Origin of the sequence: Mycoplasma aquilae ATCC BAA-1896 (assembly GCF_048074525.1) — a bacterium.
GTDB lineage: Bacteria > Bacillota_I > Bacilli_A > Mycoplasmatales > Metamycoplasmataceae > Mycoplasmopsis > Mycoplasmopsis aquilae.
Genome location: NZ_CP182208.1, coordinates 749727 through 865069, shown reverse-complemented (window position 1 = coordinate 865069; position 115343 = coordinate 749727). Strand labels below are relative to the sequence as shown.

Annotated in this window: 88 protein-coding genes, 9 tRNA genes, 1 other RNA gene and 1 pseudogene (1 of these 99 only partly in view); 68 read left to right on the top strand and 31 right to left on the bottom strand. The window is 29.9% G+C overall.

Translation table 4 applies throughout. The features are described 5' to 3' along the window. From ileS to rpmA, 6 genes are all read left to right on the top strand, one after another. Positions 1 to 1111: the end of an isoleucine--tRNA ligase gene (ileS, locus tag ACM0IS_RS03620; protein WP_416756151.1), read on the top strand. The gene continues 1553 nt to the left of window position 1, outside the view; only the last 1111 of its 2664 coding nucleotides appear in the window; the start codon falls outside the window, past its left edge; the stop codon is at positions 1109 to 1111. Positions 1112 to 1115: 4 nt separating this feature from the next. Next, entirely contained in the window at positions 1116 to 1769 is a 654-nt protein-coding gene (locus ACM0IS_RS03615; protein ID WP_416756149.1) for a signal peptidase II, read from the top strand. 47 nt (positions 1770 to 1816) lie between these two features. Further along, positions 1817 to 3223 carry a YitT family protein gene (locus ACM0IS_RS03610; RefSeq protein WP_416756148.1) on the top strand — a complete coding sequence of 469 codons (1407 nt, stop codon included), beginning with the start codon at positions 1817 to 1819 and terminating at the stop codon, positions 3221 to 3223. 66 nt (positions 3224 to 3289) lie between these two features. Beyond that, on the top strand, positions 3290 to 3532 hold the full coding sequence (locus ACM0IS_RS03605; RefSeq protein WP_416756147.1) for a hypothetical protein: 243 nt from the start codon (positions 3290 to 3292) through the stop codon (positions 3530 to 3532). 117 nt (positions 3533 to 3649) lie between these two features. Further along, the gene (gene rplU / locus ACM0IS_RS03600) at positions 3650 to 3949 is read left to right on the top strand and encodes a 50S ribosomal protein L21 (RefSeq protein ID WP_416738507.1); all 300 of its coding nucleotides are present in this window, start codon (positions 3650 to 3652) and stop codon (positions 3947 to 3949) included. Positions 3950 to 3956: 7 nt separating this feature from the next. Next, on the top strand, positions 3957 to 4217 hold the full coding sequence (rpmA, locus tag ACM0IS_RS03595) for a 50S ribosomal protein L27 (protein ID WP_416738506.1): 261 nt from the start codon (positions 3957 to 3959) through the stop codon (positions 4215 to 4217). A gap of 41 nt (positions 4218 to 4258) precedes the next feature. Here rpmA and ACM0IS_RS03590 read toward each other — a convergent pair whose 3' ends face one another. Continuing rightward, the gene (locus ACM0IS_RS03590) at positions 4259 to 4987 is read right to left on the bottom strand and encodes a hypothetical protein (RefSeq protein WP_416756146.1); all 729 of its coding nucleotides are present in this window, start codon (positions 4985 to 4987) and stop codon (positions 4259 to 4261) included. Positions 4988 to 5162: 175 nt separating this feature from the next. Here ACM0IS_RS03590 and ACM0IS_RS03585 point away from each other — a divergent pair, with 175 nt between their 5' ends. The 4 genes from ACM0IS_RS03585 to ACM0IS_RS03570 all read left to right on the top strand — a co-directional run bounded on the left by ACM0IS_RS03585 (position 5163) and on the right by ACM0IS_RS03570 (position 11324). Then, a complete protein-coding gene (locus ACM0IS_RS03585; protein ID WP_416756145.1) occupies positions 5163 to 6200 on the top strand; it encodes an NAD(P)-dependent oxidoreductase in 1038 nt (345 codons plus the stop codon). Next, complete coding sequence (locus tag ACM0IS_RS03580; protein ID WP_416756143.1) at positions 6178 to 7320, top strand: aquaporin; 1143 nt, start codon at positions 6178 to 6180, stop codon at positions 7318 to 7320. Before ACM0IS_RS03585 ends, ACM0IS_RS03580 begins: the two co-directional genes overlap by 23 nt. Positions 7321 to 7876: 556 nt before the next feature. Continuing rightward, entirely contained in the window at positions 7877 to 9121 is a 1245-nt protein-coding gene (locus tag ACM0IS_RS03575; RefSeq protein WP_416756142.1) for a hypothetical protein, read from the top strand. Positions 9122 to 9194: 73 nt separating this feature from the next. After that, positions 9195 to 11324: a Tex-like N-terminal domain-containing protein gene (locus ACM0IS_RS03570; RefSeq protein ID WP_416756141.1), complete on the top strand. Its 2130-nt coding sequence runs from the start codon at positions 9195 to 9197 to the stop codon at positions 11322 to 11324. 69 nt (positions 11325 to 11393) lie between these two features. Here the strand turns inward: ACM0IS_RS03570 and ACM0IS_RS03565 are convergent, their stop codons facing one another. After that, positions 11394 to 12161, bottom strand: a complete 768-nt coding sequence (locus ACM0IS_RS03565; RefSeq protein WP_416756139.1) for an MAG0110 family membrane protein — start codon at positions 12159 to 12161, stop codon at positions 11394 to 11396. 100 nt (positions 12162 to 12261) lie between these two features. Here ACM0IS_RS03565 and ACM0IS_RS03560 point away from each other — a divergent pair, with 100 nt between their 5' ends. The 3 genes from ACM0IS_RS03560 to ACM0IS_RS03550 all read left to right on the top strand — a co-directional run bounded on the left by ACM0IS_RS03560 (position 12262) and on the right by ACM0IS_RS03550 (position 15850). After that, positions 12262 to 13578: an aminopeptidase C gene (locus ACM0IS_RS03560; RefSeq protein WP_416756138.1), complete on the top strand. Its 1317-nt coding sequence runs from the start codon at positions 12262 to 12264 to the stop codon at positions 13576 to 13578. A gap of 140 nt (positions 13579 to 13718) precedes the next feature. Continuing rightward, entirely contained in the window at positions 13719 to 15035 is a 1317-nt protein-coding gene (locus ACM0IS_RS03555; protein WP_416756137.1) for a potassium channel family protein, read from the top strand. Continuing rightward, on the top strand, positions 15023 to 15850 hold the full coding sequence (locus ACM0IS_RS03550; protein WP_416756136.1) for a deoxyribonuclease IV: 828 nt from the start codon (positions 15023 to 15025) through the stop codon (positions 15848 to 15850). Before ACM0IS_RS03555 ends, ACM0IS_RS03550 begins: the two co-directional genes overlap by 13 nt. Before the next feature lie 64 nt (positions 15851 to 15914). Here the strand turns inward: ACM0IS_RS03550 and ACM0IS_RS03545 are convergent, their stop codons facing one another. Next, entirely contained in the window at positions 15915 to 19370 is a 3456-nt protein-coding gene (locus ACM0IS_RS03545) for a lipoprotein 17-related variable surface protein (protein WP_416756135.1), read from the bottom strand. A 61-nt stretch (positions 19371 to 19431) separates the two neighbouring features. Beyond that, positions 19432 to 20331, bottom strand: a complete 900-nt coding sequence (locus ACM0IS_RS03540; protein WP_416756134.1) for a hypothetical protein — start codon at positions 20329 to 20331, stop codon at positions 19432 to 19434. A 466-nt stretch (positions 20332 to 20797) separates the two neighbouring features. Here ACM0IS_RS03540 and rpmG point away from each other — a divergent pair, with 466 nt between their 5' ends. From rpmG to pip, 3 genes are all read left to right on the top strand, one after another. Further along, complete coding sequence (gene rpmG, locus ACM0IS_RS03535) at positions 20798 to 20950, top strand: 50S ribosomal protein L33 (protein ID WP_078747366.1); 153 nt, start codon at positions 20798 to 20800, stop codon at positions 20948 to 20950. A 109-nt stretch (positions 20951 to 21059) separates the two neighbouring features. Further along, positions 21060 to 22121: a M24 family metallopeptidase gene (locus tag ACM0IS_RS03530; RefSeq protein WP_416756133.1), complete on the top strand. Its 1062-nt coding sequence runs from the start codon at positions 21060 to 21062 to the stop codon at positions 22119 to 22121. After that, positions 22105 to 23055, top strand: coding sequence for a prolyl aminopeptidase (pip, locus tag ACM0IS_RS03525; RefSeq protein WP_416756132.1), 951 nt, complete (start codon positions 22105 to 22107; stop codon positions 23053 to 23055). Before ACM0IS_RS03530 ends, pip begins: the two co-directional genes overlap by 17 nt. Before the next feature lie 65 nt (positions 23056 to 23120). On the opposite strand, the gene ACM0IS_RS03520 is transcribed toward pip, so the two are convergent. Then, positions 23121 to 29189 carry an MGA_1079 family surface serine endopeptidase gene (locus tag ACM0IS_RS03520; protein WP_416756130.1) on the bottom strand — a complete coding sequence of 2023 codons (6069 nt, stop codon included), beginning with the start codon at positions 29187 to 29189 and terminating at the stop codon, positions 23121 to 23123. A gap of 344 nt (positions 29190 to 29533) precedes the next feature. Between ACM0IS_RS03520 and ACM0IS_RS03515 the strand changes: the two genes are divergently transcribed. The 27 genes from ACM0IS_RS03515 (at position 29534) to ACM0IS_RS03385 (ending at position 58629) form a co-directional block, all read left to right on the top strand. Continuing rightward, positions 29534 to 30721, top strand: coding sequence for a phosphopentomutase (locus tag ACM0IS_RS03515; protein WP_416756129.1), 1188 nt, complete (start codon positions 29534 to 29536; stop codon positions 30719 to 30721). Positions 30722 to 30857: 136 nt separating this feature from the next. Beyond that, positions 30858 to 31841, top strand: a complete 984-nt coding sequence (locus ACM0IS_RS03510; RefSeq protein WP_416756128.1) for a LacI family DNA-binding transcriptional regulator — start codon at positions 30858 to 30860, stop codon at positions 31839 to 31841. 121 nt (positions 31842 to 31962) lie between these two features. After that, positions 31963 to 33861, top strand: coding sequence for a putative glutamine/gamma-aminobutyrate antiporter GadC (gene gadC, locus ACM0IS_RS03505; RefSeq protein ID WP_416756127.1), 1899 nt, complete (start codon positions 31963 to 31965; stop codon positions 33859 to 33861). Positions 33862 to 33870: 9 nt separating this feature from the next. Further along, complete coding sequence (gene glsA / locus ACM0IS_RS03500) at positions 33871 to 34809, top strand: glutaminase A (protein ID WP_416756126.1); 939 nt, start codon at positions 33871 to 33873, stop codon at positions 34807 to 34809. An 11-nt stretch (positions 34810 to 34820) separates the two neighbouring features. Continuing rightward, complete coding sequence (locus ACM0IS_RS03495) at positions 34821 to 36209, top strand: glutamate decarboxylase (RefSeq protein WP_416756125.1); 1389 nt, start codon at positions 34821 to 34823, stop codon at positions 36207 to 36209. Between the two features lie 111 nt (positions 36210 to 36320). Next, positions 36321 to 36397, top strand: a tRNA-Arg gene (locus tag ACM0IS_RS03490). Positions 36398 to 36537: 140 nt separating this feature from the next. Then, positions 36538 to 38364, top strand: coding sequence for an ABC transporter ATP-binding protein (locus ACM0IS_RS03485; RefSeq protein WP_416756123.1), 1827 nt, complete (start codon positions 36538 to 36540; stop codon positions 38362 to 38364). A gap of 15 nt (positions 38365 to 38379) precedes the next feature. Next, positions 38380 to 40263: an ABC transporter ATP-binding protein gene (locus ACM0IS_RS03480; RefSeq protein ID WP_416756121.1), complete on the top strand. Its 1884-nt coding sequence runs from the start codon at positions 38380 to 38382 to the stop codon at positions 40261 to 40263. A gap of 139 nt (positions 40264 to 40402) precedes the next feature. After that, a tRNA-Cys gene (locus tag ACM0IS_RS03475) sits at positions 40403 to 40477 on the top strand. 5 nt (positions 40478 to 40482) lie between these two features. After that, positions 40483 to 40559 (top strand) — tRNA-Arg (locus tag ACM0IS_RS03470). An 83-nt stretch (positions 40560 to 40642) separates the two neighbouring features. Continuing rightward, positions 40643 to 40716: transfer RNA gene (locus tag ACM0IS_RS03465), tRNA-Gly, on the top strand. A gap of 114 nt (positions 40717 to 40830) precedes the next feature. Then, positions 40831 to 42426: a hypothetical protein gene (locus ACM0IS_RS03460; protein ID WP_416756120.1), complete on the top strand. Its 1596-nt coding sequence runs from the start codon at positions 40831 to 40833 to the stop codon at positions 42424 to 42426. Then, positions 42416 to 43558: a tRNA uracil 4-sulfurtransferase ThiI gene (gene thiI, locus ACM0IS_RS03455; protein WP_416756119.1), complete on the top strand. Its 1143-nt coding sequence runs from the start codon at positions 42416 to 42418 to the stop codon at positions 43556 to 43558. Before ACM0IS_RS03460 ends, thiI begins: the two co-directional genes overlap by 11 nt. A 170-nt stretch (positions 43559 to 43728) precedes the next feature. Beyond that, positions 43729 to 44844 carry a tRNA 2-thiouridine(34) synthase MnmA gene (mnmA, locus tag ACM0IS_RS03450; protein WP_416756117.1) on the top strand — a complete coding sequence of 372 codons (1116 nt, stop codon included), beginning with the start codon at positions 43729 to 43731 and terminating at the stop codon, positions 44842 to 44844. Between the two features lie 11 nt (positions 44845 to 44855). After that, a complete protein-coding gene (gene alaS, locus ACM0IS_RS03445) occupies positions 44856 to 47480 on the top strand; it encodes an alanine--tRNA ligase (RefSeq protein ID WP_416756116.1) in 2625 nt (874 codons plus the stop codon). Continuing rightward, on the top strand, positions 47468 to 47905 hold the full coding sequence (gene ruvX / locus ACM0IS_RS03440; protein ID WP_416756114.1) for a Holliday junction resolvase RuvX: 438 nt from the start codon (positions 47468 to 47470) through the stop codon (positions 47903 to 47905). Before alaS ends, ruvX begins: the two co-directional genes overlap by 13 nt. 1 nt (position 47906) lies before the next feature. Further along, positions 47907 to 48560 carry a BC85_0335 family putative methyltransferase gene (locus ACM0IS_RS03435; RefSeq protein ID WP_416756113.1) on the top strand — a complete coding sequence of 218 codons (654 nt, stop codon included), beginning with the start codon at positions 47907 to 47909 and terminating at the stop codon, positions 48558 to 48560. A 36-nt stretch (positions 48561 to 48596) separates the two neighbouring features. Further along, on the top strand, positions 48597 to 49094 hold the full coding sequence (gene greA / locus ACM0IS_RS03430; protein ID WP_416756111.1) for a transcription elongation factor GreA: 498 nt from the start codon (positions 48597 to 48599) through the stop codon (positions 49092 to 49094). Between the two features lie 182 nt (positions 49095 to 49276). Further along, positions 49277 to 49876, top strand: coding sequence for a hypothetical protein (locus ACM0IS_RS03425; RefSeq protein WP_416756110.1), 600 nt, complete (start codon positions 49277 to 49279; stop codon positions 49874 to 49876). A gap of 88 nt (positions 49877 to 49964) precedes the next feature. Beyond that, positions 49965 to 50630, top strand: a complete 666-nt coding sequence (locus ACM0IS_RS03420) for a deoxynucleoside kinase (protein WP_416756109.1) — start codon at positions 49965 to 49967, stop codon at positions 50628 to 50630. Then, a complete protein-coding gene (hpt, locus tag ACM0IS_RS03415; RefSeq protein ID WP_416756107.1) occupies positions 50614 to 51189 on the top strand; it encodes a hypoxanthine phosphoribosyltransferase in 576 nt (191 codons plus the stop codon). Before ACM0IS_RS03420 ends, hpt begins: the two co-directional genes overlap by 17 nt. Positions 51190 to 51427: 238 nt before the next feature. Then, positions 51428 to 55009 carry a preprotein translocase subunit SecA gene (gene secA / locus ACM0IS_RS03410; protein ID WP_416756105.1) on the top strand — a complete coding sequence of 1194 codons (3582 nt, stop codon included), beginning with the start codon at positions 51428 to 51430 and terminating at the stop codon, positions 55007 to 55009. 191 nt (positions 55010 to 55200) lie between these two features. Further along, a complete protein-coding gene (locus tag ACM0IS_RS03405) occupies positions 55201 to 56820 on the top strand; it encodes an ABC-F family ATP-binding cassette domain-containing protein (RefSeq protein ID WP_416756104.1) in 1620 nt (539 codons plus the stop codon). Between the two features lie 2 nt (positions 56821 to 56822). Continuing rightward, positions 56823 to 57503, top strand: coding sequence for a 16S rRNA (uracil(1498)-N(3))-methyltransferase (locus tag ACM0IS_RS03400; protein WP_416756103.1), 681 nt, complete (start codon positions 56823 to 56825; stop codon positions 57501 to 57503). Between the two features lie 153 nt (positions 57504 to 57656). Further along, positions 57657 to 58091 carry a 50S ribosomal protein L13 gene (gene rplM, locus ACM0IS_RS03395; RefSeq protein ID WP_416738470.1) on the top strand — a complete coding sequence of 145 codons (435 nt, stop codon included), beginning with the start codon at positions 57657 to 57659 and terminating at the stop codon, positions 58089 to 58091. A gap of 2 nt (positions 58092 to 58093) precedes the next feature. Next, positions 58094 to 58492, top strand: a complete 399-nt coding sequence (gene rpsI, locus ACM0IS_RS03390) for a 30S ribosomal protein S9 (protein ID WP_416738469.1) — start codon at positions 58094 to 58096, stop codon at positions 58490 to 58492. Between the two features lie 60 nt (positions 58493 to 58552). Further along, positions 58553 to 58629 (top strand) — tRNA-Ile (locus tag ACM0IS_RS03385). A 426-nt stretch (positions 58630 to 59055) separates the two neighbouring features. Here ACM0IS_RS03385 and ACM0IS_RS03380 read toward each other — a convergent pair. The 6 genes and pseudogenes from ACM0IS_RS03380 to ACM0IS_RS03355 all read right to left on the bottom strand — a co-directional run bounded on the left by ACM0IS_RS03380 (position 59056) and on the right by ACM0IS_RS03355 (position 61985). Then, complete coding sequence (locus tag ACM0IS_RS03380) at positions 59056 to 59646, bottom strand: IS30 family transposase (protein WP_416755906.1); 591 nt, start codon at positions 59644 to 59646, stop codon at positions 59056 to 59058. After that, a complete protein-coding gene (locus ACM0IS_RS03375; RefSeq protein ID WP_416756102.1) occupies positions 59541 to 60260 on the bottom strand; it encodes a hypothetical protein in 720 nt (239 codons plus the stop codon). The genes ACM0IS_RS03380 and ACM0IS_RS03375 overlap by 106 nt, the downstream gene beginning before the upstream one ends. A 155-nt stretch (positions 60261 to 60415) precedes the next feature. Continuing rightward, complete coding sequence (locus ACM0IS_RS03370; protein ID WP_416756101.1) at positions 60416 to 61015, bottom strand: IS256 family transposase; 600 nt, start codon at positions 61013 to 61015, stop codon at positions 60416 to 60418. Continuing rightward, positions 60915 to 61282 (bottom strand): annotated as a pseudogene (locus ACM0IS_RS03365) (transposase). The gene ACM0IS_RS03370 and the pseudogene ACM0IS_RS03365 overlap by 101 nt, the downstream one beginning before the upstream one ends. A 22-nt stretch (positions 61283 to 61304) precedes the next feature. Next, positions 61305 to 61727, bottom strand: a complete 423-nt coding sequence (locus ACM0IS_RS03360; RefSeq protein WP_416756100.1) for a transposase — start codon at positions 61725 to 61727, stop codon at positions 61305 to 61307. Positions 61728 to 61826: 99 nt separating this feature from the next. Beyond that, positions 61827 to 61985 (bottom strand): hypothetical protein, encoded by a 159-nt coding sequence (locus tag ACM0IS_RS03355; RefSeq protein ID WP_416756099.1) that lies wholly within the window; start codon positions 61983 to 61985, stop codon positions 61827 to 61829. Between the two features lie 199 nt (positions 61986 to 62184). Here ACM0IS_RS03355 and ACM0IS_RS03350 point away from each other — a divergent pair, with 199 nt between their 5' ends. Continuing rightward, positions 62185 to 63186 carry a DDE-type integrase/transposase/recombinase gene (locus tag ACM0IS_RS03350; RefSeq protein ID WP_416756097.1) on the top strand — a complete coding sequence of 334 codons (1002 nt, stop codon included), beginning with the start codon at positions 62185 to 62187 and terminating at the stop codon, positions 63184 to 63186. 295 nt (positions 63187 to 63481) lie between these two features. Here the strand turns inward: ACM0IS_RS03350 and ACM0IS_RS03345 are convergent. Together ACM0IS_RS03345 and ACM0IS_RS03340 are read right to left on the bottom strand one after the other, a co-directional pair. Continuing rightward, positions 63482 to 63557: transfer RNA gene (locus tag ACM0IS_RS03345), tRNA-Lys, on the bottom strand. Positions 63558 to 63563: 6 nt separating this feature from the next. Continuing rightward, positions 63564 to 63649, bottom strand: a tRNA-Leu gene (locus ACM0IS_RS03340). Positions 63650 to 63745: 96 nt separating this feature from the next. Here ACM0IS_RS03340 and ACM0IS_RS03335 point away from each other — a divergent pair. The 13 genes from ACM0IS_RS03335 (at position 63746) to ACM0IS_RS03275 (ending at position 82147) form a co-directional block, all read left to right on the top strand. Then, entirely contained in the window at positions 63746 to 64300 is a 555-nt protein-coding gene (locus ACM0IS_RS03335; protein ID WP_416741641.1) for an inorganic diphosphatase, read from the top strand. Between the two features lie 302 nt (positions 64301 to 64602). Then, positions 64603 to 66054: a BMP family ABC transporter substrate-binding protein gene (locus ACM0IS_RS03330; RefSeq protein ID WP_416756096.1), complete on the top strand. Its 1452-nt coding sequence runs from the start codon at positions 64603 to 64605 to the stop codon at positions 66052 to 66054. 1587 nt (positions 66055 to 67641) lie between these two features. Next, the gene (locus tag ACM0IS_RS03325) at positions 67642 to 69435 is read left to right on the top strand and encodes an ABC transporter ATP-binding protein (RefSeq protein ID WP_416756095.1); all 1794 of its coding nucleotides are present in this window, start codon (positions 67642 to 67644) and stop codon (positions 69433 to 69435) included. Then, a complete protein-coding gene (locus tag ACM0IS_RS03320) occupies positions 69425 to 71566 on the top strand; it encodes an ABC transporter permease subunit (protein WP_416756093.1) in 2142 nt (713 codons plus the stop codon). Before ACM0IS_RS03325 ends, ACM0IS_RS03320 begins: the two co-directional genes overlap by 11 nt. 1 nt (position 71567) lies before the next feature. Next, positions 71568 to 72530, top strand: coding sequence for an ABC transporter permease (locus ACM0IS_RS03315; protein ID WP_416756091.1), 963 nt, complete (start codon positions 71568 to 71570; stop codon positions 72528 to 72530). A gap of 179 nt (positions 72531 to 72709) precedes the next feature. Continuing rightward, positions 72710 to 73957 (top strand): HAD family acid phosphatase, encoded by a 1248-nt coding sequence (locus tag ACM0IS_RS03310; RefSeq protein ID WP_416756090.1) that lies wholly within the window; start codon positions 72710 to 72712, stop codon positions 73955 to 73957. 135 nt (positions 73958 to 74092) lie between these two features. Next, on the top strand, positions 74093 to 75265 hold the full coding sequence (locus tag ACM0IS_RS03305; RefSeq protein WP_416756088.1) for a hypothetical protein: 1173 nt from the start codon (positions 74093 to 74095) through the stop codon (positions 75263 to 75265). A gap of 22 nt (positions 75266 to 75287) precedes the next feature. Then, positions 75288 to 76253 (top strand): DHH family phosphoesterase, encoded by a 966-nt coding sequence (locus tag ACM0IS_RS03300; protein WP_416756087.1) that lies wholly within the window; start codon positions 75288 to 75290, stop codon positions 76251 to 76253. Beyond that, positions 76253 to 77227: a DHH family phosphoesterase gene (locus ACM0IS_RS03295; RefSeq protein ID WP_416756086.1), complete on the top strand. Its 975-nt coding sequence runs from the start codon at positions 76253 to 76255 to the stop codon at positions 77225 to 77227. Before ACM0IS_RS03300 ends, ACM0IS_RS03295 begins: the two co-directional genes overlap by 1 nt. A 293-nt stretch (positions 77228 to 77520) precedes the next feature. After that, positions 77521 to 78240 (top strand): DUF262 domain-containing protein, encoded by a 720-nt coding sequence (locus tag ACM0IS_RS03290; RefSeq protein WP_416756085.1) that lies wholly within the window; start codon positions 77521 to 77523, stop codon positions 78238 to 78240. After that, positions 78198 to 79460, top strand: coding sequence for an HNH endonuclease family protein (locus ACM0IS_RS03285; RefSeq protein WP_416756083.1), 1263 nt, complete (start codon positions 78198 to 78200; stop codon positions 79458 to 79460). The genes ACM0IS_RS03290 and ACM0IS_RS03285 overlap by 43 nt, the downstream gene beginning before the upstream one ends. Position 79461: 1 nt before the next feature. Next, on the top strand, positions 79462 to 81474 hold the full coding sequence (locus ACM0IS_RS03280) for an MAG1210 family protein (protein ID WP_416756082.1): 2013 nt from the start codon (positions 79462 to 79464) through the stop codon (positions 81472 to 81474). Between the two features lies 1 nt (position 81475). After that, entirely contained in the window at positions 81476 to 82147 is a 672-nt protein-coding gene (locus ACM0IS_RS03275; protein ID WP_416756080.1) for a LemA family protein, read from the top strand. 197 nt (positions 82148 to 82344) lie between these two features. On the opposite strand, the gene ACM0IS_RS03270 is transcribed toward ACM0IS_RS03275, so the two are convergent. The 3 genes from ACM0IS_RS03270 to gltX form a co-directional block, all read right to left on the bottom strand. Beyond that, positions 82345 to 84720: a 5'-nucleotidase C-terminal domain-containing protein gene (locus ACM0IS_RS03270; protein ID WP_416756078.1), complete on the bottom strand. Its 2376-nt coding sequence runs from the start codon at positions 84718 to 84720 to the stop codon at positions 82345 to 82347. A 182-nt stretch (positions 84721 to 84902) separates the two neighbouring features. Continuing rightward, complete coding sequence (locus ACM0IS_RS03265) at positions 84903 to 85337, bottom strand: hypothetical protein (protein ID WP_416756077.1); 435 nt, start codon at positions 85335 to 85337, stop codon at positions 84903 to 84905. Continuing rightward, the gene (gene gltX / locus ACM0IS_RS03260) at positions 85327 to 86748 is read right to left on the bottom strand and encodes a glutamate--tRNA ligase (RefSeq protein WP_416756076.1); all 1422 of its coding nucleotides are present in this window, start codon (positions 86746 to 86748) and stop codon (positions 85327 to 85329) included. Before gltX ends, ACM0IS_RS03265 begins: the two co-directional genes overlap by 11 nt. A gap of 406 nt (positions 86749 to 87154) precedes the next feature. Here gltX and ACM0IS_RS03255 point away from each other — a divergent pair, with 406 nt between their 5' ends. Then, positions 87155 to 87715 (top strand): hypothetical protein, encoded by a 561-nt coding sequence (locus ACM0IS_RS03255; protein ID WP_416756075.1) that lies wholly within the window; start codon positions 87155 to 87157, stop codon positions 87713 to 87715. A 441-nt stretch (positions 87716 to 88156) separates the two neighbouring features. Here the strand turns inward: ACM0IS_RS03255 and ACM0IS_RS03250 are convergent, their stop codons facing one another. Continuing rightward, positions 88157 to 88846: a DDE-type integrase/transposase/recombinase gene (locus ACM0IS_RS03250; RefSeq protein WP_416756074.1), complete on the bottom strand. Its 690-nt coding sequence runs from the start codon at positions 88844 to 88846 to the stop codon at positions 88157 to 88159. After that, the gene (locus ACM0IS_RS03245) at positions 88831 to 89187 is read right to left on the bottom strand and encodes a hypothetical protein (protein ID WP_416756072.1); all 357 of its coding nucleotides are present in this window, start codon (positions 89185 to 89187) and stop codon (positions 88831 to 88833) included. Before ACM0IS_RS03245 ends, ACM0IS_RS03250 begins: the two co-directional genes overlap by 16 nt. Positions 89188 to 89420: 233 nt before the next feature. Between ACM0IS_RS03245 and ACM0IS_RS03240 the strand changes: the two genes are divergently transcribed. Together ACM0IS_RS03240 and ACM0IS_RS03235 are read left to right on the top strand one after the other, a co-directional pair. Continuing rightward, positions 89421 to 89496: transfer RNA gene (locus ACM0IS_RS03240), tRNA-Lys, on the top strand. A 156-nt stretch (positions 89497 to 89652) separates the two neighbouring features. After that, entirely contained in the window at positions 89653 to 91164 is a 1512-nt protein-coding gene (locus tag ACM0IS_RS03235; RefSeq protein WP_416756071.1) for a YitT family protein, read from the top strand. A gap of 80 nt (positions 91165 to 91244) precedes the next feature. Here the strand turns inward: ACM0IS_RS03235 and ACM0IS_RS03230 are convergent. The 4 genes from ACM0IS_RS03230 to ACM0IS_RS03215 all read right to left on the bottom strand — a co-directional run bounded on the left by ACM0IS_RS03230 (position 91245) and on the right by ACM0IS_RS03215 (position 94276). After that, positions 91245 to 91319 (bottom strand) — tRNA-Thr (locus tag ACM0IS_RS03230). Position 91320: 1 nt separating this feature from the next. Beyond that, positions 91321 to 91692, bottom strand: a transfer-messenger RNA (tmRNA) gene (ssrA, locus tag ACM0IS_RS03225). Between the two features lie 15 nt (positions 91693 to 91707). Further along, positions 91708 to 92142: an SsrA-binding protein gene (gene smpB / locus ACM0IS_RS03220; RefSeq protein WP_416756070.1), complete on the bottom strand. Its 435-nt coding sequence runs from the start codon at positions 92140 to 92142 to the stop codon at positions 91708 to 91710. 67 nt (positions 92143 to 92209) lie between these two features. After that, positions 92210 to 94276 carry a GmrSD restriction endonuclease domain-containing protein gene (locus ACM0IS_RS03215; RefSeq protein ID WP_416756069.1) on the bottom strand — a complete coding sequence of 689 codons (2067 nt, stop codon included), beginning with the start codon at positions 94274 to 94276 and terminating at the stop codon, positions 92210 to 92212. 237 nt (positions 94277 to 94513) lie between these two features. Here ACM0IS_RS03215 and ACM0IS_RS03210 point away from each other — a divergent pair, with 237 nt between their 5' ends. Both ACM0IS_RS03210 and ACM0IS_RS03205 read left to right on the top strand, forming a co-directional pair. Continuing rightward, complete coding sequence (locus ACM0IS_RS03210) at positions 94514 to 97003, top strand: valine--tRNA ligase (protein ID WP_416756068.1); 2490 nt, start codon at positions 94514 to 94516, stop codon at positions 97001 to 97003. Continuing rightward, positions 96991 to 97821 carry a bifunctional 5,10-methylenetetrahydrofolate dehydrogenase/5,10-methenyltetrahydrofolate cyclohydrolase gene (locus ACM0IS_RS03205; RefSeq protein ID WP_416756066.1) on the top strand — a complete coding sequence of 277 codons (831 nt, stop codon included), beginning with the start codon at positions 96991 to 96993 and terminating at the stop codon, positions 97819 to 97821. The genes ACM0IS_RS03210 and ACM0IS_RS03205 overlap by 13 nt, the downstream gene beginning before the upstream one ends. A 71-nt stretch (positions 97822 to 97892) precedes the next feature. On the opposite strand, the gene ACM0IS_RS03200 is transcribed toward ACM0IS_RS03205, so the two are convergent. The 6 genes from ACM0IS_RS03200 to argS all read right to left on the bottom strand — a co-directional run bounded on the left by ACM0IS_RS03200 (position 97893) and on the right by argS (position 104586). After that, complete coding sequence (locus ACM0IS_RS03200; protein ID WP_416756065.1) at positions 97893 to 98267, bottom strand: hypothetical protein; 375 nt, start codon at positions 98265 to 98267, stop codon at positions 97893 to 97895. 120 nt (positions 98268 to 98387) lie between these two features. Next, complete coding sequence (gene gyrB / locus ACM0IS_RS03195) at positions 98388 to 100340, bottom strand: DNA topoisomerase (ATP-hydrolyzing) subunit B (protein ID WP_416756064.1); 1953 nt, start codon at positions 100338 to 100340, stop codon at positions 98388 to 98390. Between the two features lie 130 nt (positions 100341 to 100470). Further along, positions 100471 to 101700, bottom strand: a complete 1230-nt coding sequence (locus ACM0IS_RS03190) for a thermonuclease family protein (RefSeq protein WP_416756063.1) — start codon at positions 101698 to 101700, stop codon at positions 100471 to 100473. A 43-nt stretch (positions 101701 to 101743) separates the two neighbouring features. Continuing rightward, entirely contained in the window at positions 101744 to 102610 is an 867-nt protein-coding gene (gene fba / locus ACM0IS_RS03185; RefSeq protein WP_416756061.1) for a class II fructose-1,6-bisphosphate aldolase, read from the bottom strand. Positions 102611 to 102619: 9 nt separating this feature from the next. Further along, on the bottom strand, positions 102620 to 102880 hold the full coding sequence (gene rpoE, locus ACM0IS_RS03180; RefSeq protein WP_416755284.1) for a DNA-directed RNA polymerase subunit delta: 261 nt from the start codon (positions 102878 to 102880) through the stop codon (positions 102620 to 102622). A 44-nt stretch (positions 102881 to 102924) separates the two neighbouring features. After that, a complete protein-coding gene (gene argS, locus ACM0IS_RS03175) occupies positions 102925 to 104586 on the bottom strand; it encodes an arginine--tRNA ligase (RefSeq protein ID WP_416756059.1) in 1662 nt (553 codons plus the stop codon). 162 nt (positions 104587 to 104748) lie between these two features. Between argS and ACM0IS_RS03170 the strand changes: the two genes are divergently transcribed. The 6 genes from ACM0IS_RS03170 to der all read left to right on the top strand — a co-directional run bounded on the left by ACM0IS_RS03170 (position 104749) and on the right by der (position 110523). Next, positions 104749 to 105978 carry a class I tRNA ligase family protein gene (locus ACM0IS_RS03170; protein ID WP_416756057.1) on the top strand — a complete coding sequence of 410 codons (1230 nt, stop codon included), beginning with the start codon at positions 104749 to 104751 and terminating at the stop codon, positions 105976 to 105978. Between the two features lie 8 nt (positions 105979 to 105986). Beyond that, entirely contained in the window at positions 105987 to 106775 is a 789-nt protein-coding gene (gene rlmB / locus ACM0IS_RS03165; RefSeq protein WP_416756055.1) for a 23S rRNA (guanosine(2251)-2'-O)-methyltransferase RlmB, read from the top strand. A gap of 447 nt (positions 106776 to 107222) precedes the next feature. Continuing rightward, positions 107223 to 108005 (top strand): hypothetical protein, encoded by a 783-nt coding sequence (locus ACM0IS_RS03160; protein WP_416756054.1) that lies wholly within the window; start codon positions 107223 to 107225, stop codon positions 108003 to 108005. A 56-nt stretch (positions 108006 to 108061) separates the two neighbouring features. Beyond that, positions 108062 to 108496, top strand: coding sequence for a hypothetical protein (locus ACM0IS_RS03155; RefSeq protein WP_416756052.1), 435 nt, complete (start codon positions 108062 to 108064; stop codon positions 108494 to 108496). A 37-nt stretch (positions 108497 to 108533) separates the two neighbouring features. Continuing rightward, positions 108534 to 109220 carry a (d)CMP kinase gene (cmk, locus tag ACM0IS_RS03150; protein ID WP_416756051.1) on the top strand — a complete coding sequence of 229 codons (687 nt, stop codon included), beginning with the start codon at positions 108534 to 108536 and terminating at the stop codon, positions 109218 to 109220. Continuing rightward, entirely contained in the window at positions 109213 to 110523 is a 1311-nt protein-coding gene (gene der / locus ACM0IS_RS03145) for a ribosome biogenesis GTPase Der (protein ID WP_416756050.1), read from the top strand. The genes cmk and der overlap by 8 nt, the downstream gene beginning before the upstream one ends. Positions 110524 to 110573: 50 nt before the next feature. On the opposite strand, the gene ACM0IS_RS03140 is transcribed toward der, so the two are convergent. From ACM0IS_RS03140 to ACM0IS_RS03130, 3 genes are all read right to left on the bottom strand, one after another. Beyond that, the gene (locus ACM0IS_RS03140) at positions 110574 to 110924 is read right to left on the bottom strand and encodes a hypothetical protein (RefSeq protein ID WP_416756049.1); all 351 of its coding nucleotides are present in this window, start codon (positions 110922 to 110924) and stop codon (positions 110574 to 110576) included. A gap of 80 nt (positions 110925 to 111004) precedes the next feature. Then, positions 111005 to 111817, bottom strand: coding sequence for a TIGR00282 family metallophosphoesterase (locus ACM0IS_RS03135; RefSeq protein WP_416756047.1), 813 nt, complete (start codon positions 111815 to 111817; stop codon positions 111005 to 111007). A 90-nt stretch (positions 111818 to 111907) separates the two neighbouring features. Beyond that, positions 111908 to 114508 carry a DNA topoisomerase IV subunit A gene (locus ACM0IS_RS03130; protein ID WP_416756045.1) on the bottom strand — a complete coding sequence of 867 codons (2601 nt, stop codon included), beginning with the start codon at positions 114506 to 114508 and terminating at the stop codon, positions 111908 to 111910. Between the last annotated feature and the right edge of the window lie 835 nt (positions 114509 to 115343).

Genomic DNA, 115343 nt, shown 5'->3' with positions numbered 1-115343 from the left:
TATTATGGATGTTTGATTTGACTCTGGAGTTTCTTCAGTAGCTGTTAATATTGCTAATAATGTATCATCACCATATGACCTTTATCTAGAAGGTATTGACCAATACAGAGGTTGATTTAACTCTTCAATTATTACTTCTGTAGCTTATAAAGGTGTAGCACCTTACCGTAATTTAATTTCTCATGGTTTCGTGCTTGATGGAAAAGGTGAAAAAATGTCTAAATCAAAAGGCAACATAGTTGCGCCTGTTGATGTAATCCAAAAACGTGGAGCTGACATTTTACGTCTTTGAGTAGCTAATAGTGAATATACAAATGATGTAACGATTTCTAATGAAATATTAGATCAAAACACAGAGATCTATCGTAAGATCCGTAACACAATTAAATTTATATTAGGCAACTTAGATGGATATCAATACCAAGCAAATACTCAAAGAACAGGTATCCATTTATTCATTAAGGAACAATTAAATAAATTAAAAGCTGATGTATTTGCAGCTTATGATGAATATAAATTCATCAACGTAATTAAATTAATCAACAACTATATTGTTGATCTATCCTCTTTCTACCTTTCAGTAACTAAAGATATTCTTTACATTAGAGAATTTAATGATGCTGAAAGACTTATGGTTCTTGCTAACTTATATGAAATCTTAGATTTCTTACTTATGGCGCTTGCACCTATTTTACCAACTACAATTGAAGAAGCTTATATGCATTTTAATAAAGCAAATAAACATGAATCAATCATGTTTGAAGGTTATGCTAAAGACTTTAGCGTTAACCAAGAAGTATTAGACCAATTTAATGAATTCTTTGAATTACGTAGCAAAGTTAATGTCTTAATAGATGAAGCTACAAAGAATGGTTTAATTAAGCGTTCAAATGAAGTAGCTTTAGTATTACCACCACAATCAGACTTTATTAATTCATTAGATTTAAGAACCTTATTAATGGTTGGAAAAGTAGTTTCTGGAAGTGAGCTTAAACTTGAAACATTTGACTCAGTTAAATGTGCAAGATGTTGAAACCACTTCTTAGAAGAAGAAATGCATGACGACTTATGTCCTCTTTGTTTTGAAATAATTTCCAAAATAGTAGAATAATACTATGAGTAAAGTTAAAACACGTTGAATAAATTATAAAAAATACTTTAAAAGCAACTGGAAAAAGGTAATTGCTGGCTATGTAATTATGCTATGTGCCTTCTTTATCTTTTATGCTATTGATCAAGTAACCAAAACTCTTTTATTCTATCACGTAGATGTAAATGCTATGGAAGCAGCTGGCAAAAGTACTTGAACCTTAAATGATGGAACAATTGTCAACGTTAATCCTGAAGCTATTTTCCCTGATAGTAGTCAACAAATTAATTATGCTGGAGTTTTTGGAATTAGAAGCATTTGACATAAAGGTGTTACTTTTCTAAGCACGAATAATATTGCCTTTATTCAAGTAGTCAGCTTTATTATAGCGATTGCAATTTTACTAGTACCTCTATATCCTTCTAAACTTTCTTTATTATATTGTGCCTTCTTTGGTATTTTATTAGCTGGGGATTTGGGGAATGCTACAGATAGAGTTGCTTTTAGCGGATATGTAAAAGATGAATTCTTTGTGCCTTGATTAGACAAAGGAACCTTCAATTTTGCTGACATTACAGTCTTTATTGGGGTTATCCTGATCATGTGTACAATTGTTGTGACAACTATCATGGAAATTGTCAAAGAAAAGAAAGAAAAAACAGAAAGTCCTAAATCATAGTTATAAAAACTATGATTTTTCTTTATAAAATGTTGTAAAATTAAGCAATGATGAAGCAAACAAATTCGAGTGAAAATAAGCACAAATTTAAGTATCCAACTTCTAATGACAAAGTTAGAAGAAAAATCTGAAAAGAAATGGTAAATAAGAAAGTGACTAACGACTATTATCCAGTTCAGTCTGATGCTAACTCATTAATTAGCACTGAAAAAGTTATTTGTGAAGAAGAATTCTTAAAATACAAGATGGGTAAATATTTATTAAATAATACCAAAAACACTAAGAGACTTACCTTTAAGGAATTTATACAAAGATATTGATTCAAAATCTTTTTACTATTTTGAGCTGCCTTTGTCTTTAACTTTGGGATTCATATCTTCTTAGCTAAATCAGATACCATTCCTTCTGGTATTACTGGTATCCCTACCATCTTGCAATATTTATTTCCATTTTTACGTTCATATTTCGCTTTAATTTATTTTGCTTGCAATCTTCCGTTATTTTTAATCTTTTGACGTAAAGTAAAACGTAGTTTCTTAGTTTATACATTAATCTTTATGTTATTTTTACAAGTGACTAACTTTATCTTTACTCAACATGAAGTGCATGTTTTCTTATTTGAAAAAATTAACTTCGTGCACAATGATTTTAATGATTACAAATTAATTTATAATCCAGATCTTAGAGAATTTAGAGTAATTGAAAATAATGATTGAGATTGATATGATAAACTCAAATGAGAAGATGCGCCTTTAAATCAAGTTTTTGATTATTTAGAAAATAGAAAAGAGTTTACTTCAGCCATTCCAATGGATGCAATTAATACTCTAACCTTAGAACAAACTAATCAACTTGTTTGATATGCTGATGGTCAAACATGGCCAATCCTACTTTACGGATGCATTGGAGCTGCTTTTATTGGTATTGGAATTGCATTATCATGAAAAGCGGGAGGTTCTACTGGTGGAACTGATATTATAGCTTACTTCTTTTCAACTAAATACAAGAAAAGCGTTGGTGGAATACTAGCCACAGTTGCTTTCTTTACAGCTTGCACATTCTTAGTAATCTATGGTTTTGTAAGACCTAATGTAAATGGTGAAATCTTTGGAATGAGAGAGCTTTCAACATTTGCATACTTACTTGTAACTAACTTTGTAGTAAGCATTTTATATCCAAAATATAAGAAAGTTAAATTGACCATTATTTCAACTGAACCTGAAAAAGTGATTGCTTACTTTAAACTTATTAACTACTGACACAGTTATAGATTGGTTAGATTTAAATCTGGATATACGGGTAAATATTCATATAAAATTGAAACAGTTGCTTTATTACTTGAAACAAAAAACATTATTGAGGACTTAAAATTAGTTGATCCAAATATTTGGATCTCAACCTTATCAGTTCGTAGTGTTAACGGGTCATTTAATACTGATTTTGTTGAACAATAGCTTGCTATTGTTCTTTTTTTGTACATTTTAATCATAAAATAATTTATATTGTGAAAGGAGGTATTTATGAAGTTAAATGAGCTTGAAAAAGTACAAACTAAGCAACTTAGTAACGTTACTCCCGGTATGGGAATAACTGGTATTCTTTCAATAGTTGCTACAGGTATTGGCGTAATCTCACAATTTGTCAGTCTATTTAAATCTTTTAAGTCTACAACTGGCTCATATAAGACAAAAGACGCTGAATATAAATGAGATAATAATGAAAAAAATGCTCCAAAAATACTAGAAAATTACATACTATTTTAACTTTTTATTTTTTGTAAAGAGGGTATAATATGCATGTTACTTCAAGTAACCGTACTAAAAAGGTTCATAAAGTGCATTTGCCACCTTAAAGACGAGCCACTATTTTGGAGGTATTGCATGTTAGCAATTATCGAAACAGGTGGGAAACAACTTTTAGTTAAAGAAGGTCAAACAATCTTCATCGAAAAAATTGAAGGTGAAGAAAACTCAGAAGTAAAATTTGATAAAGTTTTACTTGTTGATGACAAAATTGGTAGACCATACTTAGAAGGTGCAGTCGTAACAGGAACTATCGAAAAACAAGGTAAAGCGAAGAAAATCGTTGTTTATCGTCACAATGCGAAATCTACTCACAAGAGAAAACTTGGACATCGTCAACCATATACACGTGTTAAAATCACAGGAATTGCAGGTTAATTAGACTATGGCACACACGAAAGCCGGTGGATCTACACGTAACGGTCGTGATTCACATTCAAAACGTCTAGGTGCTAAGTTAGGTGATGGACAATTCGCAACAGCAGGATCAATCATTTATCGTCAAAGAGGGACAAAAATCTTCCCTGGACAAAATGTTGGTCGTGGTGGAGACGATACTTTATTTACAAAAATCGATGGTTATGTAAAATACGAAAGCAGAAGAAACAGAAAGTATGTTTCAGTATACCCTGAAAAACAAAATTAATATATTATAAAATGTGCCCCTAAGAGCACATTTTTCTTTGCCTAAACACATTCAGTAATTTTAGTAATATAGTTTGCACCACTTTTAATTAAAATATCGTTACCATCATTTGGCTGACTGCTTGGAAAACAATTAATTTCCTTACCAATATCATTAAAATAATTAATCAAATTAAAGGCTTTAGAATCAGAGGTTAATGAAAAAGCAATTAATTGTGTAGAAATAATTGAAGCAATAATATTGGCTTCTTTAAAGTAATGTCTCTTCGGATGTACTCCTAAGGGATACTGGGTTAAAAAGAGTTCATTATTTAAATTAGCTTCTCGATAATTAACTTTGTCTAGCCCTTCCTTTAAAATGTGAATTATCTTACCATTATTTTCACGATAGAGATTAATCAGATGACGTTCAGATTCGTAATCATTAGTAATTAATACGCAATTATGAACTAAAGTGTTGATATTTTCTTCCAAATAAGCTTGTGTCGTAGTGTTATTGATTTCATTAATTAGATAGAAACGATGTTTATAATTAAGTAATTTTTCATTACCCTTAAAGTATAAAACATATGGTGGATAACGTAATACATTAAAATCTGCTGGATAGTTCTCATCCAATATCGTATAATATTGGGCTCCAAAATCATCATATAATTGTTTTCATTCCAGCAGTTGTTTTCGACTAATGTGTTTAAAATTTTTCACTTCTCTAAAGATTAAAAATGAGTCTCCTTTGTACTTATTTGATGCATAAAATAATAAATCATTCATATTTACCTCCACTATATAAATTATTTTTTTACAAAATGAACAAAAAGTGGAAAAAGTACATTTTTTAAAACTTTTATGCCTGACAAATAGTCCTCTTAAATATTTTCTATTTTAATCTAAAATATTATAATATACACAAAATAAACTTATATTTAATATTATAGTAGGAGAAAATATGAAAATAGCTTTCTTTGATTCTAAAGACTATGATGTAAAGTCATTTGAAAGATACAACAACGGAAGACATGAAATTACATTTTTTAAAGAAAACCTTAACCTTGATACAGTAAAACTTGCTCAAGGTTATGATGCTATTTGTGGATTTGTTAATACTTACGGAGATAAAGTTATCTTAGAAGTATTATCTAAAATGGGAGTTAAATACTGATTCCAAAGATCAATGGGATACAACAAAATAGATGTTGCTAAAGCCAATGAATTAGGAATCGAAGTATTTAGAATTTTTAATTACTCAGCAGAAAGTATTGGTGAATTTGCTTTTGCAGGATTATCTGCATTAAACAGAAATTTATTAATCGCAAATTCAAGAGTTCAAAAATATAATTTCTCACTAAATGGATTAGACGGAAAATGCATCGGTAACTCAACAATTGGAGTTATTGGTTCAGGTAAAATTGGTCAAACATTTATTAGAATTGCTAGAGCTACTGGCGCTAAAGTTTTAGTATTCGATGCATTTGCTAGAGATAACTTCCCACAACTTGCTGAACAATTTGGTTTCGAATTTGTTTCATTAACAGAATTATTACAACAAAGTGATTTCATTTCAATTCACTGCCCTCTATTGCCTTCAACAAGATATTTAATTGATGAAGCAGCTATTAGTACGATGAAAGATGGTGTTATCGTAGTAAACACAGCTAGAGGTGAAATTGTTGACTTAAAAGCAATGATTAATGGTCTTAAATCAGGAAAAGTTCGTGGATTTGCTACTGATGTTCTTGAAAGAGAAGAAGGTAGATTTTACGAAGACGTTTCAGCACGTATAACTGAATTAAAAGCTATGGATCCAGAATGAAAAGAATTAATCGAAATGGACAATGTTTTAATTACTTCTCACCAAGCTTACTTAACAGATTTAGCATTGAGCCAAATTGCTTTGGCAACACTCGAAAATGCTGATAATGCAGAAAAAGGAGATTTCTCTAAAGCTCTAAGAGTACTAGAGAATGGAAAAATACAAAATGGATAGTAAAATCACCACACAAGATGATTGTTTAAATACCCAGACTAGTTTAACTAAAAAACAAAAAGTAATTGAATTTTTCAAGGAACTTTTTAGTTTCTTTAAATTGAGACCTTCTAAAAGAACAGAAGCTCAAAAGCCTTGTGATTTCAAAACATGAATAGTGCACGGTATATCAGAATTTATAGGAACAATTCTTATTTCTTTAGGACTTGCTGGCCTTTCAATTTATACAGCTTCAGGTGCAGTTGCAGAATCATACTTGTTACACCCGATTATTGTTGGGTTTTATGCTGGATTTATTGTGGTTGGATTTTGTTTATTTGTCTTTTTACGTTGAAGCTGCGATTTAAATCCTTCAGTTTCATTGTATAGATATTTAAATGGAACAAACGATGGATGATATACTACATACAAAATCTTTTGTCAAACTTTAGGCGCTTTTGTTGCTGGTTCATTAATTTACTGATGAGGTTCTTTATCAGCTAAAGATGGATTAATTTCTAATGCCCCAATTGGTGCAATTACTGCTGCTCAAAAATCATTTGTTGATTATTCAAAATTAACAAGTGTAAATCAATTAATCGCAGCAGGATCAACTTGAATTTTCTTTATTGAGTTAGTTATGACCTCAATCTTATTATTCCCTATCTTCTCTCCAAACATCAACAACAAGTATCGTGATTTATACATTATGTTTATAATTTCGCTTTCCGTTTGAATGGGACTTTTAGGGGGTACAGCTGCAATTAACCCAGCTCGTGGAATGGCACAACAAATTCCTGCTTTATTCTTCGAGGGAAGGGGAAGTGAAGCCTTATTTAATACACCTTCAGTTAATCCGCTAATTGATGGCGATGGAATGTTTGATAAAACTAAATGACCAAACATGGACTTAGGGTCTTCAGGTATTGAAATTACAGAAAAAGACTTGCTAACAAAAACAGTTTGAAATTCAACTGTTAATGCTACAATTGCAATGGTTTTAGGTGACTTATTTGCACCTGTATTCTACTTATTTGTACAAGGATTAACAAAGACTGTAGTTAACCCATTAGTAGTTAATATTATTAAATTCAAGAATTTTAGAAGTCAATCAATGATTGAATCAAATCATAAGAAATAATTTTTAGTCAGAGCATTGCTCTGATTTTTTTGCCTTATTTATAGAGATGAAAAAAATTTATCTTTAGAAGATATGAAATTTGTAAGTTGAACAGTTAAATTACCACTTTTTTGGAGAATTGGAAGTTATTATTTAATGATCTTTATAATTGCTCTTTTGTGGTGATTTAGGTATTTTTATTTATTTATGCCCGAATCAATAGTGGAAACTAGTACTTTTGATTTAAAACCTTTTGTTTTATAAAGGATAAATAAATAGTTTTTGAACTTATAATAAAAACATATGTTTTTAGTGTTTTATAATCTAGTAATTTAATTTTTTAAATAAATTTCTTGAATACAAGCGAGTTTCATTAACATGAAAGCTTAAATACTAAAATATCATTAAAGTTAATATTTATATAACATAATCTAATTTTCATAGATAAAAATATATTTAAAATGTAGCATTCAATAATTAAATACAAATTCATAAAAGTGGTAATACAACTGTTCAATCTGAAAGTGGTAATTTAACTGTTCATTTTACAGATGAAAAAAATTTATCTTTAGAAGATATGAAATTTTATAAGGTGTATAATGCTTCTGTTATGAAGTCAAATACAAAAGATAAGATATCAGACATAAATAAGCGCATAAAAGAAAAAGTTTCAGCAACTCCCCTAGGTGTTAACGGTGTAGCAGTTGGAACAATGGGGATTGCTAACACCGGAACTTTTCTTCTTGATTTACTATACAAACAGTTAAATCTTAATTATTTTAATATTAGATATGTGCAATTAACATTACAAATTATTTGCATTAGTATTTGCATATTTTATATTTCATTAACTTGCTTAAGATATATCATGAATAAGAAACAAATTTGAGAAGAACTCAAAATTCCACATGTTGCCGGAATGGTTGGGGTACTCTTCTTGAGTCTTTGCATCTTAGGTAACTCTTTTGGATGAATTTATGCCAACTTTATTACTGATGCAAAAACCAGATATATTCTGCTTATAGGTCCAAATATTTTGGTGTTCACTACAACTTTATGTCAAATTTGCTACATGATTTTATTTATTAAAATTGTTTTAATTAAAAAAGAAGTTATGCGTGGAGAAGCCTTTGCTTCTTGATTCGTTCCTTTAATTGGACTTGGACTTTCCACAGCATATGCAAATGATTTAGGTGACCTAATTCCTCTATATTACTGACAAATTATATGATTTGTTGCATTTGGAATGTTTCTAGTTATGTATCCATTTGTATTCTATAAATTCTTATTCAAGCCACACAGCCGTGAATCTGATATTCCATCTATGGCAATTTTCGCTTCACCTGCTAATATGCTTGCTAGTGGTTTCTTGGTTTCATTCAGTCCACACCGTGGAGATTTAACCGTTATACCTCAAATTATTGGTAAATCTGATCACTTAACTATGACATTATTTAATAATGATGCATTTTTCCAAGTGGTTACAATTATTCTATTTTGTTATGGCGCAGTCAGCGTGGCGCTTTATTACTCAATTTTAATTAAGTCATTAAAGTTATGAAAATATAACTTATCTTGAACTTCATTAACTTTCCCTGCATCCATTTCTGCTTCAGGAACAATCCACTTTGCTTTATTCTATTTTAATGAAGCTAGATTTGACGCTATTCGTATTACATTAATTACTATAGGGTTAGTTTTATTTACAACTTCCTTAATATTAACTATTTTTGTTAACGTTAAATATGGCAAAATTATGTATAACATTTGAATTAAAAATGAATTAAAACCTACCCCTAAAAAATTACAACCTGCGAAATAGTAAATTGATATAATTAAGTTATGATGTTAAAAGCCCATTATGGGCTTTTATTAACACAATATGGAGGATATATATGGATACACAAGCAATTAAACTAGTTGCACATGAATTAAACATTAAAACAAACCAAGTACAAGTAGTTTTAGATATGTTAGCTGAAGGTGCAACAGTGCCATTCATTTCACGTTATAGAAAAGATAAAACGGGTGGTCTTGATGAAGAACAAATTTACCGGATTGAAGCGCTTTTTAAATATAAAAACGAATTGCTTGAAAGACAACAAGCTATTATAAAGATTTTGCAAGAAAAAGATTTATTAACTGAAGAGTTAAAAACAAAGATCCTATCTACAACTGTTAAAAGTGATCTTGAGACCCTTTATGAGCCATTTAAAGTTGGAAAAGTAACGAAGGCATCTAAAGCAATTGCACTAGGGTTAGAACCCTTAGCTAAAAGAATTTTCGAAAATAAATCACCTAATTTTGATCCTAAAATGGAAGCAAAAAAGTACTTATCTGATGAAGTAAAAACAATTGAATTCGCCTTAGAACAAGCTAATTACATTATTGCTCAATGAATTTCACAAGACTTTGAAATTAGAGAAAAGATTAAAACTGATATTGTAAAATTTGGTGTACTAGTAACAAAACAAAATACTAAAGTAGTTGATGAAGGAATGAAATTCAAAAATTATTATGATTATTCAATTCCTATTAAATATGTAAAAAATCACAATGTATTAGCAATTAATCGTGGTGAAAAATTAGGCATCTTAAAACTAAGTTTCACTTATAATGAAAATGTCTTAGAAACAATCATCCTTAAAAAAATTGATAAAACACGTAATAATAAAAAGAATGTTATTGATGCAATAAAAGATAGCTTAAAACGTTTAATTTTACCTAGCGTGGAGAGAGAAATTTTTTCCGACTTATTTGCTAAAGCTGAAGCATCAAGTATTCAAATTTTTGCTAATTCTGTTGAAAAATTGCTACTTGCTCCAGCGATTTCTGGGCACAATATTTTAGCTATTGATCCAGCATTTGTTAATGGATGTAAATTAGCAGCTTTAAATGAAAATGGAGATGTTTTACAAATTAATAAGATATTTCCTAATAAGCCTCAAGAGCGTATTGATGAAGCAAATAAAATTGCTTTAGATATGATTAAAAAATATGATATTGATATAGTGGTTATTGGAAATGGAACAGCTTCTCGGGAAACAGAAAGTTTTATAGCGAATTTAATTAAGAAAAATGGGCTTAATGTAAAGTATGCTATTGTATCTGAGGTTGGGGCTAGTGTATACTCTGCTTCAAAATTAGCAATTGAAGAATTTCCTAATTTACACGTTGAAGAGCGTAGTGCTATTAATATTGGACGTAAGTTTTTAGATCCTTTAAATGAATTAGTTAAAATTGACCCTAAATCAATAGGTGTAGGACAATATCAACATGATGTAAACCAAAAAGAGTTAGAACATTATCTTGATTTTAAAGTTCAAAAAGTGGTTAATGAAGTTGGTGTTGATTTAAATACAGCTACTAAACATATTTTGACTTTTATAGCTGGGCTTAGCCCTAAGAATGCTGAAAACATTATAGAATATCGTAACAATAAACCTGATAAGAGTTTCAATTCTAGATTTGAACTTAAAAATATAAAAGGAATTGGGGAAAAAACTTTTGAACAATGCATTGGCTTTTTAAGAATTTTTAGTTCTGATAATTTTCTCGATAAGACAATTATCCACCCTGAATCATATGCATTAGCACAAGCAATAATAAGAGATAATAATTTAATGCCTAATGATGATGGTATTGATGTTTCTAATTTAAAAGTTGAAAATTTAGTACAACAATATAATTCGGATAAGTATGCAATTGAGTTAATATTACAAGCCTTATCCACACCAACTAAAAAGATTCTAGATTACAAGCAAGGATTTCTTTTAAAAGACAGCATAACAAATGTTGAAGACTTGCACATTGGTTCAATTGTGTCTGGAACAGTTGAAAATATAACTGATTTTGGTGTCTTTATGTATATCGGAATAAAGCAAAGCTTATTTATTCATGTAAGTAATTTAAAATTAGAAGTAGGAAATAGTATTTTTGATCAATATTATCCAGGCATGATTTTGAAAGCAGAAATTATTGAAATTGATTTACAACGCAATCGCGTTAATGGAAAAGAAATTTAATATTTAACTAGCTAAAATAGAATAAAAAAAGTTGGACTTTACCAACTAATTCTAGCTTAAGCTAGTTTTTTAATTTCTACTGCTTCCTGTCATTAATGTAATAATGTATCATAACAATTGTGCATAAGAAATAAACAACATAATTCCAGCAATTATTGCTTGTGAGCACATATCTTTTTTACTCATGTATTGAGCCATGTCTGCAGTTTTACGAACTTGTCATCATTGAATAATCATGTTAATAGAAATTAAAACTGTACCTATGACAATTGCATATCAATCAGCTTTAAAAACAAATAATGAAACGATTAAAGTGATTAAAAATCCAACAAATAAGAAAGCTGAAAATATTCCTAATGCTCTAATGTTGATTAGATTAAATAGTCCTAAAATCGCGGCAACAATCATAATTCCAGCTGGAATTAACATAATTCCAATCATTTGAGGAATTAAACTCCATTGAATTTCGCTTATATTATATTTAGCTATAAAATACATCACAAAAGCTAATCCGATAACAACCCCATAAAATAGAATGACAATTGGGAAAATTACTAATTTAAATATATTGTTTTTTATCTTTGGTATAAAAATAGTAATTATTAATGTTAGTATAAATAAGACAGTAAATGTTGCAATTAGTGCTGCTGGATTATTTGTTGCGAGTGAAAAGAATGCATCGCTTCCGAATCAAACACTAAATCCAGCCGCAACTGAAAGCATAGCAATTAACCCTACTATAAAAGTGGTAAGCATTACTGCATAAAATTGTGCTGTAGAAGCCACACTTTCTACTTCATAGGCTTCTGAATGTTCATGTTTTCTAGTTAAATTCATATCTTTATTGTACCATATTTGGCTATAACAAAAAAAGTATAATATTACCTTGTTTTCATTAAAAAACTGTATCATATATAAAGACTTAAAGGAGACCAAAATGGAATTAAAATTAGAAACATTAAATAAATTTGCTCAAAGATTTGATGCAAAAGAAAATAATAAATTAATTCAAAATGCAGTAATTAAAAATGGTATTAAAAACACATGTATTAACCATGAAGTTCTAATTAAACACGACTTTGTCTTTGATATAGAAACCACACTTGGTGATATTACATCTCAAAATTCTAGTGGTAGATGTTGAATTTTTGCTTCATTAAACATGGCAAGAGTCGCAGCTATGAAGAATCTTAATGTTAAAACATTTGAATTCTCTCAAAACTACTTTGCTTTTTATGACAAACTAGAAAAAGCTAATACATTCCTTAATTTAGCAATTGAAAACATTGACAAAGATGCCAATGATAGATTAATTTATCACTTAATAGCACACTCAACTGCAACTGATGGTGGTTACTGAGAATGATTTGCTTCATTACTTAGAAAATATGGTGCTGTACCAAAAAGTATTATGCCCGAAACATTCCTATCAGGAAATACTAATGAAATGAATGAACAAATTGACTTACATTTAAAACAAGCTTACAATACTTTAAAACAAATGTATAAACAAGGCAAAAGCCTACAAGCTATGTATGAATACAGAGAAGATGTTTTATTTGAAGTCTATGACATAGTTGCAAAATGTTTAGGACGTCCACCTAAAGTATTTACTTATGAATACAAAGATAAAGATGATAAATATCAAAAAGTTCAAAATGTTACACCTAAAGAATTCTTTGATAGATTTGTGGGAAGTGATTTTGATAATAAAGTCGATCTAATTCATGATCCTCGTGATTTATATCCAACAGGTACAAAATACATCCTTAAATATCAAAATTCAATTTATCAAGATAGTGAAGTTGCAATGGTTAATGCTCCTTTAAATGTAATTAAAGAAGCAGTAATTGCCTCATTAAAGGATAATGTTCCTGTTTGATTTGGGTGTGATATTGATCCATTCAAAGACAACAAATCAGGTGTTTTAGACCCAGAACTTTACTTATATGATGAATTATTTACACCTGTAAATAACTTGAATAAAGCAGCTAGAGTTGATTTATTTAACTCTTCACTAAACCATGCAATGGCTTTTGTTGGTGTTAAGACTAACGAAGGTAAACCAGTGGCTTGAAAAGTAGAAAACTCTTGAGGTGATAAAACAGGAAATAAAGGGGTTTATTCAATGTCAGATTCATGATTTGATGAATACAATTTCTCAGTAATTGTAGATCGCAAATATGTAGACCAAGCCTTATTAAAAGAAACAAATCCAAAAGTTTACCTTGAACTTTGAGAGCCACTTGCTTAATAATAATCTTATGCATCAATCATTGATGCATTTTTATTTAACTTTTATCACTATGAGCTAGGCACAAAAGCGCAAAAATGTTTCTAAGTAAAGAATTTTGTAGCATTTTATAAAAGTTAAAACTTTTATAAAATATATGTATGGAAACAATTAAACTTAATTTAGAAAATAAAAATACTATTTTCAAAATCATTTCTTTAATGACTTGGTCAAATTCTAAAATTCCAAGTTCACTAGCTAAAGAAAAGAAAAAGATTAAATTAATTACTTATTTATATGCAGGAATAATCTCCTTTGCATGTTTTGTTTCTTTTCTATCACTAATTCAAGTACCGGTAGAAAAGCTTACTAGCTGAGGACATTTCTTAGCTACAATGCAAATTATTACTTTCTTTGTCTTCATTATTGATTATGGATTGCATATGATTACTTATCGCCTTCATTATCCAGAATTAAAACTGCCAATGTGAAAAGCTTGTTTAAAATATATCTTTTCATTCACAGGAATAATTATTCTATTTTGTATTTTGGCATCATTTAATGCTGTTGAATATATGCTACCAACCAATCAACAAGGTAACTATAAAGATAGTGGTGCTGCAAAATTCTTTAGTGATATTAAATCACTTACAATCTTTAAGATGATTCGTTTCTTCTTTGTACTAACATTATTTGCGCCATTCCACATTATTGCTGAAGTATTTAATCAACAAAGAAGAGTGCTTACATATGTTTTTATCTTAATCATTATTATGATTATTCTGTTTGCTTTAATTATTTGAAATAATGAAGCTAACTACTTACGTGAACAACAAATCCAATATATAGCAACGCAAAGAGAACTAAAAGGATCAGCTTTATATACCTGATATCAACAAAATAGTTCTTTAGCCCCATTGGCTAATAAAACAGGTGATGACTTAAATTTAGCTATTTATAAATACTTTACAGAGCTAAAGAATACTAATGATTTAGCTACAGCAAATCTTCAAGCAAGTATTGCAGCCTTAGGAAATGGATATGCAACAAACTTTTGAAATGCTATTTACTTTACTACAATTACTTTAACTACTATAGGATATGGTGATTTTGTACCACATGCTCCAGTAACTAAAGGAATTGTCACATTTATCTCATTAGTATCTATTGCAATTATCGCAATCCCATCAGGGCTTATTGCTGGGTCATTCTTGAATGAAATGCAAAAACATTTCAAGAATAATGACGAAAATGTCCATGTAAAGGCTAAAGAAAAGTTAAGTGAAATTAAAGAAGATGTTAAAGAAGCTTTAGCTGAAGCTAATGCCAAAGAAATTATTGTAAAACCTATTAAAAAAGTAAAAGAAAAAACCAGTGCTGATACACAAGAAAAAGCTGTTGAAAAAACTGAAAATAATGACAAAAATAATAATGATCAAGCAGATCAAAATAAAGGGGATAAATTATGAAACTTATAGGATCTCATGTGCCTTTTAAGGCGCCTAACTACTTAGTGGAATCATGCCAATTTTCCCTTGATAACGGGGCCAATACAATGATGATTTATTTAGGTGCTCCACAAAACGTACGTAGAGTAGAGCCTGAAAAATATAATCTTGCTCAATATGAAACACAATATGAAAAACTAATTACAAAAGAACATGTAGTGGTACATGCTCCATATATTGTTAATCCTTCAAATCCAGATAAAAGTGCCTTTGCTGTAGACTTTTTAGTTCAAGAAATTGAAAGAATGAATTATGCAGGGTTTAAATATTTAGTTTTACATCCTGGAGCAAGTGTTGGACATTCAGTTGAAGAAGCTTTAGATACTTTAGTTGATTCCCTAAAAGAAATACTATCTCGTAGCAAAGATGTTGTTATATGTTTAGAAACTATGTCAGGAAAAGGGAGTGAAGTAGGTATCAACTTTGAGCAATTAGCTCATGTACTAAAATGAGTTGACGATGAAAGAATACAAGTTTGCTTGGATACATGCCATGTATGAGATGCTGGATATGATATTCAAGATTATGAGGCTTTTAAACAAGAACTTAAGGATTGAGATATCTTAAAGCACATCAAAGTTATCCACTTAAATGATTCAAAAAATGAAGTTGCTTCACATAAAGATAGACACGCAAACATTGGAAAAGGAACTATTGGTCTAGAAACATTACAAAAATTTGTCTTTGATCCTGATTTTGACAATATTCCAATAATTCTAGAAACTCCAGTGCCAGAAACTGGACCAATTTATAAAGAAGAAATCGCAATGTTATTACAAAAATAGGCTAGCAGCAGCTAGCTTTTTTATTGCAAAAAACACCATAGCATAGAGCTAATGGTGTTAGGGATTACTCTTTGTTTCCTGATAACTTATATGCAATCGATAATAGATCATCATGCATTACATCGGCATAATTTTTACCAATGTTAAAGATAGGGAAAGCTAATTCTTTTATTAATTTTGATATAAATTCAGCATCAGAACCAGATAATTTATATTCATTTGTTAATTGAGAAATAAGAGTTTCTAATTTACTGTAGTGGCGATCTGAACTTCAGATATCTGCTCAGTTAGCTGTTAGCCATTTACGACCAGGGTTTAGCTTTGGCCATGTTTCTATTGTTTTACGATATCTGTCGGTTTTCTCATTATTTCTTTTTCCATCAACCATATATTGTCAATCAATATTTAAATAGAAGTCAGCATAATTATTAAATGTTTCTAGAAGAATGCTTTTGATAGATTCTGCCAATTTAACTTTATTAATATCGGAGTTAAATTGATGATTATTAACTTCTTTTTTAACTTTGTCATTTAATATATTCGTAAAAGTTTGCGAATTATTTTTTAAGTAATTAAAGACATTATCAAATAAAGGCTCTAAATAGTATCCATGGATCATTTTAGCAGCAGTTACTACTGTGCCACCAAAAAGTGTAACCATTCATGATAACGAACTTGTTGGAGTAGTATATATACCACCATACATATCTGAAATAATATTCATATTATTGTTGACCATGAGTAAGTTATCCAGTACTTTATATGTTTTTAGTAAATCTTCCTTATCAGCAAATGTTGTATTGAAGAAATCTCTTGTAGAGTTCAAGGATGCTTGACTCATTTTTTCTTGGATTTTAGTAAATAATTCTTTCTTAATAGAGTTAAAACGATCCATTCTGTTTGGTGGTATTTTGTTAGTTACAGATAGTGCCTTATTATATGAAGACTCAACATTTGTTACTTCAGTTGTAAGATTCTTCATGTTTGTGTTATATATTTCATCAAATACAGTTGTGTCAAATAGTTTATTATATGTAACTGTTCCTATTTCATCTGATGTAACATCATCGAATTTATATTCTGTACTTTGAAGCTTATACTGCATAGTAAATGAATGAGCTTCTTTTTGTACATTTAAAGTGTGAGGAACTAAAATTAGTCGAGCATTTAGGTCTGATAGTCTGATTCCATTTAATAACTCTGGCGTGATTTCTTGTGGATTTTTATTTTCAACTGCTTTCAAAAATTCCTTATTAGTATTTAGATCATAATTTCTTACTAAACCATTTAACTTCTCTCTAATACTGTTTCGTTTATCAATATATTCTTGATATTGCTTGCTATTTAAGAAACCTGTCATAATAAAATCTTTTGAAGTGATATATTCTCCCATTTTAGAAGTAACTGTAAGAGTCAACTCACCTTTATCATCATTTGTTGATTTTAAGGTTATTTTATCACTTAGTCTTTTAGTTCAACCTCATTTATCACTTATTGAAAATAAAAGTGATAAATCTTGATTTACTAAGCTAGGTTTTAGCTTTCTAGCTATGTCATTTCCGTAGCTAGTTTTTCAAACAGAAATTCCTTTTTCAAGGTAGATTGGTAAAAATCTTTGAGCAATGATTGGTATCATATTAACACTAATATGTTTAGTATTTGATTCAACAGTTTTATCTACATTGCTATATAGTTTGATATCGAAATCAAAATTGAACACATCGTTTTCTAAATCTATATTATAGTTAAATTTAGTGATTTCAAATTTAGCACTATCAATAGACTTAACAACTAATGATTTTATTTTATCTGTAATTTGGTATGGCTCATTAGTGTTTTTATCTAAATAAAGTTTTTCAAATGATCTTTTATTATAAACTGCAGGGTCTAATGAAATATTTGATGTATCTAAACTAAAATCATTAGCTAGATTGTTAATCTTTTCTTGTTCATTTGTTAAAAAGCCATTTAGCACTATTTTTTTAGTTGATGAGCTGATTGATCCTAAGGTTGGCTTAGTTGAAATGAATGCATATGTAACTACTACTTCGCCTTTATCATCATTAGGTTCGAATGTGATTTGTAAATTTGCATCTTGAGGAAGATTATTTGCATCAAAGCTTATTTTTGAAATTGCACTTGCTTTGACTTCTGCTTTATTAACAGTATCTAATAAAGCTAAGTTAAACTTGCTAATTTCTTGGTCTAAACGAGCTTGTTCAGTATCAATTTCTAATTGTCTTTGTGTGTAGAAACCATTGATTGCTGCAACTTGTTCTTCATTTGTTTCGACAACATTATTTGTTTCAGGGTTTAAACGTGATACTGTATAAATAATTGAAACAATACCATTAGAATTATCTTTATTAAGAGATTTAATGTTAAGACTTAAGCCTTCAGGAACATTTAATGCCTTAAAATCAGCATCATTTGTACTTGATGGTAATGTATGGTCTCTATTTTCATTTTCTTTGTATTGGAATGCTATAGGGTTAGCTACAATAAAGTTATGTAGTTCTTTTCTAAATTTATTGTCAGCTTTATTAATTATTTGGCCATTAGTTAAGAATCCTGAAATTGTAATAGTTTTTTCTTCAGATTTGATTTCAGGGTAAATAGTTGAAACTAATTCAAATTTAACTTTATATGTACCTTTTTCATCATCAAATGAGCTTTCAATAATATTTGCTGTAGCATTTAGTAATTGAGGAAAGACTACTTCATTATTAGTAATTTGGCTAGCTTTTGTTTCATCTTTATCAATTGAACTTGCTACTGTTAAGCGAGCAATTGAATTGATTTGACTATTAAGGTTAGCTTTAGTTTGCTCCTTATTGTGTTCCGGTGTTGTTTTAAATCCCTTGATTAATTGTAAACTAACTCTAGTATTATATTGCGAAGCAATATTTTCGAGTTTATAGTAAACGCATAAGTAACCTGGTTCATCAGCAGGAACTAATTCAATATTTGCTTTATATAAATCTTTATTGTAGTTAGTTAATGAAATGAAATCTCTTTGGGCAGCTTCACTAGGCAGCATGCTTTTGTAATCCAGTGGCTTAATTTCTAATTTGGCTTGCTCCAAGGCCTCATCAGTTAAATTGTTATCATTTTTGAAACCTGAAAGAGTAAAAGTTTTAACATCTGAGTATACTCATTTTTTAGTTTCTTGATCCAATGCTCTAACATAGAAAGAGACTTGTAGACTTCCGTCACTTTGACTTGGAACTAGTTCACCAGTAAATTGGAAAATAAAGTCGCTATTTTTATTTGAATTGATCCCTTGTAAGTTATCAAAAGTAATTTCTGATGGTAATTTAGCTAATAGTGAGCTATCTTTTAAACCAATAGTGTAATTATTTGCTTCAGTATTAAGTTGTGTTTGAAGATTTTGTTTTAATTGTTGATTTGAATTGGCATTATCATTTGCTGCTGCTGGGTTATTACATGAAGCAGCTAATGCTGTTAGTGACCAGGCAGGCATTAATGCTAATAAAAGTTTGCTTGTTTTCCTTTTCATAACAAAAAAGTTAATGCGCTTATAAAGACATTAACTTTTCCTTTCTTATAATTTTAAGTAATTATTTAGCTTCTGTTGAAGTAGCTGTAGATGCTGTTAATGTGTTGATTAAATCAGCGAGTTCTTTTGTTGTAGAAACTAATAAAGCAACATTTGATTTAACTGAAGCTTCTAATGCTTCATATTTTGATTTTAACACTACTTTAACTGCGTTGTAGTCAGCTTCTTGTGTTAATAATTCGTGTGCTTTAGCTGTAGCTTTTGTTTTAAGTGCAGGCATTAAAGCTTTAAATTGATCTAAAACAGCCATGCTTGCGTTTCCTTCAACAGTTAATGATTTAACTTGGTTTGCAACTGCTTTTATTTCTGTATTGAAGAATGTTGTCATACCATTAATAAATGCGTCTAATGTTGCGATGTTTTTTGTGCTTTCGTTTGTTTTTAATGTTTCGAAAATAGCTTTTCCAACATTTGCAATTTTGTCAGAGTTAGCAATTAAGATGTCAGCAACTTCATTTTTGATAGCTGTCATTTTTTCTGCATTTAAAGCATTTTTAACTCTTTCAATTCCTGTTCCTGTTGCTGTTGAAGCTAATGAAGCTTGTAATACTTCAACAAGAGCTGAGTTTAATTTTAGAGCTACTAAGTTGTATAAATCAGCAACTGTTTTGTTTTGAGCTTCTGGTAAAACACCTGAAACAGCATTTAACACTGCTAAGCTTTGAGCTGCTAATCCTGCAGCTTCTTTATTTACATATGCGTCTAAAGCAGTTTTTTGAGCGTCTGTTGTTAAACCATCTTTAATTGATTTATATGATGCAATAATAGGTGCTTTGATTGAATTTGAAGCATCTTCTTTTTTAACAGGTTTAACTTCTGGTTGACATTGGCAAGCAATCATAGGTGCTACTGTAACACCAGCTAATCCTAATGAAAAAATTATTGATTTAAAGTTTTTCATAATATTTTTTATGTCCTTTTTCGTATTTATTTGTATTTATCCTATATCTGGATATTACTTAAGTGTATTAATACATAAATATTGTATTCAAAAAAAAAAAAAAAAACAGACTGGGCATAGAAAAAAACTTACTAAAAAAACAAAATATATATTTTACATGAACATTCCTATTTTTTAGGAACAAAATTCATTTTTTTATTTAACTTTTTGAAACATTTTTGTTCATTTATCTTATTTTTTTATTTTTTTCTCGAATCTAAATAGCATACTTGGTTAAAAAAATCAATTTTTGGTCACTTTTGTATCATAAAAAAATGATCTTTACTTATAATATAATGTTTAGCACAATATCTTGGGACTAAAAAAAGCACTGTATTCGTGAAATTATCGCTTAAAAGTTTGGTTTTTTTGCTATAATTGTTAAGAATTTTATTGATATCAATTTAAAAAAGAAAAGGAGCAAAATATGGCAAGAGAAGGTTATACATTAGTGTGCACAGAATGTAAAATGGAAAACTATATTTCTAAGAAAAATAAGAAAAACCATCCAGAAAAAGTTGAACTTTCAAAATACTGTTCAAAATGTAATGCTCACACAAACCACAAAGAAAAGAAATAGTATTTCTTTTTAAATTCCTAATTCAGCAAATGCTGAATTTTTTTATTCTTGTATTAATTTAACTACTTAGTAATATAATTAAATCACTATTAAATATAAGGAGACTTTTATGGACAAAAGAAAATTAAATGAAATGTTTGATGAAACTGGAGTTGAAGTATTAATTTCAGAAGCTCCTCAAACTAGATTATGATATGCTGGTGTTCAAACAACAGATGGTTTTATTGCTATTGAAAGAGATAAAGCTACATTATTTGTTGATGGAAGATATATTGAATACTGCAGAAACAATGCTAAAAATGTAGATGTAGTTTTAATTAAGGGCAACTCATTAGCTGAATGATTCGCTAAAAGAGGATACAAGAAAATTGCTTTAGAAAAGAACTATTTAACAAAAGAAGTTCAAGATCGCATTGTTAAAATGGTAAACCCAGAAGAAATTAAATGAATTGATGCGCAAGCATTAAGAGTTATTAAATCAAAAGACGAATTAAGAATTATGCAAGCTGTAATTGATATTTCACTTTCAGCTTTAGAAGAATTTAAACAATGAGTAAAACCAGGTGTAAGTGAAAAAGAAGCTGGTGCTTATTTAAACTTCTTACTTAAGAAACATGGTGGAGATAAAGAAGGATTTGATGAAATTATTGCAACAGCTTCTTCATCAGCTGAACCTCACCACCACACAACTGACAAAAAACTTGAAGAAGGTTGCTTATTAAAAGTTGACTTTGGTGCTAGATACAAAGGATATACAGCTGACATTACAAGAACATGAATTTTAGGTGGCGAAGATAAAGTTAAAGACCCTAAAGCACTAGAAATCTTAAACATTGTTAAAGAAGCAGCAGCAGCTGGTAGAGCAAGTGTTAAACCAGGAATGAAAGCTAGTGATGTTGACAAAGTTTGCCGTGATTACATTAAAGCTAAAGGATATGGAGACTACTTTGTTCACTCAACAGGTCACGGACTTGGAATTGATGTTCATGAATGACCATCAATTTCACCTATGTCACAATGAGTATTAGAACCAGGTATGATTTTAACAGTTGAACCAGGAATCTACATTGAAGGACTTGGAGGAGCTAGAATTGAAGATGATGTTCTAGTTACTGAAAAAGGTCACTACGTATTCTCAAGACAAGAAGAAAACAATGAAACTATTTTCTAATATTGAGCCTTATGAAACAGGCTACTTACAAGTAGATGATATTCATAAAATTTACTACGAAGTAAGTGGAAACCCTAATGGGCAAGCTGTATTCTTCTTCCATGGTGGCCCAGGAGGAAGTACTTCAGCTAAATGTAGAAGATTCTTTGATCCAGAATTTTATAAAATTGTACTATTTGATCAACGTGGTGCTGGTAAATCACTTCCATATTGTGAATTAAAAAATAATACCACTCAAGAATTAGTAGAAGATGTGGAAAAATTACGTCTACACCTAAATTTAGGTAAAGTTGTAATTTTGGGTGGTTCATGAGGAAGTACACTTGCAATGTGCTATTCAATTAAGTATGCTAAAAATGTTAAAGCGCTAATTTTACGTGGTGTATTTTTAGCCCGTCAAGAAGATATTGACTTCTTATACGAAAAAGGTGCTGATGTTTTTTACCCCGATTACTTTGCAAAGTATCAAGCTTTTGTAGCAAATGAAAAAGGTAATAGCATTTTGGAAAAATACTATAACTTGCTTATTGGGGATAACGAAGAAAAAAGAAGACAAGCAGCTGATCTATTTGCTAACTGAGAATCAGAAGTTGTTTCAATTAATAAAGCCAAATTAAAACCAAACTACAAACATGATTATCAAATAGCTTTATTAGAATCTCATTATTTTATGCATAATTCATTTTTCCCAAATGATAATTATATTTTAGATAATATTGATAAATTTAAAGATATCAGAACAATAATAGTGCATGGTCGTCAAGACATAGACACACGTCCAATTGGTGCATGACTAGTTTCACAGCATCTTACTAATGTGGATTTACATTTAGTTGATGGTGCCGGACATACTCAATGAGATGCCAGAAATCAATCATTATTAGTTCAGGCAACAGAAACCATTAAACAAGAAATTAAACAAGGAAAATTATAAAATTAAAACTATCTAGTATGTATTCTAGATAGTTTTTTGTATAGCCAAGTGCCTTAAGGCGCTTTTTATTTATTTCAGTTTTTGAAGAATCATGGAATATCATAAACATCTGGATTAAAAGCATTTAATCTCATAATATTACGTGCCATTGAATGATAGTTTATTAAATCTAATGGATTTTGGTCTTTCTCATTAACACCATAAAAATTATATGAGTATAATCCACTGTCAAATGCTCCATTTTTACCTACAAGTAATCATAAAGGACCACCTGAGTTAATTGTTGTAACATACTCACCTAAATTATTCATAACACCAGTACCTGAATTCCCAGCGTTATAGTAAGTAGGTTCATAAGGAGTTTGTTTTTTGAAGCTATCTGTTTCATATCCAGATTCATTGCGGTGGATAATGTAACTAGATTGTTTTCCGTATGGGAAACCATTAAATAAACTATGATGAATATTTTTGTCTCTGTTAACAGATTGTTTATCTAAGAAGCTTGAAAATGTTAAGTTTTTGAGGTTAAATCAATTTTGATATCACATTGCTGTTTGGAATTTTCCTTCAGCCTTTAATTGTTTAATAAGTGGGTTGACATCAAAAATTATTAGTGTCACATCAAAAAATCTGTTTTTGTCTAATACTCCAGTTTTAAACATACCTGTATTTCAATCAATTTGAGAAGAATATCCTACTTGATTTATTCCAGATCAAACAACTTGAACTTTAGTTCCTTGATTATATAAACCATTTCAATAGCTAAATCCAGCATTAACATTATTACCAAAGTCAAGACCAGCAATTGTTGGGCTAGTACCGGCATCGAATGTTATTTTTTCAGGAGTTCAATTTTTAGCATCGTTGTTAATTACATGGTGGTTTGTTAAGGCATAAAATCTACCATCATTAGGATCTGAATTAACTTTTGCTACCATCATGCCACTTCCATAATTCATAGCAAATGAACGAGACATTAAATCTTGCGCAATCGGTGATGTAGCAACATAAGAACGATTTAGGTATTCATTATTAAATTTATACCCATCTTGTAATTTGTAACTTAACATTTGATTTGGATTATATTTAAATGGGTCATTAAATGAATCTTTATTTGATAAAACAATAGGCATGTTTTCTTGTGTATAATCCATATTTTTGTAACTAATTACATTTGTAGAATTATTTGTCCCAAAATCTTCTTCAGCTATATTGTTTGTGTATTGATAACTTATATCTCCTGCAAAATAGTCAAAGAAGAAAGCTTGATTTGGATTAAAAGTATTTTGTAAATTGTTTGGGATTGTTAACTCGGGTTGTTTAAATAATGAAGTAACTGGATTATCTTGTGTAATTTTATATTTTGGATCATCAAGTCCGAATTCAAAATGCATACCTTCTTCATTTAATGTGACAGTCATTGTGTAATCTATTTGGAAAGGCGTTATAGTACCTTTAGGCTGAATTTTTTCAGTGCGTTGTTTAATTACTACAGAGCCATTTTTTATTAAATCATTATAGTTAAATGAAAGATTAATACCACCAAGCTTTCCATTTGTGTATGAAAAGACTCTAGCATAAGAAATGGAGTCTAAGAACTTAACATTAGCACTTAAATGTACATTAACATATGCTTGTTTATTTGATTGTCCTAAAATAGGTTTGAAATATTTGTTTGGTAATGTATATTCAACTTTACCAGTATTTTTATTTAATAATCAATAATTATCATTTGCGGTTATTTCATTTACTCTTTGTCTTAAAACATCACCATTAGCACGGAAAATTTTCTTCATTTTTTGCTTAAATGGCAGAGCTAAAAGTTGATCATCGCTATAAGAAACTTCTGGAGCATTTGGAATGGTTTTAAATCCACTTATTTCATATCAAGCTTCACCAATATATTCGCGATTACCAAATTGAGGTTTTTGTTGGTAAGCTAGCCGAATCATAGCACGACCATTTTTATCATCAATCATTTTAACATCTGAAATGCTAAATTGGCCTGGATATAGTAAATATTTTTTATATGAAGGTGCGCTTATATTAAGCGATCAATAATGTGGTGTGCTAGATTTAATTTCAGAAGCAAATTGAGATGCTGTAATAGTATCAATACCACTTATAATGATTTGATTATTAGTTATCTTATTAAGAATTATGTCGGGGAAGAATTCATCAGCAAAATCATTTTTTAGATTTCTAAGAGTGATTTCCCCTGTTGTATAGCGATCATTTCAATTTCATTTGTTGATAAATCCAACTTTGAAAGTCATGGCAGATGTTCTGTATCTATGATTAAATGATGCCTTGACATCATAGTAATAAACAAAATAACTGCCAAGTAATGAATTTGGATCTACAGTATGTGGCTGGTCATCTGGATTAGATATATCATTAGTATTAGGGGTACTTGGAGCACTTGGGCCTTTATCTTTTTCATCGTAATCTTTATTATCGAATTTATCATTATTTTCTACAGACGCTTTTTCACCTTTGAATTTAAATAAGTAATTTAATTTATCAAATGCTTGTTCTTCCATTAAAGTGTCGGCATCGAAGACTCTTTTACCAAATAGGGTACGGTACTCAAAGTTGTGAGAGTTAATCAAAGCCACTTGGTTTTTAACAGTTTGATTTGAACCTTGTGATTTGAAGTCTTCGCTAGTAAATCAAGCTTTATTATTACTTGGTTTAATATCAGTATAAACTAATGGTCTAAAGTAATAAAACTTAAATTTAGGAGATTTTAGTCTATTATCATTAACAACTTTGCCATTAAGTGTTACTGCATATTGCAATTCAACATATCCTTCAACATTGTTTACACTATAGTCATGTGGGTTAAATACATTAAAAACAATTTGATACTTTCCAAATTTAGGCAATGTGTATAGATCATTAAGTTTTTTAACACCTTCTGCTGCATAAAAGTTAGAGTGAGTAACTTTAGGATTTATCACAGTAGCTTGCTTTAAAATTTCACTAGTTTTCTTTAAATAGTCAGAAAGTTGGAAAATTTCTTTGTTAGCTTCATAATATTGTTGCCCTGTTTTGGTTTGGATGTTTAAATCATATATGAATGGTTGCTTATTTTTACCTGTAAATTTAATTTTAAATGTAGCTGTATGGTTTCGATCATTATAAATAAAGATATTTGAGTTTGAATAGTTGACTAATTCTCATTTATCATAACCTTCAAGCGAAATGTTTGCAGCTACACGCAAGGTATTTTGCAATAAATTGAACTTTTGAGGGTTATTAATTGAAGAATATCTATCAGGTAAATTAGCAGTTGACATTAAGTTTGACACATAAGTTCAATCTGAAGGATCAAATCCAGTTGTAGAGTTAGGATCTTGTCTATAAATTTGACTTTGGAATAGTTGTGCAATAGCATATAGTAAGTTATTACTATTATTGTTTTTAAAGTTTGGATTGTTAGTTAGTGAGCCATTTAGTGAAACTCTAACCTTACGACTGAGTGGGTTTTTAAATGAGAAAGCTTGTTTGCTAGTTAAAGTCAATGTTTTAATAGTTAGATCTTTATGCTTTATTACTACATTTAAGCTAAATTTACCTTGTGAAAGTTGAATACTATTAGGTTGTAATTCATATGTAAAGTATTGCTCGAGTTTTTGGTATTTTGCGGATAATAATGCACCAAAGTTCTTGTTTACATCTTTGCTGAAGTCCTCTTCGTATCATTGGCCAAGAGCTGAATAATTAACATTGTATAAATCATCAATATTTGCATAATTAATTTGATTAATGCGAGTTGAGAGTTTGAAATCAAAAGTTACATTCTTCAGAATATAAGTAGAAACATCTTGCGAGGTTAAATTATATTTAACTTGTAGTAAGTCAAAATTATCTGGATTAAGACCGAAATCCTTAGATAAAATATTGATCTTTTTATCTTGGTTATTTTCTTGTAAATATAAATTAAAGTTGCTTGAATTAATTGATGCACTATTAACATTTAAATCATATCCATTATTAATTGCTGTAGTTTTAGGATTGAGCACTAAATTAATAGCTTTTTGTCCATCTTCTTTAAGTTGGATAACATTTAGTGGATAAGCTTGCAATATTTCATCTAATAAATTAGCAACTGATTTTTGCACTTGAGCCTTATTTTCAGGTGCTAATGTATTATAAGAATCTGGTGTAACAAGCAATTTAGTTTGATATTTAGTTGCATCATCTTTAGTTGAAGGTAATGCTAAAAGACGAGAGATTAGACTTGAAACTTGAGTATATAAGGTCTTATAGTTATTATTAACTGATTGTGCATATTGTTTATAGAATTCATTAACATTCAAATTAAATGATGTCTTAACTTCTTCAATTTGACTACTTGAAAGGATATAACCTTGTTTAAAGTTATTTTCAAATGAACTAATAATGCTATTAGCAAGCTGTAAAAGATTATTATTAACATCTGGATGTGCTTTAAGTCAAGCTTTAAATGTTGAGTCAAAATTAATGATATTGGCTTCTTTTTCTCAAGCAGCTAGGGTGCTTTGTGCTTTTTGAAATTCTTTAGTAACTTGTTGTAATGTTTCGCTATTAAGATTTTCTAGTAAGTTAGAAATATTTGGAAGTAGTGTAACTAATTCAGGGTAATCTTGGTATTGGGTTTGATAATTTGCTACTTTAAGTTTGAAATTATTCATTTCTTGTTTTAGTAAATTAACTTGTGACTGAGAGTCTTTGCCTTCTTTAAGTGCTTGGGTATAAAGAGAATTTAATTGAGTTAAATCACTAAGCATAGCTGCTACATCTTTGGAAGCAATATTACTTTTAGCGTTTAAAATAGCTGAATTAATTTGTTCTTGTGTTGCTTTTTTACATTGTTCAATTACTTGAGGGGTAAATAAATCGATTTTCGCTTGTAAGCTAGAAACTGTATTAGTTAGCGCATTTTGACAAGCTTGGTTAAAATTGTCAATTGCTTGTTGTGCTGCCTGTTTAATTTGATTGAATCCAGCTTGAGTAACATTATTTTGGTTTATAGCACTGTTTAATTGGACAATAAGCATATTAATAGGTTGAGGATTAACTAAATTATTACTTATTAAAGCTTGATTTTGATTAAGTATAGTATTCAAACTTGAAATTAAGTTTTGATAATTACTTATTAAAGCTTGATTTTGACTAACACTAGCTTGTTTTAATAAATTGCTTAGAGTACTTTTGTTTTCTAAAAGTAAGCCTAAGTTTTTAGTTTGAATATTTTCCTTAGCACTAGCAAGAGAAGAAGAAATTTGAGAAGCTAATGCAGGAGAAAGCAAACTATTTTCAATACTAGTTAGTTTTTCAACTAGTGTATGAACTTGATTAATTAATGCGTTTAAAGCATTTGTACATTCTTGATTAAAGTTTGCAATTGCTTGAGTTACAGCTTTAGTTTGTGCATCTATCTCTTGGGTAGTGATATTCATATTTTGTAGCAAGTTATTTAGTTGTTCTTTTAATCCGTTTAAAGAGTTAGCACTAACCAAAGCATTCGAAACATAGAGTTTATTTATTTCTAAGGCACTATTAATTTGTCCTATTAATGAATTAATTTCTACATGAGTCTGAGAGTTGCTTGCTTGCACAACTTGGTTTAAAAGACTGCTTAGTTGTGTTTTATCTTGTAATAAAGCAGGAAGGTTGTCTTGTTCAATATCATTTCCTGCTTGTTTTAGTGCTAAAGTAACTTGGTTAAGCAATTCAATTCCAACAGTATATGAATTTAATGTGCTTAATTTAGCCACTAATTGTTTTACACTATTAATAAGTTCGCTTTTAGCCTTAGCACAATTAGCTTGAAATTGTTCTAACAAGCTAGTTTTAGAAGTAACGAATGCTTGATATTGCTCTTGTGAAATATTTTTTTGTGCAAGTGCACTATCTAATTGTGCAATTAGGTTATTTAAGTCAGTAACACTAACTAAATTATTGTGCACAAAGAAAGTATTAACACTAATTTCTGCCTCAATATTTTGCTTTAATTCTTGTATTTTCGTATCATATTGGTCAGCAACTGAAACCTTATTGTCATCATGACAACTTGAAGCAAGAAAATCTAAAGCTGATATTGGTGTTAATAAAATAATATTTTTCAGTAATGTTTTCTTTTTCATATATACCTACCATAGATTAGTTGTTTATTTTTGCTGATAAAAAAGTATAAAAATGCTAGTCATTTATACAAATATCTAGCTTTTTGATAATTTCATCCTATTTATATATTAATTATAAATGTAAATTAATTATGCACATTATTTTTTCTTTTAATAATTTTAATCTCATGTAAAGACTTATTTATCTACTGGTTTTTATTTTTTAGAAAAAATCTAAAAATGTGGAATATATTTCTCATTTTTGAGAATTTTTTTCCTTAATATTAGTTATAGAATAATAAAAAAAGTTTTAAAATATTAGCGATGTTATTATAGAAATAACGTCCACTTAAAAAGGAGAAAATATGGCTAAATTTAGACGTGTGTTCATGATCGTTACAGATGGTCTAGGAATCGGACCAGATAAAGACCAAAAACGTTTTGGTGACGATGGTGCAAACACAATTAGATCTGCTTCAATGGTAGAAGAATTCAAAATTGATACATGAAAGAAACTTGGAATTGGTAACATTACTAACTTAAATGGAAATTACCATGTTAAACAACCAATGGCTTACATGGCTAAAGTTCAAGAAGTATCAAATGCTAAAGATACATTAGCAGGACACTGAGAAATGATGGGAATTAAAACATTAGTACCATTCCCTACATTTACAGAAACAGGATTCCCACAAGACTTAGTTGATGAATTATCAAAAGCATTTGATGGAAGAAAAATCCTTGCAAACAAATCAGGTTCAGGAACAGAAATGATTTCTGAATACGCTCAAGAACAAAAAGAAAATGGTGGAATCATTGTTTATACATCAATGGACTCTGTTTTACAAATCGCTGCTCACGAAGAATGAGTTGGATTAGAAAACTTATACAGATATGCAAAAGCTGCTCGTGAAATTTGTTCATCACGTCCAGAATGAAACGTAGGAAGAATTATTGCTCGTCCATTCGTTGGTGATAACGGAGAATACACAAGAACATTCAATCGTCATGACTATGCAAATAAACCAAGAGAAATGATTTTAAACGAATTACAAGCTAAAGGTGTTGAAGTTATTTCAGTTGGAAAAATCAATGACATTTTCGTAGGACAAGGTATTACAAAACACTACCCAAGTGGTTCAGACGCAAAAGGTCTTGACATTACAATCGAATTAGCTGAACAAGATGGAGAAAACCAATTTATCTTCACAAACTTAGTTCAATTCGACTCACACTACGGACACAGAAGAGATGTACACGGATATGCTCAAAACATTTCTGATCTTGACGTTAAACTTGGAAAATTAATCAACGCAATGCGTGAAGATGACTTATTAATTATGACAAGTGACCACGGTAACGATCCATTATACCCAGGATTCAACCACACAAGAGAATTCTTACCAGCTACAATTTATTCAAAATCATTCAAATCATCTAGAGTATTACCTAACTTTACAGGTCTAGGAACACTTGGAAACATCGTAGCAAGAAACTTCGGTGCTGACATCATTACTGAAACAGGTGACGATGTATTTGAAGAATTAGTATAATTTAAAAATATTTTATTTCACACTACAAATAATGCACAGTAGTGTGATTTTTTATGCTTTCAGCTGTAGGGGCTAGTAATAATGGTAAAAACCTGGCATGTGGAACAAAATTTCCACAAAATGTTATAATTAAAACATGAGTGAAGCTAAAAAAAATAAACAAATTTCCTATAAAGATATATCGTCAATAGCTAATGTTTCAATTTCGACAATTAGTAGATATTACAATGGCGGATATGTATCAGGCAAAACAAAACGCAAAATTGCATCAGTAGTCAAAGAATACGAATACGTACCAAACCACGGTGCTAGAATGATAAGAGGAAAGGATAACTCAGTTTTTGTTATTGCGCCTATTTTTGGAAGCAATATTTATCAACATATAATTAATGGAATTATTGCTGCTTGCTCAAGAAGTAGCAAAAGAGTTATTACAACATATACAAACCCTTCAACCCAAGAGTATATAGATACCATTAAATATATTCTTTCTTGAAGACCGACATCATTGGTGGTTTTTGTCCCTGAGTATGATGAAGTCTTATTTGCTTATTTAAAAACAATCGATGGTGTTGCTATCGTTGTTTATGGATATCAAGTTGATGGATTAAGTTGGATTGTTCCAAATGAAATTCAAGGATTCTATGATGTTACAGTTGACTTATATAATCAATTACCAAAAGATGATAATAAAATTCTATTCCTAGAAGATAAAAAACTTCTTAGTCGTCAAAAAGACAAAAGATATGAAGGATTCCTACAAGCATGTACGGAACTAGGGATAAGTCATTCTAAATATGAAATTAGCACAAGAAAACAAGAAAGCGAAGTGAAAGATTTAGTTCGCTTTGCTGCAAAGCACAAATTTTCAAACATTGTTTGTTCAACGCATGATTCATTTATTTCTTTAATTGCTTTAGCAAATAACACTTTTAAATTAACTGATATTGGATATCAATCAATATATGATAGTTTAAATGTTTATAAGAGCAAGATTTTCGTTGATTACCCATTAATAGGGTTAGAAATTGAAAAAATGATCACTGATCAAAAGACAACTAAAGAAAAACAACATAGAGAAATTGAATTAAAATTAATTTCAGATTCCAAAAAGAATTAATAAAAATATGAAATGTGGGGTAGTAATTCCACATTTTTTTTCATTTTTTATAACCACTTTAGAAAAGTTTATAATATTAATATGACAGAGATAGCTGTCATAATACGTAAAGGAGGAGCACATGTTTAAATTTAAGTCTAAAAATGCGACTGATTCACAATCAGCAAATAGCACTAATGCTAAACAAAAAAACACTAAAGCACTTAGTTTGCTTAGCTTAGTTTTAATGAATATAGTTGCAGTAGTAAGTCTTAGAGGTCTGCCTGCAGAAGCAGAATATGGACTTGGTTCAGTCTTCTACTACATTTTTGCTGCTATATTTTTCTTAATACCTGTTGCACTTGTTGCAGCTGAACTAGCTTCTACCTATACTGAAAAAGGTGGAGTATTTAGATGAGTAGGTGAGGCTTTTGGACCTAGACTTGCCTTCTTATCTATGTTCTTATTATGAGCTGAGGTAACAATTTGATTCCCTACAGCTTTAACTTTTGGGGCTGTGTCATTGGCTTATCTTGCTCCAAATACTGAAATAGCCAAGGCAATCTCCAATAATAAGGTTTTTGTTCTATTAATAGTGCTTGCTATTTACTGAATAGCCACAATTTTATCTTCATTTGGTACAAAAGCATTCGCTAGAGTAGCTAAATGAGGTGGAATTATTGGAACAATTATTCCTGTTGTTATTTTAATTGGATTTGGGTTTGCTTACATTATTGCAGGAAACCCATCTCAAACACCAATGAGAGCATCAGATTTATTACCTGCATTTAAAGGATTTGACTCTTTAGTACTTGCTGCTAGTGTTTTCCTATTTTATGCTGGAATGGAAATGAATGCAATTCATGTTACAGAAATTAACAATCCAAAAAGAAATTATCCAATAGCTATCTTGATTTCTTCATTGGTTACAGTTCTTATTTTCGTGCTTGGAACCCTTGCTATCGCATTCATTCTACCAAAGGATGATATCAACTTAACGCAAGGGCTTTTAGTTACATATATTAAAGCATTTACTTGAGCTGGTGTCCCTTGACTAGCGCCTGTGCTGGCAGCCATGCTGGCAATAGGGGTTTTAGCCGGAATTGTTACTTGAGTATCAGGGCCTAGTGCGGGTATGTTGGTAGTTGGAAAAGCTGGATATTTACCTAGATGATTCCAAAAAACCAACAAACATGGTATTCCAACGCATTTATTACTAATTCAAGGACTTATTGTTACTGTGTTATCAGTACTTTTTGTGGTTCTTCCATCAGTACAAGCTGCTTACCAAATTTTAAGTCAACTAACTGTTATCTTATACTTAATTATGTATATGTTAATGTTTGCTGCAGCCATATACCTTCGTTATTCACAACCAAATCGACCTAGACCATATCGTATACCTGGTCGATACAATATCGGAATGTGAATAGTAGCTGGTTTAGGACTTATTGGCTCATTACTAGCTTTCATTGTTAGTTTTGCACCACCAAACCAAATACCAGTTGGTAGTCCGGTAGCATATGTAGCAATATTAATCATTGTATCTGCTGTTTTCTGTGTTATCCCATTTATTATTTATGCATTAAGAAAGCCACACTGAGTTGATCAAAACTCAGATTTCGCTCCATTCACATGAGAAATTGAAGGTACACATCCAGGTATTATCAATCACTCAAATTGTGCAAGTAGCGACTTAGCTAAAACTTACTTTGATAATAAGGTAAAAGGTGATTTCCAATCCTTTGATTCTGATGTTCAAAGAAAATTGAAGGAATTAGAAACATATATTTCAAAACGTGAGGAATTACTTTTAGCTAAAATTGGAAAAGACAGTATAGCTTATGAAATGGCTGAAAATAAGATTTTAAACAAAATCAAAAAAGAAAACGATAAAACATTAAAAACAATTTCTAAAGCTCATGATTCAGCTGTTAAATGCTTTTCACTAGATACGAGTGATAAAAATAAAGTTCAACAAACTACTAGTGCACCCGAAACAGTTTCTGGTTCACAAGATTCACAGCCAAAAACACAATAAAGAGTAACTATGTTAGATAAAAAGCTTATTGAATCAACTTTAAAAGAATCATATTTAAAATTCAAAGACCATAAAGAAGGAAAAAATGCTAGCTATATCCCATACCTAGCTAATGTACCTTCAACTCTATGCGGTGCTACTGTAATAACTACAGATGGTGATGTATTTAGTTATGGTGATGATTCTTATGCCTTTGCGATTGAATCTATATCTAAGGTATGCACCTTAGCATTAGCTTTAGAAGAAACAGATGCAAGAACTGTTAGAGAAAAAATAGGTACATCCCCAACTGGATTGCCATTTAATTCAGTTATAGCTTTAGAATTACATAAAGATAAGCCATTATCACCTTTAGTAAATGCTGGAGCTATGGCTACAACTAGCTTAATACAAGCTAAAGATAAGGTTGAAAGATGAAATAAAATTTTAGACTTTCAACAAAAAATGATGTCCTCTGATGTGACTCTTTCTAATGAGGTAAATACATCTGAACAAACAACTAATTTTCATAATCGCGCGATTGCTTGGTTGCTATATTCAGCGGGTCAAATGTATTGCGATCCAATGGAAGCATGTGAAGTATATACTCAACAATGCTCAACACTTGTAACAAGTAAAGATTTGGCCACTTTAGCAGCAACATTAGCTAATAATGGAATTAATCCAATCACGAAACAACAAGTTATCTCTAAACACAATATACCACATATTTTAGCTGAAATGACCATGGAAGGCTTATATGATAAATCAGGTGATTTTGCTTATATGGTAGGATTGCCAGGTAAGAGTGGTGTGGGTGGAGGACTTATAGCAGTGGTTCCTGGAAAATTAGGAGTTGCAGTATTCAGCCCACCATTAGACCAATACGGAAATAGTGTTAGAGGATTTAAAATTATTAAAGAATTTTGTAATAAAATGAAATTTAATTTATATCTAAATGAAAAATAAAGGAGGTATCAATGCCATTACACAAAGTTAAACAAAATGACAATGATAGCATTTTTGGTTCAAGACTTGCAGACATTCAATTACCAAAATACAAAATGCCAGACAAAGAATCTAATCCTGATGTAGTGTTAGAAGTTGTTAAAGACGAATTGTTTTTGGATGGTAATGCAAGACAAAATTTAGCAACATTTTGTCAAACATATGAAGAAAAACAAGTTCATGAATTAATGGATTTATCAATTAATAAAAACTTAATTGATAAGGATGAATATCCACAAACTGCAGAAATCGAACAACGTTGTGTGTCAATGATTGCAAATTTATGGAATGCCTCTAAAAAAGAAGAACCAATCGGAACCTCTGGTATTGGTTCTTCAGAAGCTTGCATGCTAGGAGGAATGGCTTTACTTGAACGTTGAAAAGAAAAAAGAAAAGCTCAAGGAAAACCAATTGATAAACCAAACTTAGTATGTGGACCTGTCCAAGTAGTCTGGGAAAAATTCTGTCGTTATTGAGACATAGAAATTAGACAAGTTCCAATGGAAGAAGACAGATTCTATATGGATGCAGAAAGTATGTTGAAATATATTGATGAAAATACTATTGGAGTTGTTGCAACATTTGGATTAACCTTTACAGGAGCATATGAACCTATTTTCGAATTATCTAAAGCTTTAGATAAGTTGGAAAAAGATACGGGATTAAATGTCGATATGCACATTGACGCAGCTAGTGGAGGATTTTTAGCTCCATTTGTAGCACCAGAAATCGAATGAGACTTTAGAGTACCTAGAGTTAAATCAATTTCATCATCTGGTCATAAATTCGGGTTAGCCCCACTAGGAGCTGGATGAGTAGTTTGAAGAGATAAGTCATTCTTACCTGAAAAACTAGTCTTCCATGTTAATTACTTAGGTGGTGATATGCCTGTATTCCAAATTAACTTTTCAAGACCTGCTGGACAAATTATTTCTCAATACTACCTTTTCTTAAGACTTGGAAAAGAAGGGTATAGAAAAATTCACCAAAACTGTTATGACACAGCACAATACATCGCAAGTGAAATAGAAAAAATGGGATATTTTGAATTAATTAATGATGGTGATCCAAAACACGGTATCCCAGCTACAACTTGAAGATTTAAAAAAGGCGTTGATTTAGGATTTAATTTATATGACTTAGCAGATAAACTTAGAGTTAGAGGTTGACAAGTCCCTGCTTATTCAATGCCAGCAAATGCCCAAAATGTTATAGTGCAAAGAGTTTTAGTTCGCCAAGGTTTCAGTAAAGATATGGCTTCAATCTTAATTGAAGACATTAAAAAAGCAATTGAAGCTTTAAAAATTCATAAACCAACGGTTTCATTAGATGAAAAATCAGGTGGATTCAAACATACATAATAGTATATAAGTCTCGGCCACACGGCTGAGATTTTTCTTTTTTTGAATTAAAAAAATAAAAAAAATAAATAATGTAATTTTTTCAAAAAGTGTGTAAAATATATTTAGCGTGGTCGCGTAGCTCAGCTGGATAGAGCACGAGCCTTCTAAGCTTGTGGTCGGAGGTTCGAATCCTCTCGTGATCGCCATTTTTTTATGCCCTTTTTAATAAAATTTCAAAACATAATAACTTGACTTAAATTTTTAGCCAATTAAGCTCCGATAACATTTTTTATAAAAATGTTATAATATCATGACAATATATAGTCTATAAATAAAGGAGGTAAATATGTGGAAAATGTTTAAGATTTTGCCTGGTAAAATAAAAGCACAATTTGGTATTGGTGTTTTAATTGTTATTATCAATGTTGCTTTAACAATGATGCTACCTATTTTACTTTCTCAATTCTTACCATTGGTTATTCAACCACATGATGATCCAACTAAAGATATTCAACTTGAAATTTTTAATTACGTTGTTTACTCATCAAAAAATTGGCAACAAGTTTTTAATACATTGCTTATAACATTTATTGTGGTATTAATCTTGGCAGCGGGTACATCCTTTGGATATGTACTAATAATTATTTGAGCTGGTGAAAAAGCTTCCAACTTTTACAGAAATACCTTATTTAAAAAATATCAAAAACTTAGCTTAAAAGATATTGCACAATTAACAAATGAAAGTTTAATTACTAGAATTAACGATGATGTTGCTGTCTTTTGAGATTTCTTAATTGGCGCTTCTATTTCATTAATTAAGGCACCTTTATATATCGTTGTTGGCTTAGTGTTTGCATTTATGACCGATGTTAACTTAACATGATCAATTATTGCAGTTATTCCTCTTTTAATCTTTGTTATTGCTTATATGTTTATTAAGACCAATCCATTGATTAAAAAGAGTAGAAAAAACTTAGATTGAATTACCAAAGAAGTTGATGAATCAATTAATGGAGCTAGATTCATTAAAGCAAACAACTTACAAATCAACCAATATAATAAATTTAATAAAGCCAACTCAGCTTGACTTGCTACTGAAAGAGCTAGCTTTAAATACTTTGCTATTGGTATGCCTGCATTCTTTGTTATTATTAACACTATTGTAGTTATTATTTATGCAATTGGTAAAGTACAATTAGATGCTTTAGCAGCAAGCAATAGCTTAAGAACTGAAAATGGAGCACAATTAATTGCTAAATTAAACGTGTTTATTGAATATGAAGTATTAATTGCTCAAGGTATTATTCTATTCTCACAATTTTTAGGTTCATTTTTCAAGGCTAAAATTTCAGCCGGCAGAATTGTACAAGTGCTAGATAAAGAATATGATGAGTTACATGTCACAAATGGTCTCATTATTAGTGAACAAAATAATGTAGCTGACTATTCAATTGAATTTAAGGATGTTAACTTTAAATATTTTGAAACATCTGAAGACTATGCTTTATTAGATATTAATTTTAAAGTGCTGGGTGGGCAAACACTTGGAATTATTGGACCAACTGGTTCAGGAAAAAGTACTATTGCTAACTTAATTGTTAACAACATGAAATATAATGAAGGAAATATCCTTATTAATGGTAAAGAAGTTAAAGAAATTGATACAACTAACTTACACCAAAATGTTGGGATTGTTTATCAAGAAGCTTTACTATATTCAGGAACAATTCTTTCTAATCTAACATTCGGAAAAGAAGATGCTAGTGAGGAAGAAATTAACCGTGCACTAAAAGCCTCATGTGCTAATAATTTTATTATGACATTTGAAGATAGATTGCAACATCCAGTAGTACAACGTGGAAAAAACTTATCAGGTGGGCAAAAACAACGTCTTTCAATTGCACGTAGTTTAATTATTGATCCTAAAATCTTAATTTTAGATGATTCAACTTCAGCACTTGATAATATTACAACAAAAGCTTTAATTAAAAATATTAAAGAAGATTACAACTGTACTACAGTTATAATCTCACAAAAAATTAATTCAATTAAACATGCTGATAAAATTCTAGTCATGGACAGAGGAAGAATAATTGCTCAAGGAACTCACCAAGAGTTACTTGCAAGCTGTCAATGATATAGAGATATCAACACAAACCAATTAGAACAATAGAAAGGAGAGTAACTTATGGATAATATGTACGAAAGTCGTCAAATTAGTAAAGAACTAAGTAAGAACAAGAAAATGAAGACTGATGTTAAAGTATTTCAAACCTTTAAAACTCTGCTTTCTTACATTACTAAAGACAAGAAAAGTTTAGCTATAGCTTTAACATTCAGTTTTATTAACTCTGTTTGTTATATTGTAGGTAGCTTCATGATTGGGATAATTATTCAATTATTCTTTGCACCTTACTTAGGTGAAAAGGCTACTGGAAATATTAATAATTTTAATACCTTGCATTTTGCGCTAGCTTTAGTTGGACTTGGATTATCATTTATCTTATATGGAATTTTCCGCTACCTTGAACAAAGAGTTTATATTAAATTATGCTTTGAAGCAGGAGCTAGACTACGTGGTGAATTAATGAATAAATTATTTCGATCACCTATTAGTTTTTATGACAAAAATAAAACTGGGAACTTAATTTCAACTTTAGTTGTTGATATAAATAATGTGGCTAACTCATTATTTCAAATGATGGTACAAGCTGCCACAAGTACATTTAACATCTTAATTTCAATAGTTGTTATGTCACTTGCTTCAGAATTATTAACTTTAATTGTTATTCCAGTATCCTTAATCTTATTTGCTTTTGTCTTCTTATTAATTAAGAAATCACAACCTTACTTTATTAGTGTACAAAATGCCTTCGGTCGGCTAAATGCTTTCGTAGAAGAAATGCTGGTAAACACTAAAGTAACTAACTCGTTTGATCGTCAAGCTTATATCTATAGTGAGCTTGAAATTATTACTAAAAACATTCGTAATTCAGCTTATAAAGGTGATATTATTGCCAAATCGTTTGATACTTGATATGGATTGATCTCTAACTTAATTATTTTAGCTATTTCAGCCATTGCAGCTGTTTTCTACCTAAAAGGTGTTAATGTGTGAAGTGCTTTTAGCTTTATGGTTAATAAAGACGGATCTCCAACTGCTGGTTTAATCGTGTTATATGTTTCATTAAATTGAAACTTCATGGGTCCATTCCAAAGTATTTTATCAAGTACTTTTAACGCACAAGTTGGGGTTGCTTCAACTTCTCGTATTTTTAACTTATTACAAATACAAGTACCTAGTCGTGAACATGAAACAATTAAAGTAGAAAAAATCATTGGGCAAATTGATTTCGAAGATGTTTACTTCAAATACAATCCAGATTCTTTAGAATACCAACTAAAAGCAGCGAGCTTTTCGATTAAACCTGGTCAAACAGTAGCAATTGTTGGACCAACTGGAGCTGGTAAAACTACAATTATTAGCTTACTTTCTAAATATTATGACTATGCTCGTGGATCGATTAAGATTGATGGCAATGAGCTTAGAAACTTAGATACAGTTAGTCTTAGAGATAATATGACAATTGTATTGCAAGATTCATTCTTGTTTAATGAATCAATTCTAGACAACTTAAAAATGACTAATCCTAAAGCTACTATGGAAGAAATTGAACAAGCAGCTAAATTAACTCATGCTCATCACTTCATTATGAATATGGCTAATGGATATGACACATTAATTGAAAATAATGGGGCTAACCTATCTCAAGGACAAAAACAATTAATTTCCTTAACAAGAGCCATTTTAAGTAACAAGAGTTTACTAATTTTAGATGAAGCAACATCGAATATTGATTCAAGTACTGAACAAATTGTGCAACAAGCAATGTTAAAATTAATGGAAGATAAGACAACTTTTGTTATAGCACATAGATTAAGTACAATTAAAAACGCAGATGTTATCATAGTGGTTGATAATGGATTAATCATTGAACAAGGAACTCACGAAAGCTTACTTGAAAAACAAGGATTTTACTACAACTTATACACCTCACAATTTGATAAATAATTATTTGCAAGCTTATGCTTGCTTTTTTATAATTTTTAATTAGCTGTCAATCAGTGAATAATAGTCCTACCCACTTTAGGAAAAAATATGAAAAAATATTTATTAAAAATCCATTTTGTATTATAATAATAAAGCACAAGGCACCATAGCCAAATGGCCAAGGCATGAGTCTGCAAAACTTTGATTACGGGTTCGAATCCCGTTGGTGCCTCCATTAATGCGCCCGTAGCTCAACTGGACAGAGTGTTAGGTTACGGCCCTAAAGGTTGCGGGTTCGACTCCTGCCGGGCGCGCCAATGACTTGCTTTGTGTAAAAAAATAAAAAATTTATTTCCAAAGATTGTTATTCGTGATATAATAATAACGCAAATAACAAGTTGCGAGTGTAGTTTAATGGCAGAACTTCAGCCTTCCAAGCTGACTATGAGGGTTCGATTCCCTTCACTCGCTCCATATCACTTTAGTGACCATAAACTCCTCATTGGAGTTTTTTCTTTATTTTAAGGATATAAAACTAAAACTTTGATAAACTTTAATTATTAATAATTAAAGTCAAAAGGAAGGAACATGGAAAAACATAATACAACTGTTTTAGCGATCTTTATTGTGTTTGTTGTTATTGCGCTATTGCTAATATTGTTCCTTTCAATAATTCTTATTCGGAACATTTATTTCAAGAAGAACACAGCCTATATTTCAGACTTACGCATAATACTGCAAAGAGAAAACACTAAAAATAAAGATGCTATTCAAAAATGTGCTATCTTAGCTAAGAATGAAAAAACTTTTGAACCTATATGCGATAAGCTTAAAACTACTAATCAAGATATCTGCCAAAAGAAAGATGTCATCTTGCAACATATTGTGAGTTTACAGGGTGTGATTCAAGAAAAGAAATTCTTTAAAGTAGTAAAAGAAAGAAGAACTCTTAGACGTTTATTTGTGAAATACAGAGATAAATGTAAATTATTTGACCAAGTAGCTCAAGAGTTCGATATTGATTGAAAACTAATTGATGAAGTCTTTACTAATTATTTAGAAATAGTTGAATATTATAAAGAAGTGCTTAATAAAAATAAAGCAATTACCACAAACTTAAATCCTATTTTAACTGATAAAGTGCAAAAGATGGCTAAACGTTTAAATGAGTTAGATAACTCTAAATACAAAGGCCAATTTTCGCAAGCTGACAAGAAAATTGATGATTTAAGAGTTAGATTAAATGATTTAAATAATTTGATTATTGGTGCAAGTAAAATTGAATATTACTTATTTGATATCTTACCAAGTGAGCTAAAACAAGCTATTAAAAAAGAAACAAAACCAAAAGTGCTAGCTGAGTATAAAGTACTAAGTCAAAACGTAGAAAAGCTTTCACAGTCATGATATGAATTTGATTCAAATAAGTTAGCTTTAAACATTACAAAAATATATGATGCCTATTGAAAAATTTATCATGGAGCAATCCTTAATCAAAGTATCAAGGAATTTTTTGAAAGTGTGAAAAAAGACCTTTCACAACTATGAGCAACACGTAAAAAACTTTATCTTGAAGTACAAAAAGAAACAAACAAGCTAAATCGTGCTTATAATGCACTTGAAACTAAAGTTAATGCAATTAATAATTTAACTACACTTGCAGATATTTTAAAAGCTGTTAAAGAATTTATGCAAGCTGTTAAGACTTTTGATGACGCTTACTTAAACTATAAGCTTGAAGCTTACCATATAAGTGGAATAAAGGTGCAACGTGATTTAGATCTAGCTAATGCTATAGAGGCCTATTTTGCGGTTATAGAAAATGAACACCTAATTAATGATCTTGAAATAAATGAAGCTAAAAAACACTTACAAAACCAATTTGAAACTAATATTAAAAAATACAAAAGTTGAACTAAACATCAACTTGTGTGAGATGATTTTATTCACACCTTAGCTTTCTTAATTGAAAAGATAGCAATTAATGAAAAATACCATGAAATGTATGATGCTTTATGCCTTGAAGTAGCAAGCAATGAACGTTTCTTACTGGGCGAAGAAAAAATTAATGCTTATAAAGAATTAATTAATCAAACCAGACTGCAAATACAACAAAATAACAATTACCAAGAATCTTATCAAACTGTTAAAAGATTCTTAATTAAGGAGAAATATGTACAGTAAAATTTTAATTAGATACGGTGAGCTTGTGCTTAAGAAAAAGAACCGTAAAACTTTTATTAATACTTTGGCTAACAATATTAAACACATTGTTGGAGAAGCTCCGCAAGTAGAATTTGATAGAATGTATTTAACATATTCACAACACAATATGGATAAGTTAAATTATGTCTTTGGAATTAGTTCGTTTTCACCTGTAGCAGTGGTTGAAAATGATATTGAGGTATTCAAGAATACTGCTTTAAAATTAGTTAAGGCAGATGCTAAAACCTTTAAAATAGCAGCTAGAAGAAACTACAAGCAATTTGAATATTCTTCTGATCAAATTAACCACATTTTAGGTGGAGAAATATTAAAGAACACTAATTTAAAAGTTGATGTGCATAATCCTGATCAAACTTTCTATGTTGAAGTTAGAAATGGTAGAACTTACATGTTTTCTGAATACTACAATGGGCTTGGTGGTTTACCTGTAGGTGTTTCTGGCAAAGTGCTACACCTAATTTCTGGTGGTTTTGACTCACCTATTGCTGCATTTAAAATGATGAAACGTGGAATTAAGGTAGACTTTTTAACATTTATTACACCACCTCAAACAGACGAAAGAACTATTGAGAAAATTACTAACTTAGTAAAAGTGTTAAATCAATACCAAGTAACTTCAAACTTATTAATAGCTAATTATGCAAACTTAATGAACTATATTTCATTTGTCTCTCGTGAATCTTACAAGATTACTTTAATGCGTAGAAGTTTCTACCGGATTGCTGATCAAATTTGTGACAAATACGGGCAAATGGCAATTTCTAATGGAGATAACTTAGGTCAAGTTGCTTCTCAAACTCTAGAATCCTTAAGTACAATTGGAGCAGCTTGTCATAGACAAATTTTACGTCCATTATTAACATATGATAAAAACGAAATTATTGATATTGCTAAAAAAATTGAGACTTATGATATTTCAATTATACAAGCCAATGAAACTTGTGAATTGTTTGCTCCAAAAGAGCCTGTTACAAAACCTAGTGTAGAAGAAGCAATAAAATTAGAAACAGAACTAAGCAGAATTTTAGAATTAGAGCAAGATTTAGTGCAAAATAAAATTGAAATTGCAAGAATTAAACTAGATAATTAAATTTAAATAATAACTTTTATATCACACTGAAAATCTGTGTGATATATTTTTATGCCTACGTGCTAGGCACTAAAAAAATGGAGTTTTAGATTTATATAATTGTGCAAAATGTGATATTGTTATAAAATTTATTTATAAATTTAATAACAATACATTAAGGAGGAATATATATGACAAAAAGAGTAGTTATTGGAATGTCAGGAGGAGTTGATTCTTCTGTAGCAGCCTACATTTTAAAACAACAAGGTTATGATGTTGTTGGATTATTTATGCGTAATTGAGACAGTATTGTTAACAATGATATCTTAGGAAATGCAGATATTTCACAAGACATTTGTCCACAAGAAAAAGATTATCAAGATGCGCAAGCTGTAGCCAAAGCGTTAGATATTCCTCTTTTCCGTGTTGATTTTGTTAAGGAATATTGAGATAACGTCTTTGAAAACTTTATCGAAGAATATAAAAAGGGGCGTACCCCTAATCCAGATATTTTATGTAACAAATACATTAAGTTTAATGCTTTTGCTAAATATGCTTTTAATGAACTAAAAGCTGATTACATAGCAATGGGGCATTATGCTAATGTGGTTAATGGACATTTATACCGGGCAGCTGATCAAGATAAAGATCAAACATATTTCTTAGCACAACTAACACATGAACAACTTGAAAAAGTAATTATGCCACTGGCTAAATTAACTAAGCCTGAAATTAGAGAAATTGCCAAAAAGTTAAACTTAGTAACAGCAACTAAAAAAGATTCAACTGGAATTTGCTTCATTGGTGAAAGAAATTTTGGACAGTTTTTACAAAACTATATTCCTGCTCAAGAAGGTGATATTGTAGATATTACTACTGGAAAAAAATTAGGCAGACACGTTGGTTGTTTCTACTATACAATTGGCCAACGCAAAGGGCTTAATTTAGGTGGAATGAGTGAACCATATTATGTTTGTGGTCATGATGTAAGACAAAACATTTTATATGTAGCTCCTAACTCACACCCTGAATATTTAATTTCAAATAGTTTACTAGCTAGCGATTTAACTTTAAATAACACTGATTTTAATCCTGATAATTTATCAGCTAAATTTAGATATAGACAAAAGGATATTAAAGTTACAGTAGAATTTTTACCTGATCGTAAAATTAAAGTCTTTTATCCAGAAGGTGCTTCAGCAGTAACTCCTGGACAACAAGTTGTGCTATATGATGGCGACAAGTGTATTGGTGGAGCCATTATTGATGAAATATATATGAATAATATTAAGAAAGATTACATTTAAAAGAGGTTTTTATGAATTCAAAAGAAATTAGAGAAAAGTGATTATCATTTTTTGAATCAAAAGGGCACTTTATTGTGCCTTCAAAAAGTTTAGTGCCACATAATGACCCTTCACTTTTATGAATTAACAGTGGGGTAGCTACCTTAAAAGATTATTTTGCTGGTAAAAAAGTAGCACCTGCAAAAAGATTAACTAACTCTCAAAAAGCAATTAGAACTAATGATATTGAAAATGTTGGTATTACAGCTCGTCACCATACATTTTTTGAAATGCTTGGTAACTTCTCAATTGGGGATTACTTCAAAAAAGAAGCTATTGCTTTTGCTAGTGAGTTTTTACTTGATGTACTTAAGTTAGATAAAGAAAAACTTTATTTTACTTACTATTATGAAGATTTAGAAACTAAAAACGAATGAATGTCACATGGTTTTGCAGAAGACCACATGATACCAGGAAGCAAAGATACAAACTTTTGAGAAGTTGGTTCAGGGCCTTGTGGACCTAACACTGAAATATTTTACGATCGTGGAGTAAAGTATGATGCTAGAGGAATTGAATTATTAAAAGAAGACCTAGAAAATGATCGTTATATCGAAATTTGAAACATTGTTTTCTCAACTTATAATTCAAATGGTGAAGGTGTATATACAGAATTAAAACAAAAGAACATCGATACCGGGGCTGGACTTGAAAGAATCGTTTCAATTATGCAAGATGCTCCAACTAACTTTGATACTGACTTATTCTTACCTATTATTCATGAAATTGAAAAATTCACTGAATTTAGATATGACATTAATAACTACTTTACTAAAGAACCAGAACAAATGTTTATTAACTCATGTTTCAAAGTTATTGCTGACCACATGCGTACTGTAACAAATGCTATTGCTGATGGTGCTAAACCTTCAAATGTTGGTAGAGGATATATTTTAAGAAGACTAATTCGTAGAAGTGTTTATAAAGCAATGCAACTTAAAATATATGAACCATTTTTATACAAATTAGTTGATGTTGTTAAAGCCAGCTTACCTTTTGAATATGAAGTTGAGCCAATTAAACAAATTATTAAGGATGAAGAATTGACTTTCTCACGTACCATTGAAAATGGTAAAAACCTATTAAACAATTACCTAAATGATGATATTGTAATCTTCCCTGGTGATGTTGCTTTCAAATTATTTGAAACATATGGATTCCCAGTTGAATTAACAGCTGAAATTTTAGAACAAAAGAATATAAAGATTGATTATGAAGGATATGAAAAAGCTAAGAAAGAACACGCTGATGCTTCAAGAAATGCTAAATTATCTGGAATGGACAAGGTTATTAACTCACTTACAATTCTAAAATCAAAAGTTGATAAATTTGTTGGATATGAAACTACTCACAATGTTAGTGACATTTTATACTTACTTGATACCGAAAAAGAAGTTGCTAGTGCAAATGGCGTTGCTTATGTAGTTTTAAAAGAAACTCCATTTTATGCAACTAGCGGTGGACAAAAACATGACCGTGGTTACATGCAACAAGGAAATGAAAAAATCTTAATTTTAGATGTATTTAAAGATAAATTTGGAAACCACATTCACAAAGTAGAAGGCAAGATTAATAAAGAATTACCTGTTGAATGTTTTGTCGATGAAGCAATTCGTTTAGGACTTGAAAGAAACCACTCAGGAACACACTTAATGTTTTGCGCTCTCAGAAATGTGCTTGGAAATCAAATTAAACAACTCGGATCAGATAACAATGAGGAACGTTTAACTTTTGACCTTCCAGCTGATAGTAAACCTACAGACGCACAAATTAAAGAGGTAGAACGTCTAGTACGTAGCTATATTGCTCAAAATGCTAAACGTGACTATTTACAAATGACCACTGAGCAAGCTAAAGAACTTGGCGCAATTATGACGCTTGAAGAATCAGAATACATGAACCCTCAAAATGTTCGTATTGTTAAGTTTGACGGAATTACAGCTGACCTTTGCGGAGGAACTCACCTTTCAAATACAGCTAAACTTGAAAACTTCAAAATTACTAATGTTGACAAAAAAGCAGCTGGAATTTATAGAATTAGAGCTATCTCTTCAAATGCTTTAGTTAATGAATACTTAGAAGAAGAAGTTGATAAGTTACTTGTTGAAGTTGGAAAGATGCTTGAAAAGAACACTAAATTAAATAAAGACTATACTTATGAATTAAATATTCCTGATGATAAAGAAACAGCAATTGAATACTTACAAGCTACTCTTGAAGCTTTAAAAGACGACAATAAGAAAATTCAGAAAGAATTAGCAAGTAGTTTTGAATTCGATTATGACAATGTTGAATTACTTGATATTAAAGGTCACAAAGTATACTTAAATCAAGCTATTGATAAAGCTAATATTAAAACTGTAGCTTCTACATTAAGAGAAAAATATCAAGATGTTTTAGTAGTACTTACTTCAGAAGAAAACAATCCAATGTTGGTGGTAGCTTCAAAAACTTATAATTCAAATGCTATTGCTCAACAACTATTTAAAAAACTTAATGGTCGTGGTGGTGGAAATGCTATTTTATCAATGGGTAAAGTAGCAAGTGCTAATGAATTATTAAATTACATCCAAGAAGAATTAGTATGAGAAAACTAGGATTAGACTTAGGAACTAAAAGTTGTGGCTTTGCTATAACTGATGAAAATGAAATTATAGCTAGTGGCCTTGAAAACTTTATGTTTGCTGAAAATGATTTTGAAGCTGCACTTAATCGTGTTGAGTTCTATCTTAACCAATACAAAAACAAAATTGATGGCATTGTGTTAGGTTATCCTCTTAAAATAAGTGGTGATAAGAGTGAACGTACCTATATGGTAGAAGACTTTAAGCAAAAACTAATTGCACGCTTTAATTTGCCTGTACTCTTTGTTAATGAACAATATTCAACTAAAAGAGCTAATGAAGCCATGATGGCAGCTGGCTTAACCCAACAAAAGCGTAAGGCTAAAAAAGATCAGTTAGCAGCATTGATTATTTTGCAAGATTACTTAGACTATTATCAAAACAAGTGAGGTAAATAAAATGACTTATGAAGCTAGAGTAGCATTAGGTGTTTCTGCCTTAGTCCTAGTTATAATTGGTTTTACAGTTTACATTGTAATGCAAGTATTGGCTAGAAAAATGCGTAACAAAATGCTAAAGAAAACTCAAGAAGAAGCAATGATTCAAATTCAAGCCTTGAGAAATGATTTAGGTGAGTTACCATATGAATTAAAAGATTATCTAAAATCAAAAGCTAATGATATTGACATTGAAGGTATTATTAATACCATTTATCGGAATGAATATAAAAATGTGCTAGTAGTTAATAATCAAGATTTATTCCCAATTGTTGCTATAGCCCAAAAAATTAAGGGTCAAACTTATGTTTATTCTAAAGAAATTCAATACGATAAGTTAGAAGATTTAAGATTAAAATTCCCTGATCATTTTCCAAATGAAATCAAATTATATGATGATAGCGAAATTGATTGTCTAATTCTTATGAATGCTAAAGGGGATATCAATGATATCTTTGATAAATTAAGTAAGAAATTACACAAGGGAATGATTTTAGTTTCATTTGCTAACCCCAGAAGCGAAATGAAACGTATGATTAGCTATTTAAAAATGACAGATATGCCTTATGAAGTGTCATATATAAGTTCAAAATATCTATTTATAGTTAAAAAATAATAAGGTAAAATATAGTAAATTAGAAAGAGGATTGTTATGCCAAATACAGAACAACAAGGAAAAGTATATTTATCACAAGAAACTTTAGATAAATACAAAAAAGAATATGAACATTTAATTAATGTTGAAAGACCAGCTGTACAAGCTGCTTTAAAAGAAGCCAGAGCACAAGGTGACTTGTCAGAAAACGCTGAATATGATGCAGCTAGAGACAAGCAAGGAGCAATTGAAGGACGTATTTCAGAATTAGAGCAAATTCTTGATAATGCTGTTTTAATTGAAGGTAATGAAAAACATCAAAGTCAAGAAGTTGTAACAATTGGTTCAACAGTGGAATTTACTGTTATGTCAACAGGAGAAAGAAAGAAAGTTACAATCATGGGTGTGCATGATGCAGATCCATTTGATGGAAAAATTTCTAATAAAAGTCCTCTTGCAGTAGCAATGTTGGGTCAAGAAGTAGGTGATATTGTTGAGGTTGATACAGCTACAAAATATAATGTTAGAATTGAAAATGTAGAATTTAGCGTATAGCTAAATTTTTTTACTTTTATCCCTACGTTATACGAATAAAAGGGTAAAAATAAAAAAATAGAAATGTGCATAAAATTTAATGAAAAATAAGCTTTTTTTAACTTTATAGCGATTTTTACTCCTATAAAATAGGAATAAAACTTTATTTTGCAATATTACACTTTTATCATATAATACTTCCTATGAAAAAGAGCATTACAAATATATGAGATATCAAAACGATTGTTTACTTAGCTCTATATTTAGCAATAATCATCGTTTTTACATTTACGCCTTATACAGGCTATATTACTGTTGGAATAGTATCAATAACCACTATTCCACTAATTATATTAATTGCTTCAATTCACCTAGGTTACATTGGTATTTTATGGACTTGCTTTAATTTTGGATTGTGATCTTTTATTGGATCAATTATTTTACAGTTTCCAATCTTTAATTTAGTCTATATTTCACTAGTGCCAAGAATAGTGCTGGGTCTAATTCTTTGTGGCCTTTATTATCTGCTATTTAAGGTCTGAAGCTTTAATCTAGCTTCAGTAGCTATTTATGCTTTTTGCATCTTTATGTTAAATACTATGCTAGTGTCAAGTACTTTATTAATCACGATTCAATTTAAGGATCTAAACATCGGCAATGCTAAAGTTTGATTTGGCTTAATTTGAATAAATATGCTAGTAGAATGAGGCATATTAGAATTTATTTCACTGGCTTTATATCCATTTTTAAAATGAGTAAAAAACAGAACTGCTCAAGAATTTTGAAATGAGTCAAAATACTAAAAAGTATTTTGATTTTTTTAAACTTAGGGCCTAAATTTGCTTTATAATAAAACAAATATTAATTGCTATAACTGCAAGGGGGGAGCATATGATTATTGGGATTTCAGGAATGATTAGTAGTGGTAAAAGTACATTAACTTCAAAACTATTACAACACTATAAAAATTCAATCTTACTTGAGGAATATTCAGAAAACGATGAAGTTTTTACTACTATGCTAAATTGATTTTATGAAAAAAGACCTAATTTAGATTTATCTTTTCAAGCTTATGTGGTTGAAAATCATTTAGCCAATGTGGATAAAGCTATTGCTAAATTTAATCAACTTAAAATGGATCCAAATAAAGACTTATTATTCCTAGATCGTTTCAGTGCAGAACACTATATTTTTGCTTTAGTTAACTTAAAGAACTTATCACCTAAAGCTATGCAAGCCTATGACGCACTGTTTAAAGTTTTGGTTAGTCAAAATGAGCTACCTGAATTTGCTATCTTTTTAGATGTTTCATATGAAAACTTTGAAAAGAGACTTTTTGCCCGTGGTAGAAAAGTTGAAATTGATAACTATGAAGCAAATAAAGCTTATTTTAAGGAACTTTATAAAGTTTATAAAGAAGCTTTTATTAAGATAGCTAATACCTACAATATTAAATATGCCATTATTGATACTAATGTTCTAAGTGAAGAACAGGTTTTTGCTCAAGCAGTTCAATTAATCGAGGAGTATAAGGAAAATTATGTTACAAATATTTAATAAGAATAAACAAACAAAAGTACATCCAATGGTTAAGAAAGTACTTTTTGACCAAGCTTTTATTGAAAAACATATTGTGCAATGTGCAAACTGAGTTAATCAAACTTATAAAGATTCAAATGACTTAATTATAGTTGGATTACTTAAGGGTTCTATTCCTTTTTTAGCTCAACTAATTAAAAGTATTGAAGTAGATCATAAGTTAGATTTTATGACTGTAAGTACTTATGCGGGCTCACATGCAAGCAGTGGAAGTGTTAAAATCATTATGGATTTAGCTAATGATATTGAAGGAAAAGATGTCTTAATTGTTGAAGATATTATTGATAGTGGAATCACATTACAAAAGGTATGTTCAATGTTAAAAGAAAGGCATCCCCACAGCTTAAAAGTGCTAACTTTGATGGATAAACCTTATAACCGTAAGGTAGATTTTCAAGCTGACCATTATGGTTTTATTGCACCTGATGAATTTCTAGTTGGATTTGGTCTAGACTACAATGAAAAATTACGTAACTTACCTTACATTGGTGTCTTTGATGAAAGTTTTATTAAATAAAGAATCATAATATAATAAAGATAGTTGGAATTAAGCTTCAATTCACTCAAAAGAATTGAAGTTTTTATTTATTCTTTTGAATCACACTGATAGGCTTAAAAATTTTTACTTAAGCAACATTATTTGGCATTTTTAATACGCTTAAAATAAATCAATTTGTAAAAGCTCTTTGCACATATTTTTCTAATAGTTAATAATTCACTTTATTTAAATAAAAAGTCAGTATAATTTAAACATTATGAGTAATTTAAATAAATTTTTCGATCTTAAGACTGCAGAAATGCGTATTGCTGAGAAAGCTCTTAAAAAGATCAATCAATTAGAACCTATTGTTGAGAAATTTACTGACCAAGAATTGAAAGAAAAGACTCAATTCTTCAAGGACTTATTAGCTAAAGGTTATAGCTTAGATGATATTAGAAATGATGCTTTCGCAGTAGCTCGTGAAGCAACTAAAAGAGTACTAGGGAAACGTCCTTATGATGTTCAAATTCTAGGTGGATTACTTTTAGATTTAGGATCAGTTGCAGAAATGAAAACAGGAGAAGGGAAAACTATTACTTCTATTGCTCCTGTATATCTAAATGCTTTGCTAGGCAAAGGGGCTATTGTTTCAACAGTTAATGAATATCTATCAGAACGTGATGCTATTGAAATGGGACAAGTATTTAACTTTTTAGGCCTAACAGTTGGTATTAATAAAGCGCAAATGAACCCATTTGATAAACGTAATGCTTATGCTGCTGATATTACTTATTCAGTACACTCTGAACTAGGTTTTGACTATCTAAGAGATAACATGGTTAAGGATGGAAGTGAAAAAGTTCAAAGAGGTTTACAATTCTGCTTAATTGATGAAGTAGATTCAATTTTAATTGATGAAGCAAAAACGCCTTTAATTATTTCTGGAGGAGATGCTGAAGATACTTCTTCATACTTTGCAGCAGACCAATTTGTTCGTACATTAAATAAAAATGACTATTTAATTGATGAAGAATCTAAGGCAGTTACTTTAACACATGCTGGTATTGAAAAGGCTAATAAGTTTTACCACACACCTAATTTTTATAACATTGAAAATTCAGAAACTGTGCACCTTGTGCAAAATGCTCTTAGAGCTCACAAGATCATGAGAATTGATGTTGAATATATTGTGCGTGAAGGAAAAATTGAACTAGTTGACGCCTTTACTGGTCGTATTATGGATGGACGTAGTTATTCAGAAGGGCTACAACAAGCTATTCAAGCGAAAGAAATGGTTGAAATTGAGCCAGAAACTAAAACATTGGCAACTATTACATATCAAAACTTCTTTAGAATGTTTAAAAAGCTTTGTGGAATGACAGGAACAGGTAAAACTGAAGAACAAGAATTCATTGATATCTATAACATGCGGGTAAATGTTGTTCCGACTAATAAGCCAATAGCTAGAGTTGATGAACCTGATGCAATTTTTGCTACAGCAGAAGATAAATGAAATGCTGTGGTAGAAAAAATTATTGAGTTATATCGAAAAGGACAACCAGTTTTAGTTGGTACTGCTCAAATTGAAGATTCAGAAATTGTTCACAAAATGCTAATAAATCGTGGTATTCCGCATACAGTGCTTAATGCTAAGCAAAATGCTTCAGAAGCTGAAATTATTTCACATGCTGGTGAAGTTGCTTCGGTAACAATCGCAACAAACATGGCTGGACGTGGAACTGACATTAAGCCTTCTGCTGAAGCACTTGCACGTGGTGGATTATATGTGCTTGGAACTGACAAAGCTGAATCAAGAAGAATTGATAACCAATTAAGAGGACGTTCTGGACGTCAAGGAGATGTTGGTACAAGTAAATTCTTTGTTTCTATTGATGATCAATTGATGCAAAGATTTGCCAACTATGAAAGCTTTAAAGAAGCCTATGCAGATTCAAAAGGCAAAGAAGTAACTAATAAACAATTACGTTTTGCCTTTAATCATGCGCAAAAGAAAATCGAAGGATTTAACTACGACTCACGTAAATCTGTTTTAAATTACGATGATGTTATTAGACAACAACGTGATTTAATCTATGCTCAAAGAGATTTAATCCTATATAGTAGAGATATTGTCTTTATTGTGCAAAGAATGATTGCTTCTTCAGCTCGTAGCATTGTTCGTAGAGGTGAATACAGATTGCACAATAATACTTATAATTACGCTGCACTAGTAAGCTTCTTAAATGAAAATATCGGAAGTTTAATTAAATTCCACTTTGATTTAGGAGAAATTTCTAAAGTTCATGAAAGTGATTTACCTGAATATATTGCTAATATTGTGCTCACAGTTTATGAACAATGACAAGAAAATGCATTTGAAAATGCTAGTCAAGATGAAATTTTAAGTTTATTAAAAGAAACTATTTTACAAACGCTAGATGAAAAATGACAAGCTCACATTAACAAAATGGATAAATTACGTTCAAATGTTAACTTAGTTCAATATTCACAAAAGAACCCTTACCAAATTTATACTGAAGAAGGAACTAAAGCTTTTGATGCAATGATTGATGATATTGCTTATGGTGTACTATTAAGAATTTTTTCAAATAGAATTGGAATGAAATCATTAATTACTAAAGAAATGCGTGCTGATAGTGTTTTTCAACAAATCTTATCAACTATGCCAATGGACCCGTATCGTTCAATTGAGGATCAAGAACGTACTTTAATTGATATTTATAATTCAATTAAACGTAGACTTGAAGAAATTGAACAAGAAAAAGCTATGCAACTAGCCAAAATGGATCAAGCCTTGCAAGAAGCTAATACAACATTTGTACCTGAAGAAAACACACCGAGCTTTTTAGAAGAAAATTATCAAAATAATCAAGCTCAAAATAATGCTAATAATTCAAATATTGAGTTAAATAGCATAAATACAAAAAAGAATAATTTTACAGAGAAAAACAAGGAAAAACCATATAATTTATATATGGAAAACTCAATAACAAGGGACAACCAACACAGAGTACTTCGTGCTCATACGTTATATCCTGTGAGAAGATTCCCAAGTAGACCAAGAAAATTTATCATTCAATATGTTTCATTACCCACATATGAAGAAGTAGATTTAGAAGAAATGGAGAATAACATGAAAAGATGCCTTAGATGTTCTAGAAATTTTAGAAACTGTAAACACGTAAGACAATGAAAATTAACTGCTGAAGAATTTGAAGAATTTAACAAAATTCCAGTTGTGGAAGAAGTAGCAGAAGAAATAATTATTGAAAAAATTAAACACAAAGAACCTGTAGTTATTGAAGAATTAGTAGTTGTTGCTAAAAAATGTCATTGTGATGACAAATGTCAATGTCCTTCAAAAGAAGAATGTAAATGTGCTAAAGAAGTACAACAAGATATCCAAGCAACTGAAGCAATGGAACAAGTAGTTGAAGAAGTTGCTAAAGAAGATGACAGCAATTTTGAAACAATGGAAACTAGAGAAGAAAATGTTATGCAACCAGTTGGTGGAGCATGCTGTGGCGGAAACTGTAAAGCTAATGCAAATGCTAATTTAGTTAAACGTCACGTTGATGAAAAGAAATCAACTTCAGCTATTTTAGCTTACCAAGAAAGAATGCAAGAATTAGATTCTGAAAACATTGCAAAAAGAATTAATGAAATTGAAGCAGCTAGAGCAGCAGCAAATGATGAGATTGCTCAAGAATGTGCACAAGAAGAATGTGCATGTGATAATGTTGCTGGTCAAAACGAAGAATGCAACTGCTACACATTACACAATGTTGCCTTAGAATATGTTGACTACTTTGTGGAATTAAAAAATAGATTATAAAATTAAAATTCACCTAGCCTAGTATAGGTGAATTTTATTATCTCTTTTAGTATTATGGTGTATAATACTATAGAGCCGACATCGAGTGTAATAACTTTGATGCCAATCGCCTTCATTAGAAGGTTTTTTTAATATTTTTATAAATTTAAAATTACACTATAATATAGCAATTAATAATATAAGGAGACTAAATGATTGAAGTTCAAAATTTAAGTAAGATTTTTAGTGATAAAAAGTTATTTGAAAATGTTAATTTAAAGTTTACTGAAGGTAATACTTATGGAATAATTGGAGCCAATGGTGCTGGAAAATCTACATTTTTAAAGATAATTGCAGGTCAAATGGAAGCTTCTGGTGGAAATATTGTAATTGAAAAGAATAAACGTATTTCAGTTCTTTCTCAAGATCATAATGCTTACGATGACATGAATGTAACTGAAGTAGTTATCATGGGAAATACAGATTTATACCAAATTAAAGAAGAAAAAGATGCTATTTACATGAATCCTGATGCAACTGATAAAGATTATGAACGTGCAGCAGATTTAGAAGAAAAATTTGGAATTTTAGGTGGATGAACTGCCGAAAATGATGCGCAAGAATTACTAGCTAACTTACATATACCTAAAGAAAAATGAGAAGTACCAATGCGTGAATTAACAGCTAATCAAAAAATTAAGGTACTTTTAGCTAAAGCATTATTTGGTAATCCAGATATCTTAATTATGGACGAACCAACTAACCACCTTGATTTAAGAAGTATCAGATGACTTGAAAACTTTTTAATTGACTATCCAAATGTTGTTATAGTTGTATCCCACGATAGTGACTTTTTAGATGCTATCTGTACTCACATTGTGGATATTGATTATAATGAAGCTAAAATTTATACAGGTAACTATAGCTTTTGAAAGGAATCATCAGAATTAGCTCGTGAAATGATGAAACAATCAAACTTGAAAAAAGAAGCTCAAATTGAAAAACTAAAAGACTTTATTGCTCGTTTTAGTGCTAATGCTTCAAAATCGCGTCAAGCTACTTCACGTAAGAAGGCGCTTGAAAAAATTTCACTTGATGAAATTAAACCTTCTAACCGTAAATATCCATATGTTCGTTGAGAAATGAACCGTGATCATGGAAAACAAATTTTAAATGTAGAAGATTTAACTTATGTAAATGATAAAGGCGAAACAATTTTTGAAAAAGTCTCATTCTCATTAAAACCAGGTGAAAAAATGGTTATTGTTGGAGAAGATGACATTGCTAAAACAAAATTCTTAGAATGCTTACTTGGTATTACTAAGCCAACTAGTGGAACAGTTGAATGGGGACAAACAATTACTCCTTCATACTTTCCAAATGAAAACTCAAAATATTTTGATACCGATGAAAATATTTTAGAATGAATTTCAAAATGACCTTTAGAAAATAAAGAAAAAGAAAACCGTGAAAACGATGATGCGCGTATGCGTGGATTTTTAGGACGTATGTTATTCAATAATGACTCTGTCTTTAAAAAAGTTAGAGTAACTAGTGGGGGAGAAAAAGCTAGATTAATGTTCTCTCGGATGATGTTACTTGAATCAAACTTTATAATATTAGACCAACCTTTAGATCACTTGGATGCTGAATCAATTGACTCAGTTATTGAAGGTGTTAAAAACTTCAAAGGTGGAGCAATCTTTACTACATATAATAGAGCCTTTGTTAACCAATGTGCTGATGTAATTTTAGAACTTCAATCACCTAAGAAAAGCTTTATTTTCAGAGGAAGTCTGGAAGATTACGAAGCTATCATGAATGAGGAATAAGTATGAATCGATTCTTTGTAACTAAACAAAGTGAAAATGGATTTGACTTAGATCCAGAAATCATTAAACATATAAAGGTAATTAGAGCACAAGATAAACCTTTTATATGTGTTTATCAAAACGAATTTTATCAATGCTTTCTTGAAGGTAATCAAGCTAAAATTCAATTTAAGCTAGAACAAAATCATGAATTAAAACATGAGGTAATTTTAGCTATTAGTGTTATAAAACTAGATCGCTTTGAGTGAGCACTGCAAAAAGCCACTGAACTAGGAGTTACCAAAATCATTCCAATGCTAACTCAATATACCCAACATGATTTAGTAAAATACAATAAATTTGAAAGTAAATATGATCGCTTCCAAACAATTTTACAAAATGCAGCTGAGCAAAGCTTTCGTAATAAAATTCCACAGTTAGCACCTTTAACAAAATTTGAAGATGTAATCAAAACTAATGGAATTACTAAATATATCGCACATGAAAAAATTGCTACTTCAGTTGCATTGCCTCAGCCAATTGATCAAGATGTACTCTTTTTAGTTGGCCCAGAAGGTGGCTTTAGTGAAGAGGAAATTGCTTTAGCTCAACAATACCAAGTTAGCCCAGTTTCACTAGGAAGTCGTATTTTAAGAGCTGAAACAGCTGCTATTTATTTATTAAGCCAAATAAAAATTCAATAAATAAATTAAAAAGATATAAAAAGCCTTATTTTTAAGCAAAAATAGATAATTAAAAAATATTAGTTTATTAGGTTTTGTGTGTTATAATTAATAAGCAATTTAAAAAATTAACCGAAACCTAAATAAATTTATAGTTAACGTAGGAGGATTAGCATGAGACAAACTACAATAGTAAATACTCAACAAGCTAACAAAAAATGATATGTTGTTGATGCTGAAGGACAAGTACTTGGTCGTTTAGCTGCACAAGTAGCATCAGTATTAAGAGGAAAAAACAAACCAACATTTACACCTAATGCAGATATGGGTGACAACGTAATTATTATCAACGCTGAAAAAGTTGTTTTATCAGGTAATAAAGAAGAAGATAAGATTTACTACTCACACTCAGGATACCCTGGTGGACTTAAATCTATCACAGCTGCTAAATTAAGAGTTAAAAGACCTACAGCTATTATTGAAAAAGCTGTTAGCGGTATGCTTCCACACACAAAGTTAGGAAACAAACAACGTAGAAACTTATTCGTTTACGCTGGACCAGATCACAAACACGCAGCTCAAAATCCAGAAAGATTAGAGGTTAAATAATTATGGCTAATAACAATGTAATGTACCGTGGTTTAGGAAGAAGAAAATCATCAGTTGCTCGTGTAAGACTTACACCAGGAACAGGAAAATTCACAATCAACAACCGTGATGCTAGAGATTACTTAACATCTGATATCTACTTAAAAGATGCCAACCAACCATTTGTTTTAACAGAAACATTTGGAACATTTGATGTTAGTGTAAACGTAACTGGTGGGGGACTTAGCGGACAAGCTGGAGCAATTAGATTAGGAATCGCTCGTGCTTTATTAGAAGCTAACGTAGATTACCGTGCTGCTCTTAAAGCTGCAGGAATGCTTACAAGAGATGCTCGTGCTAAAGAACGTAAAAAACCAGGTTTACGTGCTGCACGTCGTGCAAGACAATTCTCAAAACGTTAATAAACTTAATAATTTTTGTATGCATAATAATATTTTATGGTATAATATGCATACATATTCGCGAGCGTAGCTCAGCTGGTTAGAGCACACGACTGATAATCGTGAGGTCGATGGTTCGAGTCCATTCGTTCGCACCATTTCAAGAAATTGACCAATCACTTCTTACTCTTGTAGTAAGAAGTTTTTTGTTGCTTTTTTATATGTGCTTAATTTGCAATTAGCAACAATTAAATATATTCCAGCATTTTTAAAACAGGAGCAGATGTTTTATATCTACAATAAATTACTTTTTATTAACATAAAAAACAGATACTATAAATAATTTTGTGTAAATTTGTAAAGATAAGTTTTATAATTCTTATGGTATACAAATTATACATAATTTATTAAATGTTTTTAAACCCACAATGTTTGTATTATAAATTAAAAATATGATTTTCCACTAAAGGTCTAATTTTGATTGTAAAACCAATGTTGTTTTAATTTTAAAGGTTTTTTATAAAAAAAGCAGTAGAAAAGGCACCTCACCCATAAAAATTTGATGAGGTTATTTTAAAAGTTTGCTATTTTTTAACAATATGTTGAATAAAATTCATATGCACTCATGCGCACAGTGTATAAACTACCCGGAATTTTATATTCTCTTTTGAGCTATTGATAATATGGCAAATGTTCATTATGTTTTGATCATTTATTCAGGAATAATATTTTCCTTTTGGAATAAACTTTCGTAATTCTTTGTGTCAACATTCAATTCCACCTTTTTGATACGAAGAATAAGGGTCACAAGTATAGATTTTTCCTATTCCTGGAATTGTGTGCAATAATGTGTTTTCAGAGCCATTATCTATTGTTAATGTCTTAATTGTAAGACCATAAAGTTTAATGATTTTTTGGACAGTTTTAACAACTGATTGAGCATCTCTTTTTGAAAGCATCGCATATCCTAATCTTGATTTTCTTTCATAAACAGTTACTAAAATAAGTTTGCTAGACTTATTAAACACAACTGTATCCATTTCGTAATGTCCAGCTTCTTCGCGGTTGTTTATGCTTTCATCTCTATTATGAATAGAAGTTGCGCCTTGAATTTTTGACTTTGTGTATTTTCGTTTTTTCTTCTTTTGAGATTTGTCAAATGATGAATTGCTCATTCCTTTTTACCCACAAACATACTGAAGTCGATATCTAATTTAGTGTCTATTGCATTATAAAATGTCTTTAGTGTAGGGATAAACACATTTTGACCTTTATATTTCTTGGTATATTCATCTAATAAACGAGCTGCTGATACTTGCATGGTATATTTAATATTTTCACCAAGATCCATATCAGGATTTTCTTTTCTTAATTTTTTGTATTTCTTTCTTAAATTACTTCACTCAATCAAAAAGTCTTGTATTGGTTTTAATCTTTCACAACTTTTCATTACATTTGACTCATAAATATTCTGAGCTAATGCAATTTTTGTATAAGTTCATTCTTCTAGCGATAAATATGTAACAGTCATCATCTTTGATTTACATCTCTTACATTTTGCTGTTGTTGTATATTTGTATTCTTCAGCAGCGTTTTCGATGTTACTTTTGATTGTTTTAATATTTATATTCATCACTTTAGAGATTTCAATTAAGCTATTGTATCTCTGTAAGTTATCAAACAAACAAGATAAGTTACTTAATTGGAAATAATTAGTGTTTTGCTTTCTAGCTTTGTTAAGTTCATTGTCAAGTTTAGTCTTTAATGTTTTATCCTTGTAAGGTCTCAAAATAAAATGTTCGCATTTTGTAATTTGTTTTTTGTGTTATCAAAATTGTCTATTCTTATTTCTGTTTCAACACAAATTATATTTTTCTTGTGCATTTTAGTTGCAGTTATCATATAATTAAATTGGTTCCTTTCTTTTGTTTTTGTACACTAATTTTACAACAGGAACCAAAAAGATGACAGCTCCACTTTACCTTTAGTGGAATGTCATCTTTTAATTTTACAATGTTTGTATTGAGAATTCTTAAAATTGTACTCTTCAAACATTGCAACAAGTATTTTCTCCGCAGCTTCTACTGTGGAGAATTGTTTTTTACCCTTTAATTGTCTTTTTATTTGTGAATTTAATGCTTCTATTAAGTTAGTCGTATATATTGATTTTCGTATTGCATAAGGAAAAGAATAGAACGCAAATAAATCATCCGCAATTTTAAGGAGTCCTCTTGTAATGTTTGGGTATTTCTTGTTTCACTTATTTAAAAATGAATTGAATTTTTGAATAGCTTGTTCTTCATCGGTTTGATTGTAAATTAATTTTAAGTCTTGGATAATTTCAAAATTATCTGATGGTTTCACTTTTGTAGATATATTTCGAGATATATGCGTTCAACATCTTTGAAATTTAGTAGATGGAAAGTTTTTGAAGATTACATCTTTAATTCCAGCTAATCCATCAGTAACAAAAAGTTCGACGTTCTCAACACCACGATTCTTTATATCTTGAAGTATTTCATCTCAGCTTGTTTGCACTTTCATTAGGATTAATATCAAAAGCTAGTACCTCTTTATTTCCTTCAAGGCTTATACCAAGTGCTATATAAACAGCTTCTTTGCTATATGTACCACGTTTAATGCTCAAAAATGTTGCATCCAAGTAGACAACTTTATATTCTTTTTAAGTTGTCTTTTCTTAAATTCTTCAACATTTACCAAAAATTTATCAGTTATATTTGTTATAGATTGTTTAGATAACTGCTTTCCAAATAAATCAGTTGTGACATCGATAATATCTGAATAATCCATTCCCTTTTAAATAAAATTTTGACTAATTTTGTCACTTCTTCTTGTGTTCTTTGATATTTTTAATTAGTTTATTATTGAAATCCCCATTTCTATCTCTAGGAATATTTATTTCAATTTCTCCGATTTCTAATAATAATTTTCTTGTGTAGTACCCATTTCTATAATTATCAGTATCTGCTCTTTTGTATTTCTCATATTTAAGAAATTCAGTTAATCCATCTTTTAATAGTTCGTTTAATATATGTTGAATATCGTTTTTGTATTGTTCAAGCATTAGTTTCATAAAGTCATCAATACTATTTATACTTTTAGAAAAGTTTTTAATAAAATCTTGGTTTAATAGTTTAAAATTATTCATAGATAAGTTCCTTTCTTGTTCAAAAAAATTATAAGGTAACTTATCTTTTCTTTTTACCCTTTTTTGGGTAATTTTAAATTTACACAAGATTTTGGATAGTATCAAAAAACACATTCCTTTACTTCTTGGAATGTGCTAAAAATTTTCTCCTAATATATGTATTTTTGAAGAAGTTTACACTCATGCTTAACTATTTTCTCTGCTTTCTACAATAACAACATATTCACAAAAGTTGCTATCATAAATTACAGAAGCAACTCTCCAGCCGGCTCTTCCTCATCTACATAACTCTCATTCTAAATCGCTTTTAGAACGCACTGTCATGATTTTATATTCATATTTCATAGTCATCTCCTCTTATAAAATTATATTACATTCTTATATGATTGATTTTTTTATAAATATTGTAAGTTGAACAGTGAAATTCCCACTTTTTAGAGAATTTGAAGTTATTTATTTAATGATCTTTAATTGCTCTTTTGTGGTGATATATTAGGAGAAAATTTTAAGACACATTCCAAATTAAGAAAGGAATGTGTTTTTTATGTCAAGAAAACAATTCACTGTAGAACAAAAATTAAAATATATTAATCTTGCTTTAATTAAAGGAATCGAGTATGCTCAAATAGAATTTGTTGAAGAATTTTGAGAAGAATGATATAAAGACGTATACACTTCATATGCCAGAAGAAAACGTAATGTTAATCCTTATCGATATGCATACAAATATATCAAATATTGAATTAACATATATAATACTGATATGACAAAATTAGAATCTCAAACCGGAAAATCTCCTAAAAAAGGGAAAGCATCAGGTAGACCACCTAAACGTAGAAGCATTAATGAATTCGATGATCATGATAGAAATTTATATCAAGAAATTATGGAAGAAATATTAGAGGAAAATGGTATTAATCCAAATGTAATCATCCAAAAGATAAAAGAAAGAAAGCAAAAAAATCAATCATTTCATAACAATAAAATAGCAGCCGAGGTATTTCGCGTAAACAGAACATCTATTTACAGCACATATGAAAAAGCAGAAAAAATAGATAGAAGAAATCAATATTTAGATGATACTGTTATTGATTGGCTAAAAACGCAAATCGAATTATCAAATAATGTTATTGGAAGAGATAAACTTTTTCACAAATACATCTATGAGACAGGGCATAAAATTTCAACTTATGCTTTTAGAATTAATTTTGATTCTTTGGGCTATAAATCAAATGCATATAAAAATAGAAGAAAAGGTAAACCACCAAAGGAAGAAAAATATGATAGAGTTTGGGCTCCGGATTTGATTAAAGGAAATTTCGTTTCAAGTTATTTTGGAGAAGTTTTACACGCAGATATTAAATATGTGGAAGTAAATGGTGTTTGACATTATTTACATGTGATTACTGAAACTTATTCTGGTGCGATACTTGGTTGAACATTATCTATTGATAGAACTGCACAAGCAAGTATAAATTTATTGCAGGCATGCATCGATAAATATAATATAAAACCAAGTGTTTTTCACTCCGATCATAGTATCTAATATGCAAACAAAATGTTTTCAAATTTTTTAAAGTCTCTTAATATAGCTCAATCAATGTCTCCAAAGGGCAATTCATTAAGAAATAGGCCATCATAATTCTTATTTTCAATATTTCAAAGAGAACTTTTTGACTTTTATAATACATCCAATTTAGAATATAAAACACCATATGATATTTCTAATCATATGGCGATATGTGTCTAAAATTTTTATCCTAATATATCTTTTGTATTTTTGATTGTTTATTTTTAAATAAAAAAGCTTCTTTTCAGAAGCTTCGGTCAATTTCTTGAAATGGTACGCCCTAGAGGATTCGAACCTCTGACCCAATGGTTAAAAGCCATTTGCTCTACCTGCTGAGCTAAGGGCGCAGATATTGGTGCCCAGGACTGGACTTGAACCAGCACGGTATTGCTACCGAGGGATTTTAAGTCCCTTGTGTCTACCATTCCACCACCTGGGCAACGTGTTTTTGCTTGTTGCTTAAGTATTATAACATAAGATTTTTTTTTCAAACATTTTTTTTAATTTTTTTTATTCAATATGTTACTATATAGATATGCAAAAAGAAATCCAAGTAAAAATTGAAATTCAAAAGAATTCAAGAATTAAATACGAATACAACAGAAAAACTAAACAAATTGAAGTAGACAGAATACTAAGAGGAGATTTTGTTTACCCATGTAATTATGGTTTTGTTCCTAATGCATTAGACTGAGATGGAGATGAACTTGATGTTTTACTTTACTCAGAAGAAACATTCATGCCCGGAGTATCTTTAAACGCAAGAATTATTGGAGCTATGAAAATGATTGATGATGGTGAAACAGATACTAAATTAATTGCTGTTCACGCAGATGATTATAGACTTGATCACATTCAATCATTAAAAGACCTTCCTTTACCATTCTTAGACACAGTGAAAACATTCTTCTCAACATATAAAAATTGAAAACGTGAAGGTATAACTTCAGTTGATGGATTTGAAGATGTAACATGAGCTATGGCTGAATACGATGAATGTGTTGAACTAATGAATAAATACGGAGACATGGATAAAAAAGACTTTATTAAACTAATGCAAGAAAAACACCCAGAAAAATATCAATTTTAATCACCTATAAGCCCTATATTTAGGGCTTTTTCTTTAATTTAGATACTTTATTCTTAAAAAAATAATTTTTTAAGCATTTTTATTTTTTGTATATAAATAATAAAAATATTATTTATGCCCTAAAAATGGGGGAAAAAGTTAACTTTTATTTTAATTATAAAAATGTGGAACAGAAATAAACTTATTTCCATATTTCCTTTTAGGGGCTTCTAATTCTATATAATAATAATGAACAAATTAGTACTAATGAAAAATATGATTTGTTCGAAGAAATTAATTAATTAATTATATATCGGAGAATTATGAAAAAAATTAAATCATTATTAATAGCATTTGCTGGAATTTCAGTTACTACATTGCCTATTGTTGCAGGTGCATGTAATGGAGATAAAACAGCAGAAAAAACAACTCCAGGAACATCAAATCCAGGAACATCAAATCCAGGAACATCAAATCCAGGAACATCAAATCCAGGAACATCAAATCCAGGAACAGAAACAACAGGTAAACAACCTAAATATATAACACCAGAAAATCGTGTTACAAAAGGTGTAATTCAATTAAATAACCAATTAGCAGATAAAATTAAAAGTCTTAAATCTATCCCTTCAATTGCATTCGTTACAGAATCAGGTGGAATTTTAGACCAATCATTTAATCAATCAGGATGAGAAGGGGTTTTAGACTTAAGTGACCAATTTAAGGCTGCAGGAAAGACATTGACAGCTACACCTATTGAACCAGTACCTGGAGGTAATTTAGAAGACCAATACAACGCATTATTGGATAGTAAAACACAAATTTGAGTTTTATCAGGTTATGCACATGGTGACGTTTTACCAAACTTTATTAACCAAAACTCAGACAAATTAATTAAAAATAATGTTAAGATTATTGGACTAGATTATGCTATAAACCCTAACAAAATCAAAGTTCCATTTAAAGATCTATATACAATTACATATAAAGTTCAAGGACCTTCATATGTTGTTGGGCAAGCAATAGCTGACTACTTAAACAAGTACTCAACAGATAATAAAACAACAACAACATTTGGTGGTGGTGATTATGATGGGGTTACAGCATTCATGAATGGATATGTAAAAGGAATCTATTCATATGATAAAGCACACGCAAATGCTAAAATTAAAGTTTTAACATCAGGTTCAAATGGTAAATTAGAAATTGACTCTGGATTTGAATCAGATCCTAAAATGAATTCAGCAATTACTCAAGCTGTTGCAACAAAAGCTAAAGTTATTTTACCTGTTGCAGGTACAGCTACAGCTATCCTAAAAACACAATTAGAACAATCTAACACTCAAGGAACAGTTATTATCGGGGTTGATGCTGACCAATCAAAAGCATTCCCGTCAGCTCAAGGATTATTTATTACATCAATCACAAAGAATTTAGGACAATCAGTTTATGATTCTCTTCTATACACAATTTTTGGAATAAATAATTCAGCTAAAACATTTAATGCTTCAGCTAAAACAGTACAAACATTATCTGGAACACTTGAAAATAACTGAGTAGGATATGCACAAAGTACATTATCAAACAAAGAACAAAGAGACTATGTAAATAAACAATTAGATGCATACAAAGCACAATTATTGGGTGCAAATAAAACAATACAAGATTATGTATACACAGATAGCACAATGCCTGGCCAAGCAGCACAAGGCAATGTTAATGGTGTAAATGTAGCAGACAAAGTTGTTGAACTAATTAATGCATTAGTAAAATAGTTATTTGTCGAAAAGAAAAGTCAATGACTTTTCTTTTTTATTTTAATTTTCTTACTTAAAGTGCTTTATAAAATGAAGAAATGTAGGATAAGTTTAATTTTGTCACCTATTGACAAGTTCAGAAATAGTAAAATATAAGTTAAATTTATTAAAAATAAATATTACTTTATATTTCAGGATAATGCTTTGAAACTGTCAAAAAGTTCATGCATTGTCTTTTTTATTTCTTCATCATCATGTTGAAATTATGAAATAATTCATTAATTTTGTCAATCTATTTTTTGAATGGCATTAAAAAATAATTTACTCTTTTATAAAGATCTTTAATCTATTCAACTCTCGGTATTGAAATATTTAATTCTTTGATAGTGTTCATATTCCAACTTCAGATAGATAGATTCCAGTTGACTCCTTAGTACAATATCTTTTGCTTAGATATTTAAAATAGTATTCCATCAGATGAATGACTTAATTTAACATTTGAATGCAATGGAAATATAGTTCTTCTTCATTCATCATCAAATATTGCATAGTTTTTACCACCCTATCTAACAACACCATTTAATATTTTTCTATTTACTTTGATATCAGCTCTTCAATTATCGCATCTTGTACCTTCGATATTAAAAAACTGATTGCTTATTTAATACTCTTTTTTGCCTTGTACTGAAATAGTTTTTAAACCCATCTGCATTTGTTTTAAGACCTGGTAAAGTTCTTAAATTATTTTTATAAATAAATTTTGTTTATTTATCTAAAGCACATCTAAATGGTCTTTAACATGAGGCCTATGTTTAAAATCGTTATAGCTTAAGTTTCTTAACCTTTTTCATTTAAATTCTTTTCAAATTGTATTTCAGTATAATCACTGACTTGAAATGCTGTTCTTTTATCTGCATAAATGAATTAGGAAATCTATATTATCTAAATGCAAACTCTAAAAGTCTTTGATGTCCTATATTAGTTTCTTCATTTTAGAATCTTACTGCAAGAGAGGCATACCAGTTGCATCATCAATTGAATGATATGAATATAGTTTCTCTTCATTAATCTTTGACTATCTCGCAAATTTTAAATTTTTACTTAGATGTAATATCTATCTACTAATTTTATTTTTATGAATTATCGATTCAATATTATTAAGAAGCAAGAGCACTTTTCTTATAGCTTTCCCTTGTATTTTTGTACTTCATTTTTGATATAGATCATTTTAAAACCGAGCTTTTTAAATCTTTCAACTAACTGTGCATATGATATTTTAGATTTATATTAAAGGAAAGGCTTAAAATTTCATTAGTACAGTCAAAATTTGAAGCAATAATTTCATTCTTTCTTTTTTGCTTAATTAGTATTTTGTAAATGTTTTTATTTTGTGTATATCTGTTTTTCAATTCATATAAGAAGTATATAAATAACTATTATTTTTGAGAGGGGGTGACAAAATAAATCTTATTTCAGGGGGTGACAAAATAAATCTTATTTCACAAATTTCCTTATTTCAAGGGGTTTTTAAAATGAAAAAATATTTTTTTATTGTATAATTCTAATAAATAAGGAAACTTATTTTTATTATTAGAAAAGAGGAAAATGAAAACAACTGTTAACGCTATTGAATTCATTAATATTTCTAAATCTTTTGGCTCAATTAAAGCCAACAGAGATATTTCCTTTTCTGTCAAAAAAGGTACAATCCATGCATTAATTGGTGAAAATGGTGCAGGAAAAAGTACTTTAATGTCAATTTTATTTGGTTTATATGAACCTGATGAAGGAATTATCAAAGTTAACGACAAGGAAGTATTAATCTCTGGTCCAAACGATGCTAACAAACTTGGTATTGGTATGGTTCACCAACACTTTAAACTTGTTGATGTATATACTAACCTTGAAAACATTGTTCTAGGTACAGAAGATAACAAAAAGTATTCAAGAGTAATCGACTATAAACCTGCAATCGAAAAAATTAAAACAATTCAAGAAATGTTTGATTTGCATTTTGATTTAAATCGTTTAACAGGAAAAGAAACAGTTGCAACTCAGCAAAAAGTAGAAATCATGAAAATGCTATATCGTGATTCTGAAATTTTAATTTTTGATGAGCCTACAGCTGTTTTAACTGATCAAGAGATCCAAGGTCTTTTAAATACATTCAAATTATTTAGAGGACAAGGAAAAACTATTCTATTTATTTCGCACAAACTGGCCGAAATTAAAGAAGTAGCTGACAATGCTACTGTTTTAAGACACGGTCAAGTAAAGGGTAACTTCAAAGTAGCTGATGTTTCAATTGAAGAAATGGCTAACCGTATGGTTGGTGGTGAAGTAGAAGTTGCAAGAAACACATATTCAGACACTTCAAATAATGAAGTTATTTTAAGTTTAAGAAATGTTACAACAAATGGCGAAAAACCATTACATAATTTATCTTTAGACATTAAAAAAGGTGAAATCGTTGCCATTGCCGGGGTTGAAGGTAATGGTCAAAGAGATCTAGAATATGTAATTAGTGGTATGATTAAACCTGTTTCCGGGGACATATTATTAAAACAAACAGATTTAATAAAAGAAAAATCTAAAGATGTGTACAAAAAGAAGAAACTTAAAAACATATCGCTATTTATAGGGATACTATTAATGGCCTATATATCTTTAGTTATGTTCTTTTCACCAATAAATGAAATTTCACAAAAAACAATTCTTTACATTTTAGGTGGTACTTTTGCTACATTTGGATTGATTTTAGCAATAGTATTAATTATTGAAATTGTGAAAGAAATAAAAGGAAGCAAGAAATCTGATCAAACATTTATTGAATTAAATCAATTAAGTGTAAAAGAGATTTCCGAACTTGGATTAAGTTTCATCCCTAGTGATAGACATAAGCACGGTTTAGCTCTAGACTATACAATTAAAGAAAATACTGTTTTACGTAGATTGTGAGATAGAAAATACAATCGCTTCGGTATTTTTAAAGATAGATCAATTATTGATGAAACAAAAGATATTATCGAAAAATTCGATGTGCGTGGTGCTAGAAATGGATATTCACAAGCACGTTCACTTTCAGGTGGTAACCAACAAAAATTCATAGTTGGACGTGAAATGAATTCACCACATGATTTCATTTTAATTCTTCAACCAACACGTGGATTGGATGTTGGTGCAATTAAAAACATCCACGAAAGAATTTTAAAAGAAAAAGCAGCTGGAAAAGCTATACTTCTAATTTCATATGAATTAGATGAAGTTCTTGCCTTAGCTGATAAAATAGCTGTTCTAAACACAGGTGAAATAGTTGCATGTAAAGATGCAAAAGATCTAACACGTACAGAAATTGGACTATATATGGCTCACAAGGGAGGAGAAGAAAATGACAAATAGTTTAAAACAACCAAATAGTTTTTCAAAAGCAATTGTTTCTTCTCTTGAAAAGACTAGAAAATACTTTATGTTTGAAGATAAAAAATCAAACAGAAGAAAATTCTACTCTTCATTATGAGCAGTTGTTATTGGACTGTTTTTAGCAAATATTTTATATTATGCAGTAGGCTCAAGTACATCAAATGGTAGTTTAAACTTCTTTTCTTTCTTTATTGATGTATTTAATTTCGCGACTGGACCATCAACTTTTAGAAATACTATTATATTCTTTATAGTATTCTCATTTTCTGGATTAGCCGTAGCTATTGGATTCAAATCCGGATTATTCAACATTGGTGTTCCTGGCCAAATGTTACTTCCAGGTGTCATCTTCTTTGCTGTTTTAATCAGCTCTAGACTTCCAAAAGATGACATTTCAGCTTCATATCTTGTTGGTATGTTCTTCCTTTCAATTATTGTAGGGGGAATTGCAGGTGGACTGTCAGGGGTTTTAAAAGCCTTCTTCAATGTTCACGAAGTTATTTCAACGATCTTCATTAACTGAATTATCACATTTATTTCAATTTGAGTTTTCACTTCTACAAATAATGTTTTATTTAGTGCAGATTCACCAAGTAGTTACATTAAACAATGATTAAACCCACCTTTTGGAACAAGTGTTATATTTATTTCTAATGAATTGGTTAACAAATTTATTTATTTTGGTATAGCATTTGTTGTGTTTCTAATGCTAGCAATTTGATTTATCTATTCAAAAACTACATTAGGATACAAAATTAAAATGGTCGGTCTGAACAAAACTAATGCTAAATATGTTGGTATAAATGAAAAATTGATGATCATTTTAATTATGTTTGTATCAGGTGCCTTATCAGGTATTGCTGGTTTTTACTACATAGTTATTCAACAAAAGAAAGTGTCATTAGCTGCAGCACCATTGAATATTGGGTTTGACTGTATTGCTATCGCACTTATTGCATTAAATAACCCTATTGGAACTGTATTCACATCTATACTATATGCATTCTTAAATGCAGCACAACCAGGGTTCCAAGCAGTAAGAAGTATTTCTCGTGACTTTAGTCCTATTATTACTGGTCTTATCGTCTTTATGGCTGCTTTATCATTAATGTTCTATTCATTTAGACCATTAGAATGAATAAGAAAACAAGCAGTTCTAACATTCCATAAGGAATATTGAGAAAACTTTAAAATATATCACAGACTTGTTCACAAAACTCATAGACAAAAGGCTTTAGATAAACAAGTTATTTTTCTAACAAATCAATGAATGGATGAAAATTCAAAGAAAACTGATTCATTGATCAATAACGAAACTTTAGCAGCATATGATACAGATTCTATTAATGTTGTTAAATACTTATATAAAAAGCTTTATAAAAACGCAAGAAAAGAAAATAATGAAATTTTAGTAAATAAACTAAAAGAAGAATATGCAAATTACAAAAATTTCATAAAACAAATGATTGTTTCTTTCAAAAAAGAGTATGACAAAAATGTAGCTCAAGCAAAAACACAATTAAAAATATTAAATGCTAAATATGCTGCAAACATGAAAGAACTCAAAACTAATAATAAGGAACTTATTATTGAAATAGCTAAAAATAAAGAAGTTAGTCCTGAATTATCTAACAGAATCAATGCTTATTACTTTGAAATTAATAAAGTAACATCAGAATATGAAACTGAATATTTCGAACTACTAGGAAAAATTAAAAATATTACTTATCATAAAAAAGTGCATATTGCAGCTAAATCAATAAAAGTTCGTAAAAGTGAATATAAATATTTATTGAAACAATATGAAAATAAAGTTTCAAAATTACTTATATTATTAAAAAATAAATCTCCAGAAGAAAAAATGAATATTTATGATGAGATTTCTAAATTAAAATTCGAACTATATAAAAATAAAGATAATTTAGGTCTTAACAAACTTATTGAATTAAAAAATATTCAAAAAGCTGAAAAGAGAAACTCAAAACAAATCTACAAATCACTTAAGAATAGAATCTTTAATGATTTCCATGAAAAATACTTTAAAACACCATATCATAACTTTGTTATGAAATATGTGCCTATGTTAAATGAAGAAGGGGAGGCAATTTAATATGGCTGATATAACTCCAATTATCACTTATTTTATTTTCTTCTTTTTATTATTAATGCTTGGTACTATTTCAGGTATTTTCTCAGAAAGAGCAGGTATCGTAAACATCGCAATCAATGGTTTCATGGTATTTGGTGCTGTTATGTACCTAGCATTTTCAGTATTAATAACAAATATTATTTTCCCTAATTCAAAAGAAATCTATTCTTCACCTTATTGACAAATACCTCTTACACTTGTGTCGATGCTAGCCACAATGGTATTCTCACTATTATTTGGATTTGCAACAATTAAATTAAAAGCTGAACAAACAATCTCAGGTTTTGCTATTAACGTTTTTGCTACTGGTATTGCATCAATATTAATTCTTGTATTAACAAGGTTACAATTATCTGGTAACTTTGTCCAATTGATGAGAAATGAGCTAGCATTAAATGCCTCATTTGCAAGTTATGGAAATATAGTTTCATTTAAAACATTTGTATCTGTTTTCACAATTATTGCATCATGATTTGCATTAAGAAAAACAAAATGAGGACTTAGATTCAGAGCCATTGGGGAAAACCCTCAAGCAGCTGATGTGGCTGGAATTAATGTTAACAAAATTAAATGAGAAGCAGTATTATTAGCTGGTGCTATTGCTGGTCTTGCTGGTTCATTCTATGGAGTAGTTAACCCAGACTCATTATCCGCTACAAAAGAAGTTAACGGTTATGGATATTTAGCTCTTGCAATTATGATTACATCAAGATGAAAGATCTCAATTTCATTAATTGTTTCAACATTATTTGCTGCTTTAATGTCATTATCATACTATGGTGTAAACTTATTAAATGCAGGAAAATATGGAGACTTATTAAAAACAATACCTTATGTAGTTACACTTGTAATTATGGTGTTCACTTCAAAATCAAATGTTGGTCCTGCAGCAGCTGGTATCCCATATGATAAATCAAAACGTTAAAATTTGATTTTAAAGAATGTTTAGGCAATGCCTAAGCATTTTTTTGTGGAAATTTCCACAAATACTCACCAATATATGGAAAATTTTTACCTTTTCCACATTTGCACCGAGTTTTATGATACAAAATATTGCAAGTAATACAATAAAGGTGGGTGGGAAGCCCAAATGAAAGGTAAAAAATGAATAAAATTAAATCAGTATTATTATCATTCGCTGGTGTTTCAGCAGCTGTATTGCCTATTGTTGCTTCATCATGCAACAATACTGAAGATGCAGATAAAATTAAAAAATTAGAAGATCAAGTAAAAGGGCTACAAGCAGACGTACAAACAAAAGAAACTGCTTTAGCAGCTGCACAAGCAGATGCTGCTGCTAATAAAAAGCAAGCTGATGACTTATTAAGCAAACGTGGAATGACTCAAGAAATTACATCAGACTTATGGAACTCATTCTCATCAGAAAAATATGTTACAGGTGTTCAAACATATAGACTTGCTAAAATTGCTTTTGACGCAATGATCAAACAAGACAATGTATCTTTAGATAAAGTTAATACAACAGGTGACACAATTACTGTTGGTGCCACAGATGAAGGAAAATTCATTCCAGTAGTATGAATGGACCTAGATGATACAGTTTTAAACAATTTCTTATATCAAAACTGGTCAGTTGTAACAAATCAAACAGAATTTAGCTCATCAGATTGAACAAAATATGTAAACACTGCAACAGCTAAAGAAGTTGCAGGTGCAATTGAATTCATTAAATATGTATGATCTAAAGGTGGAGTTGTAATGTTCAACTCAAACAGACAACAAGTTTCAGAAATGCAAGGAACAGTTAAAAACCTTGAAAATCTTGGACTAGACAAGAAATACATGCCAGATTGAATTTGATTCATGGCAGGCGCAAACAAACCATCAAAAGAAGCTCCTTATAGTTTTGCAAACAGAAATGTAAAAGTTAGCAAAGAAGAAAGAATGCACTATGTAAATAATACAAAATTACCAATTGGTGACAATCAAGTGCAATTTAAGTCAATAGTTAGAATCGGAGATGATATTTCAGACTTTAACGACAACTTTACAAAAAGAAAGATTGATGGTAAGTTTATTAAAGCCAGCCAAGTTATTGATGGTCTTAAATCAACTGACACAACATATGGAAAACTATTTGTGAATACAGATACTACTGTTAAAGGTACATACTTCAACCCTACAACAAATACATGAGAAGCTGAAACTCAAGCAGAAAGTTATGTATTAGTATCTGGAAACGAAAGTTACGGTACATGAGTAAGACACTTAATGGATGGTGGATACTCAATCGACTATACTAAAGCTATTGAATTATTATCTTCATGACAATTTAACCCAGATGCTCCATCAGTTGTAACAACCCCAGCTACAACTCCAGCAGGTAAATAGTCTAATTTAGTTACATTAAAATGCTATTTAAAAATATCAATACAATTATCCTTGTATAATAAATCATATATATTCCTCATTTATGGGGAATATTTTCTTTGCCTTTGAAACTGATAAATGTAGTACAATTAAAATATGTTTAAACACTTCAAAAAATTATTATTTATAACACCAATTATTACTACAATTTCATTGCCAATGGTTTCGTTAGCGTGCACCCCTCAACAGCAATATATTGATGCTGTTGATAGTTGAAATAAGCTTAGTGATCAATTTGAAACAAAAGTGCAAAAAGGAGAAAAACAATACTATTATTTAGTTATAGCAATGAAAAATGCAGCTTCATTTTATAATAAAGGAAATGAGCTTTCGTTCCAAGCTGGAGGGCACTTTTCAGCTAATCAATATTTTCAATTAGTAGCGCAAATTGAAGCAAAAAAGAAGTATGTTGAATTAATGGCGCAAGCCTTAGCAAAAGATCCTAAGATGTACAATGCACAAACATTAGATATCATTTCACTCTATAAGCTAATTTATACAAATAATTCAAATGATTCTTCACTTGGCTCATTGGATTCTCTTGGTAAAAAGATTTTTGATATCTGAGAGTCAGACAACGAATCAGTTGGATTAGTTAGTGATATAGTTCAAGCAAGTAAAACTTATAAAAGTAATCTTGAAACTATAAATAACATATGAGATAGTATTTCTGCATACTCATATGTAAAAGAAAATGCTCAAATAAAAAGTCAACTTAAGACTTTTAAGCAACTAATTAGATCTCCAATGGAAGCCGATGAGACTAAGTGAAATAAAATTGATCTCGCTAGTGATGTACTAAATAATGTAGCTGATAGTTATCACTTAGCAATAGTAAGCTTAAATAATTTATTTAACAATTCTGATTTTATTAACTCACTAAATCCAGAACAAAAAGAACAAGTTAAGCTTTACCAAGATAACATTGCTAAGATGGAAAATAATGCTAGACTTGCTTACTTACAAGCTACATTAGTAAGTAATTTAAATCAAATCTTTAAAGACATTTATTTAAAGATCTTATTTACCTTTTATCAAACTGATAAATTTGATAACATTTTATCTACTAGCACTTATAACAAAATAATTACAACACTAGTTAAAAGTTATAAAGCTTATCTAACTCTCTCTTTAGCGCTTAACAATAATCAAGTTGATAGCGAGACTATTAAAAAAGTGGATGAATTTAAAGTAATAACATCTCAAGAATATAGTGAAATAAATGATAAAATTAAAGAGTATTTAACTAATAATATTTCAAAGAATTAACATAAAATAGAAAGGAAATAAAATGATTATAGGAAATTCAAAAGTTGCGATTGACGCAATTGAAAAATACGATAACATTGTTATTTTTCACCACATTAGACCTGATGGTGACTGTTTAGGGTCACAAGCTGGTCTAGCAGAATTAATTAGAACAAATTACCCTAATAAAAAGGTATTTACACCAGGAAACAACTTACACTTATTTGACTTCATGGGATATCACTTTGATAAGATTGAAGACATTGATTTTACTAACTCATTAGCTATTGTAGTAGATGCTTCTAGTGGGGATAGAATTGAATGTGCTGAGTTATTATATGAAAACAGAACTACAGCTAAGTTAAGAATCGATCATCACCCTAATGGAGCTGATATTGATTATGACTACAACTGAATTGATGAACACTATGTAGCTGCAGCAGAAATGATTGCTCAAATTGCTTATGATGGTAATTATACAGTGACAGAAAAAGCTGCATCACACATTTATTTAGGAATCAATACTGATTCAGGAAGATTTTTATATCCAGATACATCAGCTAGAACACATCGTTTAGTAGCTTTCTTAATGGATACTGGATTCCATCCAGCAGATATCTTAAGAGAACTTTCAAAACGTACATTTAAATCAATTAAATTTGTAGGTAAGATTCTTTCTGAATTTAAAAAAGAAGGTAGAGTTCTATACTACGAAATTGATGCTGATACATTAAAGAAATATGACATGGACTCTTTCGAAGCAGCTCAATATGTAAATGAACTAGCTAACATTGAAGATAACTCATGTTGAGCATTATTTATCCAACTTGAAGATGGTAAAGTACGTGGACGTTTAAGATCAAATGGGCCACTTGTAAATAAAGTTGCAAACCAATTTGGTGGTGGAGGGCATGATAATGCTGCAGGTATTACAATTGATTCATGAGATCAAGTACCTGAAGTATTAGCAGCATTAAACCAAGCTATCGTGGAATGAGAGGCTAAATAATGGTTATTGGTAGTTTAGAATTAGTTACTAAAGAACTATACAAATATGACTCTATTGTTATTTTTCACCACATTAGACCTGATGGTGATTGTTTAGGATCGCAATTTGGACTTAAAGAATTACTTGAAACTAACTTCCCTAACAAGAAAGTTTATGCCATTGGAGATGCTAAGGGTTCATTCCCATTTATGAACCTTGTTATGGATCCAATTCCTAGTGATGAAATTTTAGCTAACTCACTTGGAGTTGTAGTTGATGGAGGAGATAAAGAAAGACTTGAATGTAGAGAAGTTTTAGATAAAAATATCTTTAAACAAGTGATAAGAATTGATCACCACCCTAATAGTGATGATTTAGGAGATGATACTATTAGATGAGTTGACTCTTCTTATATTGCTGCTGATGAAATGATTACAGATATTGCTGTAACAAACCAATGAAAAATTACTCAAAGAGCAGCTAACTTATTATATTTAGGAATCAATACTGATTCAGGAAGATTCTTATTTGATAAGACTTCGGCTAGAACTTTAAAACTAGCTGCTAAACTTTATGAAGCAGGATTAGAAGCTGACTTTATTCACAGAAACTTAGCTACTGTTACTTTAGATGATTTAAAATTCAATGCTTGATTAATGTCAAGCCTTAAAACTAGAGATGGTGTTGCTTACATTCAAAATGATTTAGCTTCTACAAGAGCAATGGGTAAAACTCCACAACAATCAGTTAGAGTTAATGCAATTGCTAATATTGAAGGATATCCATTCTGGGTTCAATTTACTGAAGAAGAAAATGGCAAAGTGCGTGTTGAATTTAGATCAAATGGTCCAATTGTTCGTAATGTAGCTGTTAAATGAGGTGGTGGAGGTCACGAAAGAGCTTCAGGAGCTGTTATTGACTCTTTAGACTTAGCGGAAGCTGTTATTGATGACTGTATTGCTGAAGTAAAACGTTACCAAGCTGAAAATAAGTAAGAATTTATTTCATTAACACTGGCATAAGCTGGTGTTTTTTTGCATTTTTAAAAAGCTATTTTTAAAACAAATGGAAATATATACAGCAGGCCTGTCTTAGATTATTCATTTTTTAAAAATTTTCATATTTGCCTATTTTCTAGGCTTATTTGTACATTTCGTTCCAATTTGCTTCTGTTTTTTTTTTTGTTAATCTAATAGTGTAAAGGAGTGTCTAAAAAATAAAGATTTTTTATGTATAATAAAAAATTACCTTTAAAAAACAACAATACTATTAGACAATAAAAAAATCTATGGAAAATAGTGAATTTCTTATTAAACAAACGTATGTAAAGAAAATTTTTAATGACAATAAATCATATATAGTTCCTTCATATCAAAGAGCCTATGTTTGAGGAAAGGATGAAATCACTGAATTACTAGATGATTTAGAAGACTTTTTTATTCAATCATATAAAGGGCCTGATCAATCAATTAATGATTATTATTTTATTGGATCAATCCTCCTGTGCTCTATTGAAGGCAAATCGTCTAAATATTACATATTAGATGGACAGCAAAGACTTACTACAATATTAATTATTTGATTATGTCTTATTGACTTAATTGTTAAGACAGGGCTAGATAAAGATGATCAATACAATTTTGATGAGGCATTAGATGAAAATAAGTTAGCTTACATTAATGAAAAAATGGGAGCTATGAAATCTAATACAAGAAAACGTTGTCGTATTACATTTGAAACTAGAATAGAAGTTAATGATGTGCTTTTAAAATTAATTCATTATGCGCAAAAAGGCCAAATTGAAGAATTTTTAAGTGACAGTGATGTTAAGAACCTTACTAAAATAGAACCAACTGTGAAGTCTATATATCACGGAGTCAAATATATACAAGCATATATTAAGCAAAACAAAGAAAACTATAAGATAACAGTATATATAATGATCCTGTTAAGTTATATGAATTTATGTTTACATTATTATGAGAAAAAATTTCTTTTGCAGAGATAGATGCTAATTCTTTAAATGATGCATATAAACTATTTACAGTAATTAATAATCGTGGAGTTAAATTATCTAACTCAGACATTATTAAAACAATTAACTTACAAGCAATTTCTTCTGATGGAGATGATGAAAAAGTTAAATTGTATGCAAAAAAATGGGAAGAAATAGAAAAATATTTCTCAAGACCAGAATGTAAAGCAACTAAGCTAAATTTAGATTTATTCTTAGAATTGATTAAAACCATTTATGTTAAAGAGTCAGGTCAAAAATCGCTATATGCTTGATATGAAGAAGATATTTTTAAAATCAAGAACAGAGATAAAAGTAAACCTTTAGTTAATGTTGGAAAAGAATTTATTGATAAAATGGTTAAATTCTTTAACATTTACAAGACATATATCGACTTGCAAAATAACCAATCTCAAGGAAAAGATGTTGAATACCAAAATACAATAAAAATAATGAATAAATATATTAATGACAATATTTGAAAATCTGCTGTTCTAATGTTTGTTGATAAATTTGAAGACGAAATAAATGAATCTAAAGAAGATTTAAAAACAGAATTTATTAAACGCTTAGAAAATTACTATACCTTCTTTTGAATCACGTTACAAACTCGGACACAAGCATTTACTCAATTGGCTAAAATATTGAAATTAATAGAAAGATCTAATTCAGCTAGAGAAGTTTTAGAAAGTGAACTTTGATATAAAGAGTACAGCTCGAAGGAATTAAAAGAATCCCTACAAGGAAATATCTATAAACTAAAATATCGTTCATATATTTTGTTTAGATATGAAAAAATTCTCTGTGGTAATAAGTCAATAACCGAATCTGGTGATAAGGTTACAATCGAACACATTCTCCCTCAAAAAATGGAAGGGGAATGAAAGGAATATTTTTCATCTGTAGAGCATGAAGAATACCTACACAAAATTGGTAACTTAACAATTTTAGATCTTAAAGACAACTCTAAACTATCAAATAATAATATTGAAGAAAAAATTAGCTTTATAGAAAAGGAATTTAAAGATTTTCTAATAACTAAACAATTTATTTCATACATAAAGCAAAACAGTGAAAGAGAAACTCTACCAAATGGTAGTGTCGAAGAAAAACTTGTGTGAACACCTCAGCTTATCACTGATCGTGGTGAAAAAATGATTAATGAATTGTTAAAGGATTACGAAAAATTTAACAAAAAGAATGGAGAATTTTAAAATGGAGATTGAAAACGTTATAGACGATTATAAAACAACTTATCAGCCCAAAATTAATGATGAAGTAGAAAAATATTTTGACTACTTAACTGAGAAATCTGAAATAAATCTTGATGAAAGTAAGGAAATATCAGATAAATTTAAAAAAGAAAGTCAGGAGTTTAATGTTGCATCAAAAAAGCAAAGAATAAGTAATGGATGAAAAAAGACAGCTATTATTCAATTGGTATATAGCTTATTAATATCTGGATTTTTAATAATTGTGTTTATGATGGCTAAAGCTGGCGAAACTGGTTTTAGTGAAGATAAAGAGTTATTATCCAACTTTGGTACAATATGCCTTTTTGTAGGATTTGTATTTCTATTGGTTGGCTCACTTGTTTGAAGTTTTAAGTTAGGTGACAAGATGCGGGAAAAACAAGGAAAGCCTAGACTATTCAAAAAAGAAATTAGTATTATAACTTGTATAAACTTAACAATTAACTCGATTTTAGCATTTACAACTTTTTTTAGTATAGGGTTATGTTTAAGTGTTGGTTCTGGGGAGTTAAAAATTGCAAAAATTCTTATAATTGTATTTTTAACATTATGATTAATTTTTATGGTTGCTGATATTGTAATGTGAATATACTTTTCAAAAGTTTCTAAAACAATTCAAGCTCAAGTGGATGAAATAGGAGCAAGATTATTTGCCACAAATGAATTATTGAAAAATAATTTAAAACCACTTAAAAATCTAAGTACATTAGATGGAATTGAAAAAGAGATTGCTGATAAAATTTTCCCATTTATTAACTTAAATGTAAAGACAAGCCAAAGTGCAATGGAAGTTGCTAGCCTATGAGAAGTGGCTGCATCTTTAATTCCAAATAAAAGAAATAAATCTGTAAGATACGTAAAATCAGGTGTTTTAAATGGTTTCCCATTCTTATATTTATCTACAAAGAATATGAAATATGAAAATGTAACTTATAGAGGAACAATGCAAGTTACATATCTCAAAACACGTAAAGTGACTAGAAATGGAAGTTCTACAGTTGAATCATATAAGTACACTGAAACATTAGTAGCATATCATACAGCTCCAGCACCTAAATATTATGTTGAAGATGCCTTATACTACTACAATGATGCTGCTCCATCATTAAGCTTTACAAGAACACCTAATCATGCAGATGAATTTAATAAGAGCCAACTTAATAAATTCATTAAAAAGCAAAGCAAACTATTTGAAAATGAATATAAAAAAGCGATTAACAAAAACACAAGCTTCCAACCAATTTTAGGAAACCTAAAATTTGAGTCTTTATTTAACTGTTTAGATAGAGATAATGAAGCTGCATATCGTTTATTATTTACTCCACTAGCTCAAAAACAATATGAAAAATTATTATTAACTCGTGAGTTTTCAGATGGGGATAACTTCATTTTAAATAAACAAGGAAACTTCCATAAATTAATTAAACCTCAATTGTCACATGTAGAAGCAAAAGTTCCATTTGATCAATACATTGAATCTTTTGATAATTGAGGTCTTGGATATAATGAATTGAAAGAAGGATTCATTCAAGCTTATAGACAAGGTATGGAAAGTCTTTATAAGGCTCTAGTTCCTTTTATGGCTATTCCATTATATTTGGATCGTCAAAATAATCATGAATTAGTTAATAACTATACAGAAAATATTGCAGTAGAGCAATTAGAAGCTGATATTAACTCTATTAAGTCAGATTTTTATAGAGACGCCTTAAGACATGAAGATTCAACTGGCGAACAAATTTATTGTGTTTCAAATAAAACTCAAAATGGAAATCAAGTTAACTACTCTATTACTGCATATGGACACCAAGAAATACCAAGAATTGAGTATGTTACTGTAAAAGCAGGAAATGGTCAAAAATATCAAGTTCCTGTTGAATGAATTGAATATATCGAAGTTGAAAAAACAACAGATGAAAGTGAATTAATAAAAGAAGATACAGAAATTAATAATTTCTTAAATAAAGGAGAATAAAATGGCTAACGAGTTAGATGAATTAACAGGTCCAGTAAATGAAGAAGGACGTGATGTTAATGTTATTAATAAACAACTACCCGTTAAGGTAGGAGTGGGATCTACAATATTTCAAGTTTTTCTATGATTCCCATTAATTATCCCGGGGTTAGTGTTCTTATTTATGAAAATAAGTGCTGCTAACTATTTAAAGAGAATCCAACAAAAGATCCAACACAATGCATCTCAAGTTGATAACTTTATTGAACAAAGAGTAATTATTCTTGAAAATGCTGTAGGTATTGTAAATAAATCAATTAATCTAGATAAAGATGTAATGACAAAAGTTGCACAACTACGTTCAGGAGCTGAAGAACATAGCGAAGCAGAAAGAAGTGCAATAAACCAAAACGTAGATAGAATGTTTAGAGATATTCGTGTTCAAGTTGAACAATATCCTGAATTAAAAGCACAAGATACCTTAATGCAAGTGCTACAACAAAACAACTACCTACAAAAAGAAATTACAGCAGCAAGAGAAATTTACAACGATTCAGTATTATTATGAAACAGTGAAATTTTTAGATGACCTACAAAAATGATTGTTGCTGCTAAAGCTGGATATACAACTAGAATACCTTTCACTACAACAAGTGAAATGAAAGCTAGAGCTAGAGAAAATTTCTTTAATTAAGATCAATCCTAAGTACCCTAGTGGTACTTTTTCTTTTGCAATAAAAAAGCCTATGCCACAGGCATAGAATAATACGATAGTAGTCGGAAGCTAATTATTAATAAGGGACTATTTTGCCTAGTAATTGAAATGAATACAAATTAAAAAACTGCATTTCCACTTATTGCAGTAGGATTATGCAGTTTCATATTGATATTTTAGTCAGCTGTTGGAACTGGTTTTTCGCCAGCTTGAGCAGGTATGTTAACTATTTGTCCTTTTAGTGTATCTTTATTTGCGAATTCATCAAATGTTTTTTCAAATTTATTTGCGTCAAGTTGTGCTTCAGGTGTTAAGATGTGTTTTACAAATTTAATTGCTTCTTCAATTAAACTTTGTCCTTCATACATCAATTTAACTTGATCTTTATCTTTTACATAGTTAAGCATTGTGTAACCATCTCCACCTGCAGCTAAATAGTCATTTGTACAGATGTAGTAGTACTTGTTAGGATCAATATCTTTTCCATTAATCTTGATTGTTCCTTCTTTAGCTTTTCACATGTATTCTTGTTTTTGTGTTTTAGGGTTTAATTCCTTATTAATTTCGACTTCATATGTAACGTTTGAAGATAATTGTGAGAATCCACCTGATCTAGCTTTAGAAAGTCCATATTTAATAGCTTGTAAAGCTCTATCACCTTTAACTTGGATTACATTAGGTCTATTTCCAAATGGTGAAATTCCTCTCATTTTTCCATATGTAACTTCACCTTTAGTGATGTTTTCACGAAGTCCACCACCATTCATAAGTCCAAATGTATTATCTATAGTAGCAGCTTCAGCTCCTTCTTGTCCTTCTCATGCTTTGGTATTTAAATAATTTCATGCAGCAGCATTAGTAAATAACATACCTAAAGTTGTTGGCTCAACTCTACCTCTTCAGTATGGTACTCCATCAATGTTTATACTGTCTGTGTGTACAAAGTCCTGTGTAGATGTAAATACCACTTTGTCATTTTCAGCTTTGTAAATTTCTTCTAAAGCTTTTAAAAGTTTTTCGTTTGGACTTTCAGGGTCAACTACATCATTAATTGTAGCTACAGCAATTTCGTACATATCTCTAAGTACTTGTTTTTGGCTAACAATCTTACCTGTTTGTGTATCAAATTCAAGTTCGATATCACCTAGATATTTAGTGTAAGCTTCGGTTTGCGTTACATAAACATTTTCATTATCATTGTTATTAATGTGGATTAATGTGTGTGAGTGTCCATCTAAAATTAAGTCTAGTTCATTGTCAGTATGAGCAGCTAAATATTCAGAAGTTCAAGCAGCATTAGATCTTCCTTTTCCTAAGTGTGCAATACAAATAATAAAGTTAATATCTGGATGTTCTTGTCTGACTTCTGCTACAACTTTTTTAGATTCCTCTACTGGTTCTGTAAATTTAACTAGTCTTGAGTTTCTTGGGTGAGATGTAACACTTGTATCAGGGGTTGTGAGCCCGAAGATACCAACTTTAATCCCACTTTCTAGTTCCTTAACAATGTAAGGTTTGAAAGCACGTTGACCAACTTTGCTTGCGTCATAGCCTTCAACTGATTTTTGTTCTTCGGCTGATAATTCTTTATAGTAAATATTAGCTGATAAAAATGGCATAACTTCTTTTTCTTGGTTAAGTTCTGCATTAAGGTCTAAAATGTGTTTTAGTCCATAGTCAAATTCGTGGTTACCAACAGCCACAGCTTGATAACCAATGTTTTTAGCAATGTGAGTAATTGTTTTACCTTTATCAGTATCTGAAAGAGGTAATCCTTGAATCATGTCTCCAGCTGAAAGAAGTAAATCACGGGCTTTACCATTTAAATATTCTCCTGTGCGGATCATACCTGAGTAAAGTGAGTATTTTCCATCATCCATCTTAATTCTTCCGTGTTCATCGTTAGAGTGGAAAATTTTAATTGTTTTAATTCTTGAGTTAGCATCCTTTTCAGCTTTTCTTAAAAGATTGAATGCTTGGTCATGTTTTACACTTAAAGGTTGTAATTCATTTGTAACTCTAGTTTTAAGTTCGTTAATACCTTTAGTTTTTTCAGTTTCATCCTTTAGGCCTTTAACTTCTTTAAGTTTTAATGCTAGTTCTTTTAATTTAGCATCATATGCTTTAGAAGCTTCTTTGTATTGATCTTTAGCAACAGCTAAAATAGCATTTGCTGTAGCTGCTTTTTCAGCTTTTAATTTTTCTAATTGTGCTTGAACGTCTTTAAGTTGATCAGCACTTCCTTTAATATCTTTAAGTTGAGCTTCTAATGCAGCAATTTTGCTATCTAAGCCACTTTTTTCACCTTTTAATTTTTCTAATTGTGCTTGAACGTCTTTAAGTTGATCAGCACTTCCTTTACTATCTTTAAGTTGAGCTTCTAATGCAGCAATTTTGCTATCTAAGCCACTTTTTTCACCTTTTAATTTGTCTAATTGAGCTTTGATTTGATCTTTTTCAGGATCGTTACATGATACAACTGCTAATGGTAAAGTAATTGCAGTTACACCAAGAGGCATCAATTTTAAAAATCATTTTGTTCTGTTTTTCATATATGTTCTCCATAATTTTGCGTATTTGATTGAATACTACTTTGATTTTATAATAACCAGATAAAAGCAAAAATAAATAGATAATAAATGTGAAAATATATATTTTTTTCCACATTTATGTGAGAATTTCCACATTATTTACTCAAGAAAGATATAAAAAAAGCTAGTTTACTAGCTTATTATTATTCAGATAAAGTTAATGTTAAATCAAAATAACTAGCAGGAGCAGCATTATCTGGTGCACAGATAAAGTACTTAAATTCATACTTATTATCTTCCTTAAGGAATTCGGAACAATATGTACGCATATTTAACTCGTGTAGTTGTTTAGTTTTAGGATCTAAGAAAGTAACATTAACTTCACCAAAGGCATTGTGTTTGATTTGGACTGTGGTTTGATTGGTGTAAACCCAAGCTTCAGAATCATAAATATCAATCCGATTGGTTTCGTTATATTTTGGCTCTTTAAAAATCAATTCTACAGCTTGTTCTTCCTCGTTTCAGTTACGATTAACAGGTGCATCAAATTCAATAATTTGAATTGCTTCTTCATTAATCTTTTCTTCACCATTTTCTGTAAAAACAGGCTTAATTATAGACTTAAAATTAATTTTCATAGTGAGCTAATCTTTCTTTAATTACATCAGCACCAAATAGTCAAATAGCTTTAGCTAATTCAGGCCCGTGTGAAACGCAAGTAGCAGCAAGTCTAATTGGCATGAATAGATTCTTACCTTTAACTCCAAGTTCTTGTTGAGTTTGATTAATTGCTTCTTGAATACTTGAAATAGTAAAGATATTATTAGCTAAGTTAGCTTTTAAATATTTAGTAAATGTAGTAACTGTTTTTAAATCAGCTTCATTAAATTCTTGTTTTTCAAATGAAGGTTGCATGTATAAGTCTAAGTGAGATTTTAGTTCGCTTGTAGTAACTGCGCTAGATTTAAATGTTTCAACAAAAGTATCTAATCAGTCAGCATCAAAAGCACTAGCATCTAGGTTCATAAGTTTAATTAGCTTATCATTAGGTTCATTTTTAAGATATTGTTTTGAGAATCAATCCATCTTAGTAATATCAAATTTAGAAGGGCTTTTTGATAGTCTAGCAGGATCAAATTTTTCAATGATTTCAGCTTGAGACATCACTTCACTAGCATCTGCTGCTGTTCATCCAAGTAAAGCTAAGAAGTTGAAAATAGCTTCTGGAATATATCCTTCATTACGGTAGTCTTCAATAAATTGTTTAGTTTCTAAATCACGTTTTGAAAGTTTTTTACCTTCCATGTTAGTAATAATTGTCATGTGACCAAAGGCTGGAGTATCTCAACCTAAAGCTTGATATAAAGCAAGTTGTTTAGGTGTATTTCCAATATGTTCTTCACCACGTAAAATGTGAGTAATTTCCATATCATGATCATCTACTACTACAGCAAAATTGTAGGTAGGATATCCATCTGACTTAAAGATAACTCAATCAGCAATTTCATCAGAATTAAAGCTAATTCTATCTCTAACCATATCATCTCAAGCTAATTCAACATTTTTAGGCATAACTAGACGATATGAGAATTCACCAGCAGCATCTCTTTTTGCTTTTTCAGCATCAGAAATTTTTAGTCAGTTTTTGTTGTATCTAAAACTTGGAATTCCTTTAGCATCTGATTCAGCTTTTTGAGCTTCTAATTCTTCAGTAGTATCGTAAGCTTTATAAGCTAATCCCTTGGCTAATAATTCTTCTAGCACTTGGTTATATCTGTCTAACTTTTCACTTTGACGATATTTTCCATATTTAGGATTTGGATTAAGTGGACTTTCATCAGGTACAATTCCTAACCAAGCAAGGTTAAGAAGTTGAGATTCTTCACCACCTTCTACATTTCTCTTAACATCTGTATCTTCTAATCTAAAAACAAAGTCACCATTGTAATGTTTAGCAAATAAGTAACAGAAAAGGGCTGTTCTAGCTCCTCCAATGTGTAAATATCCAGTAGGACTAGGTGCATAACGTGTTCTAACTTTTTTAGTCATATATTCTCCTTTAAAGTAGTTAAATTATAAATTAATTTAGATATGTGTTATTAAATTTCTTTAAGGCTTTATTTACTCATTTTCAAGCAGAAAAAAGACTAATAATGCTTAAAACATTGACTACCATAGATTTTTTTATATTAGTTGTGAAAATTATTTGCTACTACACAACTGTTTAATCTAAATATGTTAAAAGAATATAATTAAATTAAGAAGTTATATAAAAATATCTATTTTTATATTTTTTAACAACAATTATTAAATACCTGAGTGATTGAATTAGTTAATTGATATAAATTCATTAGGCTATAACATAGGAATAAATGTGTTTTGCTATATTACAATGTATTTTGAAACCTAAATTTAGAACAATTATGAGGATCGAAATTAAAAAAAGGAGATTACAATGTTGCGTAAAAACTGATTAAAATTCTCAACTTTATGTGTCTATTTAGTTATCTTATTTTCCATTATAGTTACACTACCTGTGTATTTTATGGATTTAGCTCCAACACAATATAGCGGGCTGCCAGAAGGAATTCATAAAACCTACGGAACTTCAAGTGTACTATATATCTTTAAAGATTATGGCTTTTGATACATACTTGCTTTATTTATATTGCCAAATAATATTATCTATTTACGTTTAAACAAGAATAATTGATTTACATGCCTTCTTCCATTTTTTGCTGAAACTATCAACATAGAATATTCATTTACTTATAAAATGAAATTTATTACATTTCTATTTGTGTATGGTTTTATAGCAGTTATATTAATCACAGGAACTGTTTTACAATTTATGTTTATCTTTATGCCAACATATCCAATTAATTCTTTAACTGTTATGGCGTTGGTTGGAAGCATATTTATGGCTCTTAATATTTTCTTGTTCATCTGTATTCTAGTTTTTGATGGTTATCAAAAAATAACTTTAGCTAAAAGAAATGCTAATGTTGCTGCATAAGCGAAAACAAAAGTATGAATTTGTAAAATTTTAATTTAAAACAAATTATAGTCACAGTTTTTTAAAATCTAAATATGTGACTTTTGTTTAAGCATTAAAAACTTATGACTAATCAAACAAAATATAATTAAGGCATATTTAGCTTATATAAAAAGCATTTTCACTTGATACTTTATATATTAGGATAAAAATTTTAGACACATAGCGCCATATGATTAGAAATATCATATGGTGTTTTATATTCTAAATTTCTTTGTGGTCTTTCTGTGTTATATCAAAACACGAATGAATTAATTAAATTATAAACTATTTCATATTCTAAATTGGATGTATTATAAAAGTCAAAAAGTTCTCTTTGAAATATTGAAAATAAGAATTCTGATGGCCTATTTCTTAATGAATTGCCCTTTGGAGACATTGATTGAGCTATATTAAGAGACTTTAAAAATTTGAAAACATTTTGTTTGCATATTCGATACCATGATCAGAGTGAAAAACACTTGGTTTTATATTATATTTATCGATGCATGCCTGCAATAAATTTATACTTGCTTGTGCAGTTCTATCAATAGATAATGTTCAGCCAAGTATCGCACCAGAATAAGTTTCAGTAACCACATGTAAATAATGTCAAACACCATTTACTTTCACATATTTAATATCTGCATGTAAAACTTCTCCAAAATAACTTGAAACGAAATTTCCTTTAATCAAATCTGGAGCCCAAACTCTATCATATTTTTCTTCCTTTGGTGGTTTATCTTTTCTTCTATTTTTATATGCATTTGATTTATAACCCAAAGAATCAAAATTAATTCTAAAAGCATAAGTTGAAATTTTATGCCCTGTCTCATAGACGTATTTGTGAAAAAGTTTATCTCTTCCAATGACATTATTTGATAATTCGATTTGCGTTTTTAGCCAATCAATAACAGTATCATCTAAATATTGATTTCTTCTATCTATTTTTTCTGCTTTTTCATATGTGCTGTAAATAGATGTTCTGTTTACATGAAATACCTCAGCTGCTAATTTATTGTTATGAAATGATTGATTTTTTTGCTTTCTTTCTTTTATCTTTTGAATGATTACATTTGGATTAATACCATTTTCCTCTAATATTTCTTCCATAATTTCTTGATATAAATTTCTATCATGATCATCGAATTCATTAATGCTTCTACGTTTAGGTGGCCTACCTGATGCTTTCCCTTTTTAGAAGATTTTCCGGTTTGAGATTCTAATTTTGTCATATCAGTATTATATATGTTAATTCAATATTTGATATATTTGTATGCGTATCGATAAGGATTAACATTACGTTTTCTTCTGGCATATGAAGTGTATACGTCTTTGTATCTTTCTTCTCAAAATTCTTCAACAAATTCTATTTGAGCATACTCGATTCCTTTATTTAAAGCAAGATTAATATATTTTAATTTTTGTTCTACAGTGAATTGTTTTCTTGACATAAAAAACACATTCCTTTCTTAATTTTGGAATGTGTCTTAAAATTTTCTCCTAATATATTCACTTGATACTTTATTAGTTTTGTGTTTTTTAAAGCAAAAAATAAGACTTAAACATTATTTAGAAAGTATCTAATTATTAAGGCTATAAATTAGATAAAAGGGCATACTTGCTTGCTAATATAAAAAAGAACATTTTTTATTATCACATATAAAAAAAGTTCTATAATAATACTGCATCGTTAGCTCAGTCGGTAGAGCAGCTGGCTCTTAACCAGCGGGTCGCAGGTTCGAACCCTGTACGATGTACCATTTCATCTTTGATGACTAATTTTTGCCTAGTTAAGCTTTAACTAGGTTTTTAATTAAAATTTTAGTGATATAGGTGCTAAAAAGTAGTAGAATAAAAAGGATATTAGCTGTCGCTAATAATCTTTTTTATTTATTTTTTAAGGAAGGGAGGAAAAAATGAAGAATATCTTTTCTAAGAAAAAAGAAAAATCTCATGAAAGTGAATTTAACCAAGAAATGCATAATCTAGTTGAAGGATATGATCAAAGTGGAGCAACGCATATTCAAAAACGCAACACATTATATAAAAGAACTAGAATGTCTAACTTTGGACTTAAATTAAATCGCTTTTACTCACAAATGCCAATGTGAAAAATAGTAACAATTACTATAGTAACAGCTATTTTCTTTGGGGTTATCAGTGTTTTCTTTGTTAAGAACGTAGGTATTTATAACTTTGGTCTAGCTGCATTTGGACAATCTGCTGCCAAAATCATTGTGGTTAACTTAACAAAAGAACAAGTTTCTGAACCAGTAAGAAACCTTATTGACCAATTCGTTTTCTGGGTGGCTTACATTATCTTAAGTATTCCTATATTTGTGTTTGGATATAAAAAAGTTGGTAAGCTATTTACAAACATTACAATTTTATTCCTAGCAGTTTCATCATTAGTATCATTCTCAATCGGATTGATCCCAGGAGCTAATGCTGTTTACATTATTGGGGATTATTCAAACATTCACGTAAAGAACTTTTTATCAGACTACAAAAAATCATTAAGTAGCATTATTCCTATGCAATGAACAGGGGCTGATGCAGGTAATACAATTGCCTTAATGCTTTACTCAATCGTATATGGATACATGCTTGCTTACATTTTTGCAATTATCCAAATTATTGGTGGTACAGCCGGAGTTACTGGGGTTATTGGAGAATGATATGCTAATGCAAAACAAAAATCATTCGGTGCTATCTCAGGATACATGAACATTATTATTGTCTTTATAGCTGTTGCTATTGGGTCATGATTGCCAGGTTCATTGTTATTACAAGATGCTAAAACAAATATGACTGACGCTCAAACAGTGTGAGCTAAAAAATTAACAGACTTTCAATCTGATGCAGGAATAAAAACTGCAGAAGATCTTAAAACAGCTGTATCTGCAGCTGCAAAAAACATTAACGGAATTAATTTAACAAACTTTAATGAATTTAAGGATATAGATTGAAAAGCTGCATTTAATAATAAAGCTGACCTTGTAAATTACTTATCTTTAAGCAAGGATTTTGCTGCTGCAAATGAATTATTTAGCAAAGCTTGATCATTTGAATTATACTTATCACCAAACTTTGTTGCTACAATCTTAGTTAACGTTGTTTACATCATGATGCTTGATAAGCTATATCCTAAATTTAAACTTGTTCGTGTTCAAATCTTTACAAAGAATGCTGACTTGATCAGAGATATTATTAACAATGATAATAAAATTGTTACAGGTATGACTATATTCCCTGCAAAAGGTGGATATAAAGGTGAAGACCTTCAAGTTATTACATCTATCGCATTATTTAGACACGTGCTTCGTATTATTAAAGACGTACGTAAATGTGATGAAAATGCCTTTATTTCAGTTTCAGAAATCAAGAGCATTGATGGAAATATCTACTTACCTGAAGATAAATTCTAAAATTATAATAATAGAGCTACCTAATGGCAGCTCTTTTTATTTTAAATTTTAGTATAAAAAATCATGCATAGCATGATATATGGTGCCCCTTATGAGAATCGAACTCATGATGGTTGGTTACGAGTCAACTGTTTTACCACTAGAACTAAAAGGGCATGGTGGAGATAAGGGGAATCGAACCCCTGTCCACATTATAAAGGACTTACTACGTCTACAGTTTAGTTTGCTTTTAATAACACCATAAGCCTAAAGCAAACTAAAAGGTTTTATGATGTGCGACAAATTTCATGCAAGCTTGTCAACCCTTGCACTATCCTCTAACCGACTTATAAAACCGAGGAACTTCTTATAAGCCACTAGATCGCGAATATTAAGCGAAAGCTAGGTTTGCGTTGTTGAAAGCAAAAACCATTGGGTTGATGCTTGATTCTTTTTTAGCGTTTCCGTTTAAAAAGTCTAGAAGTATTATAGTCTACCAAACTACTGCAATAATAAGGCTCCATAACATGTCGAAACCATTATATCCCCATAAAGAAAATTGTATTAAAATAATAAAGTTTTAGCAATTTTTTTATTAGCTTCTTCTTTAATAATTTTAGCACGCTTATCATATTTTTTAAGCCCACGTGCAAGGGCTATTTCTACTTTAAGTCGTGACTTTTCATTGAAATAAATTTTAAGTGGAATAATAGTTAAACGTAATGTGTCTTCTTTAAAACCAATTTTGCGTATTTCGTTTTTATGCAAAAGCAATCTACGATCTCTGGTTTCATCACATTTTACTTGCATATATTGCTTAAAATAAGCCTCTTTAAGGTACATTTCACCTTTATAGATTGAGCAAAATGCATTAGTTATATCAACGCTTGAAGCACGCGCTGATTTAACCTCTCAGCCCATTAACTCAATTCCAGCTTCAAATTTTTCAATGATTTCATAATCATGATAAGCTTTTTTATTATTTGCTACTATTTTCATATACCTATTTTACCTTAATATTGGTAGTAAAGTGAAATAAAAACAGCTATTTATATAGCTGCTTAAATTATTTATTTTTATTAAATGATTGAGTAATTAAATCAAAGGCATAAGTTGGGTTAGTTTTCTTAGTATAATGAAGTTCACTTTTTCCAGAATGATTATGTCCAATGTTTGTCACATCTCTACAGCTATGCTCTGGGTCATTAATTTCATTAATTTTCATGTGTAGTCCAATAGTAATAAGGGATTTTTTTAAAACAAGTGATAAAAATGTTTTATTATGAAGTCTATATGCGATATATTTTTTAGTTATGTTAAAAGTTACTCCCGGATCTAAACTCATGACATAGTCATGAATGGTTTGATAGATTTCCCGAGTTCAAGAGCTTGTAATGAAATGGTCGATAGTAGAATAATAGCCTTTTCTTCTTCCTATAAAATCCTTATCTACTTGTGGATAGATTCAAATTTTTGTAGCTTCACTAGCTAAAAATATTGAACGTTTGTTAATTTCAGCTTCATTTCATTCCATAAGATCGTTCTTAATGAAATATTGATTTAGTTTATAAGGAGTAAGTTTAATTCCTCCATCTTGCATTAATTTGGTCAAGAAATCATTATTACTCATTTCTGAGTTATAGTTGGTTAATGTTAAATTACCTATTTTATGTACATTCATTTCTTGAACAATGTCAAAATCTGGTCCCAGCATTTGTTGCCACTCATCATTTAAAGTTCCCTGAGGCATGATATGTTCAATTGTTGCAGAATCCATGTTGATGAGATTTTTGTTATTAAATTCTTCAAGTGATTTCATTATATACTTAATCTGTTTAGATCTATAAGCATTAAATGTTACAAAACATTGCATAAATTCTTCATCATTTGGAAATCTATCTTTATTTTTAAGAGAGAAGAAAAATTCATTAATTGACTTAGAAAAATCCTTTAAATCAATGCGACCAAACAACTGAGCAAAAATTTTGTTTAAGCCATTACTTTGTAAAGCACACACTTGTCTTCTCAAAATATAACTAATAGATAATTGCAATGCTAAAGATACATCTTCATGATTGATTTGACCTTCTTCATATAAAATTATTAACTTCATAATAAATGGATAAATAACATTATTTTGTAAGTTTTTAATATTGATTAAAAGATTTTCGATTTCTTTATCATTTTTATAGTTTGCATTAATAATTTGATGATAGATTACTGCTTTATCATAAAGATCCTTGCATACTTCAATATTTTTCTCACTAATATTTAAATTGTAAAAATATGCTTTAAATTCATCATACAGTTTGTTTTTGCTTGGCATATTATTGTTTTGCATGATTAAATAGTCGCGAATAAAATTATCAGCAATAGTATTGTTAAAAACATTGTCTATTGTAAACAATTTTTCTAATTTCATTCAGTATTGATTATAAATATTGTCTTGATATTTATAATCAATGTTCATAAGTAAGAAGTTTCTAATTAAATCTGATGCTGTTAGACTCTTACCTGTTGAATTAAGTGATTCGAAAATTGCTTGTGCATCACCGTGATCTTTATCAAGGATAATTTGAACAGCTCATAATTTGTTTATGGTTTTGCATAATTCATCATAAGGTATATTTGACAGTGGAATTTGCTCTTTGAAAAATTTATAAGCATCTATAATTAAGGATTTTTTATATATGTTAACTGTATTTGTGATTAAAGAAATTAAATCTTCTTGATCTTTTTTCTTTGATTCAATTCGATTATAAGTATTTCCTAGGTAGACTGTAGTTAAATATGTTCGTTGAATTTCTTCAGCGCGATCACTTTGGTTGTTTTCATTATAACAGTCACGTAGAGCAATAAGCAAAAGAATTAATGTTGTTATTCTTTGTTGCCCATCAATAATCACAAATTTATTGATTTCATTTGGTGATGGAGTTTCAGCTACAGCAACCATTGCGCCTATGAAATAATCCTCTTTGTTTGATTTATATGTTTTTACAATATCAAATCATAGCTCAGAAATCTGATTGTATTCTCAACTATAAGGTCTTTGATAAATTGGAATGATATATTTAGCTTGAGCTGCTAATATATCTAAAATATTACTTTTATCTGCTTTCATAATTGTTACCATATCAATTATATATTTATCGAAGCTGATTGCAAACTAAAATAATATTTCACAGACTTAATTTTTAATTAACTATTGAAAAATTATTTTTTAAAGCATATTTATGGGTTTAAAAATTTCCGATAAAAAATTATTTCCTTTTTTATTTAAAAATGTATAATACTGCCCTTTTTTGCAAAATACTATATAATTATATTAAATATATTTAGTATATAAATTTTGAAGAAAATTAGGAGAAAAATGGACAAATCATACAACCATAAACTTGTTGAAGCGGGCATCGATAATAAATGGCAAGCTAAAAAATATTTCCAAACTCATGATGAGGCTAAAAGACCTTTTACAATCTTATTACCACCTCCTAATGTTACAGGTAAATTACACTTAGGGCATGCTTTAGACGTATATATTCCTGACACCATTATTCGTTATAAGAAACTAAATGGTTTTGATGTGCTTTGACTTCCAGGTATGGATCATGCCGGAATTGCAACTCAATCAAAAGTAGAAGATGAAATTTATAAAAAAGAAGGACTAAATCGTCACGATTTAGGACGTGAAGAATTTATAAGACGTGTTTGAGAATGAAAACACGAATATGCAAATTTATTCAGAAAACAATGATCAACAATTGGACTTGCTTTAGATTATTCTAATGAACGTTTCACATTAGACGAAAAAGCTAATGAGGCAGTCTCAAAAGTATTTGTTGACTTATACAATAAAGGCTTTATTTACAAAGGGGTGAAAGCGATTAACTGAGACGTTAAATTACAAACAGCTCTTTCTAATATTGAAGTAAATAATGAACCTACTGAACAAAAAATGTATTACATTAAATATCCAATTGAAAATTCAAATGAATATTTAGTTATTGCTACAGTTAGAACTGAAACTTTACTTAGTGATGTGGCTGTAGTGTACAATCCAGATGATACTCGTTACCAACATTTAGCAGGTAAATACGTAATTCACCCAGTTACTGGAAAACGTTTACCAATTATTGCAGATAATTATGTTGAAATTGACTTTGGATCAGGATTAATGAAACTTAGTGCTCATGCGGAAGCTGACATTGAAATTATGCAAAAACTTGGTTTTGAAATTTTAGAAACCATTGATAAAGCCGGAAAAATTAATTATCCAGAAAATGCACTCTTTCATGGAATGGAACGTTTTGCAGCTCGTGAAGCTATTGGACAATATTTAGCTGAAAACAACTTACTTGAAAAAGTTGAAACCACCATTTCGAATGTGGGAATCTCAGATAGATCTAAGACGCCTGTAGAAATCCTAGTATTACCTCAATGATTCGTTAAAATGGAACACTTTAGAGATTTAATCTTAAATGATTTAGATTCAGGTAAGGGAGTTGAATTCTTCCCTAAACGTTTTGAAAATACTATGAGACAATGAATGGAAAACGTTTATGACTGAACTATTTCAAGACAATTATGATGAGGACACAGAATTCCTGCTTGATATGACGCTGCTGGTAACATGAAAGTGCAAGTAGCTTGCCCTGGAGAAGGTTGAGTACAAGATCCTGACGTACTTGACACATGATTCTCTTCTGGATTGGCTCCATTTGTCTTTTTAGGATGACCTCGAGATGATAAATTAGTTAAAAGATACTATCCAACTTCTTTATTAGTTACTGGATATGACATTATCTTTTTCTGAGTTGCTAGAATGTACTTCTTTGGGCTTGAATTCATGGGACAAAAACCATTTGATGAATTATTACTTCATGGATTAATTCGTGATGCTCAAGGTAGAAAGATGTCAAAATCATTGAACAATGGTGTTGACCCAATGGATATGGTAGATAAATATGGATCAGATGCATTAAGATGATTCTTAATTACCAATACAACTCCTGGACTTGATATCAAGTTTAGTGATGAAAAAGTTGAAGCAGCTTGAAGAGTTAATAATAAACTTTGAAATATTGCTAAATATATCTCTGATTTACCAGAAAATGACTGTCATCAAACTGATGCAGATAAGTGAATAATGGAAAAATTAGCTTATTTAGAGGCTAAAATCAATACTCACATTAAGAACTATGATTTTGCTGTGCTAGGAACTGAAATCTATCGTTATTTATTTAACGACTTATCAGGTTGATATGTTGAATTTTTAAAAACAGCATATTCAAAACAAAGTGCTATGGAAGTACTTAGAAAGACCTTAATTGTGCTTCATCCATTTTTACCATTTATTACAGATAGACTATACAGTGAAATCTTTAAGGATGAATTGCTAGAACAAAGCTGACCTAGCTTTGAAATTGAAGCTCAAGCTTCTTATATCAACGATGTTATTTCAGTAGTTACTGAAATTAGAAAATATCGTGAAGACAACAACATATCTAAAAAAGAAATTATTTTATATAACTTAGTTACTGAATTAAATTCAAATGCAATTGCTATGATTAACAAGATGGCTTATGCACAAGTGCAAGCTAACCTTGACTATATGATTGCACTTGAAAATAACACTTTATACATTAAACAATCTGATGAAACTAAAGCAAGAAATAAAGAAATGCTATTAGAAAAAATTGCTTTTGTTAAAAGCGAAATTGCCCGTGCTAAAGGCATTTTAAGTAATGAAAAATTCGTCGCTAAAGCACCTAGAGATAAAGTTGAAGCTGAAGAAAACAAACTAAAAAAATATAGTGAAGAACTAGAAAAATACGAAGAGGAGCTAAGATGCAAATATTAAGTGGAAAAGAATTAGCCAAAAGCGAATTAGCAAAATTAAAACAAGAACTAATCGACTTAGAATTACCAAGAGCCTTAACAATGGCAATTATTCAAGTTGGTGATAATGAAGCTTCAAACAAATACATTAAACATAAATTAAAGGTTGCTGAAGATTTAGGGATTGAAGCAACTTTATACAAATTCCCTGAAGACATTAGCCAAGATCGTCTATTAAAGAAAATGGATCGTATTAATGAAAAGCATGATGGAATTATTGTACAATTACCATTACCAAAACATCTACCTACACAAGTTATTTTAGATGCTGTTCCATATGATAAAGATATCGATGGGTTAACAAGTAAAAATGAATTCAGATTATATAATGATCAACCTGAAAAACACTTTGTGCCAGCCACAGCTCGTGGTGTACTTGAATTAATGGAATACTACAAAATTGATGTTCAAGATAAAAAAGTTTGTGTTGTAGGTCGTTCACATGTTGTAGGAAAACCTCTAGCACATATTATTAAACGGATGGGAGCTACTGTTGCTACATATAATGAAGAAACTGGAATTAAAGGAATTGAATCTGGTGATATTGTTATAGTGGCGATTGGAGTAGCTAAATACATTAAGGCTAAGAACTTAAAAGATGGTGCTATTGTAATTGATGTTGGTACAAACTTAGATGATAAATTAACTAGCGAACTTTGTGGTGATGTTGATTTTGAAGATGTAAAAGACAAAGTAGCAGCAATTACTCCAGTTCCTGGTGGAGTTGGACCAATGACAGTTGTTTCATTAATGAAAAACTTAGTTGATATTATTAGATAGAAAGTGCAATTGCACTTTTTTATTTGCAAAATAAAAATCCCTATCTGGTAGGGAAAAAGGGATTTATAATACTAATTAGTTAGTTTGATTTCTTTTAAAGCTTGGTAGCGACATGATAAAACTAAATAAATTTTTAAATTGCGATTTAAGCTGTTAATTGAACTATCCTCATTTGCATATAAAATAATAAGCAAGCTAATTAATCTAGCTAAGAAATATGCATCTATTAGGATTAAAGCCAATCATATTAAGGCAGCAGCAATACGTTGTGTAAGGCTTGAAAATGTTTCCCCGAAGCACGCTAATAAGAATGCAACAAGAAATGCTGCTAATAAAAATGAATTTAGCACAATAAAGGTGATAGTTCAGGTCTTATTTTTAGTATTTTTAAATGATGTAATAAATTCACTAGCCTTAGCATTTAAGTTAGTGTTTTGTTCTTTCATAATTCTCCTTATATTCTTATTATATAGAATATTTCCATATATTGTGAAATTAAATCTTTTTGTCCTAAATTTTAGGAGCAAAATGAAAAAATCAGAGGGTCACTCTGAATTTTTTAATTATTATAAATCGATATTTTTAACGTATTTAGCATTGGTTTGAATGAATTCACGTCTTGGTTCAACACGTTCACCCATTAAGGTTTCAAATACTTGATCAGCTTTATAAGCATCTTCGATTTGTACTTGAAGCATCTTTCTGTTTTCAGGATCCATAGTTGTTTCTCACAATTGTTCAGGATCCATTTCTCCAAGCCCTTTATAACGTTGAATAGTAATCTTAGTATTTGGATTTAAATCAGCTAAAATAGCATCTTTTTGTGCATCGTTGAAAGCATATGCAACAAACTTGTTTTGTTGAATTTTATATAGAGGTGGTTGGGCAATATAGATGAAACCATGTTCAATTAATGGTTTAAAGTATCTATAGAAGAATGTTAAAAGCAGAGTTCTAATGTGAGCACCATCGACGTCAGCGTCCGTCATAATAACAATCTTGTGATATCTAAGTTTATTAATATTAAAGTTATCTCCAAGCCCTGTTCCAAGTGCTGTGATTAATGAAAGAATTTCTTCATTAGCAAGCACTTTTTCTTGACGAGATTTTTCAACATTAATAATTTTCCCTCTTAAAGGCAAGATAGCTTGAGTTTTTCTATCTCTACCCATTTTGGCACTACCACCAGCTGAGTTCCCTTCGACTATGTATAGTTCAGAAATTTCAGCATTTTTAGAACTACAATCTGAAAGTTTACCCGGAAGACCACCACTTTCAAAAACATTTTTACGTCTAGCGTTTTCTCTAGCTGCATTTGATGCTAAACGTCCTTTTCTAGCTGTTGTAGCGATTTCAATAATCTTCTTAGCTAGTTCAGGGTTTTCGTTTAAGAAACGCTCTAAAATAGGGCTAAATACCTTGTTTACAGCTTGTCTTGCATCTTTAGAACCAAGTTTTCCTTTAGTTTGTCCTTCAAATTCAGGATCTGGGTGCTTAATTGAGATAACTGCAGTTACACCTTCAAGCAAGTCATCACGAGTGAATTTTTCAGCATCAGTCTTAATAATTCCATGTTCAATTGCATAGTTGTTAATTAGTCTCATTAACGAATCATAGAACCCTGATACGTGGCTTCCACCTTCATGAGTTGAAATGTTGTTGGTGTATGAAATAACATTCCCACGGTATAAATCTGCTAGGTATTGCATTGCAACTTCCACACCGATAATAACATCTTCATCTTTATTGTTTTTAGCTGTATATTCACCTTCAGCATAAATTACTGGTGTAACAGGTTTATACCCTTCATTTAACTCATTTACGTAGTCAATAATACCATTGTCGTATTGGAATTCAACTTGTGTATTGTCACGTAAGTCAGTAACTGAAACATAAAGTCCTTTATTTAAGTGAGCAATTTGTTTAGCATGGTCAATGATTAGTTCCTTATCAAAAGGAAGTTGTTCCATAACTAAGTAATCAGGATGGAATTGAATTTTTGTTCCTGTTTCTCCAGGATTACATGTACCAATTACATGAGTTGATTGAATAGTTTTCCCACCATTAGCAAACTCTGCAAAATAGATGTTGCCATTTCTTTTAACTCAAGCTTTAAATGAGTCACTTAAGGCATTAACTACAGAAGCTCCAACCCCGTGTAATCCTCCTGATACTTTATAAGCATTAGATTCAAATTTTCCACCGGCATTTAGCTTAGTTAAAACAACTTCTAGTGCTGAGATCTTAAATCTCTCATGTGTGTCTACTGGAATTCCACGTCCATTATCTTCAACAATAATTGAGTTATCAGGATTAATGGTAATATCAATTCTACTTGCATACCCAGCCATACATTCATCTACAGAGTTATCAACGATTTCTCAAACTAAGTGGTGTAGTCCAGATTTAGAAGTAGAACCAATATACATACCCGGTCTTTTTCTAACGTGTTCAAGTCCTTCTAGAAATTGAATATTACTTGCATTATAGTTGTTTTGTTCTTTATTTTGTTCGGCCATTTTAGCTCCAATTCTAATAAATATTTATATTTATTAGAATTATACCTAAATTTTATCTTTTTCCAAATTTTACCAGTTTAGCAGTTAAAACAAATAAGCCTATGGGGTAGATAAAAAAATAGCAAAAATGCTATCTTTTATCAACGTGAAAAACATTATTAATATCTTCTTTTCAAAATCCTTTTTTATCAGCTTGTGCTTGTTTTTGGACTTCAATTATATACTTGTAATATTCTTTTTCTAATTGTGTCTTGGTATAGAAAATACTTTTCTCATTAGTGTTATCAATATATCAAACACGTGCCATACCATCAGCAACTTGTCTTACGCCAAATTCAGTTGCAAAATCTTGCTTAGAATTAGAAAATAGGAATGTTACTCATCTTCCATAAACGTCATTTCCTGTTTTGTGGATATAAAAGACCCAATTTTCTTCATCTAAAATATTCATAAGATTTGACTTGGCTTCATGAGCATATTTATTTTCTAATGAAGCCAATTTAGCATCTTTAGCGGGTATATTTTTAAAGGTTTCTGGAGTATCAATTCCTCTGAAACGTAGTCCCAAAGTTCTTCCTATATTTTCTTTGTGATTTGCTTCTTTAACTACAAGTGGCTGTATAGCTGCACTAGTGTCTTGCCCTTGTGCTGGCTCTCCAAGATAAATTTGATAAATGGTATCTCCATCTGCAACATGATTATCCATTAAGACTACATAATTTTTAGGTAAATGTTCTCTCATAAATCATTTATATCTTAGTAATGCTTGATTGTAAAGATCATTAAAATTTTTAGCATCATTATTAGCAACGAAATCAAATCTACTATTAGCAAAATCACTATTTAACTCTTGCATAAATGCTTTATATTTTGCTTTACTATCAGCTAGTTTTAAGTCATTTTGAAGAATAAAATTTGATTTTTCAATCATTTTATCTAGAGAGTGATTAAAATGCATCCAAGCTTCTATCAGGTCATGATCTAGTGCGTTTTCGTTTGAAAACACCTTGCTCATAGCCTTAAAATTATTTTCTTGTTGGGTGATATATGCTTTAGCTTCCTGCTTGTTTGCAACACTTTGTTGTCCCAAGATATCTATTTTGTTTACTTGAGTATTGAGATAGTTAAGTAATGGTTGATATTTAACAACTTCTTTTTGATTTAATAAGTTTTCTCTAGCATACTTAATTACTTTAGTACTCAAATCTTTAAGTTCTTTATCATTTCTGTCATCTTGTGGTTTTTCTGGTTTTTCTGGTTTTCCATTGTTTGTGTTAGTGTGATTACATTGTGTGGCAACAGTTGGAATAAGTGCACTTAATACAACTGTTGGTAAAAGTAGTTTTTTCAATTTTTTCATATATTAATTCTATTATTTTTCTAAATAAGTAAAAGAAAAAGGCTTAAGCCTTATCTTGTGATCCAAATTCAAGAATTTTTTCTTTAATCACTTTACACATAGCTTCATATCCAGGCTTGTAAAGTTTTCTAGGATCGTAATTTTTACCTTCTAGATCTTTATTTGAAATAATAAAATCTCTGATTGCTTGGTGATTTGCAAGTTGAAGTTCAGTATTAACATTAATTTTAGTTACACCAAGAGAGATGGCTTTTTGGATTTGATCTTTTGGAATTCCACTTCCACCATGAAGCACAATTCCCATTCCTGTTTCAGTAGCTAGTTCAGCTAGCACATCAAAATTAAGCCCTTTTCAATCTTTTGGATAGATTCCATGAATGTTTCCAATTCCAGCAGCTAGTACTGTAATTCCTTGTTTGCTTAAAGAAACAGCCTCTTTTATATCAGCGATTTCCCCTGAACCAATTACTCCATCTTCTTCACCACCAATTGAGCCAACTTCAGCTTCAACTGACATGTTTCGACTTGCAGCTAGAAAAACTAGCTCTTGAGTTAACTCTTTGTTTTCTTTAAATGGTAAATGTGATCCATCAAACATAATTGATGTAAAAGCTTCTGATTTAATAGCTTCTACACAAGTATTAAATGAACCGTGATCTAAATGCAAAGCAACTGGAATTGAGATTTTGAAATCCTTAATCATTCCCAATACCATACCTGAGACAGTTTCAAAACCACCCATGTATTTTAAAGCACCTTCAGAAACACCTAAAATTACAGGTGATTTCATTTCTTCACAAGTTAATAAAATTGCTTTGGTTCACTCTAAATTATTAATATTAAAGTGAGGAATAGCATACTTACCTTTTTTTGCTTTTTTAAGCATATCTTTTGCATTTACTAAAGCCATAATTACCTACTAAAATCCAGTGTTTTTACCTTGTCATTTATCGTTAGCTGTTCTTTGGAATCTTTTATCAACAGTTAATAGACGATGTAATTCACCCATCTTTGTTTCTCTTACTTTTTCGTAAGGTTTTTCTTCAGTAACAAAACGTTCTTCTCAGTCTGATTTTAATTCGTTTTCTACAGCATCAAAGATTTCGAAAAATGTAAATTCTGCTGTAGGGTTTGAATTTACTTTATTGATTGCAATTTCTAGCATTGTTCTTTTTGACATATTTTCCCCTTAAAGTATTTCTATTATACTTGATTATTTTAATATTACATTGATTTAGGAGCTGAAACCCCAATAAGTTTAAGTCCTAATTCTAAAACAATTTGTACAGCTTGAACTAGGTAAGCATAGGTACTTTGATCTTGGTGGTTAAGTAGCTTAGTTTCTGCATAAAAACTATTGAATAATTTAGCTAAGTTAATTAAGTATTGAGTCATTAAGTTAACTTTTGTAGTTGAGATAATTGTTTTGATTAATTCGTCGAAGTTATCTAGTTCAACAATTACTTTTTTAGCTTTGTCAGTGAATTGGATGTTTTCATTAATAGCTTCTTGGTTTAGTCTTTCTAGTAATGAAATGGCTCTAGAATGAGCGTATTGAACGATGAAAACTGGGTTCTTAGAATCTTGTGAGTTAGCAAAATCAATATCAAAGTCAAACTTGTTATTGATTTCTCTGGTTAACATCATAAATCTAATAGCATCAGTTGATGAAACATCCATTAGGTCAGCTAAAGTAACGCTAGTTCCAGCACGCTTAGACATTTTAAATTCTTGACCATCTTTAATTAATCTAACTAATTGAATTGTTAGAATGTTTAAGTTTTCAGGATTAAATCCTAAATATTGCATTGCTATCTTCATTCTTTGGATGTAACCTGAGTGGTCAGCGCCAAAGATGTTAATTAAGTTGTTACATTTCTTAAACTTAATTTGGTGATAAGCAATATCTGGTAAGAAATATGTATAGTCACCATTTGTTTTAACAAGAACACGATCTTTATCATCCCCTAAGGCTTCGGTTTTTAAAAATAGTGCACCATCTTGTTGATATGTAGCATCTTTTGCTTTTAAATCTGCTAATGTTTGTTCAATAGCACCTGAGTTCTTAATTGCTTTTTCACTTGAGAAAGTATTAAAACTAACATTGAAGTGTGCTAAATCATCTTTAATCTTATCTAGCATGATTTTTGTAGCAATTGTTGCTAATTGTTCACGTTTTTGATCATCTAGTTCAATAAAGAAATCTCCATATTGATCTTTAATTTGTTGTGCACCTCAAATAATATCGCTTCCTCTGTAGCATTCTTCAGGCATCGGGTGTGAAATATTAAATAATTCACAGTATCTTACTCAAATTGAGTTAGTTAACACACTAATTTGGTTTCCAGCATCATTAACATAATATTCTGCTTCAACATCATATCCTGCATGTCTTAAGACTCTAACTAATGAATCGCCAAAAGCAGCTCCTCTAGCATGTCCTACGTGTAAGAAACCAGTTGGGTTAGCTGAGACAAATTCAACATTTAATTTGTCACCTGCAATATAGTTTCCTCCAAAGTTATCTTTAGCTGTAATTACTTGTTGGATAGTTTGCACAAAAGCACCATTAGCTAGCACTATGTTTAAAAATCCAGGACGTGCTACATCAATTTGACTAAATAAACTATCTTGAGTAAGAATTTGAGCAATTTTTTCAGCAACAATAGTTGGATTTTTTTCTACAGCATATTGTTTAACAATAAAAGCTACATTAGTTGAGAAATCATATTGGATTTGATTTGTGTTTAGATTTTCTGGCACATTTGGTTGAACAACATTAAAATTTAGATTTTCAATTTCTAGTTCTTGATTGAAAAAACTTTGATCTTTTAGTTGTTTTAAAGCCTGATTAATAGCAAGCTTTACTTTTTGTTTTAATGACATCATACTCCTTAAATATAGGTAAATTAATAATTTTTTATATTATATAAAATTATTAATTTTGTATAGTTTTAAACATTAAAATTTTTATATCTTATATATAGCTTTTTTCAAGCTTTTAAGGTGTAAATATAATATAATTACATAAATTAATAAGGAGAATAGATGATTAAAGTTTATACCTGTGGACCAACTGTTTATAATGATGTTCATATTGGAAATTTAAGACCTATTTTAACGATGGATTTAATTCTAAAAGCACATCGTGCATTAGGTAATGAATTTAATTTTGTGCACAATATTACTGATATTGATGACAAAATTATTAATAAAGCTATTGCAACTAATCAAAGTGAACAAGAAGTAGCAACCTTTTATGCTAACAAGTATCTTGAGTTACTACAAAAATTTAATGTTGATACAATCACTCATTTAGAATACGTTACAGCTAATATGGATTTAATTGTTGCTTTTATTCAAAAACTTTTAGATCTTGGAGCAGCATATCAAGATAGCGAAGGAAACGTTTGATTTGATGTAATTAAATACCAAAATCACTATGGCGTAGTCTCAAACCAAAAAATTGAAAATATGCTTTCAGAAGAAAATGAATATAGTAACCTTAAAAAATCACCAATTGATTTTGCTCTATGAAAAAAGACTAAAGTAGGGGTTGTGTATGATTCACCTTTTAGTAAAGGAAGACCCGGATGACACACTGAATGTGCTGTGCTAATATATAAACATTTTGGACAAGAAGGGGTTGATATTCATAGTGGTGGTATGGATTTAACCTTCCCTCACCATGAAAATGAAAACATTCAATTTTATGCATTAACTAATCAACCAATTGCTCAAAACTGACTTAGAACAGGGCAAATTAATCTTAATGGCATGAAGATGTCTAAATCATTACAAAATGTTATTCTCCCTAAAGACTTCTTACAAAACTATAGTCCTGATGTATTAAAAACCATTTTCTTGCAAAATGGCTTTACCAGTGAAATAAATATTGATAATAATACGCTTGAATCAGTTAATGCTTTAATTAATAAAATTAAGCGTTTATATTTCGCTGCTTATTTAGAACAAGTTGATCTTAAGGACTATGACGTAGAGTTATTTGCTGAAGCGATGCAAACTATTGCTAACTTAAGATTTTCTGATTTTAATAAGTTGATTAATGAAATTATTAAGCAAGCAAATAAAACCAAAGAATCTAAATACTTTGCTACAGTTATGCAAATATTTAATGCTTTAGGCTATGAGTTTAATCAAATTGATTTTGCTTCATATGCTAATATTTATCATCAATGAAAAGAATTACTTGCACAAAAGAACTATCAAGCTGCTGATCAATTACGCGAAGTATTGGTGAATAATAATTTAATCTAAGGAAGAAAATGAAAAAAGAATTTAATAAAAAAAATAAGCCTTTTGTCAAGGAACGTTTTGACAAAAAGACCATGGACAAGCCAGCAAAAATTGTTAGCGAAACCTTAATTTGAGGAAAAAACTCAGTAATGGATGCTTTAAATAGCAACTTAAATATTTCTAAAATTTACGTCAACGAGAACTTTACTAGTTTCAAAGTTGATAAGCGCTCAATTACAGTAGAATTTGTTCCTAAAGCTACTTTAGATCAAATGTCTAATAATGCTAATCACCAAGGATATATTGTAGCTATTAAAAGCATTAATTATTCTGATGTTGAACAACTAATAAAAAGAAAACCAAATATTGTACTAGCTTTAGATCATATTGTTGATCCACAAAATCTAGGTGCAATTATACGTACAGCAAATGCTGCTGGTATAAAAGATATTTTGCTTCCTAAAGATAATGCAGCTGAAGTAAATTCAACAGCTTTAAAAGTTTCTTCTGGAGGATTTGTTGGAATGAACTTTTATAAAGTTAGCTCATTAAGTGCTGTACTTACAAAATTAAAAAATAATTCATACTGAGTATATAGTACTACCTTACAAGAAGACTCAGTTGACTATAATACAATTAGTTATCCTGACTATACAGTATTAGTTATGGGAAATGAAGGTAGCGGAGTAAGTAAAAGTGTACTTGCTGTTACTGACCAATGTATACATATTAACCAATATGGTACTGTACAATCTCTAAATGTTTCAGTGGCAACTGGAATAGTAGTATTTGGATATTTAAACTCAAAAAACAAGTAAGAAAAATTGCTTGTTTTTTCTTTGCAGAAAAAACAAGCAAATATTTAATTTTTGTATAAAATAAAGTTGGAACTTTTATTTCTTAAAATACCAGGAGAGATCCTCAAGAACGAGACATATTAAGGAATAAGGTATATAAGAAATATTTTTTATTTTTTTAATAATACCATAAAAGTGATAACTTTATTAATCAATTAAATAACTTAAGATAGAAAGCTTTTTCGTCTTTAGTTATTTAATATCCTTGAGACAATATTTATTTGCCTCATAATTATTCTATCAAACCTAGAAAGAAAAAGTCATAAAAAAAGCAATTTCCACATTTTTTTATTTACCCCCATTTTATGGAGCTATTCACCATAAAAATGTGGAAATTTCAAAAAAATATTTTTTTTATAAAGAGAAAAATTAAATATTTTTTTGAAAACAATCTAGTAAAATAAAATTATGACGATAAATTGATTATATATAATTGTGATCATACTAGCTGCATTATTGTTCTATGCAGCCTTTAAAATGTATGGTTACTTCAACTTTATTAAGGCAGGATTCAATATTGCCTGAGTAAGAATACAAACATTTTGAAAACTAGGACTTGCTAGTGTCTACTTTGGACTTATCATTATTTTATTCGCATTATATGCAAGTGGAGTACTTAACATAACTATTTGAGATAAGACAGCGTATGTACCTTATGTTTTTAGTCCAATTGGAGTATTTGCATTAATTAGCTATTTTGCATTAGCATTTTACATTGCAATAGTTGTCTTTTCTCTCATTGTATTATTGAGTAAAAAAGAAAGAATCATAATTACTTGACAAGACGTGTGTGATTTAGATGTTGACTCATTTAATTTAAACATTGATAAGACTTATATCAAGAATAGAAATAGTTATACTATGTTTAAAGACTATATAACTAATTCAATGATGTTTAAGAAACATCCAAAAATCTTTGCTTCAAAAGTAATTTACTATGCTTTAATGTTTATTTACTCATCACCAGTATATGAAAATGCATTTAAAAAACAAGTTGATCAAAATGAAGAAGCAGCAGAAGAAAATGAATTTGATAAGTTGTTAGTTTCAGAACGTCCAATTGCAGAATTATTTAGTGATAATAAACAATATATTACCTATGTCATTAAGACTGCATATCAAAAAGTTAATACTTTTTATCCACTTGATGAAATTTCATTTAAGAATGCTGTAATAAAGGCTTTTAAATAGCCTTTTTTTCTTGATATTTATCACTTTTTTATAAATTAATATAGTAAAATAAAGCTATGGGTAAAATAGGTTATAAATCAAAGCGATCTGCCCAAGAAATTCCCTCATTTCAAAGGCTAAAATATTTAGCTTTGCAAGACAATAGTGAGCTTGAAAAAGAAGTGAAATGAATTAGCAATTTTTTTGGATCAGACTTAGTAGAAATTAAACATTTTAACATCCAAGCTTGTCAAGAATGATGTGATGAGCAATCTTTTATAACCGATAAAAAGCCAATAATACACGTAGAAGAAGAATTGAACAAAATTGAAGTTGAATACTTGAAATTGACAGACTGTTTCATAGACAAGTTTCCTTTCTATCAAACTAATGAAAGAAACAAAGTTTTCTATGAATTAATAAATTCCCAACCCAATAATACTCAAGTAGCCAACCAAAATTTACAAGGCACAAATACTACTCGAGTTAAGGTTAATAAGCTCGAAATCTAATTTTGTGCATTTTTATTTATTTATTGTAGGAGTAAACATGAAAGTTAATATAGCAATCGACGGGCCAAGTGGGGCTGGAAAATCAACCATTTCAAAAGAACTAGCGAAACGTTTAGGATACACATTTATCAATAGTGGAAGTGCCTACCGTGCAGTAGCATACAATGCTAACAAATTAGGAATTGAATCTCATGAAACCGAAAAAATCATTCAATCACTTGAACCAGGAATGATTGAATTAAGACCTAATGACGTTACTCTACTTAGAGGTGTAGACATTTCACATGATATTAGAGCAGATTATATTTCAAAAATTACACCAACTGTAGCTAAAATTCCTGAAGTAAGAGAATTTGTAGTAGACTTTATTCAACATATGACACTTAAAAGTAAAGGCTACATTATTGATGGTAGAGATACTACTTTCAAAATTATGCCTCATGCTGAAGTTAAAATTTTCTTATGAGCTAGCGAAGAAGAACGTGCAAGACGTAGACTTGAACAAAATCAAGCCTTAGGTTATAACACTGACTTCCAAGAAGTACTTTATGAAGTTAAATTAAGAGACGCACAAGATATGAACCGGGCAATTGACCCTCTTCATAAAACAGCAGACGCTATTTATGTCGATTGTACAGAAATGACTTTAGAAGAAGTTTTAGATCGCATCCTACAAATTATTGATGATAAAATTAAAACCCTACAAGGAGGCAATAATGCGTAATACAGTAGCTATTATAGGGAAACCAAACGTTGGAAAAAGTACATTTTTCAACAAATTAATTGGAAGAAAAGCTTCAATCGTGCACGATGAACCAGGGGTTACTCGTGATCGTCTTTATGAAAAGATTCATTGAGCTGGAAAAGAATTAAAAATCATTGACACTGGTGGAATTGAAATTGAAAATAGACCATTCCAAGAACAAATTCAAATCCAAGCTAAAATCGCCATTGAAGAAGCTGATGTAATTATCTTCTTATTTGATGGAACCAGTGAAATTACTAATGATGATTTATTTATCATGAACATTTTACGTAAAAGTCACAAACCAATCATTGCAGTAGCTAACAAACTAGAAGATAACCAACAATTTGACTATAGTTGATATAAATTAGGAGTGGATCATATTTTTCCAGTTTCAGCACTTCATGGTGAAGGAATTGGGGATGTGCTTAATAGATGTTTAGAAGACTTAGATTTTAGTGAAGAAGAAAGTATTGAAACATTTAATCTTGCAATCATTGGTAAACCTAATGCTGGAAAGAGTTCATTGTTAAATAATCTAGCAAAAGAAGAACGTTCAATTGTTTCTCCAATTGCAGGGACAACTAGAGATTCAGTTAAATCACTAGTTGAAATTGATGGAAAAGTTTATAACGTAATTGATACAGCTGGGATTACTAAGAAATCTAAACTAGTAGAATCAGTTGATCACTATGCATTAATGAGAGCGATGAATTCACTTGCTGAAGCTGACTTATCTTTAATTGTGATTGATGCAACTCAAGAAGAAGTTTCACACTTTGATTCACGTATCATTGGATATGCTTTAGAAAATGAAAAGCCTATTATCGTAGTAATCAATAAGTGAGACTTAGTTGAAAAAGAAACTAATACAATGGCACAATATGAAAAGAAACTTAGAAACAAATTCCACTTTGTACCATGAGTTCCATTTGTTTTCATTTCAGCTAAATATAACCAACGTTTAAACAAATTATATGAAACAATCAATATGGTTAGAACTAACCTTGAAAGAGATATTAAACCTTCAATGCTTTCTAACTTAATTATGGAAACACAAATTATTCAACCTGCTGTACCATTTAATGGTGGTAGATTAAATATTTACTTTGCTCGTCAAGAAAGAGCTAAAATTCCAACATTTACATTCTTTGTTAATAATAAGAAGTTTTTACACTTCTCATACCAACGTTATTTAGAAAATCAACTTAGAGCAACTTTTGATTTTAGAGGTTGCCCAATTAAAATGAACTTTAAAAACAAACAAAATGCAATGGAATAATATTTAAAATTAGACTAAAAAATCTAGACAAACAAGGTCTAGATTTTTTACTATTCAAATTGATTTCTATAGAAAGAAGTTTCACGAGAGATTACAATAAAGTTTAAAATTCAACTTACAATTGGGAAGAAGAATAAGAAAATAAATGAAACTCAAAGTAATGTCTTATTATCTTGTGAAACATATGATGTTAAAGTAGCAGTGGTTACTAGCATAATAATAAATACTACAAAAGTAGCTAGATAAATTGCACCAGAAAAGACTGTGACTAGTGTTCTTAACACTCCGAATCCAGTGTCTGCAACATATATAGGGATTGTAAAAGAAGTTGTGATTATCACTAAAATCAGGTGAATAATTGTAACAATTTTGAGTTGCTCTAAATTTTTTATTTTATTCATATCGCCTCCTAGAATTTAGATATTATAGCAGCTTTTGATTCCAAATAAGCAATAAAAAAATCAGACAAAGCTGATTTAAATTAAAGTGCAATATCAGAAATATTTAGTAATTGAATTGAATTACCATTCACTTTATCTAGTGTAATAATAACTCCATTAATTTGGGTATTATTATCACTAACCTTAAAACGTTCATGTGCATTGTAACGCATCTTGTGATAAACTTCATCAAAATTTGCTCCAATAGCACAATTCATTGGGCCTGTCATTCCAGCATCAGTAATATAAGCTGTACCTTTAGGTAAAATACGAGCATCATTAGTTTGCACATGGGTATGTGTTCCACAGATTGCATCAACTTTTCCGTCTAGGTATAAGGCAAAAACATTTTTTTCACTTGTGGTTTCAGCATGGAAATCAACAAAGTGAAAATCAGTTTTTTGACCAACTTCAAGTAATTGATCCATGGCATCAAAGAAGTTATTAGCTTGTGATTGTTTTCAAGGTGACATTAATTCATTAAAAGTAATTCCCATAATAGAGGTTACTCTTAAAGTGTGTCCTTTAACTTCAAATACTTTACTTCCTTCTCCAGGGTAATCCAAATCAATGTTATAAGGTCTAATAACATTACTGTTATCAATAAAGTTTTCAATATCGCTGTTAGCTCAAACATGGTTTCCCATGGTGAAAGCATTAACTCCAGCATGTGAAAGTCTATCGTAATCGTTTTTATCTAATCCTTTTCTACCAGTTACATTTTCACCTTGTGCGATAGTGAAATCAACTGAAAAATCTTTGATTAGGGTAGGTAGAAATTTTTCTACAGTTTTCACACCTGGTTCTCCAAAAATATCTCCTAAAAATAAGATATTAATTGCTTGATTTTTCATATCGTTCTTATTATAGCAGCATTATTTAAACAAGTAAAAGAATTCTATCATTAGCTAGAAAAAAACAGCAAGAATTCTTGCTGCCTAATCTTATTTATTCTTCTTTTTATCTTCTTCTAAATTCTTATTAATCTTTTCCATTAAGGCATTAATTGCTGCAGTAGCTGATTCTTCTAGAATACGAACTTGCTCTAAAGTTTTAGCTTCAGTTTGTACCCTTTCTTTTGAAAAGATCATTTCTCCTGCTTTATAGTCTTGATCAAAATATTTAACATTGAAAGCTACTTTTTCTGGGTTAGCTACATCAATGTGGTAAATTCTAGGGCTATCGGTTGAGACTGCATATGATTTAACTTCATCAATAAAGCTACGTTCAAGTACATCTCTAGCAATTAAAGTTGCTTCATCACTAGTAATTTCAGCTATCGAATCCACTGAGAATTTTTTAGCATCTTTAAAAATAGGTTTTCCTTTAATGTTTTTAGGCACATAAGGGAATTTATCGGCTTTAATTTTAACAATTTGACCATTGTTAGAAGCTAGTGCTAGTAAACCATCAGCTGTTGTGGTACTAAAGGCTTGTACTTTGTCATTGAGAGATAAATAAACCCCTTTATTTCCTTTAGCTTTAGGTCCGTATTGAGCTAAATCAGTTTCACTATATCTTGATACACAACCATTTTCGGTTAAAATTACAATATCACGTGAGCCATTGCAAATAGTTGCATTAACTAATTTATCACCTTTTTCCATAGCAATAGCTGTGTAAGAACGATTGATTCTAGATACTGAAAAGTCTTGAAGTAAGGTCTTTTTGAAATATCCATTCTTAGTTCCTAGCGCGATATAAATTAGAGAGTCTCAATTATTGATTTCAAAGATTGAAACAACTTCATCAGCTAGCAAGAAGTCAGCAAAATTAGATAAGTGGAATCCTAAATCTTTTCATTTTGACTCTTGGATCTTATATGCTGGAATAATCATGTAATTTCCAAGTGCCGTAAATATTAATAAGTTGTTAATTGAATTTACTTTTCCAAAGAAAATTAAATTATCATCATCTTTTAAGTTGTAAGTTTCAAAGTTATTTGAGTCAACTACTCTTTGTGAAAGACGTTTAATATATCCACCGCGTGAAAGACCAATATTAATCATTTCTTCTTTAACAAGGTCTGTTTCATTGTAACTGAAGTCAAATTCTGCTTCAACAATTTCAGTTTTTCTAGGTTTGGCAAAGAGCAATTTAAGTTGACTTAATTGATCTATAATAAAGTCATTAAATTTACTTTCATCGCTAAGTAGTAGATTAATACGTTGAATTTCAGCAACTAATTCAGCTTTTTCATTTAAGTAAGCTTCTTTATCTGTTTTACTTAATCTATAAAGTCTTAATTCAGCAATTGCTGTAGCTTGATTTTTAGTAAATCCAAAAGCATTAATTAAGTTTTCAATTACGCCGGCTTTTGAGCCTTCGGTTTTACGGATAACTTCAATTACTTTATCAGTAATTTCAGACACCTTAATAAACCCTTCTACAAGTTCTAAACGTAATTTATATTTTTCTAAATCATAAATTAATGTTTTGGTTTTAATATCTTTAACGTGTAGGATATAGTTATCAATAAGTTGCACAATTCCTAAAGTGCGAGGAGAATTTTGCACAATGCAAGTATTATTGTATGAATAAGTAACTTGTAAGTCTGTTTTTTGGAATAAGTAAGTTAGAATACTATTTTCACTAGCGTTAGCATCTAAAGTAATTAATATATTAATTCCTTCACGATCTGATTGGTCTTTAATTTCTAAAATACCATCAATATCTTTATTGTTAATTATATTATCAATATCATAAACTAATTTGGATTTAACTACGCCATAGGGAATTTCAGTAATTTCAATGTACTTGTATTTATCTTTTGAATAAGTTGTATATTTAGCAAAAAGTCTAATTTTATCCTTTTGGTTTCTCCCGGTATCAAAGGCCTCTAAAATACCTTTTGTTCCCCGAATAATTCCTCCGGTTGGAAAATCAGGTCCTTTAATAAATTTAACTACATCATAAAAAGTGGCATGAGGATTTAAAATACGATAAATAGTTGCATCAATGATTTCCCCAAGGTTGTGTGGTGGCATATCAGTTGCCATCCCAATAGCAATCCCCATTGATCCATTAACAAGTAAGTTAGGGAAAATTGAAGGAAGCACTGTTGGTTCAACTTCGGAGTCATCAAAGTTAGGTGCAAATTTTACTGTGTCTTTTTTAATGTCTCCAATAATAAATTCTGAAATTTTAGATAATCTAACTTCGGTATAACGCATTGCAGCAGCTGGGTCATTATCAATTGATCCAACATTTCCATGCATATCTAGAAGTGGTAGATTCATTTTTCATCATTGTGACATATTAACCATAGCTTCATAAACTGAAGAGTCCCCATGTGGGTGGTACTTACCAATAACATCCCCAACAACTCTGGCAGATTTCTTATATTGTTTATCACTAAATAAACCAAGTCCATACATAGCATATAAAATACGACGTTGTACAGGTTTTAGTCCATCTCTAACATCTGGTAAGGCTCTTTGTTGAATAACATATTTTGAATATCTTCCAAAACGATCTGCCATGATACGATCTAATGTCTCATTAATGATTTTTTCTGTTACAAGTACTTCTTTTTCTTTTTTCATATTCTTCCTCAATTCAATAGTTTCCATTTAATTATAATTTATTTTATTAACATAGTTATAAAAAGGCCTGAGAGATTGTTTTTATTTGTAATGATATGTAATTTCAAACTTTATATGTACCTTAAAGTGAATATTGCTTGTAATGGTTAATGATGATAAGATTGACTTTATTTAAATGTCATATTAGCATGCAATATGATAATGGAATCTAACAATATCTTGCATTAGTTGACTATACAGTCACAGATTAAATAGCTTTCCCAGCAGTGGCATAATGTTTCTTAATTACTATCAAATTTTAAATCAATACAATTTTTGCATGTTTTTTTGCTACTTTTATCGTAAACTACTCTAAAAATGCTTGTTTTTATCAAAAAATTGACAAAAAATAGCATAAACCAATAAATTCGCAGAAAAAAAGTTGCAAAAAAATCAAGTTTTAATTTATGTTATATAGACAAAAAAGCACCCTTTCCCAGCAGTAGCATAATGTTAAATTATAATTACCTTTCCAAGTTAAATATAGGTAAAATTCTTTTATTCCTAAAATATAGAGACTTTTGTTTTTTTGCACGCTTAAAATTACATAGAAAAATTCTATGTAGGCATTTCCCATCAGTAGCATAATGTTTATTAATTACTATCAAATTAAAAGTTCATACAATTTTTGCGTGTTTTTTTGCTACTTTTGGCAAAAATCACCTTCAAAACACTTATTTTTGCCTCAAAATCGACAAAAAATGTACTAAACCAGTAAATTCTTGGGAAAAAAGTTGCAAAAAATTCAAGTTTTAATTTATGTTATGTAATAACAAATAAAATAAAGGTAATAGAA